General features: G+C 32.3%; 113 protein-coding genes and 1 tRNA gene (1 of these 114 only partly in view). 36 read left to right on the top strand and 78 right to left on the bottom strand.

The window, feature by feature from the left end; all coding sequences use genetic code 11:
- The 3 genes in view from hemW to B2989_RS09835 are tightly spaced (at most 35 nt apart) and all read right to left on the bottom strand, a layout consistent with a single transcriptional unit that may run on beyond the window.
- On the bottom strand, nt 1-560 hold the 5' end (the start) of the coding sequence (gene hemW, locus B2989_RS09825; protein ID WP_292947978.1) for a radical SAM family heme chaperone HemW. 568 nt of this gene lie to the left of the window's left edge; 560 of the gene's 1,128 nt are visible here — the first part of the coding sequence; the start codon lies at nt 558-560; the stop codon falls past the left edge of the window.
- A 35-nt stretch (nt 561-595) separates the two neighbouring features.
- Nucleotides 596-1,150, bottom strand: a complete 555-nt coding sequence (ruvC, locus tag B2989_RS09830; RefSeq protein ID WP_292947980.1) for a crossover junction endodeoxyribonuclease RuvC — start codon at nt 1,148-1,150, stop codon at nt 596-598.
- Entirely contained in the window at nt 1,151-1,780 is a 630-nt protein-coding gene (locus tag B2989_RS09835; RefSeq protein WP_292947982.1) for an outer membrane beta-barrel protein, read from the bottom strand.
- A gap of 49 nt (nt 1,781-1,829) precedes the next feature.
- Between B2989_RS09835 and B2989_RS09840 the strand changes: the two genes are divergently transcribed.
- The 4 genes from B2989_RS09840 to B2989_RS09855 are packed head-to-tail and all read left to right on the top strand — an operon-like array spanning nt 1,830 to nt 5,602.
- On the top strand, nt 1,830-2,804 hold the full coding sequence (locus B2989_RS09840) for a hypothetical protein (RefSeq protein ID WP_292947984.1): 975 nt from the start codon (nt 1,830-1,832) through the stop codon (nt 2,802-2,804).
- Complete coding sequence (locus B2989_RS09845) at nt 2,798-3,931, top strand: glycosyltransferase family 2 protein (protein ID WP_292947986.1); 1,134 nt, start codon at nt 2,798-2,800, stop codon at nt 3,929-3,931. Before B2989_RS09840 ends, B2989_RS09845 begins: the two co-directional genes overlap by 7 nt.
- A gap of 59 nt (nt 3,932-3,990) precedes the next feature.
- Complete coding sequence (locus B2989_RS09850; protein ID WP_292947988.1) at nt 3,991-4,863, top strand: hypothetical protein; 873 nt, start codon at nt 3,991-3,993, stop codon at nt 4,861-4,863.
- Between the two features lies 1 nt (nt 4,864).
- Complete coding sequence (locus tag B2989_RS09855) at nt 4,865-5,602, top strand: Bax inhibitor-1/YccA family protein (RefSeq protein ID WP_292947990.1); 738 nt, start codon at nt 4,865-4,867, stop codon at nt 5,600-5,602.
- Nucleotides 5,603-5,611: 9 nt separating this feature from the next.
- On the opposite strand, the gene B2989_RS09860 is transcribed toward B2989_RS09855, so the two are convergent.
- The 5 genes from B2989_RS09860 to B2989_RS09880 form a co-directional block, all read right to left on the bottom strand.
- Nucleotides 5,612-6,088: a hypothetical protein gene (locus tag B2989_RS09860; protein WP_292947992.1), complete on the bottom strand. Its 477-nt coding sequence runs from the start codon at nt 6,086-6,088 to the stop codon at nt 5,612-5,614.
- A 58-nt stretch (nt 6,089-6,146) separates the two neighbouring features.
- Nucleotides 6,147-6,848: a PDZ domain-containing protein gene (locus tag B2989_RS09865; protein ID WP_292947994.1), complete on the bottom strand. Its 702-nt coding sequence runs from the start codon at nt 6,846-6,848 to the stop codon at nt 6,147-6,149.
- 132 nt (nt 6,849-6,980) lie between these two features.
- Complete coding sequence (locus tag B2989_RS09870) at nt 6,981-8,120, bottom strand: tetratricopeptide repeat protein (protein ID WP_292947995.1); 1,140 nt, start codon at nt 8,118-8,120, stop codon at nt 6,981-6,983.
- On the bottom strand, nt 8,121-9,407 hold the full coding sequence (locus B2989_RS09875) for a M56 family metallopeptidase (RefSeq protein ID WP_292947997.1): 1,287 nt from the start codon (nt 9,405-9,407) through the stop codon (nt 8,121-8,123).
- 2 nt (nt 9,408-9,409) lie between these two features.
- On the bottom strand, nt 9,410-9,769 hold the full coding sequence (locus B2989_RS09880; RefSeq protein WP_292947998.1) for a BlaI/MecI/CopY family transcriptional regulator: 360 nt from the start codon (nt 9,767-9,769) through the stop codon (nt 9,410-9,412).
- A 125-nt stretch (nt 9,770-9,894) separates the two neighbouring features.
- Between B2989_RS09880 and B2989_RS09885 the strand changes: the two genes are divergently transcribed.
- Nucleotides 9,895-10,392, top strand: coding sequence for a DUF456 domain-containing protein (locus tag B2989_RS09885; protein ID WP_292947999.1), 498 nt, complete (start codon nt 9,895-9,897; stop codon nt 10,390-10,392).
- A gap of 247 nt (nt 10,393-10,639) precedes the next feature.
- Here the strand turns inward: B2989_RS09885 and B2989_RS09890 are convergent, their stop codons facing one another.
- The 10 genes from B2989_RS09890 to B2989_RS09935 all read right to left on the bottom strand — a co-directional run bounded on the left by B2989_RS09890 (nt 10,640) and on the right by B2989_RS09935 (nt 22,215).
- Nucleotides 10,640-11,317: a response regulator gene (locus B2989_RS09890; RefSeq protein ID WP_292948000.1), complete on the bottom strand. Its 678-nt coding sequence runs from the start codon at nt 11,315-11,317 to the stop codon at nt 10,640-10,642.
- Nucleotides 11,318-11,320: 3 nt separating this feature from the next.
- Nucleotides 11,321-13,330, bottom strand: coding sequence for a tetratricopeptide repeat-containing sensor histidine kinase (locus B2989_RS09895; RefSeq protein ID WP_292948001.1), 2,010 nt, complete (start codon nt 13,328-13,330; stop codon nt 11,321-11,323).
- Between the two features lie 113 nt (nt 13,331-13,443).
- Nucleotides 13,444-13,623, bottom strand: coding sequence for a hypothetical protein (locus tag B2989_RS09900; RefSeq protein ID WP_028283267.1), 180 nt, complete (start codon nt 13,621-13,623; stop codon nt 13,444-13,446).
- A gap of 423 nt (nt 13,624-14,046) precedes the next feature.
- Nucleotides 14,047-14,120, bottom strand: a tRNA-Asp gene (locus B2989_RS09905).
- A 77-nt stretch (nt 14,121-14,197) separates the two neighbouring features.
- Nucleotides 14,198-15,127, bottom strand: a complete 930-nt coding sequence (locus B2989_RS09910; RefSeq protein ID WP_292948002.1) for a DUF58 domain-containing protein — start codon at nt 15,125-15,127, stop codon at nt 14,198-14,200.
- Nucleotides 15,127-15,672 (bottom strand): ClpP family protease, encoded by a 546-nt coding sequence (locus tag B2989_RS09915; RefSeq protein WP_292948003.1) that lies wholly within the window; start codon nt 15,670-15,672, stop codon nt 15,127-15,129. Before B2989_RS09915 ends, B2989_RS09910 begins: the two co-directional genes overlap by 1 nt.
- Nucleotides 15,673-15,824: 152 nt before the next feature.
- Nucleotides 15,825-16,181, bottom strand: coding sequence for a thioredoxin (trxA, locus tag B2989_RS09920; protein WP_261375478.1), 357 nt, complete (start codon nt 16,179-16,181; stop codon nt 15,825-15,827).
- 158 nt (nt 16,182-16,339) lie between these two features.
- Nucleotides 16,340-20,731 carry a DNA polymerase III subunit alpha gene (gene dnaE, locus B2989_RS09925; RefSeq protein ID WP_292948004.1) on the bottom strand — a complete coding sequence of 1,464 codons (4,392 nt, stop codon included), beginning with the start codon at nt 20,729-20,731 and terminating at the stop codon, nt 16,340-16,342.
- A gap of 150 nt (nt 20,732-20,881) precedes the next feature.
- A complete protein-coding gene (locus B2989_RS09930) occupies nt 20,882-21,331 on the bottom strand; it encodes a ferritin-like domain-containing protein (protein ID WP_292948100.1) in 450 nt (149 codons plus the stop codon).
- A gap of 191 nt (nt 21,332-21,522) precedes the next feature.
- Nucleotides 21,523-22,215 (bottom strand): DUF6252 family protein, encoded by a 693-nt coding sequence (locus tag B2989_RS09935; protein WP_292948005.1) that lies wholly within the window; start codon nt 22,213-22,215, stop codon nt 21,523-21,525.
- Between the two features lie 143 nt (nt 22,216-22,358).
- Between B2989_RS09935 and B2989_RS09940 the strand changes: the two genes are divergently transcribed.
- The 4 genes from B2989_RS09940 (at nt 22,359) to B2989_RS09955 (ending at nt 26,452) form a co-directional block, all read left to right on the top strand.
- Nucleotides 22,359-22,862, top strand: a complete 504-nt coding sequence (locus B2989_RS09940) for a 30S ribosomal protein S16 (RefSeq protein ID WP_145004023.1) — start codon at nt 22,359-22,361, stop codon at nt 22,860-22,862.
- Between the two features lie 68 nt (nt 22,863-22,930).
- On the top strand, nt 22,931-23,461 hold the full coding sequence (gene rimM / locus B2989_RS09945; RefSeq protein WP_145004026.1) for a ribosome maturation factor RimM: 531 nt from the start codon (nt 22,931-22,933) through the stop codon (nt 23,459-23,461).
- 243 nt (nt 23,462-23,704) lie between these two features.
- Complete coding sequence (locus B2989_RS09950; protein WP_292948006.1) at nt 23,705-24,418, top strand: tRNA1(Val) (adenine(37)-N6)-methyltransferase; 714 nt, start codon at nt 23,705-23,707, stop codon at nt 24,416-24,418.
- Between the two features lie 855 nt (nt 24,419-25,273).
- Complete coding sequence (locus tag B2989_RS09955; protein WP_292948007.1) at nt 25,274-26,452, top strand: acyl-CoA dehydrogenase family protein; 1,179 nt, start codon at nt 25,274-25,276, stop codon at nt 26,450-26,452.
- Between the two features lie 264 nt (nt 26,453-26,716).
- Here the strand turns inward: B2989_RS09955 and B2989_RS09960 are convergent, their stop codons facing one another.
- The 17 genes from B2989_RS09960 to B2989_RS10040 form a co-directional block, all read right to left on the bottom strand.
- Complete coding sequence (locus tag B2989_RS09960) at nt 26,717-27,268, bottom strand: outer membrane beta-barrel protein (protein WP_292948008.1); 552 nt, start codon at nt 27,266-27,268, stop codon at nt 26,717-26,719.
- A gap of 88 nt (nt 27,269-27,356) precedes the next feature.
- On the bottom strand, nt 27,357-29,717 hold the full coding sequence (locus B2989_RS09965) for a polysaccharide biosynthesis tyrosine autokinase (protein ID WP_292948009.1): 2,361 nt from the start codon (nt 29,715-29,717) through the stop codon (nt 27,357-27,359).
- Between the two features lie 7 nt (nt 29,718-29,724).
- Nucleotides 29,725-30,510, bottom strand: a complete 786-nt coding sequence (locus tag B2989_RS09970) for a polysaccharide biosynthesis/export family protein (RefSeq protein WP_292948010.1) — start codon at nt 30,508-30,510, stop codon at nt 29,725-29,727.
- Nucleotides 30,511-30,869: 359 nt separating this feature from the next.
- Nucleotides 30,870-31,625 (bottom strand): glycosyltransferase family 2 protein, encoded by a 756-nt coding sequence (locus B2989_RS09975; protein WP_292948011.1) that lies wholly within the window; start codon nt 31,623-31,625, stop codon nt 30,870-30,872.
- Nucleotides 31,626-31,638: 13 nt separating this feature from the next.
- On the bottom strand, nt 31,639-32,478 hold the full coding sequence (locus B2989_RS09980; protein ID WP_292948012.1) for a glycosyltransferase family 2 protein: 840 nt from the start codon (nt 32,476-32,478) through the stop codon (nt 31,639-31,641).
- A complete protein-coding gene (locus tag B2989_RS09985) occupies nt 32,471-33,022 on the bottom strand; it encodes a putative colanic acid biosynthesis acetyltransferase (protein WP_292948013.1) in 552 nt (183 codons plus the stop codon). Before B2989_RS09985 ends, B2989_RS09980 begins: the two co-directional genes overlap by 8 nt.
- The gene (locus tag B2989_RS09990) at nt 33,019-34,167 is read right to left on the bottom strand and encodes a glycosyltransferase (protein WP_292948014.1); all 1,149 of its coding nucleotides are present in this window, start codon (nt 34,165-34,167) and stop codon (nt 33,019-33,021) included. Before B2989_RS09990 ends, B2989_RS09985 begins: the two co-directional genes overlap by 4 nt.
- A gap of 2 nt (nt 34,168-34,169) precedes the next feature.
- A complete protein-coding gene (gene wzy, locus B2989_RS09995; RefSeq protein ID WP_292948015.1) occupies nt 34,170-35,495 on the bottom strand; it encodes an O-antigen polysaccharide polymerase Wzy in 1,326 nt (441 codons plus the stop codon).
- Between the two features lie 12 nt (nt 35,496-35,507).
- A complete protein-coding gene (locus tag B2989_RS10000; protein WP_292948016.1) occupies nt 35,508-36,500 on the bottom strand; it encodes a glycosyltransferase in 993 nt (330 codons plus the stop codon).
- Nucleotides 36,497-37,561: an acyltransferase family protein gene (locus tag B2989_RS10005; RefSeq protein ID WP_292948017.1), complete on the bottom strand. Its 1,065-nt coding sequence runs from the start codon at nt 37,559-37,561 to the stop codon at nt 36,497-36,499. The genes B2989_RS10000 and B2989_RS10005 overlap by 4 nt, the downstream gene beginning before the upstream one ends.
- On the bottom strand, nt 37,551-38,495 hold the full coding sequence (locus B2989_RS10010; RefSeq protein ID WP_292948018.1) for a DUF6625 family protein: 945 nt from the start codon (nt 38,493-38,495) through the stop codon (nt 37,551-37,553). Before B2989_RS10010 ends, B2989_RS10005 begins: the two co-directional genes overlap by 11 nt.
- Nucleotides 38,485-39,612 (bottom strand): glycosyltransferase family 4 protein, encoded by a 1,128-nt coding sequence (locus B2989_RS10015; protein WP_292948019.1) that lies wholly within the window; start codon nt 39,610-39,612, stop codon nt 38,485-38,487. Before B2989_RS10015 ends, B2989_RS10010 begins: the two co-directional genes overlap by 11 nt.
- Nucleotides 39,609-40,844: a lipopolysaccharide biosynthesis protein gene (locus tag B2989_RS10020; protein ID WP_292948020.1), complete on the bottom strand. Its 1,236-nt coding sequence runs from the start codon at nt 40,842-40,844 to the stop codon at nt 39,609-39,611. The genes B2989_RS10015 and B2989_RS10020 overlap by 4 nt, the downstream gene beginning before the upstream one ends.
- Before the next feature lie 3 nt (nt 40,845-40,847).
- On the bottom strand, nt 40,848-42,284 hold the full coding sequence (locus B2989_RS10025) for a nucleotide sugar dehydrogenase (RefSeq protein WP_292948021.1): 1,437 nt from the start codon (nt 42,282-42,284) through the stop codon (nt 40,848-40,850).
- Nucleotides 42,285-42,298: 14 nt separating this feature from the next.
- Nucleotides 42,299-43,261 (bottom strand): GDP-L-fucose synthase family protein, encoded by a 963-nt coding sequence (locus B2989_RS10030; RefSeq protein ID WP_292948022.1) that lies wholly within the window; start codon nt 43,259-43,261, stop codon nt 42,299-42,301.
- Nucleotides 43,262-43,296: 35 nt separating this feature from the next.
- Nucleotides 43,297-44,412 carry a GDP-mannose 4,6-dehydratase gene (gene gmd, locus B2989_RS10035; protein WP_292948023.1) on the bottom strand — a complete coding sequence of 372 codons (1,116 nt, stop codon included), beginning with the start codon at nt 44,410-44,412 and terminating at the stop codon, nt 43,297-43,299.
- Between the two features lie 72 nt (nt 44,413-44,484).
- Nucleotides 44,485-45,627: a glycosyltransferase family 4 protein gene (locus tag B2989_RS10040; protein WP_292948024.1), complete on the bottom strand. Its 1,143-nt coding sequence runs from the start codon at nt 45,625-45,627 to the stop codon at nt 44,485-44,487.
- Between the two features lie 679 nt (nt 45,628-46,306).
- Between B2989_RS10040 and B2989_RS10045 the strand changes: the two genes are divergently transcribed.
- Nucleotides 46,307-47,203, top strand: a complete 897-nt coding sequence (locus B2989_RS10045; RefSeq protein ID WP_292948025.1) for a metallophosphoesterase family protein — start codon at nt 46,307-46,309, stop codon at nt 47,201-47,203.
- A gap of 198 nt (nt 47,204-47,401) precedes the next feature.
- On the opposite strand, the gene B2989_RS10050 is transcribed toward B2989_RS10045, so the two are convergent.
- From B2989_RS10050 to trmB, 8 genes are all read right to left on the bottom strand, one after another.
- On the bottom strand, nt 47,402-47,734 hold the full coding sequence (locus B2989_RS10050; RefSeq protein ID WP_145004093.1) for a 2Fe-2S iron-sulfur cluster-binding protein: 333 nt from the start codon (nt 47,732-47,734) through the stop codon (nt 47,402-47,404).
- A gap of 267 nt (nt 47,735-48,001) precedes the next feature.
- Nucleotides 48,002-49,054: an NAD(P)/FAD-dependent oxidoreductase gene (locus B2989_RS10055; protein ID WP_145004098.1), complete on the bottom strand. Its 1,053-nt coding sequence runs from the start codon at nt 49,052-49,054 to the stop codon at nt 48,002-48,004.
- Nucleotides 49,055-49,252: 198 nt separating this feature from the next.
- Nucleotides 49,253-49,489: a NifU family protein gene (locus tag B2989_RS10060; protein ID WP_292948026.1), complete on the bottom strand. Its 237-nt coding sequence runs from the start codon at nt 49,487-49,489 to the stop codon at nt 49,253-49,255.
- Complete coding sequence (locus B2989_RS10065; RefSeq protein ID WP_292948027.1) at nt 49,490-50,629, bottom strand: Mrp/NBP35 family ATP-binding protein; 1,140 nt, start codon at nt 50,627-50,629, stop codon at nt 49,490-49,492. It lies immediately after the preceding gene.
- Between the two features lie 253 nt (nt 50,630-50,882).
- Nucleotides 50,883-51,761, bottom strand: coding sequence for a hypothetical protein (locus B2989_RS10070; protein WP_292948028.1), 879 nt, complete (start codon nt 51,759-51,761; stop codon nt 50,883-50,885).
- A 19-nt stretch (nt 51,762-51,780) separates the two neighbouring features.
- A complete protein-coding gene (locus B2989_RS10075; protein ID WP_191101551.1) occupies nt 51,781-52,116 on the bottom strand; it encodes an MGMT family protein in 336 nt (111 codons plus the stop codon).
- 4 nt (nt 52,117-52,120) lie between these two features.
- Nucleotides 52,121-52,750, bottom strand: coding sequence for a LysE family transporter (locus B2989_RS10080; protein ID WP_145004112.1), 630 nt, complete (start codon nt 52,748-52,750; stop codon nt 52,121-52,123).
- Nucleotides 52,751-52,753: 3 nt separating this feature from the next.
- Nucleotides 52,754-53,428: a tRNA (guanosine(46)-N7)-methyltransferase TrmB gene (gene trmB / locus B2989_RS10085; protein ID WP_145004115.1), complete on the bottom strand. Its 675-nt coding sequence runs from the start codon at nt 53,426-53,428 to the stop codon at nt 52,754-52,756.
- A 186-nt stretch (nt 53,429-53,614) separates the two neighbouring features.
- Between trmB and B2989_RS10090 the strand changes: the two genes are divergently transcribed.
- Nucleotides 53,615-54,670, top strand: coding sequence for a glycosyltransferase (locus B2989_RS10090; RefSeq protein WP_292948029.1), 1,056 nt, complete (start codon nt 53,615-53,617; stop codon nt 54,668-54,670).
- On the opposite strand, the gene B2989_RS10095 is transcribed toward B2989_RS10090, so the two are convergent.
- Both B2989_RS10095 and B2989_RS10100 read right to left on the bottom strand, forming a co-directional pair.
- The gene (locus B2989_RS10095; protein ID WP_292948030.1) at nt 54,639-55,613 is read right to left on the bottom strand and encodes a sensor histidine kinase; all 975 of its coding nucleotides are present in this window, start codon (nt 55,611-55,613) and stop codon (nt 54,639-54,641) included. The genes B2989_RS10090 and B2989_RS10095 overlap by 32 nt on opposite strands.
- A gap of 73 nt (nt 55,614-55,686) precedes the next feature.
- Nucleotides 55,687-56,370, bottom strand: a complete 684-nt coding sequence (locus B2989_RS10100) for a response regulator transcription factor (protein ID WP_145004123.1) — start codon at nt 56,368-56,370, stop codon at nt 55,687-55,689.
- A 367-nt stretch (nt 56,371-56,737) separates the two neighbouring features.
- Between B2989_RS10100 and B2989_RS10105 the strand changes: the two genes are divergently transcribed.
- From B2989_RS10105 to B2989_RS10115, 3 genes are all read left to right on the top strand, one after another.
- Entirely contained in the window at nt 56,738-58,444 is a 1,707-nt protein-coding gene (locus B2989_RS10105) for a DUF6130 family protein (protein WP_292948031.1), read from the top strand.
- Between the two features lie 93 nt (nt 58,445-58,537).
- Nucleotides 58,538-59,437, top strand: a complete 900-nt coding sequence (locus B2989_RS10110) for a T9SS type A sorting domain-containing protein (RefSeq protein WP_292948032.1) — start codon at nt 58,538-58,540, stop codon at nt 59,435-59,437.
- A 79-nt stretch (nt 59,438-59,516) separates the two neighbouring features.
- Entirely contained in the window at nt 59,517-60,497 is a 981-nt protein-coding gene (locus B2989_RS10115) for an acyl transferase (RefSeq protein WP_292948033.1), read from the top strand.
- A gap of 147 nt (nt 60,498-60,644) precedes the next feature.
- Here B2989_RS10115 and tyrS read toward each other — a convergent pair whose 3' ends face one another.
- Nucleotides 60,645-61,955: a tyrosine--tRNA ligase gene (gene tyrS / locus B2989_RS10120; protein ID WP_292948034.1), complete on the bottom strand. Its 1,311-nt coding sequence runs from the start codon at nt 61,953-61,955 to the stop codon at nt 60,645-60,647.
- 87 nt (nt 61,956-62,042) lie between these two features.
- Between tyrS and B2989_RS10125 the strand changes: the two genes are divergently transcribed.
- Nucleotides 62,043-63,062: an NAD-dependent epimerase/dehydratase family protein gene (locus B2989_RS10125; protein ID WP_292948036.1), complete on the top strand. Its 1,020-nt coding sequence runs from the start codon at nt 62,043-62,045 to the stop codon at nt 63,060-63,062.
- Here B2989_RS10125 and B2989_RS10130 read toward each other — a convergent pair.
- The 3 genes from B2989_RS10130 to B2989_RS10140 are packed head-to-tail and all read right to left on the bottom strand — an operon-like array spanning nt 63,025 to nt 65,530.
- On the bottom strand, nt 63,025-63,453 hold the full coding sequence (locus tag B2989_RS10130) for a DUF4296 domain-containing protein (RefSeq protein ID WP_292948038.1): 429 nt from the start codon (nt 63,451-63,453) through the stop codon (nt 63,025-63,027). The two genes, B2989_RS10125 and B2989_RS10130, sit on opposite strands and share 38 nt — an antisense overlap.
- A 2-nt stretch (nt 63,454-63,455) precedes the next feature.
- Complete coding sequence (locus B2989_RS10135) at nt 63,456-64,802, bottom strand: dihydroorotase (protein WP_292948040.1); 1,347 nt, start codon at nt 64,800-64,802, stop codon at nt 63,456-63,458.
- A 2-nt stretch (nt 64,803-64,804) separates the two neighbouring features.
- Nucleotides 64,805-65,530, bottom strand: a complete 726-nt coding sequence (locus tag B2989_RS10140; RefSeq protein ID WP_292948042.1) for a polyprenol monophosphomannose synthase — start codon at nt 65,528-65,530, stop codon at nt 64,805-64,807.
- A gap of 108 nt (nt 65,531-65,638) precedes the next feature.
- On the opposite strand from B2989_RS10140, the gene B2989_RS10145 reads away from it, so the two are divergent.
- Together B2989_RS10145 and B2989_RS10150 are read left to right on the top strand one after the other, a co-directional pair.
- On the top strand, nt 65,639-66,289 hold the full coding sequence (locus tag B2989_RS10145; RefSeq protein ID WP_292948044.1) for a DUF4271 domain-containing protein: 651 nt from the start codon (nt 65,639-65,641) through the stop codon (nt 66,287-66,289).
- Nucleotides 66,290-66,306: 17 nt separating this feature from the next.
- A complete protein-coding gene (locus tag B2989_RS10150; RefSeq protein ID WP_145004153.1) occupies nt 66,307-67,056 on the top strand; it encodes a uroporphyrinogen-III synthase in 750 nt (249 codons plus the stop codon).
- A gap of 77 nt (nt 67,057-67,133) precedes the next feature.
- Here B2989_RS10150 and pckA read toward each other — a convergent pair whose 3' ends face one another.
- Both pckA and B2989_RS10160 read right to left on the bottom strand, forming a co-directional pair.
- Nucleotides 67,134-68,750 carry a phosphoenolpyruvate carboxykinase (ATP) gene (gene pckA, locus B2989_RS10155; protein WP_292948047.1) on the bottom strand — a complete coding sequence of 539 codons (1,617 nt, stop codon included), beginning with the start codon at nt 68,748-68,750 and terminating at the stop codon, nt 67,134-67,136.
- A 74-nt stretch (nt 68,751-68,824) separates the two neighbouring features.
- Nucleotides 68,825-69,217 carry a DUF423 domain-containing protein gene (locus B2989_RS10160; RefSeq protein ID WP_292948049.1) on the bottom strand — a complete coding sequence of 131 codons (393 nt, stop codon included), beginning with the start codon at nt 69,215-69,217 and terminating at the stop codon, nt 68,825-68,827.
- 78 nt (nt 69,218-69,295) lie between these two features.
- Between B2989_RS10160 and B2989_RS10165 the strand changes: the two genes are divergently transcribed.
- Together B2989_RS10165 and B2989_RS10170 are read left to right on the top strand one after the other, a co-directional pair.
- Complete coding sequence (locus B2989_RS10165; RefSeq protein WP_292948051.1) at nt 69,296-70,660, top strand: saccharopine dehydrogenase family protein; 1,365 nt, start codon at nt 69,296-69,298, stop codon at nt 70,658-70,660.
- Nucleotides 70,661-70,875: 215 nt separating this feature from the next.
- Complete coding sequence (locus tag B2989_RS10170; protein WP_028283223.1) at nt 70,876-71,346, top strand: Lrp/AsnC family transcriptional regulator; 471 nt, start codon at nt 70,876-70,878, stop codon at nt 71,344-71,346.
- A gap of 51 nt (nt 71,347-71,397) precedes the next feature.
- Here B2989_RS10170 and B2989_RS10175 read toward each other — a convergent pair whose 3' ends face one another.
- From B2989_RS10175 to leuS, 5 genes are all read right to left on the bottom strand, one after another.
- Nucleotides 71,398-72,333 (bottom strand): T9SS type A sorting domain-containing protein, encoded by a 936-nt coding sequence (locus B2989_RS10175; protein WP_292948054.1) that lies wholly within the window; start codon nt 72,331-72,333, stop codon nt 71,398-71,400.
- A gap of 259 nt (nt 72,334-72,592) precedes the next feature.
- Nucleotides 72,593-73,321, bottom strand: coding sequence for a Bax inhibitor-1/YccA family protein (locus tag B2989_RS10180; RefSeq protein ID WP_292948056.1), 729 nt, complete (start codon nt 73,319-73,321; stop codon nt 72,593-72,595).
- Between the two features lie 81 nt (nt 73,322-73,402).
- Nucleotides 73,403-74,113, bottom strand: coding sequence for a zinc metallopeptidase (locus B2989_RS10185; protein WP_292948058.1), 711 nt, complete (start codon nt 74,111-74,113; stop codon nt 73,403-73,405).
- Between the two features lie 145 nt (nt 74,114-74,258).
- Nucleotides 74,259-75,218, bottom strand: coding sequence for a hypothetical protein (locus tag B2989_RS10190; RefSeq protein ID WP_292948060.1), 960 nt, complete (start codon nt 75,216-75,218; stop codon nt 74,259-74,261).
- A gap of 839 nt (nt 75,219-76,057) precedes the next feature.
- Complete coding sequence (gene leuS, locus B2989_RS10195) at nt 76,058-78,946, bottom strand: leucine--tRNA ligase (RefSeq protein ID WP_292948062.1); 2,889 nt, start codon at nt 78,944-78,946, stop codon at nt 76,058-76,060.
- Nucleotides 78,947-79,074: 128 nt separating this feature from the next.
- On the opposite strand from leuS, the gene B2989_RS10200 reads away from it, so the two are divergent.
- The 6 genes from B2989_RS10200 to B2989_RS10225 all read left to right on the top strand — a co-directional run bounded on the left by B2989_RS10200 (nt 79,075) and on the right by B2989_RS10225 (nt 82,908).
- Nucleotides 79,075-79,950 (top strand): cell division protein FtsX, encoded by an 876-nt coding sequence (locus tag B2989_RS10200; protein ID WP_145004175.1) that lies wholly within the window; start codon nt 79,075-79,077, stop codon nt 79,948-79,950.
- A gap of 130 nt (nt 79,951-80,080) precedes the next feature.
- A complete protein-coding gene (locus B2989_RS10205) occupies nt 80,081-80,224 on the top strand; it encodes a hypothetical protein (RefSeq protein WP_186439217.1) in 144 nt (47 codons plus the stop codon).
- 43 nt (nt 80,225-80,267) lie between these two features.
- Nucleotides 80,268-80,528, top strand: a complete 261-nt coding sequence (locus B2989_RS10210) for a DUF3098 domain-containing protein (RefSeq protein ID WP_292948102.1) — start codon at nt 80,268-80,270, stop codon at nt 80,526-80,528.
- Nucleotides 80,529-80,620: 92 nt separating this feature from the next.
- On the top strand, nt 80,621-81,415 hold the full coding sequence (locus B2989_RS10215; protein ID WP_145004178.1) for an undecaprenyl-diphosphate phosphatase: 795 nt from the start codon (nt 80,621-80,623) through the stop codon (nt 81,413-81,415).
- A 4-nt stretch (nt 81,416-81,419) separates the two neighbouring features.
- Nucleotides 81,420-82,115 carry a tRNA pseudouridine(55) synthase TruB gene (gene truB, locus B2989_RS10220; RefSeq protein WP_292948065.1) on the top strand — a complete coding sequence of 232 codons (696 nt, stop codon included), beginning with the start codon at nt 81,420-81,422 and terminating at the stop codon, nt 82,113-82,115.
- Between the two features lie 70 nt (nt 82,116-82,185).
- Nucleotides 82,186-82,908 carry an energy transducer TonB family protein gene (locus B2989_RS10225; RefSeq protein ID WP_292948067.1) on the top strand — a complete coding sequence of 241 codons (723 nt, stop codon included), beginning with the start codon at nt 82,186-82,188 and terminating at the stop codon, nt 82,906-82,908.
- Between the two features lie 39 nt (nt 82,909-82,947).
- On the opposite strand, the gene B2989_RS10230 is transcribed toward B2989_RS10225, so the two are convergent.
- Nucleotides 82,948-83,565, bottom strand: coding sequence for a thioredoxin family protein (locus B2989_RS10230; protein WP_292948069.1), 618 nt, complete (start codon nt 83,563-83,565; stop codon nt 82,948-82,950).
- Between the two features lie 265 nt (nt 83,566-83,830).
- On the opposite strand from B2989_RS10230, the gene B2989_RS10235 reads away from it, so the two are divergent.
- Nucleotides 83,831-84,394: a DNA-3-methyladenine glycosylase I gene (locus B2989_RS10235; RefSeq protein ID WP_292948071.1), complete on the top strand. Its 564-nt coding sequence runs from the start codon at nt 83,831-83,833 to the stop codon at nt 84,392-84,394.
- Here the strand turns inward: B2989_RS10235 and aat are convergent.
- The 3 genes from aat to B2989_RS10250 form a co-directional block, all read right to left on the bottom strand.
- Nucleotides 84,391-85,017, bottom strand: coding sequence for a leucyl/phenylalanyl-tRNA--protein transferase (gene aat, locus B2989_RS10240; RefSeq protein ID WP_292948073.1), 627 nt, complete (start codon nt 85,015-85,017; stop codon nt 84,391-84,393). The two genes, B2989_RS10235 and aat, sit on opposite strands and share 4 nt — an antisense overlap.
- A 357-nt stretch (nt 85,018-85,374) precedes the next feature.
- On the bottom strand, nt 85,375-85,752 hold the full coding sequence (locus B2989_RS10245; protein WP_145004194.1) for a DUF3127 domain-containing protein: 378 nt from the start codon (nt 85,750-85,752) through the stop codon (nt 85,375-85,377).
- 45 nt (nt 85,753-85,797) lie between these two features.
- Entirely contained in the window at nt 85,798-86,652 is an 855-nt protein-coding gene (locus B2989_RS10250) for a flavin reductase family protein (RefSeq protein ID WP_292948076.1), read from the bottom strand.
- Between the two features lie 121 nt (nt 86,653-86,773).
- Here B2989_RS10250 and B2989_RS10255 point away from each other — a divergent pair, with 121 nt between their 5' ends.
- Nucleotides 86,774-87,958 (top strand): sensor histidine kinase, encoded by a 1,185-nt coding sequence (locus B2989_RS10255; RefSeq protein WP_292948078.1) that lies wholly within the window; start codon nt 86,774-86,776, stop codon nt 87,956-87,958.
- Nucleotides 87,959-88,306 carry a hypothetical protein gene (locus B2989_RS10260; protein WP_145004201.1) on the top strand — a complete coding sequence of 116 codons (348 nt, stop codon included), beginning with the start codon at nt 87,959-87,961 and terminating at the stop codon, nt 88,304-88,306. It abuts the gene before it with no gap.
- On the opposite strand, the gene B2989_RS10265 is transcribed toward B2989_RS10260, so the two are convergent.
- Together B2989_RS10265 and greA are read right to left on the bottom strand one after the other, a co-directional pair.
- The gene (locus B2989_RS10265) at nt 88,301-88,690 is read right to left on the bottom strand and encodes an HIT family protein (RefSeq protein ID WP_292948079.1); all 390 of its coding nucleotides are present in this window, start codon (nt 88,688-88,690) and stop codon (nt 88,301-88,303) included. The genes B2989_RS10260 and B2989_RS10265 overlap by 6 nt on opposite strands.
- A gap of 135 nt (nt 88,691-88,825) precedes the next feature.
- Entirely contained in the window at nt 88,826-89,299 is a 474-nt protein-coding gene (gene greA, locus B2989_RS10270; RefSeq protein ID WP_145004207.1) for a transcription elongation factor GreA, read from the bottom strand.
- Nucleotides 89,300-89,452: 153 nt separating this feature from the next.
- Between greA and B2989_RS10275 the strand changes: the two genes are divergently transcribed.
- Nucleotides 89,453-89,899: a hypothetical protein gene (locus B2989_RS10275; RefSeq protein WP_292948080.1), complete on the top strand. Its 447-nt coding sequence runs from the start codon at nt 89,453-89,455 to the stop codon at nt 89,897-89,899.
- Between the two features lie 54 nt (nt 89,900-89,953).
- Here the strand turns inward: B2989_RS10275 and B2989_RS10280 are convergent, their stop codons facing one another.
- The 8 genes from B2989_RS10280 to B2989_RS10315 all read right to left on the bottom strand — a co-directional run bounded on the left by B2989_RS10280 (nt 89,954) and on the right by B2989_RS10315 (nt 97,242).
- Entirely contained in the window at nt 89,954-92,212 is a 2,259-nt protein-coding gene (locus B2989_RS10280) for a TonB-dependent receptor (RefSeq protein WP_292948081.1), read from the bottom strand.
- A 310-nt stretch (nt 92,213-92,522) separates the two neighbouring features.
- Nucleotides 92,523-92,930 carry an alternative ribosome rescue aminoacyl-tRNA hydrolase ArfB gene (gene arfB / locus B2989_RS10285; protein ID WP_145004215.1) on the bottom strand — a complete coding sequence of 136 codons (408 nt, stop codon included), beginning with the start codon at nt 92,928-92,930 and terminating at the stop codon, nt 92,523-92,525.
- Nucleotide 92,931: 1 nt separating this feature from the next.
- Nucleotides 92,932-94,488, bottom strand: a complete 1,557-nt coding sequence (locus tag B2989_RS10290; RefSeq protein ID WP_349676217.1) for a DUF4301 family protein — start codon at nt 94,486-94,488, stop codon at nt 92,932-92,934.
- Nucleotides 94,475-95,053 (bottom strand): ATP-binding protein, encoded by a 579-nt coding sequence (locus B2989_RS10295; RefSeq protein WP_292948082.1) that lies wholly within the window; start codon nt 95,051-95,053, stop codon nt 94,475-94,477. Before B2989_RS10295 ends, B2989_RS10290 begins: the two co-directional genes overlap by 14 nt.
- The gene (pnuC, locus tag B2989_RS10300) at nt 95,014-95,646 is read right to left on the bottom strand and encodes a nicotinamide riboside transporter PnuC (RefSeq protein ID WP_292948083.1); all 633 of its coding nucleotides are present in this window, start codon (nt 95,644-95,646) and stop codon (nt 95,014-95,016) included. The genes B2989_RS10295 and pnuC overlap by 40 nt, the downstream gene beginning before the upstream one ends.
- Nucleotides 95,630-95,890: a hypothetical protein gene (locus tag B2989_RS10305; RefSeq protein WP_292948084.1), complete on the bottom strand. Its 261-nt coding sequence runs from the start codon at nt 95,888-95,890 to the stop codon at nt 95,630-95,632. Before B2989_RS10305 ends, pnuC begins: the two co-directional genes overlap by 17 nt.
- A 3-nt stretch (nt 95,891-95,893) precedes the next feature.
- The gene (locus B2989_RS10310; RefSeq protein WP_348661679.1) at nt 95,894-96,616 is read right to left on the bottom strand and encodes a geranylgeranylglyceryl/heptaprenylglyceryl phosphate synthase; all 723 of its coding nucleotides are present in this window, start codon (nt 96,614-96,616) and stop codon (nt 95,894-95,896) included.
- Entirely contained in the window at nt 96,616-97,242 is a 627-nt protein-coding gene (locus B2989_RS10315) for a 4'-phosphopantetheinyl transferase family protein (RefSeq protein WP_292948085.1), read from the bottom strand. The genes B2989_RS10310 and B2989_RS10315 overlap by 1 nt, the downstream gene beginning before the upstream one ends.
- A gap of 132 nt (nt 97,243-97,374) precedes the next feature.
- Between B2989_RS10315 and ahcY the strand changes: the two genes are divergently transcribed.
- On the top strand, nt 97,375-98,691 hold the full coding sequence (gene ahcY, locus B2989_RS10320; RefSeq protein ID WP_292948086.1) for an adenosylhomocysteinase: 1,317 nt from the start codon (nt 97,375-97,377) through the stop codon (nt 98,689-98,691).
- Between the two features lie 299 nt (nt 98,692-98,990).
- Nucleotides 98,991-99,473 (top strand): DUF1569 domain-containing protein, encoded by a 483-nt coding sequence (locus B2989_RS10325; protein WP_292948087.1) that lies wholly within the window; start codon nt 98,991-98,993, stop codon nt 99,471-99,473.
- A 36-nt stretch (nt 99,474-99,509) separates the two neighbouring features.
- Here B2989_RS10325 and rpmA read toward each other — a convergent pair whose 3' ends face one another.
- The 3 genes from rpmA to B2989_RS10340 all read right to left on the bottom strand — a co-directional run bounded on the left by rpmA (nt 99,510) and on the right by B2989_RS10340 (nt 101,023).
- Nucleotides 99,510-99,770: a 50S ribosomal protein L27 gene (rpmA, locus tag B2989_RS10330; RefSeq protein ID WP_028283192.1), complete on the bottom strand. Its 261-nt coding sequence runs from the start codon at nt 99,768-99,770 to the stop codon at nt 99,510-99,512.
- Nucleotides 99,771-99,813: 43 nt separating this feature from the next.
- On the bottom strand, nt 99,814-100,473 hold the full coding sequence (gene rplU / locus B2989_RS10335; protein ID WP_145004235.1) for a 50S ribosomal protein L21: 660 nt from the start codon (nt 100,471-100,473) through the stop codon (nt 99,814-99,816).
- A gap of 97 nt (nt 100,474-100,570) precedes the next feature.
- Nucleotides 100,571-101,023, bottom strand: coding sequence for a DUF4199 domain-containing protein (locus B2989_RS10340; RefSeq protein WP_292948088.1), 453 nt, complete (start codon nt 101,021-101,023; stop codon nt 100,571-100,573).
- Between the two features lie 194 nt (nt 101,024-101,217).
- Here B2989_RS10340 and B2989_RS10345 point away from each other — a divergent pair, with 194 nt between their 5' ends.
- Together B2989_RS10345 and B2989_RS10350 are read left to right on the top strand one after the other, a co-directional pair.
- Nucleotides 101,218-102,537 (top strand): M16 family metallopeptidase, encoded by a 1,320-nt coding sequence (locus B2989_RS10345; protein WP_292948089.1) that lies wholly within the window; start codon nt 101,218-101,220, stop codon nt 102,535-102,537.
- A gap of 19 nt (nt 102,538-102,556) precedes the next feature.
- The gene (locus B2989_RS10350) at nt 102,557-104,629 is read left to right on the top strand and encodes a M16 family metallopeptidase (RefSeq protein ID WP_292948090.1); all 2,073 of its coding nucleotides are present in this window, start codon (nt 102,557-102,559) and stop codon (nt 104,627-104,629) included.
- 32 nt (nt 104,630-104,661) lie between these two features.
- On the opposite strand, the gene B2989_RS10355 is transcribed toward B2989_RS10350, so the two are convergent.
- Entirely contained in the window at nt 104,662-105,561 is a 900-nt protein-coding gene (locus B2989_RS10355) for a DMT family transporter (protein ID WP_292948091.1), read from the bottom strand.
- Between the two features lie 97 nt (nt 105,562-105,658).
- On the opposite strand from B2989_RS10355, the gene B2989_RS10360 reads away from it, so the two are divergent.
- Nucleotides 105,659-106,231: a cation transporter gene (locus tag B2989_RS10360; protein WP_292948092.1), complete on the top strand. Its 573-nt coding sequence runs from the start codon at nt 105,659-105,661 to the stop codon at nt 106,229-106,231.
- 100 nt (nt 106,232-106,331) lie between these two features.
- On the opposite strand, the gene gldD is transcribed toward B2989_RS10360, so the two are convergent.
- The 4 genes from gldD to mutY form a co-directional block, all read right to left on the bottom strand.
- On the bottom strand, nt 106,332-106,910 hold the full coding sequence (gene gldD, locus B2989_RS10365; protein ID WP_292948093.1) for a gliding motility lipoprotein GldD: 579 nt from the start codon (nt 106,908-106,910) through the stop codon (nt 106,332-106,334).
- Nucleotides 106,911-106,956: 46 nt separating this feature from the next.
- Nucleotides 106,957-108,261 (bottom strand): gliding motility-associated protein GldE, encoded by a 1,305-nt coding sequence (locus B2989_RS10370; protein ID WP_292948094.1) that lies wholly within the window; start codon nt 108,259-108,261, stop codon nt 106,957-106,959.
- A 9-nt stretch (nt 108,262-108,270) separates the two neighbouring features.
- On the bottom strand, nt 108,271-108,720 hold the full coding sequence (locus B2989_RS10375; RefSeq protein WP_292948095.1) for a single-stranded DNA-binding protein: 450 nt from the start codon (nt 108,718-108,720) through the stop codon (nt 108,271-108,273).
- Nucleotides 108,721-108,810: 90 nt separating this feature from the next.
- Nucleotides 108,811-109,851 (bottom strand): A/G-specific adenine glycosylase, encoded by a 1,041-nt coding sequence (gene mutY / locus B2989_RS10380; RefSeq protein ID WP_292948096.1) that lies wholly within the window; start codon nt 109,849-109,851, stop codon nt 108,811-108,813.
- A 137-nt stretch (nt 109,852-109,988) separates the two neighbouring features.
- Here mutY and B2989_RS10385 point away from each other — a divergent pair, with 137 nt between their 5' ends.
- Together B2989_RS10385 and B2989_RS10390 are read left to right on the top strand one after the other, a co-directional pair.
- The gene (locus B2989_RS10385; RefSeq protein ID WP_028283181.1) at nt 109,989-110,279 is read left to right on the top strand and encodes an HU family DNA-binding protein; all 291 of its coding nucleotides are present in this window, start codon (nt 109,989-109,991) and stop codon (nt 110,277-110,279) included.
- Nucleotides 110,280-110,632: 353 nt separating this feature from the next.
- Nucleotides 110,633-112,177 (top strand): Rne/Rng family ribonuclease, encoded by a 1,545-nt coding sequence (locus tag B2989_RS10390; protein ID WP_145004263.1) that lies wholly within the window; start codon nt 110,633-110,635, stop codon nt 112,175-112,177.
- The last annotated feature ends 246 nt before the right edge of the window (nt 112,178-112,423 follow it).

The raw sequence follows: 112,423 nt of genomic DNA on the forward strand, positions 1-112,423 counted from the left end.
GCATAACTAGAAATATGTGGCACACCAAAGCTTAATGCAGTTTGTATATTGTCCAACCATTCTGCATTTGTACTATTTGGTATCCCATAAATTAAGTCTAAACTTATATTATCAAAATATAGGGTTGCTAATTGCAAACAGCGCTTAGCTTCTTGTGCGTTGTGTGCACGATTCATTAGTTTTAAATCCTTTTCATAAAAAGATTGAATACCAATACTCAGACGATTAATAGGACTTTTAGAGAGCTTGATTATAACCTCTTCGTTTAAATCGTCAGGATTTGCCTCTAAGGTAACTTCTGGATTATCTGTGACTTTATAGTTTAAATAGACACTATCTATCAAGTATTGCAATTCGTCTGCAGACAAAACACTTGGTGTACCTCCTCCAAAATAGATGGTTTCTACCGTTATATTTTTAAACTCGTCTTTACGTAATTCCATTTCTTTCGCTAAAGCGAAAATAAGCTGATCTTTCTTTTTCATGGACGTCGAAAAATGAAAGTCACAATAATGACAGGCTTGCTTGCAAAACGGTATGTGTATGTATATTCCTGACATATTATTAAGCTATTAGTTGTAAAATATAAGTGTTACTACTTTTTAACACGCTTTTCATTCTGCTTTACAAAAGCACTCCAACCTGTATAGCTTTTACCAATCTCTACACGTCCTTGATTGTAAAAATGGCACACAGCTGCTCCAAGTCCATCCATCGAATCTAGATTTTTGGGTAAGGTTTTAATACCCAACATGCTTTGTAACATTTTAGCAACCTGCTCTTTACTAGCATTACCATTACCTGTAATTGCCATTTTAATTTTTTTTGGTGCATACTCTGTTATTGGTACTTCACGACTTAATCCTGCAGCCATAGCCACACCTTGTGCACGACCTAACTTAAGCATACTTTGTACGTTTTTACCAAAAAAAGGTGCTTCGATAGCAATCTCATCTGGATGATGAGTTTCAATTAGCTCTATGGTACGTTCAAAAATTAATTTCAACTTTAAATAATGGTCATCGTATTTTTTAAGATCCAATTCATTTAATTGAATAAGACTCATTTTTTTGTTAACCACCTTTATTAAACCAAAACCCATAATGGTTGTTCCTGGATCAATACCTAGTATAATTTGTTCTTTACTCATTTAGTTACATGTATAACATCCGCTTAATGATACAGCTACACCAACAGTTACAGTTAACATATTGCCATTAAAAGACCCATAACCTTCTGTGATTGGGTCAAAATTGTCTGCAAAACCTAATATATAAGAGGCATCCACAAACGCTGAAACTGTTTGACTTATTCCATAGTGAAACTCCATGCCACCCATTGCATTTAAAAACGAGGTTTTATTATCACCATAATCTCCTAATGGTTTTATCATAGAGTAACCAGGACCAACATGAAATAACATTCCTGTTCCAAACGGTAAAAAATTAAAATTGCGTGTAGCATCATACACAAACTGCAAATTTACACGTGTGTAGTTTGTTTTAAACTCTGGTGTATTATCTGCATTTGCAAAACGGTTATAACCAAAGTCTAATTTTGCTCCTAATTGTGGCGTAAACATACGTTGGACACCTAAATTTATGGTTGGAAAATTAATACTGTTAGCTTCAAAAGGAGTCACCAATCCGTCTTGTGATGGACTGTTAAAACCTACAGCAAATAAGGCTTTCCATTTACTAGTTTCTATTTGTGCGTCTGCTGTACTTAAAGCAAAAACAGCAATTAATAGTAAGCAATAGTGTTTGATAGTAGATAACATTGTGTAATATTTAGTTTAATTTGCAAACGTCAACATTGGCGCAACTTTTATGCACAGCAACTTGCCTTACAAAACTAAACAATTCTTTTTTGTACTTATTAAATTAAGTATAGTTGTTGGTGCATTTTATTTTATCTACCAAAAACTACTATATAATGACACTTTAAATTTTAGTCATTTTATTCTCTTTTTAAACCAAAACAAACTGTTTAGTCTAAAAAACATAGTGATTTTAAGTTTTTTAAGTGGTTTAAACTGGTTTATAGAAATTATAAAATGGCGTTTTTTAGTATCCAAGCTTAAGGTTCTGTCGGTTTTTGAAGCTTCAGAGCAAAGTTTAGGTGCCTTAACAGCATCTTTATTAACACCTAACCGTATTGGAGAATATGGTGCCAAAGCCATTTATTACCCAAAAGCAGACCGAAAACGCATATTAATAATCAATTTAATTAGTAATATGATGCAAATGGGTATTACAGTTATTTTAGGCGTTATTGGTTTTATTTTATACTATAATACGTACGACATAACTGTTGATTTTAATAAAATATCAAGAGGGTTACTTATAGCTATCACTATTGTTGTAATAACACTATTTGTATTAAAACAAAGTAAGTATAAAATAAAGTGGTTTTCTATTCAAAAAATAACAAATTATATCAAAACATTAGGTTTACCTTACATTACAATTGGCTTTGTACTATCGTTAGTACGATATATAATATTCTCTTTTCAGTTTTATTATATTTTAATCCTTTTAGGAATTGAAATAAGTTATCCTAATGCTATGGTAGTAATTACAACACTGTATTTACTAGCGTCTATTATTCCGACTATTTCAATTTTTGATGTGGTTATAAAAGGAAGCGTTGCCATTTATTTATTTGGATTTGCTAACATTGCAGAACTTCCTGTTTTAAGCTGTGCGTTAATTATGTGGTGTCTTAATTTTGCATTACCAAGCCTAATTGGAAGTTATTTTGTTTTACGCTTTAATCCAATAAAAACTAACATTAAATGCTAATCACCTTTGTAATCATTACTATTCTGTATCTGTTTTTAATAGGCTTTTTTGTACTAGGTTTTGATAAAGTAAAACAATTTAGACTACAAGATATTACTCCAAAGACCACGTTTACGGTAATTATTCCGTTTAGAAATGAAGCCGAAAATTTACCGGAATTATTAGACTCTCTTTTAAACTTAAATTATCCTAAACATTTATTTGAGGTTGTTTTAGTAAATGACGACTCAGAAGATGATTCGGTTAAAACCATTAAAAATCAACTATCTCATAGCCAAACCACTCAGTATAACATTAAAATAATAGACAATCAACGTAAAACAAATTCACCAAAAAAAGACGCTATAACATCTGCCATTAAACAAGCTAAACACCAATGGATTATTACCACAGATGCAGATTGTATTGTACCCATTTATTGGTTGGATAGTTTTGATAACTTTATACAAAGTCATACTGTAAAAATGATTGCTGGACCAGTATGCTATAATCAAAACAAAGGACTATTAAATTATTTTGAAACTTTAGATTTTTTAAGTCTAATTGGTGCTACCATTGGTGGTTTTGGCATTAATAAACCATTTTTATGTAATGGCGCAAATTTAGCTTATCAAAAACAGTTTTTTAAACAACTAAATGGTTTTGAAGGCAATACAAATATTGCCAGTGGTGATGATATTTTTTTAATGGAAAAAGCTGTAAAAACTGATAATCAAAGCATTCTATATTTAAAAAACAATCAAGCTATAGTTACCACAAAACCACAAAGTAATCTTAAAAACTTAATATCACAGCGTGTACGTTGGGCTAGCAAAACTAGTAATTACAAGAATAATTTTGCCAAAATTGTTGGGCTACTAGTATTACTAATGAATGCTAGTCTTGTAATTGGATTACTATTAGTGGCTTTAGGACTATTTGCATTAAAACCTTTTGCTTATCTGTTTTTTATAAAAGTAGCTATAGACTTTATACTAATTTATAAAGCCTGCCAATTATTTAATAAAGAAGAATTGCTTAAGCATTATTTGTGGAGCTGTTTTATTTACCCATTTTTTAGTGTTTATATTGCCTTTATATCTATGTTTACAACCTATAAATGGAAAAATCGAACATTTAAGAAATAGCTTTTTCAGCTTTTTCAGCCAAAAACATTTACTTTAGCATTAAACCAAACTACAGCATTATGAAAACCCTAGTTTTATTTTTAGCCTTAAGCTTTACAACGCTTACTATTGCACAAAATAAGTATACGTTTAATAACGAAAAAATTGAACTTAAGACAGAGGTAGAAGGTGACTACGACTTGTTATGGAACACCTTTGAAGGACGTTATCGTTACTTTATTAAAGGTCAAAATGAAGCCTTAACAGAATTGACAAACACTAAAGGTGCAGACAATAAATATGATAATGCTTATCAAACTACTTTAAAGGCTACAACAGGTCAAGATGCGTCCAAAGTAAAACTAACACTTTACAGTCTAAAAGATTTTATTAACCAAGCCAATGCATCAAGCGATGCTAATTATACATATAATAGCGATAAGCCAAAATTAAAAACTAGAGTTGGTATTTTTAGCGGTTTAACCAATCATCCTTTTGTGGTTAATCCAGACAATAAATCTGTACCCTTTTTTGGAGCAGAATTGGAAGTATTTCAGGACAATCCAACACCAAAACATTCTGGATTTTTAAATATACGTAGTGCAGGAGATACTGACGATTTTAAATATAGCGCAACCCAAATTGCTTTAGGTTACCGCTTTAGATTTTTAAACAAACCAAGCTTTAATATTTACGGACAAACTAAGTTTGCTACTTTTACTACATCTAAAACTACTATTACCTATCAGGACCCTAATAATACGGAAACAATAATTATTGATGAAGTAAAAAATTCTGGCTTTGATGTGCCTTTAATTTTTGGTTTAGGAGCCGATTACAAATTAGGAAATGGGTATATCACGCTTGTTGTGGATTCGTTATTTGCAGCTTTTATAGATAACGAAGGTAACTTTCCTTTGGATCTTGCTTTAGGCTATAAGTTAAATTTATAACATGCGTTATTTAGAAAAAACTTCTAATCCAGCATTTACAAATTACTTTTGGAAAAATCAAAATCCTGCTTCTGGTCAAAAAATGACAGTTAAAGGTATTATGACCAAAACCTTATTTTGTTTACTAGTTATAACAACTATTGTTGTTGCTATTTGGAAGCTTTATGCCAACGGAACCAATATTAAATGGTTTGCTTCTGGAGGTATGCTTGCTACTATTGTTATTAGTATTGTGCTTCCTGTTAGACAAAAGTGGGCTCATGTTTTAGTACCATTATATGCTGTCGCAAAAGGTTTTTTTCTTGGTGGCATTACTGCTTATGCTCAGGCTAGGTTTCCGGATTTACCGTATCAAGCCATAGGTGTAACCATCGTAACCTTTTTTGTGGTTTTGTTTTTATATCAAACCCGTTTAATTGTAGTAACAAACACCACTAAAAGTGTTATTATTACCGTGTGCACGACTATATTTGTAGTATATATTATCTCTTGGATTTTAAGCTTTTTTGGAATTAAATCTTTTATTTGGGGAACCTCTTGGCTAGCTATTGGTTTTAATATTTTTGCAGCCATTTTTGCTGCATTATCCCTTTTACTAGATTTTGATTACATAGAAAGACAAAAAAACAAAGCGTCCAAGTACAAAGAGTGGATGGCTACTTGGGGACTTTTAGTCACTTTAATTTGGTTGTATGTTGAAATTTTAAGACTAATGAAAAAGTTTGCTATTAGATTTTAATAACCACCATTAATTAACCCGTAAAACTATAGGTAATTTAAACTGAGACTTTACCTGTTGTCCACGTTTGATAGCTGGATAAATTGTAGGTAGCGTATCCAAGCTATTGGTAATTATATTTTTAATTTCTGGAATTTCTAGGGTAGTAACACTATCTATTTCTATAGCATTTATAACTAATTCTCCTTTTTCTGAAATTAATAAGGATAATAAAATTGTGTCATTAATATCCTGAGATACAATAATAGTTTGTTCTTGCAATTTACTAGAGATATGATTAGCTAAGGTTGTCTCAAAACACTGTTTGGCATCTAATTTTGACTGTAAAGTATCGCAAGTTTTAAAACTTGGATAACTGTCTACTTCTTTCCAATTAAAAGTTTTGAGTTCTTTTTTTAAAATAGCTTCAGAAGAGGTCTTCTCTACATCAAAATATTGACAAGAAGCCAACATCAAACACAGTAAGAAAACAGCTATTTGCTTCATAATTAACTAATATAGCCGAAAAGTACAACTTTTTTAAATGACAGAAACTGGTATGTTATTAATTTCTTTTAACTACAAACAGATTAGAATAGGTTGTATTGTCTTTTGAAATTTTTAATACATAGACACCATCCTCTAGTTTATCTACATTTAAGACTTCGGTTAAATCACCTTTAGTAAAGCGTTTTTTGTATTGTTTAACAAGTACACCATTGGTCATGTAAATAGCAAAATTATACTCGCCTTGAAGGACCGCTTTAAAAGCCACATTTAACTGACTTACTGCAGGATTTGGATAAAGACTAATGTTTTGTTTAGATAAGGTAGTTGTTATTGCATCGCAGCACACTTCTTCTTGAACTACTTTGGATGATTTAGCGCCTAATGTGATTGTTTTTACACTTATTTTTCCGTCACGTTGAATCGTTAACTTTACAGTATCAAAAGGCTGATAAGCTTTTACAGCATTCATAGCATCACCTCTTCTATTTACTTCTAAATCGTCTATTGCCAAAACTAAGTCGTAGGGTTGCAAGTTGTTTTCTGCAGCAGCAGTATTATCTATTACTTTTAAGATAATAACACCTTGATCTGTTTTACTTTCTTTATCACATGGACTACCAAACTGAACACCTAAAAAAGCAGTTTCGTAAACTATTTTATCAATTGTGCAGGTTTGTTTACAATCATTAGCGGTTTGTGCATTTACTATACTTGCAAAACTTAATAAAGCAAAAATCAAGGGTAGACATCTTTTCATAATAATAGAAATTTAATACATTTCAATATATAGTATTTTTCATACAAAGTTATTAATTATACTAATAAATTTGATTTAAGGTATAAATCCTAGATAAAAATCCAATTATACCGATGATCTAACAACATGAATTTATTCGGTTTTATTTTGAAATTTTTCGCTTTTATACGTCGCTAATTTGACCTTTAATATTTCTGAATATTTACTGTCCGGAAATTGATCAATATACTTTTTAACCTCTTTTTGTTTAGCGTCAAGGTCTTTAAAATAATCCAATTTTGTAAACGTCCTAAAAAAGTAATTGGACTCTGACTTTGGATTTTCTTTTATTGCATTAGTAAAAGCCTGAATCGCTTGGTCTGGTTTATCTTGTAAATTGTACAAAACGCCTAATTTAGCATACTGCTCATCCAAGGGTTGATCCTGCAGTTTAATTGCTTCTAAAACATGCTTTTCGGCTAAATCGTATTCACGGATTTGTTCATAATTAATACCTAATAAATAATGATTATTAGCATCCTTTGGGTCTGACTTTAAAGCTAGGTCTAAATATTTTATAGCCTTACTGTAATAGTAAATTTTACCATAACAATACCCTAATTTTTCGTAGACAAACTTAGTTGTTTCGCCCAAATCTAAGAGTTTTAAAAATTGACTTATGGATTCATGGTATTCATTATTTAAATAGTGTTTTTGCGCAATAAGCCCTATTAATTGTTTGTTATTAGGATAGGATTCTAACCCTTTGTTTACATAATCTTCAACTTTTTTAAATGCTCTTTTTTGGAGACTGTATTTAGCCAATTCAAAAATTACTTTTTGATGTGTTTGATCCAGTTGAAAGGCTTTTAAAAAATTATTCTGAGCAGTTTCAAAATCGTCAGAAGCATTACCAACCAACCCTAAATAATAGTAGTAATTAGGGTTAGATTGATCTGCTTTTATTAGGTCCATCAAATGGGTTTTAGCTTGAACTAATTGACCATTTTGAAACAATAATTTACTTAATTCAAACTTAAATAAAAGATTATTTGGACTATTTAACACTGCCTTATTATAGTAGCCTATTGCTTGGTCATAGTTGCCTATATATTGATAGGATTTGGCTATTTTATCCGTATAATCTGCAGTATTATCTAACTGATAATAAAATTGGATTGCTTTAGTGTAATTTCCATGATTATATAAACTATCTGCAGTTTCTAGAATGGATGTTTGAGCTTTAACACTAATAAATAACAAAATACTGACTATGACACTAAAGGTTTTCATTTATTTAATTTTAAACGCGATTGGTAAACCGTAAATAACATCTACAGCTTTACCTTCATGCATACCAGGTGTCATTTTAGGTAAATTATTTATTACACGATTGGCTTCTGCCTCAAGATCCGGATGTTCTGCTCTTGACATGACATCAATAATCCCTCCTGTTTTACTTATTTTAAAACTTACAAACACCTTAGTAATTCCTTTTTTTAAATCTAAATTATCAGCTAATTTAGTATTAAAATTATTTAGGACATGATTAGATACTTGATCTGAAAAACATTTTTTTTGTTGGTCTTTGTCAACAAGCGTTTTACAGGCTTCAAATAAAGGGGATTGATCAATAGCAGAAAATGGCACGTCTACACCAATTTGCTTACTATTGTTTACATCTAATGTTTCGGTTTGTATATTTACTATTGGGTCTTTGGTTACTTCACTTTGGTTGGAACAAGATGAATAGACCAACATTCCTAAAACCATAGGAATTAATAATAAATACTTAACTAAATGTGTCTGTTTTGTTTTTGATTTTTGTAACATAATGATTCGTTTTTTGATTAATGATTGATTGAAAAATGGATTGATAAAAGCATACGTTTTAACATTAAAAACTTGCTGCAATAATTGTTGATAATACTCCGATTTATTGAATTTTACTGCATTTTGATCCGCTAAAAATTCGTGAATATTACTAATTCTGATTTGATATAAATACACTAAAGGATTAAACCATAACACAATCTTTAAGACCTCAAACCACAACAAATCAAAGGTGTGTTTTTGTTTGGCATGTATCTTTTCGTGTTCAAAAACAGATTGCCTCTGAGTGGTTGTTAATGTATCTCCTAAAAAGATATAATTAAAAAAAGAGAAGGCAGTGTTTGTATCTTTTAAATGGACAATAGTTAAATTATGGTATTGGCCTTTTGGATTTTGATGGATAAGTTTTATAATCTTAATTAGCTTGATAATAAATAAAATAAAAATAAATAATGTGACCAATAAATATCCATTAGTTACTGTAAATACAGTATTACTTAACGCATATGTTAGTGATTGATTATTTAAATTTCCTAAAACTAATTCTGGTAATACTATTATAGACGATGTATCTATTAGGTTATTAAACCCACTAACTTTAACCAAGGGAATAACTAATGACAATAAAGATGTAATTAACAAATACAACCTATTGTGATTAAAAAAAGTATCTCTTTTTAAAAACAAATCATAGACTATTAAAAATAATAGCTGAAATAAAACACTCTGAAACAAATAACTTATCATGACTATTCTTTTTTATTAATCTCCTTTAATACGGTCTCTAACTCGTTTAAACTAATGTCATTTTTTTTAACAAAAAAAGAGACCATACTTTTAAACGAACCTTGAAAATAATTATCCACCAATTTAGTAATCGATTGATTACTGTAATCTTGTTTTTTTAAAACAGGAAAGTAAATATGTCCTTTTCCTTGTTTTTTATAATCTACAAACCCCTTAGATTCTAAAATCCTAACAATGGTGGACACTGTGTTATATGCTGGTTTAGGTTCTGGTAAAAACTCAATTATTTGTTTAACATTAGCATTTTCTAGCTGCCATAAAACTTGCATAATATCCTCTTCTGCTTTGGTAAGTGCTTTCATTTTTTTTAAACTAACTTTTTAGTTGAATGATTCAAATATAACTAAAAATATAGTTTAAACTAATTTTTTAGTTATAAAATTGTAACAATCTTTCTTTTAATCAGTCTTATTATTAAAATAAAGAAATGGATATCTTATTTAGCCTGTTAGGTTTAATGTTTATATTATTTGGATTAGCTGGCAGCTTATTACCTATTATTCCTGGTCCTCCATTAAGTTGGATTGGCTTATTGTTTTTATATATGACTACAGCTGTACCCAATGACACGACGTTTTTAATAATTACAGGTATTGTGGCTATAGCTATATTTACTTTAGATTATTTTATTCCTGCAATTGGTACCAAACGATTTGGTGGTAGTCGATCTGGAGTCATTGGAACAACTATTGGATTATTTATTGGCTTATTCTCGCCTATTCCAGGAGGCATAATTATTGGTCCATTTGTTGGTGCTTTTTTAGGCGAAAAATATAATAATGCTAATAATAATCAGGCACTAAAAGCTGCGTTTGGATCGTTTTTAGGATTTATAACAGGAACCTTATTAAAGTTTATAGTAGCAATTGTATACTTTGGATATTTTATTGCTACGTTTTGGGAATATAAACACCTAATGGTATAAAAAAGATAAAGCAACATCCTTAAATGTTGCTTTATAGTGTGTAAATGTAAATGCTATTAATCAAACAGAAGTTTGAAGGGAATGATTAACTTTATACTAAGTTATATAACAAATATATATAATCTTATATTTACCTATTGTGGTTAAAACCACAACGTTACTGTGGTTAAAACCGCAAGTTTTAGTAATACTAAGTTGTTTGAAAGATTTTTGACAGCTAAAAAAAACTAAAATTTAACATTTAAATTTAAATATAGCCTTTCTCCTTAGCTATGCTAATAAGCGTTTCGTCCTTACCATCGTCCACAATAAATAATTCTTTAAGATTTTTTTTACGCTTTTCAATTGCACTTAAAGTAATGCCTAATGGCTCTACTAAATCTTTTGTCCTAATACCTAATGACAAATAGTAAAGCATTTTGTGATTTATCTCATCCACTTCAATAGGATTAAAGATGCTTCGTTTAATAATAGTATTTATTGTTCCTGTATAAAATGGCGGTTTTGTTTGGATAACCTCAAAAGCACTAGCTAACTCGCTTGATGTTAAATCACTTTTAATTAAAAACCCTTCAGGATTTATTGTTTTAATTATATTGTGTATTCTGTAAACCTCATTAAACATGGTTAAAATAACCACTTTAGCTTCTGGTTGTGTCTGCTTAATATGTTTGGCCAAATCTTCTCCTGATTTATAAATACCATCTGAGGATTGAGGTATGCTAATATCAAAAAAATAGATATCGTAGGGCTTTCCAATATTTTTTGATTTTTTTATTGCTGCTAAAGCAGAGTCACAGTCCGTAGCAATATCAATTTCTAATATTTGATTTTCTTTTTTAGTAGCTAATAATGTGTGTTGATAACCTTCAATAATCATTGGGTGATCATCAACCATTAATATTTTTAATACTTTACTTTCCATAGGTTAATTATTAATTGTAGGGACAATAATTATAATTTTAGTTCCTGTATTTTCATGGCTTTTTATTTTAAGCTCGCCATTAATTTCTTGTATTCTATCCTCTATATTTTTTAATCCAATGCCTTTTTTAGCTTTATGTGTATCAAACCCTCTTCCGTTATCCGAAATGCAAAAAACTAATGCATTAGCTTCCATTTTAAATGATATATCCACCTTAGTTGCTTCGGCATGTTTATATGCATTTTGCATCGTTTCTTGTAAAATACGATACAGGTGAATTTTTACTTTATTATTTAATGCATCCCAATCAATACTATCGTCTCCATAAAAGGTATACTCTATTTTATAAGCATTCATTTGTGCATCAACCAAAGTCTTGACAATATCCAAAAAACCAGATTGTTTTATAAAGTCGGTATTTAGCTCGTGGGATACTTTACGGATGTCTTCTTCTATATTTTTAAGCTCGCTTATATAATGGCTTCTTTTGTCAATAGCCTCTTTATTTACGCTTAAATTTAGCCCATCCAAACTAAGTCTTACTCCAAAAAGTTTTCCTAATATGCCATCATGAATATCTTTAGATATTCTGTTTTTTTCTAAACTTCTTGCTTCATCAATTTTATCTTGCTGAGATAACATGAGCTTGTATATCTCCTCATTAGCCTCTTGCTGCTGTCTTTCTAACTGTAGTTCTTTATTTTTTTCACGTTGGGTTTTAATAATGTACAGAAAAAACAATGTAAATAATAGTCCTCCAGAAACAATAAGTAACCACAAGCGCTGACGTGAGATTTGTTGGTTTTCTTGTTTAATTTCTTCCGTTTCATAATCAATTCTCATAAATTTATTTCGACTTGATCGTTCTGCAAAAAGCAAACTATCATTTAGTCTAATATGTTCAAAGAGATATTTTTTAGAAGCTTCACCTTTTTCAATTTCAGATTTAATATAAAGCGCTTTTAAAATAGTCTTATTATGCTTTAACTCTTTACCCAAAGTATATGCTGTAGTAGAATATATCGCTGCAGAATCAAGTTGATTGATGGTTTTAAAATAGTCTGAAAAATTAAGACTAACAGACATCTTTATATTTTTATCTAAAATAGAGTCGCTAAGCCTAAACGCTTGTCTATAAAGGGTTTCAATTTCTTTATTAAAATCCTTACCACGCAAAAATTTAGAGTACGCCAAATCGTTTATTACATAAGCATAAGTCGAAGCATCCTCTGATAACAGTTTACTACTTTTTAAAATTTGATTGTACTTATCAATAGCAAGATTATAATCCCCTTTTTTTCGATAAGTCGAAGCTATATTTACGTTAGAATAGATTTTGTAGAAATAATTATCCTTTAGTTTATTACTACTATTAATCGCTTTGTTGTGATATTCTATTGAGTTATCATATTGCTGAAGCTCTCCTGATATTATACCAATAAGGTTATATAATGACCATTCTGTATCTACATTATAGTCGTTTTTTTGAAGTTTATCAACAACATTAATAGCCTTAATTACATTATTTTGGGCTCCAATATAATCTCTTTCAGACTCTTGGATATTAGCCATATTTAATAAAACTGCAGCATAATTTTTAAAATCCTCTAACTTATCATAAAGCTTAACTGCGTTAAAGTAATAATAATAAGCACTATCAACTTTTTGTGTCTTACCATAAGAGTAGCCTAGATTATAGTATGCATTTGCTATTGATACCGAATCTTTTATTTTTTTAGCAAGAGATAAATTATCAAGGTTTATTGATTTGATATTATCTATTTGCCCATCAATAATGTATAAAAAAGATAAGACCCTTTGACTATTTAATAAAGTAGAGTCACTATCCGTTTTAGCAGATAATGTAATTGCTTTTTTAGCATAGGTAATTCTATCTTCAGTAGTTATTTGATCATTTTTAGCTAAGTTTCTGTAATAGTATATTGAGTCGGAACTCTGACTAAAACCTAGACTAGCAAAAAGTAAAATTACTAATGGAAAATATTTTATCAATCTATTTACAAAATTAAGGTAAAACCAAATTTAGGATAAAATAGATAAATATAGGTATACATAGCACTGATAATTTTTCAATGCTTAAAACACTATGCCAATAAAACAATAGACTATCCTTGAGATGGCACTTTATCTTTTTTGATACCATTAGTTGCAAGCAACTTAATATCTACTTTTTTAACTTCAGTATTAGAATTTTCTTTGTTTGGTGTTGTATCGTTTAAAGCGCTTACTCCAGTTAATAATACGATAGAAAAGATTGCTACTAATGTAATTTTTAGGGATTTCATAATAATAATTATTTAAGGTTAATTTTGAGTTATATATTAATTTTAAAATTTAAATATACTAACAGTAAGCTAATACTATAGCTTACCAAAATTACACACTAATTATTTGTATGTCCAAGAAGATTAATTAATTAGCTTTAATAGAGTTAATATTTGAGGGAAACTTTTAAAGCCCGACGAAAATATCATAACATAGAGTAAAAGTAGTAAATAATTCGATGAAAAGCAAATAACATAGACGAAGTGACCTAAAACAAAAAAGCATCCCAATTTTCTAGAAGAAAAAAGGAAAGCTTTCCATCGGTTCAAGCTATTTGACTAGCTTTCTACCAGTTTGATAGACTACTACATCTATCAAAACAACACAACTAAATTTTATTGCCAAAAAAAGCTCCGATAAATCGGAGCTTTTAGCAATTTTCGCGGTCTGGACGGGATTCGAACCCGCGACCTTCGCCGTGACAGGGCGACATTCTAACCAGCTGAACTACCAGACCGTTGCGTTATTGCGAGTGCAAAGATACACTTCTTCATCAATGTCGCAAACTTTTTTTTACTTTTTTTTTATTTTTTTTTAAATAAATTTTTCTCGCTCGATCATATACGTAGTCAAAATTTTGTCAAACGCCTGATTTACATCAGCATTAACGTATTTAATCTTGTATTGCAGACATTTCATTTTTAAATCATTAAAATAATTTAAAACTTCGTTTTTATAATTATCCTTCACTTGGTCTGCATATAAATTGACGTAGTCTCCAGTTTCTATATCAATAAATTTTTTGGGCTTATTATTAAAATCAAAAGCAACTTCCTTATTTTTATCATGCACATGAAACAAAACCACCTCATGCTTATTATGTTTTAGATGTCTTAAAGCTTCAAATAACTTCTTTTGATTTGTTGAAGCCTGAAACATGTCTGTAAACACAAATATTAAAGAGCGTCTGTGTATCTTCTCTGCTATTTGATGCAAATACACATAGGTATCTGTTTGTCTAGTCCTAGGGTCTGCTTTAACTGCTTCTTCTAATTGATGGATTAGCATTTGATGATGACGCTCGCTACCTTTTTCTGGTGCGTAAAAATCGTATGCATCACTATATATGCTTAATCCAACAGCGTCTCGTTGCTTTTTTAAGATATGCATCAAAGCTGCTGAGGCTAACGCAGAAAAAGCAATCTTATTTAAATTTTCTAAAGCGTAGTTGTCCATTTTTGGATAATGCATAGAACTACTATTATCCAAAATAATATGACAACGTAAATTAGTTTCGTCATCATACCGTTTGGTATACAGTTTATCTGTTTTAGCAAATAGCTTCCAATCTATATGACGTGTACTTTCACCTTGATTATAAATTTTGTGCTCTGCAAACTCTGCAGAAAAACCATGAAACGGACTTTTATGCATACCAGATATAAAACCCTCGACCACTTGTTTTGCCAAATGTTCGAGGTTTTTAAATCCACCTGCTTTATTAAGTTCGTCTTGTAGTTTCATTACACAGCTATACCATCAACAATACCATAAGCAACAGACTCATCCGCTCCCATCCAATGGTCACGATTAAAATCCTTCATTACTTTATCATACGTTTGACCACAGTTGTCTGCTAAAATATGAGCACTTAGCTCTTTTGTTTTAACAATTTCTTGAGCTGTAATTTCAATATCACTTGCTTGACCACGTGCACCACCACTTGGTTGATGTATCATGACTCTTGCATGTGGTTGAATAAAACGTTTTCCTTTTGCTCCAACAGATAGTAATATTGAACCCATTGATGCTGCTAGTCCTGTACATACTGTAGAGACGTCACTTTTTAAACTTTTTATGCAATCGTACATTGCAAATCCTGAGGTTACATAACCACCTGGACTATTAATGTATAATGTAATATCTTTTGTATCTAAGCTATCTAAATACAGCAATCTATCTATAACATGCTTTGCCGATTTATCATCTACCATTCCCCAAAGAAACACTTTACGCTCTTCTAAAAGTTTAGCATCAATAGCATCTTGTACTTTTATTGTTTTACTCATTTTTTATAATTTTGATCGTTTAAATCTTAAAGTTTAATATCACTATACAAATAAAGCCTTTAATTTTTTTAGGCATTTATTATAGTTTCAACTAAAGTAAAAAAGGTTTGCCATTACAGCAAACCTTTTATCAATACTTTAATAACATTGACTTATAATAAAGCGTCTAATGCTTCAGCGTAAGCTGTTTTTGGTGCTACACCTACCTGACGTCCTACTACTTCACCATTTTGAAATACTAAAACCGTTGGGATGTTACGTACACCATATTTTGCTGCAAATTCTTGATTTGCATCTACGTCTACTTTTCCTACGATGGCTTTACCTTCATACTCAGTACTTAATTCATCGATGATTGGTCCAACCATACGACATGGTCCACACCAAGCTGCCCAAAAGTCAACTACTACAGGCTTATCGCTTTTTAATACTGTTTCTTCAAAGTTTGCATCTGTGATTTCTAATGCCATAATATTATGTTTTAATTGTGTTTTACTACGTGTTAATATGCAATATTAGTCAAAAATATTACCAAAGCTTACAACCAAACAATTTGTTTTAACTATTACTGCATTGGTTTGGCTTATGCTAGAATGAATTACAATTTAATCCATACTAGACTTTTACTAAATTAAGGTTTTAACCTTTACAATTTACAAAAGTTTTTTTATTGATTAATTAAATAATGAATCTGTTGCTCTTGTAACTCATTTAACAACTCATTAGTCACTTTAATTTTTTGTTTTCTACTTATCATGGTTAGCTTAATTTTATCTCTATTGTCATAGACTAAAAAGTTTAGTGCATGATTACCTGGATGCATGGAGATTAACTCTTTTAAATACTGAATTTTCTCTGCTTCCAACTCTTTTATATTTAGCTGAATTGATATTTTACGAACGTTTTTTTCCATAACATCGTGCAGCAACTGAAAACTATTAAATTGTAATCTAGGTTCACTTTTTTTACCAGTATCTCTATTAACCCATCCTTCTCTAACAAATGCTTTAACATGAACAAATGTATTTTGTAACAAAAAGGGACGATGTTTTAAATACTCTTCTCCAAATACCCTAAACTCAAAGGTGTCTGTATAATCTTCAATAGTAAATAATGCCCAACCTTTACCTTGTTTACTAACACGATGTTGTACATCTGTTACTACTCCTCCAAAGGTAATTTCTTTGTTAACATGCGGATTAAGATCATGAAAATCAGAAATTTTACCATTACAAAACGATTTCATTTCTGTTCTAAAATCATCCAAAGGATGCCCAGAAATATAGACACCTACCACCTCACGTTCTCTGGATAATTTTTCCATTGTTCCCCAAGTTTCGCACTCTGGAATAATAGGTTCTTCAATTTGCACATCACTCTCACCTCCAAACAAACTAACTTGTGCCGAATTTTCGTTTTCTTGATGCTTAGCTCCATATTTAATTGCTTTTTCCAAAAAGGTCAACTCGCTACCATCTTTAAAAAAGTATTGAGCACGATGTGTGTCTCCCAACTCATCAAATCCACCTGCAAGCGCTAAGTTTTCAAAAGCTTTTTTATTAGCTGCACGTAAATCTATACGTTTAGCTAAATCAAAGATTGACGTATATGGTCCATCTTCATTTCTATTATTAACAATAGTCATTACTGCACCATGTCCAACCCCTTTGATGGCTCCCATACCAAATCGCACAGCATTATCTTTATTTACAGAAAATTTATAATAAGACTCGTTAACATCAGGACCAAGTACTGGTAACTTCATACGCTTACACTCGTCCATAAAAAAGGTCACCTGCTTAATATCATTCATGTTATTAGACAGTACAGCAGCCATATATTCTGCTGGATAATGCGCTTTTAAATATGCTGTTTGGTATGCTATCCAAGCATAACACGTCGAGTGGGATTTGTTAAAGGCGTAACTTGCAAATGCTTCCCAATCCTTCCAAATTTTTTCTAACTTTTTAGGATCATGTCCCTTTGCACTAGCTTGCTCAACAAATTTTGGTTTCATTTTATCCAAAACCGCAATTTGTTTTTTACCCATTGCTTTACGCAAGACATCGGCTTCACCTTTTGTAAAGTCTGCCAACTTTTGTGATAAAAGCATCACTTGCTCTTGATATACTGTAATTCCGTAGGTTTCTTTTAAGTACTCCTCCATTGCTGGTAAGTCATACTCAATATCCTCATCACCATGTTTTCTGCGTACAAAACTTGGTATGTATTCCATTGGACCAGGTCTGTACAGTGCATTCATTGCAATTAAATCGTCAAAAACGGTAGGCTTAAGATCCTTTAAATGTTTTTGCATTCCTGGAGATTCATATTGAAAAACACCAACTGTCTCTCCACGCTGGAAGAGTTCATAGGTTTTAACATCGTCCAAAGGAAAAGTGTCAGGATCTAAAACTATACCATGTTTAGCCTTCACAATTTTTACAGTATCCTTAATTAAGGTTAACGTTTTTAAACCCAAGAAATCCATCTTAAGTAATCCTGCATCCTCTACTACAGAGTTATCAAATTGGGTTACATATAAGTCTGAATCTTTTGCTGTAGATACAGGTACAAACTTAGTAATGTCATCTGGTGTAATAATTACACCACAGGCATGAATACCTGTATTTCTTACAGAGCCTTCTAAACTTCTAGCAAGGTTTATTGTTTCGGCTTCTAAATTATCACCTTCCGAAATATTAAAAAGCTCGTTAATTTTTTCTAAATCTTCAGCTCTAAACTTTTGGCCTAGTTCCTTTTCACTTAAACCAAAAATCTTTTTTAATTTAGACATGGTCGGAATTAACTTCGCGATCCTATCTGCATCAAAAAGCGGTAAATCTAATACACGTGCTGTATCTCTGATACTACTTTTAGCAGCCATAGTACCATAGGTAATAATTTGTGCTACTTGATTACTTCCATATTTATCTATTACATAATCCATGACACGACTACGACCTTCATCATCAAAATCGATATCAATATCTGGCATACTTACACGATCCGGATTTAGAAAACGCTCAAAAAGTAAGTTATATAATAAAGGGTCAATATTTGTAATCCATAAACAGTAAGCTACAACAGATCCTGCAGCACTACCACGTCCTGGACCAACCGAAACATCCATTTTTCGGGCTTCGCGTATAAAATCTTCTACAATTAAGAAATATCCAGGATACCCAGTATTTTCAATTACTGAAAGTTCAAAATCTAATCGTTCAATAACCTCATCGGACAGCTCTTCTCCATAACGTTTTTTAGCTCCAACATAGGTTAAATGCCTTAAAAAAGCATTTTCTCCTCGTTTTCCTCCATCTACCTCATCATCGACATGTTTAAACTCGTCTGGAATATCAAACGCTGGCAATAATACGTCTCTAGCAAGCTCAAATCCTTCAATTTTATCTACAACTTCTTGGATATTGGTAATCGCTTCAGGAATATCTCTAAATAATGCCTTCATTTCTTCTGAAGACTTAAAATAATATTCTTGATTTGGTAAACCGTAACGATAACCACGACCTCTACCTATTGGTGTTGATTGTTTTTCGCCATCTTTAACACACAATAAAATATCGTGTGCATTAGCATCGCTTTGTTTTCCGTAATAGGTATTATTAGTTGCAACAAGCTTAATATTGTGTTGATTAGCAAACTTGATTAACGTTGGGTTTACACGATTTTCGTCCTCTTGATCATGACGCATAAGCTCTATATACAAATCGTCTTGAAATAAGTCTTTCCACCAAAGCAACGCTTCTTCAGCTTGACTTTCTCCAACATTTAAAACCTTACTTGGCACCTCACCATATAGGTTTCCTGTTAAGCAAATTAAGTCTTCGCGATACCGCTCTATTAATTTTTTATCAATACGTGGTAAATAGTAAAAACCATCAACAAACGCATGCGATGATAGCTTAGCTAAATTGTGGTATCCGTTTTTATTTTTAGCAATTAGGACAATTTGATACCCATTATCCTTTCTACTTTTATCAGTATGATCTTCGCAAACAAAAAACTCGCATCCTAAAATCCCTTTTATTTCTTTGGCTTTAGGTGTTTCTCCTCTCGCTTCTGCTTCTGCATTTTTAGCTTTTATAGCTCTATTATGACCGTTAATAGCCTTTACAAAATGGAAGGCTCCCATCATGTTAGCATGGTCTGTAAGTGCTACTGCAGGCATATCTTGCTCTGCTGCCAAATCAACCAAATCAGTAATACTAATAGTAGATTGTAAAACTGAAAATTGCGAGTGATTATGTAAATGAACAAAATCTACAGATTGCAGATCTTTGATGTTTTCTTTAATTTCGGCAGAAGAAATCTCGTTTGTATTCCGCTTTTGTAATTGCGCTTGGATTTTAGCACTTTCCTTTTTAAGGTTAATGTGCTTTAATCCAATAAGCTGAATGGTTTGCGGATTAGCCTTATTAAAAAGCTCAAAATACTCTGGCTGAACGTCTAATTGCTCTTTTGTATATTTTTTTAATCTTATTAACTCTAAAAAACAACGTGTTGTCGCTTCCACATCTGCTGTTGCGTTGTGCGCTTCTGCAAAAGGTTGATCAAATAAAAACTGATGCAACTCTGTTAAAGTTGGCAACTTAAATTTACCATAACGTCCACCTGGAATTTCGCATAACTCTGCAGTCTGCTCTGTACAAGTATCTAAAACCGGAAGTTCTTGCAAAGGGTTTTCTACGCTTTCGCGAACAAATTCCGCTCCCATAATATTTAAATCAAACTTTACATTTTGACCGACTACATACTTGGTTTTACTAAGCGCAACATTAAATTTTTCTAAAACTTCAGATAACGGAATCCCTTGTTGTTGAGCTAATTCTGTAGATATACCATGGATTTTTTCAGCATCATAAGGTATATTAAAACCTTCTGGTTGTACTAAATAATCCTGATGCTCGATACAGTTACCCATCTCATCATGTAATTGCCAAGCAATTTGAATACATCTAGGCCAATTATCTGTATCTGTAATTGGTGCATCCCAACGCTTAGGTAATCCTGTGGTTTCGGTATCAAATATTAAGTACATGCTGTGATTTCTTTGAAGTTTGTGCTGAAAAATACGAGCCTATAAAAGTACATAGAATTTATAATTCTTTAAAGCGAATTAGCAAACAGTTGTAAACAAAAAAAAAGCCAACATGTAAATGCTGGCTTTTTTTAAAATATAATTATGCATTTATGAGACTAGCTCTTCATGCACTTTTTCGGTATTAATTGCTGCTTGGATAGCGTTTCTATGCTTAGCAATTAAGCTATCTATCGTTGGTGGCAAATTATTTTCTTTTAACAATTTATCATATTCCTCAAGACTAGCTTCCTCACCTTTAATTGCTTCTTCTAAGATTGCTTCTTCATTATTTGAAGTAAAGGTTGATTTTAGGCTCATCCAATTTCTGTGCATGGTTCCTTTAAAACTTCCAGAATCTTCAGGGATTTGTCCATATTGTAAAATTTCGGTTCTTAGTTCTTTTGCAAAGACGCTACGCTCTGAGGCACGTCTTTTAAAAAACATTTTTAATTCATTATTATCTACGTTATCAATTGCATTTAAATACCCTTTTTCGGCATCATAATTTTTAATTAATAATTCGTTTAACTTGTTTGAAATTTTTTCGCTGTAGTTCATAATATCTTTGATCATTTAAATTTCAATATATTTTTTAAAGATGCATATTGTTTGACATCTACAATTACAATATAGCACAAATGACAGCTGTTGTCAAGCGATTTAACAGGGTTTGTGATAGCCTTAAGAGTATTTAACAAAAAAAAAGCCAACGCTAATGCGTTGGCTTAAATATTATAATTTAAAGGTGATTAATTAGTACAATCTCCTAAATCATCTATTAAATCTTGTATCGATCCATCTGTATCACCACATTGTTGCTTTTTATTCTCTAATGCAGTTTTATAAAAGTTACATACTTGCGGATAATCTGCAGACATAACATCTACTGCTTCGTAATTAGTTTGAGTGGTCAACGCTACTGCTGTTGCATTTTGGCAAGCCACTAAAGGATCTATCGTTACCACTGTTCCGATGCTTAAAATTGGCACATTATAAAAATACCCTTTATTAAAATTTTCTGTTTGTGTACCAGAACTATCAAATACGTTAAAAGTAAACGTTCCAGAAACGGTTCTTTCAATAATATTAAAATCAGAAATATTTATTTTACCATCTGCAGGATACACTTGTAAATCTGGGTCAGGCACGTTATTAGTTGAATAAAAATCACCAAACTCATTTTCATAAGTTGCAGATGATGTTGTATTACCTAAAAGGTACAAAGTCTCGGCAGTATCATTTGTTTTAAGTATTATAGTCTCTAAACCTCTAATACCAGTAATTGTTAAATTTCCTGAGCCATCAACATTAGCTCTGTAGGTTGTTGCTTCCCATAACTCGCCATCATTATATCCTATAAATGCAGGATTATTAAAGACTAGATCCTCACTACAAGATGTCAAGGTTAATAATACAACTAATAAAATTGTTATTTTTTTCATTATCGTTACTTTTATACAAGACCAAAAATAGAATAATTTATTTTATTTGACAGAATTACTTTAAAAAGTTGAGAATTAAAAAAATATAGTATCTTTGCAGCTTATTAATAATAGAGGTCGCGTACCTTACAAATTAATTATTTATGCCAGTAAAAATTAGATTACAAAGACACGGTAAAAAAGGAAAACCTTATTACTGGATCGTAGCAGCAGATGCTAGAGCAAAAAGAGATGGTAAATACCTAGAAAAATTAGGTGCTTACAATCCAAACACAAACCCAGCAACTATCGAAATAAACGTTGATGGAGCTGTACAATGGTTACAGAATGGTGCACAACCAACTGACACAGCAAAAGCAATTTTGTCTTACAAAGGTGTTATGCTTAAAAACCATTTAGCAGGTGGTGTTAGAAAAGGTGCTTTAACAGAAGAGCAAGCTGAAGCAAAGTTTACAGCTTGGTTAGATGAAAAAGCAAGTAAAGTAGAAGCTAAAAAAGACGGTTTATCAAAAGCGCAAGCTGATGCTAAAACTAAAGCTTTTGAAGCAGAAAAAGCAGCTAATGAAGCTAGAATTGCAGCTAACGCTCCAGTTGTAGAAGAAGCTCCTGCTGAAGATGCAAAAGCATCTAACGAAGAAGAAGAATAAAAATTAATTTTTATACTTTTAAACTCCGATAATTTTTATCGGAGTTTTTTATGCAAAAAACTTTTGTTATGGATATTAAAGACTGTTTCTTTTTAGGTAAAATTGTTAAAAAATATAGTTTTAAAGGCGAGCTCCTTATAAAACTAGATACTGATGAGCCTGGACTTTATGAAAACTTAGATTCTATGTTAATAGATTTACGTGGTTCATTGGTTCCGTTTTTTGTTGAAAGCTCTCAATTACATAAATCAGAATTACTTCGTGTAAAATTTGAAGATGTCGATACCGAAGCTGATGCTGATAGTTTAATTAAAAGCAACATATACTTACCACTAAGCGTTTTACCAGAATTAGAAGATGATAAATTTTATTTTCATGAAATAATAGGTTTTAAAGTTGAAGACAAAAACTTTGGAACTGTTGGTATTATTAAAGCGGTTAATGACAGTACTGCACAATCCCTATTTGAAATTGACAGAGATGGTATTGAGATTTTAATCCCAATGAATGATGAGTTTATTTCTAAAGTGGATAAACCAAACAAAACTATTTTTGTAGATACTCCAGAAGGCTTAATTGATTTATATTTAGAAGATTAATTTTTTGTGTGCTGAATTTATTTTTAGCCTAAATGTAATAAATGATGAGATCCTGAAACTAGTACAGGATGACGTAACCTAGCAGTAAGTCTTTTATAAATAATCTAACAAAATCATAGCTGTTATTTATCCTAAGTATTTAATAGATTTACAGCTTACAAGATAACCTAGGTCATGCTGAATTTATTTCAGTATCACATCCAAAACTAAAGAGATCCTACATCACATTTAGGATAACGTCATATGAGCAAGCCTTTTAAATTCAAACAATTTACTGTACAACAAGACCAATGTGCCATGAAAATTGGTACTGATAGCGTTTTACTTGGTGCTTGGTCACCTTTAAACACCAACCCATTTGCTATTTTGGATATTGGTGCAGGAACAGGAATTTTAGCTTTAATGCTTGCACAACGTAGTCAAGCGGAAGTTATTGATGCTTTAGAAATTGACGAACAGGCGTATGAGCAATGTGTTGATAATTTTGAAACTTCGGTTTGGGCTGATCGCTTATTTTGTTATCATGCCGATTTAGCTGAGTTTACAGAAGAAATTGAGGACAAATACGACTTGATTATATCCAATCCTCCATTTTATGCTGAGGATTACAAATCTGACAACACACAACGTGACTTAGCTCGTTTTACAGATGCCTTACCTTTTGATCATTTAGTTGCTTGTACTGCTCAACTATTGTCTGAAACTGGTATTTTTACGGTTGTTATTCCCTTTAAAGAAGAGGCTCACTTTATAGACCTAGCGTCTAAAGTTAATTTGTTTCCTAATAATATCTTACATGTTAAAGGAACGCCTACTTCGGATGTTAAAAGAAGTTTGCTAGCGTTTTCTTTCCGCGAAAGCGAAATTAAAACTGAGACTTTGGTTATTGAAACCTCAAGGCATCAATATACTGATGATTATATTGCGTTAACTAAAGATTTTTATCTTAAAATGTAATTGGGTTTGGGGTTTATAAGAGACCCTTCGACTGCGCTCAGGGTGACATTGGTATTGCTATTGGATTTTGCTATTGTTTATTACTTTCTTTTAGATTAAGATGCGATCCTGAAACTAGTTCAGGATGACTTGGTAAGAGGTTTTTTTGCTATTGGGTTTGGTTGGTCTAATAGAGACCCTTCGACTGCGCTCAGGGTGACATTGGTTTTGCTATTTATGACATTGGTTTTGGTGGTTTTATTTTATTAGTGTGAAGTTTTTATTGCTACTTGTGTTACTTAGGATGTGATCTTGAAACTCGTTAAGGATGACTTGGTTTGTGTGGCTTTGTTTTGCTATTGGGTTTTGTGGTTTGTAAGAGACCCTTCGACTGCGCTCAGGGTGACATTTGTTTTGCTACTTGTGACATTGCTATTAAACTTTGGAATGTTGTGGAAAATATTCTAAAAAAAGTAATTATTTACTCGATTTTTTCTTGATTATTTAGGTTTTGATTTTTTGGATGAGATCCTGAAACTAGTTCAGGATGACTTGGTGTGAGTTTTTTTTGCTATTGGGTTTGGTTGGTCTAATAGAGACCCTTCGACTGCGCTCAGGGTGACATTGGTATTGCTACTTGTGACATTGGGTTTGGTGGTTTTTAGGAACTCTTCGACTTGGCTCAGGGTGACATTGGGTTTGCTAGTAAGGTTTTGTGCTAAAATGCTAAATATGTTATTATATACTCGTAAATAAAAGAATTCTTAAAAATTTGCCTTAATTTTTGATATAATATTGTGTTCTGAAAACGATTTCGTTATTTTTGTGATTGAAACAATAAGCTACACGAATAGTTTATTTTTAATACAGACTTAAATGAAACCAGATTTATTTGAAGCGCCAGATTACTATAATCTTGACGAACTTTTAACTGAAGAACATAAATTAGTACGTGATGCTGCTCGTGAATGGGTCAAGCGTGACGTCTCTCCTATTATTGAAGAGTATGCTCAAAAAGCAGAATTCCCGAAGCAAATTGTTAAAGGATTAGCAGATATTGGTGCTTTTGGACCTTATATTCCTGTGGAATATGGTGGTGCAGGTTTAGACCAAATTGCTTATGGTTTAATTATGCAAGAGATAGAACGTGGTGATTCTGGTGTACGTAGTACTGCCTCAGTACAATCGTCGTTAGTAATGTATCCTATTTGGAAATATGGTAACGAGGCACAACGCCAAAAATACTTACCAAAATTAGCTAGTGGAGAATGGATTGGAAGTTTTGGTTTAACTGAGCCTGACCATGGAAGTAATCCTGGAGGCATGGTCACCAACTTTAAAGACATGGGAGACCATTACCTTTTAAATGGTGCAAAAATGTGGATTTCAAATTCGCCTTTTTGTAACGTTGCTGTTGTTTGGGCAAAAAATGAAGCAGGTCGTATTCACGGTTTAATTGTAGAACGTGGTATGGAAGGTTTTACAACACCTGAAACACATAACAAATGGTCCCTTCGTGCGTCTGCAACAGGCGAGCTTATTTTTGACAACGTTAAAGTGCCAAAAGAAAACTTATTACCAAACAAATCTGGATTAGGTGCACCATTAGGCTGCTTAGATTCGGCACGTTTTGGTATTGCTTGGGGAGCGATTGGAGCAGCAATGGATTGCTATGATACTGCTTTAAGATATAGCAAAGAACGTATGCAATTTGGTAAACCTATTGGACAATTCCAATTACAACAAAAGAAGCTTGCTGAAATGATTACCGAAATTACCAAAGCCCAATTATTAGCTTGGCGACTTGGTGTTATGCGCGAAAATGGTACTGCTACCTCTGCACAAATATCTATGGCGAAACGTAATAATGTAGATATGGCTTTAAAAATTGCTAGAGACGCTAGACAAATGTTAGGTGGTATGGGAATTAGTGGTGAGTACAGCATTATGAGACATATGATGAACCTTGAAAGTGTTGTTACTTACGAAGGTACACATGATATCCATTTATTAATTACTGGTTTAGACGTTACTGGATTGAATGCTTTTAAATAGTGGTTAGCAGTAAGTAATTAGTGGATAGTTGGAAGATGATAGATGATAGATGATAGAAAAGATTAACCTTTCATACTTTCAATTTTATATATAAAAAAAGCACGTTATAATGACGTGCTTTTTTTGTTTTTGTACTATATCAATTTTACAATTGCTGTTTCTGTTTGTGCTGCTGTTGCTTTTGGTTTTGATATAGGTTGTGATTGTGCTAGTACTTTTGCTTTCTTTTGTTATTAATAAACTATGTCAGCTTGCTTATGCTATCTAAAACCCATCTGTAAATCGCCAGATAACACCAATATTACATTGGTAATAACTACCCACTTCTGGACTGTTATTTTTAACTGCAACGTTAGCACGTCCAGAGATATTAACAGCCATTTTAGGAAACAGCCAATAACTAATACCTAAACCTGGACCAACTATAAACGCGTCTGTATTAGCGTACGTGTATTTTCCTGCTGCTAAAAACACGTATAACTCCTTGTAATCTCTTGCTGTATTTGGAATAATATAATAATTAACATCTGCTTGTACTGCAAACAAACTCGCATTGGATTTGGGTGTTTTTAGCGTATTTGTGGACACATTAACACCAATACTCCAATTAGGATCCAACTGATAGTCTACGCCTAAATTAAAAGGCGTTGCAAAGTCTAACTTGTCTATTGCCCAAGGTAACCTGCTGTATGGATAGTTATTAATAATGTTGACACCTAAAGCTAGCTTTACATGTGGTTTATCTTGTGCTACAGCTTTGTACATGACTAATGTACTAGCTACAGCAATGTGTAGTAATAGCGATTTTATATTCATCAAGTTACTATTTTAACTTAGTTACTATATTGCGCTATAATAGTTTAGGGAGTTACTTTACAAACCTTATTAAGGCGTTATTATTGTATTATTTTTTAAACTGATACCATTTTTTCTTAACCGTTTCGGCATTATAGCCATAACCATAGCCATAATTATAACCATAACCATACGATCCTTTAAAATCAATATCGTTAATGATATAACCCATGTTTTTAATCTTTTTCTGGTCTACTAATTTCTTAGAGTATTCAATTAATGGTTTTTCTGTCACTCCAGATCTCACCACATAAGCTGTATAATCAATACCATCCATAAACGTTAGCGTATCTGCTACTAATAAGGTTGGTGCTGTATCTACAATAATATAATCGTAATGTGCTTTTGCTTCGTTTAAAAACGCCTGGAAACGTGCGCTTGATAATAAAACCGTTGGCATTGGAGGAATTGGACCTGACAATAGTAAATCAAATTGATTACTATCTGCATCCATTTGTATTAATATGTCTTGCCAATTACTGGTTTGATTACTTAAATAATTAGATAATCCAGCTTTGTCTTTAGAGCTTCCAATTAAGGCGTGTAATTGAGGATTACGCAAATCTGCACCAACTAATAACACTTTCTTTTTTAAATGAAAATAAGTTTGTGCAATATTAAACGCGACTGTTGTTTTTCCTTCGCCTTTAACCGAAGACGTTACCGCAATAACTTGACCTTGATCTGTCTGTTTGTTATGCAACGTAAAGTTTAGGTTATGGATTAAGGTTCTAAACGCTTCCTCAGTTTGTGTGTTTCCTGAGGTTAATTTTAACGCTTGTTTAGCATTAGGAATTACCGGAATCTCACCAACAATTGCAGTATTAGGGTTAATATTTTCAACATCCTTACTCGTGTAAATTTTAGTATTAGTTAAAAACTTTAAATACAAAATACCGATTGGTAAACCCAGTCCTAATAACAAGGCAGCTAACAATACAATTTTACGTTTTGGAGCTACAGGAATCGAGTTAGTAATCGCGTAATCTATCACTTTTACATTAGCTGCAGTGACAGCCATAGTAATTGCTGCTTCTTCGCGTTTTTGTAATAATAGTAAGTAAAGGTTTTCTTTTAGTATTTGTTGACGCTCTATACTACGCAGTATTTTTTCTTTACTAGGTAAGGTTTTAAAAGACTGTTGTGCTAAGCCTTGTGCACGTTTATTTTGCGATAAGGACTGTTGCAATTGGGTTTTATAACCAGATAATGAGCGTTGTATGTTATTATTTAAATCTGTAATAGACGCTTTTAAAATCTTGACTCTAGGATTATTGTCACCAGCTGTGGCTTTCCATTTGTTATATTCTAACACAGCAGTATTATAATCGCTAACCAAGGTATTTACTGCACCACTATTTAACCCAATATTAGCAGGTAATAATTTAATCTCTTGATTGCTAGCAATGCTTTTATCCAGTACATCTGCTAATAACAATTGGGTTTCGGCTTCAAAAAGTTGTTCGTCTTTAATTGATTTTTTCTGAATCACAGACGCTGCATCAGCTTCAAAAATACTTAAGTTATTGTTTTGCTTGTAGCTACCTTTAGCGACTTCAATCGAGTCCAACTCGGTTGTTAGATACGTAAACCTTTCGTCAATAAACGCGATGGTACGTTTAGACACTTCCTGTCTGTCTGTAATACCATCTTGTGTATAGACTTCAATTAAAGTATTTAAAACCTGTTGTGCTTTTTGCTTGCTTGGATCTTCAAGACTTAATATTAAAATATCACTATCCTTACCATCAGGTGCAATTTTTATGGCTTGTAATAAGTTTTGAGTCGCTTGAGTTTGACTACTAATTTTAACCTCGTATACTGGATTATCATTAGCCACTAAACTTTGTGCATTTGCAGGCTGAATGGTAAACGGAAAGTCAACCGTTGGCTTTTCAAAATAAAAGTTTGGGACTTGTAAGGTGACTTCGGTGTCTAGGTTTAGTAATTTATAACCTTTATCCTGAAGTGTAATTTCAAAAATTAAATCGGCTTCTGGTTTTGCTAATTCTGGTTCAAACACCACTTTAAAAGGTGCGTTAAAGACTTCGGATTTATTAACACGACCAGACTGAAAATACTGCACCTGTAAATTTAATTGATTAACCACTTGTCGGTTTAATCTAAAGGATTGCAATACAGCACGTTCGTTTTCTAGGTTGACGTTACCTTTACCTAACAATTTATCTAAGTCTAGGTTTAAGGCAGTGGATTCTTTTTCCGTTAACACCTTAATTTTTGCAGCAGTTTTGTAGCTATCAGGTGTATAACGCAGATATAAAAAGGCTATAATTAAGGCTATTATTCCGCTTAAAGCGATCCAATACCAATAGGCTAAATACTTATTAGCAATCCCTTTTAAGTCTATTTGCTGGTCCTGTGCGTCTTGTTGTTCTAGGTAATTATCCATAGTCTACTTATCTAGTCAATAAAATTATAGCACTTAGTGTTACTGATGCAATTGCCACTATAGTCGTCACATTACCTACGTAACCTGCTGTTTTTACTTTGGCACGATTAGGTTGTACCACTAACACGTCGTTAGGTTTTAGTCTGTATTCTGGATTGTCCATCCAATTGGTGGTGGTCAAATCTATGTGTGTAATTTTACGTGTTGCGTCCACTTCTCTGATTAACAAAATATCGTTACGCTTTCCGTTAATAGTTAAATCGCCAGCATAACCTAAAGCTTGTGGTACACTAATGTACTGCTCAGTAAAACTAAAGGTTCCAGGACGTTGGACTTCACCTAAAACAGTCACTTTGGCATTAAGTAATCTAACGGTTACAATAGGATTAATTAGGTGACCACCATTTTCTAGTTGTGCCACAATTTGGTTTTCTAGTTGCGAGTTGGTAAGCTGTGTTGCTTTAATTTTGCCTAACACTGGTAAGGCTATAAACCCTTCAGGATTTACTAAGTACCCTTGTAGTTTTAAAATATCTACGCTATTATTAACAGCAGCAGTATTTACATTTTTGTTATACGGAATAGCTGCTTCTGGTATGGCAGCACTTATGGTTACTGCTAATATATCGTTAGGCTGAATGGTATTTTCTTGATACTGTACGTTAGTTTGGTTGTATTGGTTAGCATCCTGAAAGTATAAAATTTCTTTATTACTAACACAGCTGCTTAATGACAAAGCCATAGTTACTACTGTGATGACTTTAACGATGTGATGTTTAAATTTGGGTTGCATACTTATGATTACTATTAGCGATTTTTATCTATACCACTACTGGTTAGGCAGTTGGTTTTAAACGTCTGACTTAAATAATGCGTGACGTTTTGTATTGTTTATTTTATTTAACGTGTCAAAAATAGTAACAAAATAATAAACTACCACTTTTAAGCCGATTAAAACCATGTATTTTAAGCATTTAAAACCGTTTACTTTTACAGCATTTTTAGCCTGTTTTTTTAATACACTATCCATACACTATCTATACCTTTGCTATACTGTTACTATACCTTTGCTATAAGGCTTCTTTATTAACCATTTTTGGTTGTATTATTTGGTTTGCATTTTTGTTATTTAGCGACACTATTTAGCCAACATTATTTAAAAAACTGATTGACTTTAGACAGGTTTTTAAACACAATGGTGTACCAACCACCAACTTTATTGGACGTTACTGCTTTATAGTCTTCTTTAGATTTAATAATAATATTTTTTAAACTACGGTTACTGGCTCCTCCAGCTCTCATTTTGGTAATCACTTCTGGTAAATATCCAAACGTATAATCACGCGTTTTAAATATGCGTAAAATAAAATCGTAGTCTGCAGCTATTTTATATTTTAAGTTGAAATCACCTTGTTTTGCATACACGTCACGTTTTAAAAATAAGGTAGGATGTGCTGGCATCCATCCTTTTTTAAGCAAGCTAGATTTAAAATTTTGACTCTGCCAATGTCTAATCACTTTATCTGTATTGGTTTGCGTTACATATTGCAAATCACCATACACACCATCCACGTTTTGGCTATTAAAGGTATTTACAATATTTTGAATGGTATTAGGATTAGCCAGCATATCATCCGAATGTACAAAACCAATCACATCTCCTGTTGCCAACGCAATCCCTTTATTTAAGGCATCATAAATCCCTTTATCAGCTTCAGATTGAATGACAATATTAGCCTGAGGCGATTTACTTTTAATGTGTTGTGCCATTTCTAGTGTGTTATCTGTGGACTGACCATCGATAATAACATACTCGATATTAGGATAGGTTTGTTGCAATACAGACTCCATACAACTTACTATTGTTGCGACACTATTGTATGTTGCTGTTATAATTGAAATTTTCATTGGTTATAAGCCTTTAATTATTTGGAGTTTGAGGTGATGCTTGTTTTAATTGACGTTTTAAATCTTTAAATTTTAAGTCAATCATTGTTTCATAAATAAAGCGTAGTTTACAAAAGGTATAACCTGCTTTACCATTTAAAAAACCACCTTTAACAATATAAAAAGCGAAAAATATAAGCTGTGGTCTAAATGGTAAATGATAGCTTAGTCTTTTTTGCGTTTTACGTTTTATAATAGGGTCTTTAGAAAACAAATTAGCCCATTGTAAAGGTTCTTTAACTTCCTGAAGCATTTTTTCTGCTTCCATTTTAGAATATCTATTATGCTTATCAAACCACAACGTTAATCCTTTATTAAAAGGATAATGTATTAGATGTTCTTGTAAACGTCCTTCTTTTCCTGTGGTATTATATTCTTCGTTAATTTCACGTGCTACAGTAACACAACCCTTTTTAAACACTCTAGGAAACCACGTTGGATAACCACTACTTTGTTTAATCCATTTGTCCTGAAACATGTCCTTACGTCTAACACGATACATTGTAATAGCATCTGTATTAGTGGTTGCCTTTAAAATCTCTTGTTTTAAAGCTTTAGTTATAATCTCATCTGCATCAACCATCACTATCCAATCACAAGTAGCAGGAACACTTTGTAATGCTGCATTACGTTGTGCTGCATAATTATCAAAAGGACGTTGTATAATTTTGGCATTATGCTTTTTTGCAATCTCTAAAGTATTGTCTGTGCTAAACGAATCAAACACAATAATTTGATCCACAAAGTCCAACGCAGCTAAGCATTGATCTAAAATAGTTTCTTCGTTATAGGTTAGTATTACAGCACTAATCATTGATTACTCTTTTTTTTATGAATTTTGCAGGATTACCACCAACAATTGCCCAAGGTTCTATGTCTTTATACACAGATGCAGTTGCACCAACCACAGCACCTTGACCTATTGTCACACCCATTCCAATATATGCAGCAGCACCAACCCAAGATTGACCCTTTAATACAATAGGTGCAATAATCAAAGGGTTGTTTGATACTGTTACATCATGTGACGCTGTACACAAATACGATTTTTGAGATACGGTTGCATGTGCTCCAATAGTAACTTTTGCAACGTTATAACAATCTACTTCTGGTGCTAAACAGGAATATTCATGCATTTCTAAATTCCAAGGAGCATAAATTTTTACCGATGAATACACCACAGCTTTAGCATGTACCTTTGCTCCAAACAAACGAAGCAACATCAATTTCCAGCTATTCCCAATACGTCTTGGTAAAGGTCTAGCAAACACCATCCAAACCACAGACCACAACAAACGTGCTATTTGGTTTTTACGACTTAAGGTGTTGTTATAATTTGATAAATCTACTTTGTTCATACTATATCTATAAAATCTGGTTGTTCGGCTTTATTTAAAATCCAATCGTACAATGCTAACATTTGTTTTGCAACAGCTTGCATGCTATATTTTTGCTCTATTAATTGTCTACCATTTACTCCCATTTGTTGCAAGTCTTCAGGTGATTTTGCCATCATGCTATTAAGTGCGTCCACTAAAGGTGTGACACCAATCCCAATCCATTGTCCACAATTATTAGTATTTAATTCTTCCCAAGGTGCACCTTGTGTGGTAATAACAGGTGTGTAACTTGCCAAAGCCTCAGCCACTACAATCCCAAAGTTTTCGCTAAAGGTTGGTAGCACAAACACAGACGCTTCCCTAAATACTTTTGTTTTTTGGTCATTAAACACTGGTGGTTTAATCGTAATTTGATGTTCTAGATTAGCAGCTTTAATTTTTGCTTTTAAGCTTTTAATATACTCTGGTTCACCATTACCATAAATATCAATTACCCAATCTTGTTTTAATTTATTATCTGCTAATTGCCAGGCTTCAATTAAATTTTCAATCCCTTTTTTAATATGAATGCGCGATAAAAACAACATACGCTTTGGTTGTGTTGCTTTAACAGGAATTTCAGCCGGAAACTGACTGACATTAATTCCGTTTGGTATCATAGCCACAGGATTTTTTAATCCTAAAGCTCTAATACTTTTTACTTCCATTGGCGCAGTCGCGTGTAAACAGGTCGCTTGCTCTAAATCTTTATACTGAAACAGTTTTAAAGCGACTTGTTTTTTAATTTTGCCTTGCGACAAAGCCCAAGGCTCTAACATGCCTCTGGGTGTAATAATATAAGGTACACCTTTTTGACGTGCTATTTTAGCCATTTGATGCACTGGCATTTGCCATAAGCCATGACCATGTAATAAGGTCGTATCAGAATAATTTAAAGAATTAACCAAGCTTTTAGAACGTTGCAATGTCTCAGCATCATGAAGCCTGATCCCACTATTAACTGTATTAAACGACCTAGTTATTGGGTTATTACTTTTTAAAGTATCCAAACCAATGTGCAATGTTGCATCTATTTCCAACATAGCAGCAATTAAGTGTGACACACTTCTAGCTGGACCACCAGTTGTTATGTCTATGGATGTTATGACGTGGTTAATTTGCATGTCTAATTATATTTTTTTTTACGATATAACAATTTGTCAATAACGAATAAAACAACAGCTATTTGAAGTGTAGGCTTAATAAAAATAATAAAGTAAAACAAACTTGGTGGCACTTGTTTGATTGCTAACGTTACAAATAAAGAAACGAATAAAATTTTACCTATTTGTCCTCCTTTAGCAAAAAACACATAAAACCAAGCATAGGCAATACCTGTCAAAAATCCATTTAAAATTACCCAAACCCAACCACCTTCTCTGTAAGCTGTTATTGCGCCAAATGTAGTTAAACTACCTATTCCTTTTTTTACTACTGTATTCCAAGCCATCACGGAAATTTCACCAGACAATTCACCGTTATCACTTAAAACCTGAGGTTTTTCGTTAATAATAATACGAGGAAAAAAACTTACAATTATTGCAGAGACATATTGTACGTGATTGAAATGACTAAATGGGTTATCGAAATCATTTTTTAAGTGTGTCATTACAAAATACGTATCTGCACGTGCCATTAATGAGTTAAACCCACTTTCAAACACATTATCTACAGCATATGACGAAGAAGCTGCAAACAACTCTTTTTTATCAGAAACATCACTAAGCTGTCTTAAAAACACCATAAAGGGACTAATTACTAATAAAAAAACAATCCCAAGAGAAATAATTTTTATACCTAGACGGTAATTGTTATGAATACATAATGCAGCAACCATGAAAAAAATTGGTGTAATTGCAAATATGCGTTGTGCAGTACCTAGCAATAAAAAGGCAACTATCACATAACAAATAATCATTAAGATTCTATTTTTTGAATTTACCTTAATAACCAACGCCAAGGACACTGCCATAACTGCTAAAAACACATTGGATAATGAAGCCAATAACCCTTTATAAACACTCTGTTTATTGTAATAAGAATCCAAATCCTCTACATTATAAACTGTTAAATCATTTGTAAAATAATAGCCCAACCATAATATAAAGCTGACATAAAATAATTTTTTATAATTTTTAAAAAACCAATAATCTAAATTAGGTAATTTTAATTTTTTTTGTCTTTTATTTAAAAATTTATACTCTCCAAATCGCACACCTTGAATAAGAAAAAAAAAGAAAAGGAGCGACATGAAAATAACCTCGGAAAGCTCAAAAGAACCGATATTAGATAATCCAGATTCACTTTTAAAAAACACAGGTAACACGTAATACCCCAAGGAAAAAAAAGACATTACACCTAATAGAATCCACAGGGCTGACTGATTTTTGCGCATTCTTTTAATAACATAGTATATTAAAGGCAAAAAAAGAAGAGTAAAAAATATATCCAAATTATTACGTTTTTAATTCAATTTCAAAAAAGCTTCTAATATATTAGTTGCTTTTTTAATGATTGCTATTTTTTTCCTTCTATTAAAAAAAACATGATTAATTATAGGAATACTGTATTTCGGCAATAATAAAACCACAAGTTTAACTACTTTATTTTTACCTCTAATTTTTTTCTTAAATTTAGACAATACTTCAGCATTGCTTATTATTGGGTCGACACTTGTACTAATGTATTTACGAAAATGATCATGTAAATTCAAATCATAATTATATAAATCAACTTTATTACTTTTTAAGAAATTATAATTAAGTACACAAAGCATACCGCTAACAGTTTGTTTGTTTTGCAATCTACTACTTACACCTTCATGATTTAACCTATATTTCAATAAAGGTTGTTTTATTCTATAAAATTTAGTTCTGCATATTAAACGCAGCCATAAATCACGATCTTCACATGCTAAATAATCGCGATACCCTCCAACCTCTTTTAACAAAGCTGTTTTTAACATAACTGTAGGATGTATAATAGGCTTCATTGCTTGTTTATATGTCAATCCGTTTTCTAAATATTCAAAATTATAGATACTAGCATCCTTACTAAAACCTACCTCATTATTATTTTCGTCTATTAAAATAACATCAGAACATATTACTCCAATTAAATTATCTGATTCAAAAACTGCAATTTGTTCTTCAAAACGGTCAGGCATGCAAATATCATCCGCATCCATTCTAGCAACATAATTACCACTACATTGCTCTAAACCCATATTTAGAGCCTTTACCAAACCTATGCCCTTAGTGTTAAGTATAATAATTCTTTTATCATTATAACTTTCTAAAATACCTAAAGTTGAATCAGTGCTACCATCATTTATAACAATTAGTTCGAAATTTAAAAAACTCTGCTTTAGCACACTGTTTATAGCATCTCTTAAATATTGCTCACCATTTCTAACAGGCAGCAATACAGATATAAATGGACTTAATTTATTCATCATTTAAAAATTTTAACAGAAGGTGTATTTATCTTTAAAACAACATATGCACATATAAGACAAGTAAAAAAACTAAATAAAACATAACAAAATTGCCATAAAAAACTATTCATGTCTAATAAATCATTAAAAAAACCATAAATAATAAAAAGTAATGGCATATGCACTGCATATAAACTATATGATATATCGGGTAATCTTGGAAAATCCAAAAGGTTAACTCCAATAACCTTATGAGGAATAATTTTTACAAGCATTAAAATAAAAAAGCCTGTTAACGGTGTTAAAAGCATAGAAAGTAACATTGGACTAAATCTTTGAATTACAATTAAAAGACAAAGACAAAACAAGATACTAAATAGTCTAAAGTACCTACTTAATACAAACTGGAAATCCTTAAGCAAAACACCAGAATACCAAACAAAAAAGAGTAAAGTAAATTCTAAATTCCAAAATGCTATCAAAAAGATTGTTCCAAATATTAAATAGTGATAATTAAAAGCACCAATAATTGCAACCTTTTTTAAAAGAACACCTAAAACGTAAAACTGAACCAAATAACCCAAGGTCCATAATGGTGTATTTGACCCAAATGTTGCTCCAAAAACAGGTTGCAAAGAAAATAAATTTATAAAAAAATTATAAAAAGTGTACTGCTTTGTGGTATCACAATTAAATACATTATCTACATAAACACTATAATTAAACCAATCGTATCCAATATAATCTAATAATATTGTAAATAATAAAGCAGACAAATAAATAGGATAAATTCTTATTACGCGTGTCTTAATTTTTTTATACAAGTTAAAATCATCAGTTTCCTGAAGAAACACTTTAGATGTAAAAAAACCTGACAAAAAAACAAATAGATATGCTGCTTCACGCCCAAAACTAAATAAACTTTTAAATAAAGTAACAATTATGTTGTTTGACAAATCACCAATCTGAGGAAAACTTAATGCCAATGCATGCCCAACAACAACTTGCACCAAAAGAAAAATTTTAATAATTTCTAAAGCGGAAGACTCTTTTTTACCGATTTTTATAAAATTAAAGTCCATTAATAATTCTATTTATATAAAACCTGTAAAATGTTTTAAGTTTTCTTAAACTAAACAAAGTGTCTTTTAAACTACTTTTAGCACTTAATTTCAATTCACTAATAGCTGTTAAAAGATTATCATATTTATTAAATCCAAGGTGGCTAATAATGAAGTTGTCATCACTATTTAAAGTAGAATTAATAGCCATTTTTCTTTTTTGAAAATGTATATAAGCAAACTCTTGTGTTTTAAAAATTTGATTTTTATACCATCCTTGCATAATAGCTCCATCTTGTAAGAAAAAAAACTGCCCACTTTTATTAGATGGCAAATGTGTCAAACTAAAAACATTAAACTGTGGATCAACGTCAAGTATGGCTGCATTATTTTCAAAATAGAGTAATCCTTGTTTTTTCCAAATCTTATTTACTCCGTGATGTTCATCAAAACCAAATATTTTTGCATCTTTAAAAACCGTATCCCACTTGTATTCACTTCCCTCTAGTTTGAATGCATATTTTGATATAGGGCTTTTACTCATCAACGATAAATGTCCTTCAGAATAAATTCTGTCATACTTATCTAATAAATCATCAGTGATAAACTGATTCAATTTTCCAAATATCAAATCTATATCACAATGACCCCAAAAATCATAATCGATACCATAACTATCTAAAAGAATCCAATAGGTTGGTTTAAAATCACATAATTTATAACTCGTATCTAATACAATATTAATACTAAGTGTGGTTTCAATAGTTTTTTTTACTTCACCTAAAGAGGTGAACTTTACGATAACATTTTCAGGAATTTTAAATGAATCAGTAATGCAATCTGTCAATAAAAGCCAATTAAACTCTGAGTTACGCGCACATGAATCCAACCATAATTGAAAATAATTTGGAAAAACTCCAAAATAAGGTACTACAAAATAAACTTTATTTTTCATCTTTCAAAGAATTAATAAAAGTGCTATAGCGTATTCCATAAGACTGCCAGCTATATTTTTCTTTATCTGCGTCTGTTAATTCACAACTTGTTAATTTCACCCTTTTATTTCTAAATTTCTGTAAAGCTTTAATTAACCCTATCTCATCAATAGAATCCATAATAATTACTGAGTCTTTATCGTCAATCTTTGCTTTTACATCTGGACCACCTGTATTTGCAGAAGTGATAATAGGTAGACCACACGCTAATGCTTCCAAAATCACCATCCCAAATCCATCTTGTCTCGATGGTAATAATAAAACATCAAAAGAATTATAGTAATTAATTAATTTATCATTCGGCACGTACCCAATACGCTTAAAATTATCAGAATCTGTATGATGTTCCCCATTATATATACCAATATGAGAAACGTGTAAATTAAAATCTTTTTGCAGAGTTTTATTTATAATATCTACACCTTTTTGAAAGCTCCATCCTCCGACAAAAAGAGCATTAATTTTTTTTCCTTTAGATAAAATCTTCTTTTCTGCATAAAATCTCAATAAGTTTATACCATAATTATTAATAAACAACTTCTCTTTATTTATGTTATTATCAACAAATGTGTTATAAGCGAAGATTGATGGTATTACAATTTTATCAGCTATATCATAACCTTCCAACTCTCTGCTTATATAAAGCTTGGGCAATTTGATTTCTTTTATTCCTTCAATCAATTCAATTTGAGATTTAACATGAGCTGAACCTCGATCAACAATAGATAGTGCTCCATATTTAGATTTGGCATACTTAAGAGAACTAACGCATACACCTGATAAACCCACAAAAACATCACATTTTGTCATCTTTTTGGTTATCAACCAATCAACGAGAGGCATAATTAAAAATGTTGTTGCACGCTGAATTTTTGGAAAAAATCTTTGTAGAGCAGTTATACTTAAAGGAAATAAATACCAAAATAAACAGATATACTTTGCATCACCTAGGTTGTATTTTTTCATTTTCCATTTTGGCATATATCCAATAACGGTAACTTCATGTCCCGAAGAACTGAGTTCGCGCGCCAAATGAACCAAATGGAATGGAGTAGATGTACCGATTACTACTTTCATTTATCTATTTTTTTTGAGGCATAAAACATAATTAAAAACTTAAAAATTTCAGCAATTAATTTACCTATTACAGCTCCTTCAACTCCGTTATACAATGCTCCAATAACAATAAACACAAAAGGAAATGGTGTTAAAATTAGTTGTAATTTAAATAAATTTACACCTAAGCCTTTTGCTAAAAATTTATTATCTATTGCATGCGTCATAATCGTAAAACAATAAGCACCAGCTATGACATATAAAATATTTTCAATTTCTGTGCGATATTCCTTTGCCAGCAAAACATCAACTAAAGGACCTCCTAAAATTGCAAATAAAACTATTCCAACAACACCAATAATTAGAGCATATTTAAGCCAATTCTTAGCTATATCCTGAAATTTTCCATATTCATTTTCCGAGTTAAACTTGTATAAATCTGGTCTAAAATGCACAGTTAAAGCTGAAGTTGTCACATTATAAGGTCTTCCAACAAGCCCAGTTGCTAAGGAATAATAACCTGCTCCTGAAACACCAATTGAACCAGCAATAATATACCTGTCTGCAAAACCTGACAACCATCCAATTATACCCATCAACATTACAGGTTGTATCTGTTTTAAAACTTCTTTTTTATCCAATACTATATTCTTTTCATTCAAATTTTCACTCAAATCAAAACTAGATCTTAAAAACAAACTATTTGTTACTAATGAAAAATATCTTGAGGTTAGTATTCCTACTAATAAGAAAACCCAATTTGGTTTAAAATATAACGCCAAAAAAATTAAAGTAAAATTAAAAATAGCATCTAAAATTACTTGTAAGCCATAAATTTTACGTGTTCCACTCAAATTCAACAAAGAAAACAAACTACTTCTGGATGGTTCAATTACAGCATAGCCCAATAATATTAAGACTAGCATACCATAAAAATTATATAAGTCTAAAAAAGAAACAATAATTATCAATAAAATAATCATCAAGCCAATTACTGTAGTAAACCGCTTATAGTTTTTCAGAAAGCTAAAAACTTTATACTTGAAATTTTTATTACTACCGTAATAAAAAACAACTTGATTAACCGATGATGAAAAAATAGCATCAAAAAGTGCTATTCCACCTAACGCAAGCATAGCTTCTCCTAATTGTATTGGCGTCAAAAGCTCAGAATACATCCTAAAAGTTATTAATGCCAAAATAGCACCAATAACTTGAGGTAAAAACGATGTGAACATTGCATTTGTCTTCATCTTCTAACTTCCTATAGCTTTCACTTTAAACCCAATAGTTTCTAGTGCTTGTTTATCTAATAGGTTACGACCATCAAAGATAAAGGCTGGTTTGTTCATGCTATTATAAATACGTTGCCAGTCGTAGGTTTTAAACTCGTCCCACTCTGTCAACACTGCAATTGCATGTGCACCATTAACTGCGTCATACGGATTGTCTTGTGTGCTTAAATAGGTTTGGTTTTGTGCTTCTGTACGTGTGTTTAAATAGTTAATATCAAACTGCATTTGTTTTGCAGACACTTTAGGATCGTACACGCTAATTTTGGCTTGCTCGTCTATTAACTTGTCTGCCACGTAAATGGCTGCAGCCTCTCTGGTATCGTTGGTATCTTTTTTGAAAGCCCAACCTAAAAAGGCTATTTTTTTGTCTGATACTGTGTTGTATAAAGTTTGCACGATGTTATTTGCAAAACGGTCGCGTTGGTGATTATTCATTATAATAACCTGTTCCCAATAGTCTGCGACTTGATTTAAGCCTAAAGACTTAGAGATATACACTAGGTTTAATATGTCTTTTTGAAAACACGACCCACCAAAACCTACTGAGGCTTTTAAAAATTTAGGTCCAATACGCGAGTCCATACCAATTGCTTCTGCGACTTCTTCTACATTGGCTTGTGTCGCTTCACATAACTCTGAAATCGCATTTATAGACGACACACGTTGTGCTAAAAAGGCATTGGCTACTAATTTGGATAGCTCTGACGACCAGATATTTGTGGTTAGTATTTGTGCTTTTGGTACCCAAGTCGCATACACGTCCACTAAGGCTTGTATGGCTTGTTTCCCTTCTGGTGTTTGGTCACCACCAATTAGTACACGATCTGGATGTGTTAGGTCTGTTATTGCTGTCCCTTCTGCCAGGAATTCTGGATTGGATAGTATTTGAAACTTTACACCATTACCAGTATGGTTTAGAATGCTTTTTATGGCATGTGCTGTTTTTACTGGTAGTGTTGATTTTTCGACTACAATTTTATTAGTGGTTGCGACTTTAGCGATTTGTCTTGCACATAGCTCGATATACTTTAAGTCTGCTGCCATCCCTTTTCCTGCACCATAGGTTTTGGTAGGTGTGTTAACGGAAATGAATATCATTTGTGCTTGGTCAATAGCGTCTTCGACATTAGTCGAAAAAAACAGATTACGACCTCTGGCTTCCTTAACGACTTGGTCTAAACCAGGTTCAAAAATGGGTAGTTTGGTTAGGTCGTCGTTATTCCAGTCTGCAATACGTTGCGCATTTAAATCCACGACTGTTATTTTGATGTCTGGATTTTTTTGAGCCATAACAGCCATAGTTGGTCCTCCAACATAGCCTGCACCAATACAACATATTGATGTAATTTTATTAGGGTTATCCACAACGGTTGTTGTGTTATCTGTTTGATTTTGCATTAGGTGTGCTTACGTTATAATTTAACTTGCTTGTATGTGCTTGGGTTGTCTAAAAACCATTGGTAGGTTTTTGCAATCCCTTGCTCTAGATTGGTGGTGTATTGCCAACCTGCTTGTTTTAGTTTAGACACGTCCATTAATTTACGTGGTGTGCCATCTGGTTTTGTACTGTCCCAAATAATTGGTCCTGTATGACCAATTGCTTTTTGGATGGTTGTTGCCAATTGTTTGATGGTAATGTCTGTACCTGTCCCTACATTATACAAATGGTCTGGCATTTGGTTGTGCATAGCAAATAGGACTGCTTGTGCTAGATCGTCCACGTATAAAAATTCGCGCATTGGTGTTCCACTTCCCCAAAGGGTAACTGGAGCGTTGTTATCTAGTTTAGCGTCATGAAACTTGCGAATCATTGCTGGTAATACGTGTGAGGATTTTAGGTCAAAATTATCGTTTGAGCCATATAAATTGGTTGGCATTAAGCTAACAAAATCCTTATTGTATTGGTTTTTGATGTGCTGACATAGTTTGACACCTGCAATTTTTGCGATTGCGTAACCCTCGTTAGTAGGCTCCAATGGTCCTGTTAATAAACTGTCCTCTGTTAAGGGTTGTTGTGCTAGTTTTGGATAGATGCAAGAACTGCCTAAAAAGATTAGTTTTTTGGTGTTATTACGATGAGCTGCATCTATAATATTGTTTTGTATTTGCAGGTTTTCTAGCAAAAACTGATACTGAAATTGGCTATTGGCTAATATGCCACCAACTTTGGCTGCTGCTACAATAACCACTTCTGGTGTTGTGTGTTCCATAAATTGGTTAACAGCGTCTTGGTTACGTAAGTCTAATTGTTGGCTAGTTTGCCCAATTAGCTTAGTGTATCCAGCTGCTGTTAATGCGCGCCAAATGGCAGAACCTACCATTCCTTTATGACCTGCTATGTATATTTTTGCGTCTTTTGATAATGTGCTTGACATGTGTTGTTGTTTACTGTTACTTAGTGTTGCTACGTTTACTCGAAATAATTTAGGGTCTGGTAGCCACCATCTTTAAGCAGTTGTTCTTTTTTCATTAGTTTAATATCTGATGACATCATGTCTTCGATTAACTCTTCTAACTGGATTTTTGGTGTCCAACCTAATTTTTCTTTGGCTTTGGTAGCGTCTCCAATTAGTAAATCGACTTCGGTAGGTCTAAAATATCTAGCGTCCACACCTAACACCTCTTGTCCTACTTTTAATGGGTAGTCAGGATTTGTGGTTTCTTTAATAATAGCAACCTCATCCACTCCTGCACCTACAAATTGTAAGGTCACACCAATGTGCTTAAAGGCTTGTTTTACAAAGTCACGAATGGTTGTGGTTTTACCAGTTGCAATGACCCAATCCTCTGCTTGGTCTGCTTGTAAAATCATCCACATCATGCGTACATAATCCTTAGCGTGTCCCCAATCCCGTTGTGCGTCTAGGTTACCTAAGTATAATTTATCTTGTAAGCCTAGTCCAATTCTGGCTACAGCTCTGGTAATTTTTCTGGTTACAAAGGTTTCTCCTCTTAAAGGTGATTCGTGATTAAACAAGATTCCGTTACAGGCGAACATTCCGTAAGCTTCTCTGTAATTTACTGTCATCCAAAAGGCGTACATTTTTGCTACAGCATAAGGTGATCTTGGGTAAAAAGGTGTGGTTTCGGTTTGTGGTACTTCTTGTACTTTACCGTATAACTCTGAGGTTGACGCTTGATAGATTCTGGTTTTTTTCTCTAAACCTAATAATCTAACTGCATCCAAAATACGAAGTGTCCCTAAACCATCTGCATTACCTGTGTATTCAGGAATTTCAAAAGAAACAGCCACGTGACTCATAGCTGCAAGGTTATAGATTTCGTCAGGTTGTACTTCTTTAATAATTCTAATTAAATTGGTACTGTCTGTCATGTCTCCATAATGCAGAATAAAATTACGATTATTCACATGCGGATCTTGATATAGATGGTCAATCCTATCTGTATTAAATAATGAACTACGACGTTTTATACCATGAACGATATAGTCTTTTTTTAATAGAAACTCGGTTAAATATGCGCCATCCTGTCCTGTAACGCCTGTGATTAATGCTATTTTTTTCATTTTATAGGTTTGGTTTAATAGAAAACCGCTTTATTATATAAATATTATTCTTATCGTTATTTTATTGCGAATTTACAAAGTAGGCAAAACAAATTTAATCTTACCAGATTTATACTGTATTGCAAACGGAATGACTAAAATTAGCATCGCTACAGGAACAGTAATCGCAAATATGACGTTAGTATCTAAATGATTTAGTGCCAATACCAATACTGTTATCCCAATGGTATACAATGCAATAAGACTGGTTGCCCATTTGTGTTTTAATCCAAGGTCTATTAAACGATGGTGAATGTGATTACGGTCTGCCGAAAATGGACTTTTTTTGTTACAAATCCTAACGCAAAACACCCTAAGTGTATCTAATAATGGATAGGATAATAAGGCTAAAACTATTACTGGTGCGTTATGAAAGATTTCTTTATCAGGATTATGTCCTGCTAAGCTTAAATAGGTAATCATTTGAATGGCTAATACAAATCCAACCACCATTGATCCAGTGTCACCCAGAAATATTTTTCGGTTTCGTGAAAAGTTAAATACTAAAAAGCCAATTAATGCGCCAACTAAAGCCAAGGATATTAAGCAGTAAAAAAAATGACCACTATAGTAGAATAATAAGGCAGTGATAATAGAAATTATGGCTCCTAACACTCCTGCTAATCCATCGATACCATCAATTAAATTATATGCATTAATGACTAACACTATAACAAATATTGAAAACAGTATGGCTGAGAATATTGAGATTTTATAAATACCAAATAAGCCTACAAACGAGTTGATGTTTAAATTGGTTGCCATTACAAATATAGAAGCGACTAGCAATTGATAGGCTAGTTTACGTTTTGGTGAAATTTTCATGATATCGTCCGCCAAACCCACTAACAACAGTAATAATATAAGGACATTAAACACCATTAAATCTATTAATTGACTGTAATTAGCAAACAGTATTGCTGCGACTTGAATGGTTAATACCACACCTGTAAACACACCAACACCTCCCAACGTAGGAATTACCCCTTTGTGCGATGTACGTCCATTTGGTAAGGCTGTTAAGTTTTTAGCTTTACTAATAGCCACTACTTTTGGCATCACGATTAATGTGATAATTAATGCTGTAATTACTGTGACTATAATTACTATGCCTTTATAGTTGCTCAGAAATTGTGTTATCTGCTCATGGTTTGTTGGTAAGCTTGTTGTTAACATAGTAATAGCGATATACAGTTAAACATAAAAAATCATTTTTACCGCAATCCATTGTGTATAACTTAGTTACTACTTACAGTTACATAAATAGCAATAAACGTCTATAGCTTTGTTTTAATAAAACGTAGCGGACTAAAAATTAGCTATTTAACTAATTTACTAAATAAAAAAAAGGGATTGTAATGCATTACATTTGTTAGTTAAAGTGATTTTACTGGTTAGGTAACTTTAATAAACAAATTGTATTAAAACTTATAATAAGAGTAATACTGCTACTATTGATTTTCCCGTTTTTAATAGATTCCGTTTGGGTAGAACTGAACCTTTTTACACAACAATTACGTATTGCTGATTTTCAAATTATTGATTTGAGTGCAATTTTACGACAAATCACAATTAAAACAAAGAGACGCCACGCTTATTTTACTCAATTTAACACAACGGTAATTGACTATTTAATTATTTAAACCCAAAGCTTGAGGTTACACTTTAAGACTTTGACTGTCACATCCTTTATTTTTATTAACCAACTAAAATTAAGCACTTTACATTTTTATTATTTAATAACACGTACTACTTTTATGGTTATTTAATTATACTGAAGTCCTTAGTGTTATTGATTATTGCATTGGGTTGAATTATAAAATATATCCTATCTTGCTTATAGAAAAATTATACTATGTTTTCAGCAAAAAAGAAATTAGATCGTGCTTATAATCAAGCTAAAGTTATTGGGTTTGATGACGACTCTAAGTTTATCCTATTTAGTGATTGTCATCGTGGTGATAATAGTTTTGCTGATGATTTTGCTAATAATCGAAACATCTATTACCATGCCTTAAAACATTATTATGTCCAAGGTTTTGACTATGCCGAATTAGGTGATGGTGATGAGTTGTGGGAAAACATATCGTTTGAGTCCATCCTTTATGCTCACAAAAACGTGTATGGCTTGATGCAACTGTTTCATAAACAAAACCGCTTGCATATGATTTGGGGAAATCATGATATGGTGTATCGCGATCCTGACTATGTTAAGAAACATTTACATTCTTTTTTTGATCCTAAAGTTGGCGCTGATGTAGAATTGTTTGGTGATATTGAATACCACGAAGCCATTATTTTAAAACATAAAGACACACAGCAAGAGGTATTTTTAACGCATGGTCATCAAGCGGATTGGTGGAACTATACCTTCTGGAAATGGAGTCGATTTATGGTACGTGTCCTTTGGAAACCTTTAAATGTTATGGGTATTGCAGATCCCACTAGTCCTGCAAAAAACTATAAAGAATTGATTAAAGTCGAACGTCGTACCAAAAAATGGATTACTGAAAACAATAATATGATTACTGTTGTTGGTCATACACACAGACCACGTTTTCCGGAACCTGGTGATGTGGCTTTTTTTAATGATGGTAGTTGTGTGCATCCAAGAAGTATTACTGGTATTGAGATTGAAAATGGCGCGATTTCTTTGATTAAATGGCAAATTGCTACTAAAGAAGATGGTACGTTACAAATTGTGCGTGTTTTGTTGGAAGGTCCTAGACGTTTGTTGGATTATAGCGGTTAGGTTTTGCTGTTTTTTTGAAACTGATTCTGTAATTATACAGATTGCTTTACTTTTTATATGTAGAAACCTAATATTAAACAGATTGCTTCACTATGTTCGCAATGACGTGACCATTAGAATTTACTTTGTCGAGGCTACTAATAATGTAAGGTAGATTGCTTCACTATGTTCGCAACGACGTGTGGGCTGAAATTTGGATTATTCTTCAGGAGCTAATTGGACTTCCAGACCTTCTAGGTCTGGTGTCATTTGTATTTGACAACCTAATCTTGAATTATCTTTGACATTGAATGCTTCGCTAAGCATCGCTTCTTCATCGTCTTGCATTTCTGGAAGCATTGTATCACTTAACACGTAACATTGACAACTTGCACACATTGCCATACCACCACAGATTCCGATAGTACCTTCTGGAGCCAGCTCGTAACTTCGGACTACTTCCATAAGGTTCATTGCCATGTCTGTTGGTGCAAGCACTTCATGTGTTACACCATCTCTGTCTGTTATTTTTATGTTTATGTCTTGTTCCATGAGGAGAAGTAATTAGTGATTAGTTGTTACTTTATACTCGTTAGTATTTTCAATAAGAATATTAGTTTCTATCTCTTTTAAACAATGTAATCTAATGGATAAATATAACATCGAGCGGACTTCGCTATTTGATGCTTAAAAGAGAAATCTTTAGTATCTTGAAATGCTTTGTAGATCTGTATCGTTAAATCCTGCGACTTTTGCCAAACTAGTAAGTCTTCAAATTTTTGTACTGCCATTCCCTCATTACTTATTACTATTTACTGACTACTGAATCGATTTTACCACTGCTTTTGGTGCTTCTTTACGTGTACCATCAAAACCATCTACTCCGCTTACTGTGGTATATTTTAATACATAGCGTTTTCCTGGATTAATAATTTGATACGCTGATTGACACATTAATGTTGCTTCGTGAAAACCACATAAAATTAATTTTAATTTTCCTGGATAGGTATTAACATCTCCAATAGCAAAAATACCTGGAATGTTAGTTTGGTAATCCAAGCTATTATCCACCTTGATTGCATTTTTTTCTATCTCTAAACCCCAATCTGCAATTGGTCCTAATTTTGGTGACAATCCAAAAAGTGGTACAAAATGATCACATTCTTTTTTAAAGGTTTTGGCATCTTGTTTTATAGTAATAGCCTCTACTTTATTAGTCCCTTCTACTCCAATAACCTCAGCTGGTGTGATTAAATTAATCTTACCTGCATTTTTTAATTCTTGTACTTTTTCTACTGAATCTAAATGCCCTCTAAACTCGTTTCGTCTATGGATTAAGGTTACTTCTGAAGCGATATCGCTTAGGTAAATACTCCAATCTAAAGCTGAATCTCCTCCACCTGCAATGACTACTTTTTTATCTCTATAAAACTCAGGTTCTTTGATAATGTATTCAACCCCTTTGTCTTCGTAATTAGCTAGATTATCAATAATAGGTTTACGAGGCTCAAAACTACCTAATCCACCTGCTATTGCCACTACAGGAGCGTGATGTTTTGTACCTTTATTAGTGGTTACTATAAAGGTTCCATCCTCTTGCTTGTCAATCGTTTCTGCACGCTCGCCAAGCGTAAAACCTGGTTCAAATTGCTTGCATTGCTCCATTAACTTATGCGTTAAATCTCCTGCAAGAATTTCTGGATATGCTGGAATATCATAAATAGGTTTTTTAGGATATATCTCTGAGCATTGTCCACCTGGTTGTGGCAATGCGTCTATTAAATGACATTTTAATTTTAATAATCCTGCTTCAAACACAGCAAAAAGACCAGTTGGTCCTGCTCCTATTATTAGTATGTCTGTTTTAATCATTATTTTTTCTTTTCAAATTTACCTTTAGCCTTTACTTATGACTTTTAGTGTACCTGACAAAAGTAAAACAAGATTTGGTTTTGTTTTATGACTTTTGTTAGCTTTTTAACTGCATTAAGGATGGCGTACTTTGACTACGCTCAATACTTACCCACTTTGTGAGCGCCTGACCTTTGTGATAACGCCAAAACTTATGTTTTACGCCACGTTGATTACACGTTCGATTTGTGGTGCGTACTTTTTGATAGTCATCTCTACACCTGACTTAAGCGTCATTTGGTTGACACTACATGAGGTACAAGCACCTTGTAATTGTACTTTAACTTCGTTATTCTCGATAGATAAAAGCGCTATGTCTCCTCCATCACTTTGTAAAAAAGGACGAATTTCTTCTAATGCTTTTTCTACGTTTAATCTTAGTTCTTGTGTTGTCATTTATTTTTTATTAACTGCAGAACATCCTGCCATAGTGGTGATTTTGATAGCTTCTGTCGCTGGAAGATTATCGTTTCTGTCCACTACTTGCTGCACTACGTTTTGCGTTATTGTTTCAAATGCTTTTTCTAAAGGCGTTCCGGTTTGCATTGCTGCTGGACGACCAACGTCTCCTGCTTCGCGTATGCTTTGTACTAATGGTAACTCTCCTAATAAAGGCACTTGTAAATCTTCGGCTAGGTGTTTAGCACCTTCTTTACCAAAGATATAGTATTTATTATCTGGCAACTCTGCTGGTGTAAAGTAAGCCATGTTTTCTATAATTCCTAAAACTGGTACGTTAATACTGTCTTGTTGGAACATTGCAACTCCTTTTTTAGCATCTGCTAAAGCGACGTTTTGTGGTGTACTAACCACTACTGCACCTGTTATTGGTAGTGATTGCATGATGCTTAGGTGGATATCTCCTGTTCCTGGTGGTAAGTCAATTAGTAAAAAGTCTAATTCTCCCCAAGCTGCATCAAAAATCATTTGGTTTAATGCTTTTGCTGCCATAGGTCCACGCCATACAACTGCTTGATCTGGTTTTGTAAAAAACCCGATTGATAATATTTTGACTCCGTAGTTTTCTACAGGTTTCATTTTTGATTTACCATCTACTGTTGTCGATAATGGACGTTCTAGCTCTACATCAAACATGATTGGCATTGATGGTCCGTAAATATCGGCATCTAACACACCCACTTTAAAGCCCATTTTTGCTAACGTTACTGCTAGGTTTGCTGTTACTGTAGATTTACCTACACCTCCTTTTCCAGAAGCTACTGCTACTATGTTTTGTATTCCAGGAATGTGTTTTCCTTTGATGACGTTTGGTGCTGATTTTTCTGGTGCGTCCACTTTAATATTAACCTTAATCTTAGCTTTTTCATACACTAGTTTGTGAATGGCTTGTAAGATTTCGACCTCAGTTTTTTTACGCGCTTGTAAAGCTGGGTTTTTTATTGTTATGTCTACAATAACCTCGTCTGCAAAAGTTACTACGTTTGTTATTGCTCCGCTTTCTACCATATTTTGACCTTCTCCTGGTACTGTTATAGTTTCTAACGCTTTAAGTATGTCTTGTTTATTTAATTTCATAATTATTTAGAAAAAAAGAGTAAATTATAGCTTGAAGACTATGCCTACAGCTTATAATAATCCACTCTGGATAATTGTTAACTAATTCAGAATGATTCTAAAATGCAAAGATACTACATAAACCTTGAAGAATGAAGCGCTTGGTTTGTTGTTTTTTATAGAACTATAAAGGGAAGTTATGATGGGTTAAACTCCAATAAGCAAAATATGTAATTATTTGTAAATTGTATAAAATGAAGAATAAATGTTAGATTTAATCATAATCGAGAAATATAAGTTTTCTCTTGTAATAAGGCTCTCCGATAATTGAATCTGGATACTTTTTCTCCATAAAAACTACTGCTTCTGTTTTTTTAAATTGAGAATAATTTATTTCTCCTTCAAATTCATTTGAATAATATATTTTTTGTGAAGACATTAATTTGACTCGCATCTTAGTTAAATAATCTCCTGAATATTTTCTAATTGTAGATACAATAAAATGCTTTGGTTTAAGAAAATAATCTTGATGTCCAGTACCACATATAAATCCTGGAACATAATTATATTCTATTGGTTTCCATTGGTTATTTTTATCTTTTGCTTGAACTTGCATAAACAAATCACCATTAACTATAGGTTTAGAAATTACTCTACCAAATTTAGAATTATTGAAAATAAAAACTGGTAAGGTTTTATAATGTTTTCTTTCTCTTTCTGTTCGTAGCCTCTTTAATATTTGGAGATCATTCGAGTAATTATATTCTGAATTCACATCAAAAGGTTCTGAATTGTTTAAAGGTGGTGGAGGCGGAGGAATTATAGAGTAAAAATTCATTTCACTAGTATGAAAATTCAACTGTTTTGCATCTACAAAAATTAGAATACTATCTTCAGCTTTGTTAAATTCACTCCTTAATAACTCATCAAAATTATGCGATAAATAGTTGAATGAACCTGAAAATCTTAATGTATCTTTTACATTAATCCCATAAACAATAGGTTCTGAAATCATCATTTCTTTACTATTTATTTGAATAACAGTATCGTATTCCGAAGTAATTAAAACTGGAAATTTTATTTTATTATCTTTTTTACAAGATGTAACCAAAAAAATTAGCATGACTACTTTAAAAAGGGTGTTGTACTTCATGCTAAAAACGTATCAAAAATTATTCCGAAAGTAATGCAGAAGGATCCCAAAATAGGGTTTCAAAATTTTGGATTTGGTTGTCTACAACCTCAATACCTTCGCTTTCTAGTAATTGCTGCATAAGGTTAGTCCCATCAAAATGATGTTTACCAGTTAGCAAACCCTTACGGTTTACCACTCTGTGTGCAGGCACCTCTTTATTATGTGACCCATTCATAGCATAACCTACCATTCTGGCTCCACGAGTTGCGCCTAAAAAATTAGCTATAGCTCCATAACTTGTCACACGTCCATACGGAATTTGTCGTGCCACCTCATACACTTTATCAAAAAAATTAAGTGTTTCGGGTTTCATAGTTTTAAAAGTCTTTTATAATATTTATTAGTGTTACAATTGCAATTATACCTGTAATTGAACCTATAATGTAGTTCATGTTTTTTTGTGACTTTAGCTTTTTGCTTTTTATCTTTTTTAAAAAAAACACATAAATATACAACATCACAAACGTACCAGATGCTGCTCCAGCAACATAGGACGCAATATTTGGGTTGTCTAATGTTATCCAACCTAAACTAGCCAAAGTTATACTCATATATGCTTGATACGGAATTGGAAACACATTTAATGCTGACAACACCATACCATAAAAAAACTGACTGCGTTTACTTTTACGATCGGCTTCTACTTCTGGTTTTGGATCCTTGGTAGCTAATAAAAAAAAGTAAACCGTTATTAAAACAAATAATACAAATGCTACTTGTTGTAATATCCTAACTACCTCAGAATGTTTACTTAAATAGCGCGCAAAAATAACCGCTATTAATGTTTGTATAACTACAATAACACAAACCCCTAACGAGAATACTAAGCCACGACTATACCCTTCTTTTATACTAATTTTTGCTGCTGTCATGTTAAGCAATCCTGGAGGGATTACACCAACAAGTGCAATTAATAAGCTTACAAAAAAGGTAATTGTTAAATTCAATAGTTAGTTAATTTTAAATCTAATATACGTAATTGGTTTGTTTTGTTCTAAATAGATGCTTTCATAGTGTGTTTGGATGCTAGTTACTTCTTCTGGGCTTCCGTCTTGTCTATACACATCGTTATTAGAATGTAATACCTCATGACCTTCACCATGTAGTAACCCTAATGTGTAACCATGCATGAACTCTGAATCTGTTTTAAGATTCATGATTCCGTCTGGTTTTAAAATAGTTTTGTAACGTTTTAAAAACTGCGAATTAGTCATGCGGTGTTTTGTACGCTTATATTTTATTTGTGGATCTGGAAAGGTAATCCAGATTTCGTCTACTTCGTTTTCTGCAAAAACAGACTCGACCAACTCAATTTGTGTGCGTATAAAGGCAACGTTAGGCATGTTATTTTCGGTAGCAGTTTTGGCTCCTCTCCAAAAACGTGCACCTTTAATATCTATACCAATAAAGTTTTTATTAGGAAACTTTTCTGCTAAAGCCACACTATATTCTCCTTTACCACAACCTAGCTCTAACACTAATGGGTTGTTGTTTTTAAAGACATTTTTATTCCAATTTCCTTTATGCTCGTAAACCTGGTCTACTAATTGACTTCTAGTTGGCTGAAACACATTATCAAAGGTTTCATTTTCTCTAAATCTTTTTTGCTTATTCTTGCTACCCACTTCTTAACTATTTGTTATTTCTGGCGTAAAATTAAGGAAATATACCTAAGTAACTTTATGATTATCTTTGATTTTGACATTTTACTGCGTTAAGGATGGAAGTGGCATCCTTTTTTTGCTGCCATAAATGGCAAAAAAAGATATAACGGACAGCCTGACCCTTGTGGTAACGCCCAAATTTTTATAATGAAAAAAAGAATTCTTGTTGCACCTTTAAATTGGGGAATTGGTCATGCGACGCGATGCATACCTATTATTAATGCCTTGATTGAAGCGGGTTTTGAGCCTATTATTGCTAGTGATGGTCAAGCGTTAGATTTGCTTAAAAAAGAATTTGAGAGTGTGACGTGCCTTACATTACCTGCTTATAATGTTAAATATGCCAAATCTAAAACATGGTTTAAATGGTTAATGCTTTGGCAATTACCTAAAATTAAAAAAGCGATAAAAAAAGAACATCGCGCGACACAAAAAATTATTACGGACTATAATATTAAGGGTATTATATCTGACAACAGAATGGGTGTATTGTCCAAAACGGTACCTTCTGTATTTATAACGCACCAATTAAATGTGTTAAGTGGAAGCACTACTAAATTAAGTACTTATTTTCATGATCACTATTTAAAGGCTTTTGATGAATGTTGGATTCCGGATTTTGAAAACCAACCTAATTTAAGCGGAAACCTTGGTCATAATTTTAAAAACAAAGGTTTAAACATAAAGTACATTGGTCCTTTAAGTCGGTTAGAAAAAATTAAGGTTAAGCCGAAGTATGATATCATGGTTTTGTTGTCTGGACCAGAGCCACAACGCACTATATTAGAAGAAAAACTACTATCTGATTTAATTAACTATAAAGGAAAGGTGATGTTTGTTAGAGGAAAAATTGAAGCAGAACAGACCGTTATGTTGGAATCTCCTTTTACGATTTACAATTTTATGCAAACCGAAGAATTGCAACAGGCACTTAATAAAAGTGAACTTGTGGTGTCTAGATCTGGTTATACAACTATTATGGATTTGGCCAAGTTGGGTAAACAAGCGTTTTTTATACCAACACCTGGACAATTTGAGCAAGAGTATTTAGCTGACTATCTAAACAACCAAGGGATTATTGCTAGTTGTAGTCAGGAAGATTTTACTTTAAAACAATTGGAACGTGTGACTGCCTATTCTGGTTTTAAGGCTTTTAATAACACCATTGATTTTAAGGGGTTGTTTTTGCTTTTTCAAGGGTAAAAGAAAACTCGCTACCAATATTAAACTCGCTTTCTACATAAATTTTTTCGTCATGAGCTTCAATAATATGTTTAACTATTGCTAGTCCAAGACCAGAACCACCTTCTTTACGTGATCCACTTTTATCGACTCTGTAAAAACGCTCAAACAATCTAGAGATGTGTTTTTTCTCAATCCCTTCTCCATTGTCTGTTACTCTGACAATGACTTTGTTTTTAATTAGTTTTTCTATACTAATTTCGGTCGTTCCTTTTTCGCGTCCATATTTAATAGAATTAACAATCAAGTTGGTCAAAACTTGTTGTATACGCTCTTCATCGCCTTTTACCATTATTGGATACTTGTAATCCATATCAAAGGTTAAGGTAATTTTTTTCTTGGCTGCCTTCATTTCTAAAAGCTCAAAAACGCTTTGCACTAGCTCCACAATATCAAAAGTATCGACGTTTAGACTTAAATCTCCAACTTCAAGTTTGGTTATCATGTCTAAATCCTTAACAATATAGATTAGTCGCTCCACACCTTTATTGGCTCTTTCTAGATATTTTTCAGCTACATTTTTGTCATTCATAGCACCATCTAACAATGTTTCTAGATAGCCTTGTACTGTAAATAATGGTGTTTTAAGCTCGTGAGAAATATTACCCATAAACTCCTTACGGTATTCTTCTCTTACTTTAAGTGTTTCAATTTCTAGTTTTTTGTTTTTAGCATATTGGTCTATCTGTTTGGTCAGCGTAGCCATGTCTGTAGTGATGCTTTTTTTACTAAAACTAACTGCTTCTAAAAGGGTAAGATCTTTGTAAATTTTGTTAATACGTTTATAGATAAATTTTTCTACCCTAAACTGTGTTATTAAAAACGAGACGCTAAAGGTTGCGAAAGCAAAAAGCACCAATTGTCCTACGTCCACAATATAAAACGTATATAAAAACAAACCCATAAAAAGGGTTAGGAAGATTGTTATTAAAAACGAGGTTTTTAATGCAAACTTGTAAGTCTTTTTTAACTTCAAATTATTCTACAAATTTATAACCAACACCTTTGACGGTTTTAAAACTGTCATCGCCAATTTTTTCTCGTAGTTTTCTTATATGTACGTCAATTGTACGTCCACCAACAACGACTTCGTTACCCCAAACACGATCTAAAATATCTTCTCTTTTAAAGACTTTATTAGGTTTAGAGGCTAATAAAGATAATAATTCAAATTCTTTTCTTGGTAAAATAATCTCGTCACCATCCAGAATAATTTTATATTCCTCTCTATTAATTACCAGGTTACCAATGGTCATTAAAGACTTACTAGTTTCTTCTGCTTTTAAACGACGTAACAATGCTTTAACCTTACTAACCAATACTTTTGGCTTAATAGGCTTAGTAATATAATCATCTGCTCCTGCATCAAATCCAGCCACTTGCGAATAATCTTCTCCTCTGGCTGTTAAAAACGTAATAAGCGATGCGCTTAATTCTGGGATTTTTCTGATAGCTTCACATGCTTCAATACCATCCATTTCTGGCATCATCACATCTAGAATAATAAGCTGTGGCTTTTCTTTTTTAGCTTTTTTGACTGCTTCTAATCCGTTTTTAGCTGTAACTACTTGATAGCCTTCATTAGTTAAATTATAACCTACAATTTCTAAAATGTCTGGCTCATCATCCACTAAAAGGATTTTAATGTCTTTTTTATTCATGTGTCTATTATATGTGTTTTTTTTATCTATCACATGGTATTTCAATAGGCAGTCAATTATTTAAAACAACCTGATGTTGTAAAATTTTTATGGACTTTACTATTGAATTACATAATGGTTATATTAATGTAAAGATAAAACTATTACTAAAAGATTTAATTTTTAAATGATTAATAACATTAAGATAACATGCTAAATTAATCTAAAAAAATATAATAGACGCATAATCAGTCTTTAACTACAAATCTGATAACCAAAGCATTAAAATGATGTTATTTTAACATTAAGAAGCAGGATAGCATTATTAATAGTTGGGTTAAGTCAATTTTCTGTGTATCTTTATTGCCTAATTTTATATCCATTAATTATGAAAAAACTTTACTTTTTAATTACTTTATTTACAGCAACTGCCTCTTTTGGACAAGAGTTATTGGTGAATGGAGATTTTGAAACTTGGACAGACCCAACAACACCTACTTCTTATGAGCTTATTCAGAGTGTTGAGCAAGAATCTACTGAAGTACACACAGGTACTTTTGCTGCTAAACACACAGGAGGTACTAGCAAAATCAGTCAAACCGTAACTGGAATTACAGCTGGAACATCTTATACAATATCCCTGTGGTACAAAATAGATGGTGCTTTTGGAGATGGTACTGATGCAAGAATCTGGAGTTACTGGAAAGCTGGAAGTAGTAACATTTCAGATAATGCCAATGAATTAAGAGGACCAAATAATGCTTATTTTGATGCTAACGGAAACCAGTGGACAGAATACACTGTCACTCTTACTGCTCCTGCAACCGCAGATACGTTTTATTTTGAAGTTAGAACTTATGGAAGCGCTGTAGTATATTGGGATGATTTTTCAGTTTTCCAAGAATCTACCGCTGTTCCTACACTAGGAGTTACATCTCCAAACGATGGTGACAATGTTGCTGGACCTGACGTAAATGTAGAGCTAAGTGTACAAAACTTTGTAGTAGCAAATGGAACTGGTGATGGTCACATACACTATACTGTTGATGGTGGATCTGTTGTAATGAAATACGATACTGACCCAATCTTATTAACAGGACTATCAACTGGAGAACACACTATTGACTTACAATTGGTAGATAATAGTCACATGCCACTAGCTACACCTGTAATAGCAACAACTACTTTTAATGTTTATGAAGTACAAGCTTTACCTCACACAGAAAGTTTTGATTATACAGCTGGTGAAACTATTGCAGAGCAAGATGCTTGGACAAACTACTTTTCTGGTGATGATGCCTTAGTTGAAACAGGAAGTTTAACTTATCCTGGAATAACAGCTGCAGGTAACTCCATGTCTTTTGATGGGTCTGGAGCAGATCCAGTTGTTGATTATACACCTACCAATGCAGGAAAAATTTATGCTTCTTTTATGTTACAAGTTACTGCATTAGATGCTGCTGCTGCTGATGGTTATTTTGCTGTATTAAGGACTGACTCCGGAAGTTACGAATCTAGACTATGGATAACACCTACTGGAGCAACAACTTACAGAGTAGGTATTAGTAATGGTGGTACATTAACACAAATTGTACCTACAGATTTAAATGTTGGCGACACAGCTTTTATTGTCTTTAATTATGACATAGATAATGACACTGTAAGTGCATGGGTAAATCCAGTATTAGGAGGTGTAGAACCTGCTGCAGACGCTACCGAAGCTTCTGGAAGTACAGGTAATACTTTTTCTCAATTTTTAATTCGTCAAGATAGTGCAACTGAAACACCATTTATCGTAATGGATGAATTAAGAATAGCAACAACATGGAGTGAAGCCTCTTTAACAACTCAAGAATTTAACACAACTGCAAACTTTAACATCTATCCAAATCCAACAAATACAGGCTTTGTAAACATTACAACTAAAGCAAATACTGCTGTTAATGTTACTGTATATGATATATTAGGAAAGCAAGTTTTATCTAAAACGCTTAACAACAACACATTAGATGTTACAAGCTTAACAACTGGTGTTTATATATTAAAATTAAACCAAAACGGAACCTCTACCACTAAGCGATTAATAGTAGAATAATCCCATATTAAGGTATTGTTAAAAGAGTTATCTGTTATCAGATAACTCTTTTTTTTTGTATAGATTTGATGCTAAATTTAACAACACATTTATATGAAAAAAATTTACTTTTTACTTTTTACTTTAACTAGCGTCTTTACTGCAAGTGCTCAACTTCAAGCAGGAGATATAGCCTTTACTGGTTATAACTCTGATGCGCCAGATAGTTTTTCTTTTGTAACTTTTGTAGATATGCCTGCAGGAACCCAAATAGAATTTACTGACAATGGTTGGCAAGCAGCAGGAGGTTTTAGAGCGAATGAAGGAACATTTATATGGACATCTCCTAATAGTGTTTTAACAGCTGGTACAGTTGTGACATTTACTGATATTGCAGCTGATGCGGTAACACACGGAACATACACAAATAGTAATGTTAATTTGTCTGCAAGTGGTGACCAAGTTTTTGCTTATGACCCAGGTAATGTACCTAATGGAACTAATGTCTCTGGTTTTTATGCTGGTATACAAATGAATGGTGATTGGAACCCAGATTCAACAAGTTCTAACACATCTGCATTACCAAGTACTGCTAATGCAAACTTTATAGCTTTAGACCCAGAAGCAGATAGTGGTGTTTATGATTGCTCAACTACTACTGGAGATGTAGATACATTAAAAGCTGCTATAAATAATCCTGCTAATTGGATTACTAGTCAAGCTTATCAAAACCTAACAGCTTGTACATTTGTTATTCCAACATTATCAACAACAACTTTTAAACAATCAGAATTTACAGTATTCCCTAATCCAACGTCTAACGGATTTGTAAATATCAAAACTGCAAACAATCAGCCAGTAGCTGTTGTTGCTTATGATGTTTTAGGAAAGCAAGTATTAAACACAAAATTAACGACTAGTCGTTTAAACGTGTCTAATTTAAAAGCTGGCGTTTACATTTTAAAATTAACGCAAAATGGAGCGACTACTACTAAAAAATTAGTAATAGAATAAGTTTTATTATACCTCACAAAAAAAGCGTTGCAATAGCAACGCTTTTTTTATTTTATATACTTTTGTGTTTTACAATTTCATGACTACGACTAAGGACATTTTTACAATTACAACTCCTGATCAGTTTAAGGCAAAAGCCTTAGAGGTGTTTCGTTTTCAGTTTGAAAACAATACAATCTATCGTTCGTTTTGCGACTTACTGTATATTAATCCAAGTGATATCTCAGACTTGCATGAGATTCCGTTTTTACCCATACAATTTTTTAAATCTCATCAGGTATTAAGTACAACTAACCCTATTGAAACTACTTTTTCAAGTAGTGGTACTACAGGACAAATTACCAGTAAGCATTTGGTATCTGACTTAAGCGTGTATGAAACTAGTTTTAAATTAGGCTTTAAGCATTTTTATGGTAATGTAAAAGATTATACCATTTTGGCCTTATTACCTAATTATTTAGAACGCGAAGGCTCCTCTTTAGTTTACATGGTAGACCATTTAATTAAAGATTCCAATAAACCAAAAAGTGGTTTTTACTTAAATAATTTAGACCAATTAAAGGACACACTAATTGCATTGGATCAAGCAGAAGAAAACGTATTACTTATTGGTGTATCCTTTGCACTTTTAGATTTAATAGACCTGCACACTTTTAACCTTAAACATACTATTGTTATGGAAACTGGCGGTATGAAAGGACGTCGTAAAGAAGTGATTAGAGAAGAGTTACACAACACCTTAAAAGCAGGTTTTGGTGTGGATGCAATCCATAGCGAGTATGGTATGACCGAGTTATTAAGCCAAGCATACTCCAAAGGACATGGTATTTTTAACTGTCCACCTTGGATGCGTATTTTAACTAGAGATACTGAGGATGCATTAACCGTTTTTAATAGTCCAAAAACTGGTGGTATTAATGTTATTGATTTGGCAAATATAAATTCTTGTAGTTTTATTGCGACTCAAGATTTAGGTAAAGTGCATGATAATGAGGACTTTGAAATTATTGGTCGCTTTGATAATAGTGATATTAGAGGCTGTAATTTAATGGTATTGTAAGGACTTTAAAAAAGATACGACCAACCTAATATGAAAAAGAGAAATTAGTTTTTGGTTGGTTAACTGATTTCATAAAAAAAGCCTGCTTATTTTAAGCAGGCTTTATTATTTAATATAGTATTTGAGATTTACAACCTCAGCAATTTTTTAGATAGCTTTAATAATAAAGGTTGTTTTTTTACCTCTGTTAATTACAATATACTTATCGTTAATTAAATCGTCTTTAGTAATCGTGTAATCCTCTGTTACTTTATCCTTGTTTACAGACACCGAGTTTTCTTTTAATGCACGACGTGCTTCTCCATTACTGGCTAAAAAATCAGTTTCGGCAGCTAATGCAGCAATCATGTCTAAACCAGCTTCGATTTTGTCCATAGACACTTCGGCTTGTGGCACACCTTCAAAAACATCTAAAAATAAATTTTCGTTTAGCTGCTTAATTTCATTTTTAAAATCTTTACTAAACAATATTCCTGATGCTTTTTCAGCATTTTCTAATTCTTCTTTACTATGTACAAAAGTAGTTACCTCTTCTGCTAATCGTTTTTGTAAGGCTCTAAAACCTGGATTTTCTTTATGTTCTGCAATTAAAGCGTCAATGGTATCTTTATTTAAAAAGGTAAAAATTTTGATGTACTTCTCTGCATCTTCGTCAGAACTATTTAACCAAAACTGGTAGAATTTGTATACACTAGTTTTATCTGCAGTTAGCCAAACATTACCACCTTCGCTTTTACCAAATTTACTTCCATCTGCTTTTGTTATTAATGGACAGGTCATCGCGTAAGCTTTAGCTGTGTCATCACCTACAGTCATACGTCTTACCAACTCTGTTCCTGTGGTAATGTTTCCCCATTGATCACTTCCACCCATTTGTAATTTACAATTTAGGTGTTTATATAAATGGTAAAAATCGTATCCTTGGATTAATTGGTAAGTAAACTCTGTAAAACTCATACCTATACTACCTTCTTCTCCAGAAAAACGTTTTTTAACGCTATCCTTAGCCATCATGTAATTTACAGTAATACGTTTACCAACATCACGCGCAAAATCTATAAATGAAAACGATTTCATCCAATCATAATTATTAACTAAAACTGGTGCGTTTTTATCGCTAGAGTTAAAGTCTAAAAAATGAGACAACACAGACTTAATACCTGCTACGTTATGGTTAAGTGTGGCTTCGTCCAATAAATTACGCTCGTCACTTTTTCCAGAAGGGTCACCAATCATACCTGTTGCTCCACCAACTAAAGCTACGGGTTTATGTCCTGCTTTTTTTAAATGTACTAGCAATATTATTGGTACTAAACTACCTATGTGTAACGAGTCTGATGTTGGGTCAAAACCAATATAGGCTGTGGTCATCTCTTTATCCAGTTGCGCTTCGGTTCCTGGCATGATATCGTGTACCATCCCTCTCCATCTTAATTCTTCTACAAATGCATTAGCCATTTTAGTGTGGTTTTATTATTGAAGACGCAAAGATAAAAATCGTGCCATAAACTACATACAATATCTAATATTTATTACCTTAGAGGTATGATTTTAGTTACAGGAGGAACAGGCTTGGTTGGTGCACACTTATTGTTTAATTTATTAAATGAAAACCAATCTGTACGTGCTATTTATAGAAATGAAAAAAAGTTTGAAACCGTTAAACGCATTTTTAGCTATTATACTGACACACCTGATGTCCCTTTTAGCAAAATTGATTGGGTAAAAGCCGATTTAAACGATATACCAGATTTAACTGAAGCTTTTAATGGCATTACCCATGTTTATCATTGTGCTGCTTTTGTATCTTTTGAACCTAATAAGTTTGAACTGCTTAGAAAAACTAATATTGAAGGGACAGCAAATATTGTTAACCTATGTTTATCTAATCAGGTAAAAAAACTATGTTATGTCAGCTCCATAGCTGCTATTGGTACACCAACTAATAATGCACAATTAATTACTGAAGATACGGATTGGAATCAGGAATTTGACAATAGTGTTTATGCTATTACCAAGTATGGTGCAGAGCTTGAAGTTTGGCGTGGTACACAAGAAGGCTTAGATGCTGTTATTGTAAATCCTGGAATTATAATTGGTCCTGGAATATGGAATTATGGTAGTGGATCGCTTATTACTGTGGTAAATAAAGGCATGTCCTATTACACTACAGGAAGTACAGGTTACGTGGATGTTAATGATGTTGTAAGTTGTATGGTTACACTTATGAAAAGCAACATTATTAATGAACGCTACATATTGGTATCTGAAAACTTAAGCTTTAAAGACTTTATTTACAAAACTGCCAACTACTTAAATGTCGTCCCTCCAAAAAAGAAAGCCACAAAACTACTATTAGCTTTAGGTTGGCGATTGGATTGGATAAAACAGAAACTGACAGGTAAACGACGCTTGTTGTCTAAACAAACAGCACATTCGGCTTTGTCACAAAGTCAATTTAGTAATAGTAAAATTACAACTGCTATAGATTATAATTTTACAAGTATAGACACTAGTTTAAAACAAACTACTTTGGCGTTTGCACGCGATCAAGTTTTTGTTTAACTGTTTCTTTTAATTCTTTTTGTTTGATTTTGTCTTCCTTTTTCTCTTCGGTTTTATAAAAAGTTCTTAAACTTTCTAGACTATCTCTAACATCCTTGTATATTTGAGAATACTCATCTATGTCATATGCATAGTAGTTATTACTGTCTGCAAATATGGTGCTGTCAATTTTATGTTTTCTGTAAACAAATGTATCAGGTACTATCCCTTTATTTTCTAGCTCGCGTTTATTAATTCCTTTAGCAGAAGACACTAATGCTAATTCTACCAGAACATCTACCATTTTATCCTTACTCATTAAATTTTCAGGTTTTTTTGGTTTTTCAATTCCGTAACAAGACACAAATAACAAGGTTATAAATATGTATATTACAATGCTCTGTTTTAACATAACTATCTATTAAAGGTTAAACGTTGTGCGTAGTTAGTATCATAAAACTTAAAGTTTTTATATGCTAAACCACCATTTACAAACGTATGGGTAATCCTAGATTTAAATGTTGTACCCTCAAAAGGAGACCATCCACATTTATATAAAATATTATCCTTTTTAACAGTCCAAGGGTTGTTTAAATCTACAACCACTAGGTCTGCAAAATAGCCCTCTCTGATATATCCACGTTTTTCTACTTCAAATAAAATAGCTGGATTATGGCAAAATTTTTCTACAATCTTCTCAATAGAGATATCACCATCATGATACATTTCTAGCAATGCTGGTAGTGCATGTTGTACTAAAGGACCTCCAGATGGTGCAGATGTGTATACGTTTGATTTTTCTTCAAAGGTATGTGGTGCATGGTCTGTAGCAATAACGTCTATCTTGTCATCTAACAAGGCCTTTAGTAGTTGCTCGCGATCTTTTTCGGTTTTAACCGCAGGATTCCACTTAATTAGCGTGCCTTTATCGTCATAATCTTTATCGCTAAACCACAGGTGATGTATACAAACCTCTGCAGTAATTTTTTTATCTTTTAAAGGTACTTTATTGTCAAACAATTCGGTTTCCTTACCTGTAGATAAATGAAACACATGTAAACGTGCTCCTGTTTTTTTGGCTAATTCTATAGCTTTAGAAGAAGAAATATAACATGCTTCCTCACTTCTAATTATAGGATGAAAATTTACAGGAATATCATCTCCATAGCGTTCCTTATAAATATCTAAGTTTTTTTGGATGGTTACTTCGTCCTCACAATGCACAGAAATTAATAAATCTGTACTGTTAAATATTTTTTCTAAAACCTCTGGATTATCAACAAGCATATTACCTGTTGACGATCCTAAAAATAGTTTTAGACCTGCAACTTCCTTTTTATTTACTTTTAAAATTTCTTCTAAATTATCATTAGTACCACCAAACATAAAGGAATAGTTAGCCCAAGATTTTTTAGCAGCAATTGCAAATTTCTCGTCTAGCTTTTCAATAGTTGTTGTTTGTGGGTTGGTGTTTGGCATCTCGATAAAAGAGGTAATTCCACCAGCAATAGCAGCTCTAGACTCTGTCTCTATATTTGCTTTGTGCGTTAATCCTGGTTCTCTAAAATGCACTTGATCATCAATTGCTCCTGGAATGACATATTTACCCTCTGCGTCAAAAACATTAACATCTGCAGATTTTGGGCTAATAGAATGGTCTATTTTTGTAATAAACTGACCTTCGATTAATATATCACCATTAAAAATTGTGCCTTCATTAACGATTTTTGCATTTTTAATAAGTGTCTTCTTGTTTTGCATTATTAATTGGATTTGAATAAACTTTTAATTTTCATACTTATAACACCAAATATAGCTTCGGATATAATACTTGAGCTTAATTTGGATTCTCCTTTTGTTCTGTCAGTAAATATGACTGGGACTTCTACTAATTTAAACTTTTTTAAATACGCCTTAAATTTCATTTCTATTTGAAACGCGTAGCCAACAAACTTTATTTGATCTAAATTTAGTTGCTCTAAAACCTGTCTTTTGTAACATATAAAACCTGCTGTAGCGTCTTTAACACGCATACCTGTAATTAATCTTACATAAATAGAAGCACCATAAGACAATATTACACGACCTAGAGGCCAATTGACTACATTGACACCTTTTACATAACGTGACCCTATGGCTAAGTCTGCATTGTCTAAACGACAAGCGTCATACAAACGTATTAAATCTGTTGGGTTATGAGAAAAATCTGCATCCATCTCAAAAATATATTGGTATTGTTTATTTAAAGCCCATTTAAAACCATGTATATACGCAGTACCTAACCCAGATTTTTCTTTTCTAACTTCTAAAAATAGCTGATTGTCAAACTCTGCTTGTAATGCTTTAACCTTAACAGCGGTTTGATCTGGCGAATTATCGTCCACCACTAATACATCAAATGCTTTAGGAAGCGCAAACACTGCACTTAAAATAGCTTCTATATTCTCAATTTCGTTGTATGTTGGTATTATAACAACAGCGTCTTGCATCAATACTAATTAAAATTTAGGCAAATGTACATTTTTATAAAATTACTTAATTATAAAAATTACTTAATTATTAGGCGATTTACTATTAAAAAATAATAATTTTATGCCATGCTAAGAGACCTATATACTGTAGATATTTTAACCCTAACTTTTATAGGTTGCCTAATTATTGTAGCGCTATCTAAGACATTATTTACTAAAAGGTTTAATGAGTTTATCTTACTACTATTTAACTCCAGACATACTAACCTATATATAAAGGAACAGCGCTTTTTTGATTTATTTGAAGGTTTGCTGTTTTTAAACTTTATACTAAACTTAGGACTTTTACTGCATACCTATTTAAATGAGCAATCCTTAAATAAATTACCACAATTAGACGTCTTTAAATACGCTTTACTTATTGGGTTATTTTTAATATTAAAGGTGCTTTTTGAAAGATTATTATCAAGCGTATTGGATATAGAGCCTATTATAGATAAATATATTTTTGAAAAAACTAGCTTTCAAAACTTTGTAGGATTAGTACTTCTACCAATAAATGCTTTACTAATCTATACTTTAACACCTAACCAAACCCTATTAATTACACTGCTTACCATCCTTTTAGCTTTGCAATTTTTTGGCTTGTTTTTATTTATTAAGAATAATCTTAATGTCTTTAGAAAGAGCTTGTTTTATTTTATTTTGTATCTTTGCACTCTCGAAATTGCACCTTATGTTGTTTTATATAAAATTATAACAACTAATTGGGTCTAAATAAAATTATACAACTTATGAAAGTGAAAACGATTTTAGTCTCGCAACCGGAACCTAAAATAGAAAATTCGCCTTATTTTGATCTCTCTGAAAAGCAGAAAGTAAAAATTGATTTTAGACCTTTTATTCATGTAGAAGGTGTGCCATCCAAAGATATCAGACAACAAAAAGTTGATTTAAAAAATTACACTGCTATTATTTTAACTAGTAGAAATGCTGTTGATCACTTTTTTAGAGTGGCTGAAGAAATGCGTTTTAAAGTGCCAGATTCTTTAAAATATTTTTGTCAATCTGAAGCAGTTGCTTACTATTTACAAAAATATGTAGTGTACAGAAAGCGTAAAATTTATGTTGGTAAGCGTAATTTTGCAGACTTATCACCTTTAATAAAAAAATATAAAGACGAAAAGTTTTTGTTACCTACAACAGACAAATTAAAGCCTGAGGTACCAGAAACTTTAAACGCATTAAATATTGACTGGAAAGAAGCTGTGTTTTATAAAACAGTTATTAGTGACTTATCAGATTTAGAAAATGTGACTTATGACATTTTAGTATTTTTTAGTCCTAGTGGTATCGAGTCTTTATTCCACAACTTTCCGGAATTTAAACAAAACGATACTAGAATTGCTGTTTTTGGTAACACGACCATTAAAGCTGTTGAAGAAAAAGGATTGCGTGTAGACATTGCTGCACCAACACCTGAAACACCATCTATGACTATGGCACTTCAAAAATATATTGACAAAGTTAATAAAGGTAAATAAACCTTAATCTACTATAAATTAAAAGCGCCAATTGAAATTTTCAATTGGCGCTTTTTTTATTAACACTTTATCTATTACTATTCAGCGTAACGTTGTGGTCCACCACGTCTAATTTCTTCGCTTGCATAAGATTCAAATTTCTCAAAATTCTCTCTAAAAGCATTAGCTAGTTTAAAAGCTGTTTTATAATATTCTTTATCGTTTTTCCAAGTTGATCTTGGGCTTAACACCTCATCAGGTACACCTGGACAAGTTCTAGGTTGTGCTACACCAAATACAGAATGGATGTGATAATCTTTATAGTTATACAATCCTAAATCTCCATTAAGCACTGCACTAATCATAGCACGCGTATATTTTAACTTAATTCTGCTTCCTACTCCGTAAGACCCTCCAGTCCAACCTGTGTTAATCAACCACACGTTTACGTTAGCATCTTTCATTTTTTTACTTAACATCTCAGCGTATTTTGTTGGATGTAAAGGCATAAAAGGCGCTCCAAAACATGCCGAAAAACTTGGTACTGGCTCAGTAATTCCAGCTTCGGTACCTGCTACTTTTGCAGTATAACCAGATATAAAATGGAAAGCAGCTTGAGCTGGTGTTAGTTTAGATATTGGAGGCAATACTCCAAAAGCATCTGCTGTTAAAAAGAAAATGTTTTTAGGATTCTCTCCTGTAGATGGTACTCTAATATTTTCAATATGATGTATTGGATAACTTACACGCGTATTTTGCGTAATAGAAGTATCTTCAAAATCTACCTCTCCTTTATCATTCATGATAACGTTTTCTAGGATTGCTCCTTTTTTAATCGCACCAAAAATTTCTGGTTCTTGCTCTCCTGATAAGTTAATCACTTTAGCGTAACAACCACCTTCAAAGTTAAACACAGTATTCTCTGCAGTCCAACCATGCTCATCATCTCCAATTAAGCTTCTGTCAGGATCTGTAGATAATGTTGTTTTTCCTGTTCCTGATAATCCAAAGAAAATTGCTGTGTCACCATCCTTACCAACATTTGCACTACAGTGCATTGGTAATGTATTTTTATAAACTGGTAAAATAAAGTTTAGTGCAGAGAAGATTCCTTTTTTGATTTCTCCTGTGTAACCTGTACCACCAATTAAAGCAATTTTTCTAGTAAAATCTAAAATAGCAAAGTTATGCTGACGTGTACCATCAACTTCTGGATCTGCCATAAAACCTGGAGCGTTAACTACAGTCCATTCTGGAGTAAAATCTTTTAACTCTTCTTCAGTTGGTCTTAAAAACATATTGTAAGCAAACATGTTACTCCATGGATACTCATTTATAACACGAATGTTTAGTTTGTAGTCTTCATCAGCACAAGCAAAACTGTCTCTAACAAAAACCTCTTTGTTAGATAAGTAATCTGTTACTTTATCGTATAGTTTTTGAAACTTATCAGCATCAAAAGGAATGTTGATATTTCCCCACCACACTTTATCTTCAGTAATACTGTCTTTTACAATAAAACGGTCCATTGGAGAACGTCCTGTAAACTCGCCTGTATTTACTGCTAAAGCTCCTGAAGAGGCTACTTTACCTTGACCTTTTTCTAGAGTTTCCTCTTGTAATTGATCTGGTGTTAATTGATATTTTACTTGGGCATTTTTGATTCCGTATTGTTCCAACGCAATCGTTTTCGTAAATTGGGTATGGTCTACCATAATTTGTGTGTGTTGTGTATGTGTTGTTTGAGTTGCAAAGTTAAAATTATTACACTAGAAACGCCAAACAAATACTAATTATTCTGTTTGATCTTTAAAATATTTATCAACAGGATACCCCATGACAAGATTAATAGTAAACCTCCTATTGGTGTCACAAACGCTATCGATTTAAAATTAAAAGCAGTTAATGTGTTAGTTGCTAATCCGTAAATAGATCCGGAAAACAAAATTATACCTGACAAAACCAAATAATAAATTATTGTTTTAGATTTTAAGGTCACCAAATTATGACTCCCAACGACTAACAACAATAACGCATGATACATTTGGTAGCGCACACCAGTTTCGTAACTTTGGACTGCTTCTGCAGACACTAAAGCTTTTAATCCATGTGCGCCAAAAGCACCTAAAACAACACTTAATAATCCCAAAATAGTTCCTAAAAGTAATAGCTTCTTATTCATATAAATACTTCATTTTCGTTTTTATCCCAATTAAAATTTTCTACATTCGTAGTTCAAAAATACTCAACAAATCCCATTATGCGAAAGATATTAGTCATAGGTTCCGGAAAATCAACCTCGTACCTTATTAAATACTTACTAGATAAATCAGAAACCGAAAAATTACATATTACAGTTGGTGACCTAAATGTTGAGAGCGCAAAAATAATGATTAGCAATCATACTAACGCCTCGGCAATAAGTTTAGATGTATTTGATCCAGCATCTAGAGAGCAAGCTATAAAAGCTGCAGATATCGTGGTGTCCATGCTACCAGCAAGATTCCATATAGAAGTTGCAAAAGATTGTATTACTTTTAATAAAAGTATGGTCACAGCGTCTTATGTAAGTGATGAAATGCAAGCTTTAGATCAAGAGGCTAAAGACAAAGGATTAGTCTTTATGAACGAGATTGGTGTAGACCCAGGACTAGATCATATGAGTGCCATGCAAGTTATTGATGGTATTCGTGATAAAGGCGGAAAAATCATATTATTCGAGTCCTTTACTGGTGGATTAGTAGCTCCAGAAAGTGATAACAATTTATGGAATTACAAATTTACTTGGAATCCAAGAAATGTAGTCACAGCAGGACAAGGTGGTGCAGCCAAATTTTTACAAGAAAACACATACAAATACATACCTTACAACCGCTTATTTAGACGTACCGAATTTTTAGACGTTGACGGGTTTGGACGCTTTGAAGCTTACGCTAATCGCGACTCATTAAAATACCAAAGCGTATATAATCTTGACAATGTAAAAACATTATATCGTGGGACGATGCGTCGTGTTGGATTTTCCAGAGCTTGGCAAGTCTTTGTAGCATTAGGCATGACAGACGATAGTTATACTATAGATGATAGTGAGAATATGACCTATCGCGACTTTGTAAACGCCTTTTTACCTTACAGCCCAACAGACTCTGTTGAGCTTAAATTTAGACACGCCTTAAAAATAGATCAAGATGATATTATTTGGGACAAGTTTTTAGAGCTAGACCTGTTTAGCAAAACTAAAATGGTCGAACTTAAAAAAGCAACGCCTGCTCAAATATTACAAAAAATATTACTAGACAGCTGGACGTTAGACCCTAAAGATAAGGACATGATTGTCATGTACCATAAATTTGGTTATGAGCTTGATGGTAAAAAACACCAAATAGACTCTACAATGGTGACCCTTGGCGAAGACCAAACTTACACAGCTATGGCAAAAACCGTAGGACTTCCTGTGGCAATTGCAACATTAGCCATATTAAATGGTAAGATTACAACTCCAGGCGTACAAATACCAATTACAAAAGAAGTCTACACTCCAATTCTAGAAGAATTAAAAGATTACGGAATTACTTTTAAAGAAACCGAAGTCCCATATTTAGGCTACAACCCATTAAACGTTTAATTTTTGGGCATTACCACACAACACTTGCAAGGTTTTAATTAACCTTGTAAGTATTGCTTAGGTCAGGCTGTACATTATATCTTTTTTGCTTTTAATGGCAAAAAAGGATGCCATTTCCATCCTTAATGCGTGTAAAAACAAAGTCTTAATTACACCACGTTACAATTTAAAATAGATTGTTTAAATTTATCTTTTAAATTTTAACCTATTTCAACTTGAAAACTACAAACAATAACATTACTATAGATGGTATCGATAAAAAGATACTTCGTGCTTTAATGCAAGATGCCAGAACACCTGTTTTAGAAATCGCACGTCAAGTCGGCATCTCTGGAGCTGCCATACACCAACGCTTAAGAAAACTAGAAAAATCTAAATTAATAGCAGGCTCTAAATTTGTTATTAATCCAAAAGTTTTAGGTTATACCACTATGGCATTTGTAGGCATTTATTTAGACAAAGCCATGAGTAATCCGGAAGCAGTTAAACAATTAAAAAAAATACCCGAAGTTTTAGAGTGTCATTACACCACAGGAAACTGGAGTATATTAATAAAAATACTATGTAAGGACAACGAGCATTTAATGCATTTACTAAACAATGATATACAATCCATTGCTGGTGTTTCTAGAACAGAAACCTTTATATCTCTAGACCAACAAATAGAACGACAAATAAAAATATAAAAAAAGCGCCTTCAAAAAGGCGCTTTTTTTATGTATTTCTAAATTACTAAATTATTCTATAATTATCTTTTTAAGAAGATTTCCTTTTTCTGAAACTACAGTAATAAAATACAATCCAGAAGCTAAATCTGTACTTAAATCTAAAATAGCATTTGTTGAGCTATTATTTAAATCTATTGTTTTAATTAAACGTCCATTAATATCTGTAACATTAACAGCCTTTAAATTAACTCCGATGTTTTTAATAGTCATTAATCCATTAGAAGGATTTGGATATATAGATAACACATTATTTAAATCAAATACATCTGTACTTAGTGTCAAACCAGGAATAAAATCTATAGCATCTAAGGCCAATTGCTCTGCTCCAGAATTAGAAGAAAACTCAATTACCAATTGTGCTTTGCACGCTGCATTAGCAGATAAATCTGCAGACAATAATTGCCAAGACCCTTGCAAACCTGGTAAATCATCAATACCATTAGTTTCTGTAGTGGTATCAATTAACGTAAGCGCTGGTGAAGCACAATCTGAAAATTGAATAGTCACTCTAAAAAAGTCTAAAATATCCCAATTAGTATCATCTAAAAAATATTGCATACTAAACTGTGGATTAGATCCTACTAAATCAACTTGGTCAAAAGTCATAGTAACTGTACCATCAACATCATCCATAAAAAAAGCTTGCGTCCCTTCTGGTGGCGCAAAACCTAATTCTGATTGGACAGAGGCTGCTGTAGCAACACCAAAATAATCTCCATCAGAGAAACCTACAGGACCATTAGGTGTTGTTGGATCTAATACAATAGAGTATCCTAATGTTGAACCAGAACTTGCCTCAGTAACATATACCAAACCGCAATTGGCATTATAATTAGTTAATGTATGTGCTGTTGTAGTATTTGTATCAAAATATTGACACGCATTACTTACAGCGTTAAATGTTACACCTGGAGTGTTTTCAAAACCATTGCCTACTTGTGACATGATTAATGAGGGTAACAAAAAAATCAATGATAGTAGTTTATTTTTCATAATATATAAATTAATAGCATAACAAATTTAACATATTGATTGACACCATATAATAATTTTTGATATTAATTTTAAAAATAGTTTTACAACCAACAAACAACTATAGAACAGCAAATTACAAGTTAATTAAACCTTGTTAAATTTAAGTTTAGACGTAAAAAAAGCACCTAAATTTTAGGTGCTTTTTTTTTAATATTTACTGGTATAATTTTTAGTCTCTTGACATAAATATTCTAAGGATATACCAAAATAGCAACATTAAAGATGCAAATAAACCTAATGCTGCAGGTATATAATCTTCAGTTGTGTATTTATCTTTAATCTGAGACGTTTGGTATAAAATAGATCCTCCTGCTAATAAACACATCCCAACAGAAAACCATAAACCTAGTGTAAATCCACCAAAAAGTGATCCAGCAACAATTAACCCTAAAGCTATAAAGCCACCAATAGTTAAACCTGCTTTTAAAAACGAAAAATCTGTTTTAGTCATCATTACTACAGCAGTTAAACCTGTAAATAACGCTAATGTTACCAATGCTGCTTGCTGTAACATCTCTGGACCAGAATCCATGTAAAAAGCTGCAATGTATATCATTGGCACAAAAATAACAGCCTGAGCTAATATATATAATGCATAAGCTAAATACTGTTTATTTTTATCGGCAGTTTTCATTGCTGTACTTTCAGCATAAGTTGTGACTAACATAAAACCTCCAAGTAGTAATAACCACTTATAACCTTCTGTCATAGACAACATAAACTCTACAACAGTTTGGCTTTGTAAAAGTAGGTATTCAAATAAAATAAATACTAATACACCTACAGCAACATGACCATACGTTTTTTTATAAAATGCAACTCTATCTGCTTCAGATGCCACATTTACTAATGTATTCCCTTGATAATTGTCAAACGAATTTTCTAAATTATTTTCCATTATTATTGATTAAATTATTGGTTGCTCAAATGTAAAAAAAAGAAAAACTATTATGTATTATTTTTATATAATTTAAGTGACTTAATCGCGTCTACCTAAAATTTGCATAGCCCAATATAATAAAGAGGCTAACGCTCCAATTGCTGCTACTAAATAGGTTCTTGCAGCCCATTTAAGCGCATCTTCAGAGCCTTTATATTCTTCTGGAGTGACAATATTTTTTGCTTTTAACCAAGCCAAAGCCCTATTACTAGCATCATACTCTACTGGCAAAGTGATAAAACTAAATAGTGTAGCAAATCCCATCATGACCAAACCTGCAATTGCAACATAAAGTCCACTTGCACCTAATGCACCAGAAGCCATTAATGCAATACCACCAATAATAACCCATTGTGACATACTAGATGTTACTTGAACAACAGGTACTAATTTAGATCGCATAGTCAAATAACTATAGGCTGTTGCATGCTGGACAGCATGGCCACACTCGTGTGCAGCTACAGCTGCTGCTGCTGCATTTGCATGACTATACACGACTTCACTTAAATTAACAGTTTTATCCACTGGATTATAGTGATCCGTTAATTGTCCTTTAACAGAAATAACCTTTACGTCTCTAATACCATTATCTGCTAGCATTTTTTCTGCAATTTCTGCTCCTGTCATACCATTACGCAAATGCACTTTAGAGTAAAATGCAAATTTACTTTTTAACTTACTACTTACTATACTACTAATTAAACCTATAGCTCCTATTAGTATATAGTAACCCATATATCCTGAAAACATATTTTTTTAAATTTTAAAATTGATACTATAAATATAGCAAAAAGTAAGCCAACTTAAAGGATAGAAAAAATGTCAGACTTAGACTTTATTTTTATTGGCATAAAAATCTGTTAAGCCGACCATTTTAGAGTAATGAAACCTATAATTAATCTGCAATTAACTTATCATAACTCAGAAAATAATCTTCCTCACAAGGTGTCATTGCATGAGGATAACTAGGTGTTAGTAAGACGCCTTTAGGTGTTAAATTCCAGACTTTGTTATCCCAATTATAAGCGTCAGTAAACACATTACATTCTTCCTGAAATGGATCTGAAGGATCATAATATTCTGATTTTAGTAATTGGAAAAAACTAATATTAGGATACAAGTCTTCTATATTATTAACTTCTAATAACGTTTTTAAATTAAAGGTATAACCTACTGTCCCGTAAGATGGATGTGCACCACCACAATATACACTGTAGCTTATTTTAAAACTAACAAAGTTATCATTAACCAAATTAATAGTATTGGACACTTCAAACCAAGAATTACAATCCAATTTACCTTGAGCAAACTGAAAATGAATACTATCTAATTTAGCATTAAATATAGCCCTTTGGCTTTTAGTAAAACCGTTACCTAATCTAAAAAGTGACATATTTGAATACGCCTCGTGAAACCAAACAATCTGTTTATTATTATAGGTTGAAACACTATCTTTAACAACATGAAGTTTTGGGTTTCTAAAATCCTCAATTGGATCTGTATCTGTTTCAGTTAAAACGACTTGGTAGATTTGGGATTTAATTTTTAATTGACCTATTAACGTATTGCCTTTTTTCTGTAAGGTAAAAACTTCTTCTGCAGAGCTAATGCTATCTTCATTATAAAAATAACCATCAATTAAAGTTATGGTATCGTTACTAATAACTCCCTTTAAAGGGATATTAATTAATTTAGAATCGTAAAAATAATAGCCTTCAGCTCGAGTTGTATTAGCTTGACTACTATTTTCGTAAACATCTAATTGTAAGTGTATAGGAAAATTTTCGACATGACCAACATATGATTGCGACCAAAGCATTATTGGGAACAACAACATAACTATACATTGTTTCATATTGAAATTTTTTAATTACTATTTAGATTTTCACTGATGTTGCTTAAACCTATTTTCAACCAAATTACCTATTACCTCAGCATGTTTGCTTGATTGGTTTGTTTTTGTTTTAAATATAATACTTTATTTTGAGAGATTGCTTCGTTCCTCGCAATGACGTTGGCTAATAAACGTATCGTCACATCGAGTGATTTGTGAGGCACCAGCAAATTGTATCGAGATGCCTTCTTAAATGGTTCTCGATACTAAATGCTGAAAAAGCATTTCACTCGAACTGACGTGTTTTGAGTACTTTTTAATGTTTACTCTTTAATTACTTAATTAATTTTGAGAGATTGCTTCGTTCCTCGCAATGACGTTGGATAATAAACGTAACGTCACATCGAGTGGTTTGTGAGGCACGAGCAAATTATATCGAGATGCCTTCTTAAATGGTTCTCGATACTAAATGCTGAAAAAGCATTTCACTCGAACTGACGTGTGGTGAGTACTTTTGATTGTTTATTCTTTAATTACTTAATTAATTTTGAGAGATTGCTTCGTTCCTAGCAATGACGTTGGATAAAAAACCAATTCGCTATAACTAACATGATTAATTAAAGAGATTGCTTCGTTCCTCGCAATGACGTTGGATAACAAACGTAACGTCACATCGAGTGGTTTGTGAGGCACGAGCAAATTGTATCGAGATGCCTTCTTAAATGATTCTCGATACTAAATGCTGAAAAAGCATTTCACTCGAACTGACGTGTTGTGAATACTTTTGATTGTTTACTCTTTAATTACTTAATTAATTTTGAGAGATTGCTTCGTTCCTCGCAATGACGTTTGCATTTTTATTATCCAACAATATTTACAATTTTACCAGGTACAATAATCACTTTTTTAGGTGTACGTCCATCTAATTGAGCAATAGTTTTTTCATGAGCCATAACGGTCTTTTCTATGTCGTCTTTAGACATATCCATTGGTAACTCTAAAGTAAAACGCATTTTTCCGTTAAACGAAATTGGATAATTTTTACTACTCTCAACCAAATGGCTAGCTTCAAACTTAGGAAAAGCTGCAGTACTAATAGACTTTGTATTTCCTAATTGGCTATAAAGCTCTTCAGTAATGTGTGGTGCATAAGGTGATAATAATACTAACAATGGTTCTAAAATAGCTTTACTAGTACATTTTTGTTGTGTCAACTCGTTAACAGCAATCATAAACGTTGAAACCGAAGTATTAAAAGAGAAGTTCTCTATATCTTCTTCAACCTTTTTAATGGTTTTATGTAACGTTTTTAGATTGTCTTTTGTTGGCTCAGCATCATTTACAGTAACTCCATTTTCGCCAACATATAATTTCCATAGTTTTTTCAAGAAACCATATACACCTGTAATACCAGCAGTATTCCAAGGTTTAGCTTGCTCTAAAGGTCCTAAAAACATTTCGTATAAACGTAAACTATCTGCTCCATACTGCTCGCAAATATTATCTGGATTTACGACGTTGTATTTGGATTTAGACATTTTTTCGACTTCGCGACCTACTTTATAAACACCATCTTCTAAAATGAATTCTGCGTCCTTAAAGTCTTCTCCAAATTCTCCATCATTTTTTAATCCTTCGATATCTAATTCATCAGAAGCATTAACGTATTGCACTTTAACATGAATAGGTGCAACTTTTTTATCATTAATTAATCCTTTAGACAGATACGTATTTGTACCATCTTCACGATAAACAAAAGCACTAGTCCCAAGAATCATCCCTTGGTTAATTAGCTTTTTAAAAGGCTCTTCTACTCCAACAAACTCTCTATCCTTTAAAAACTTCACCCAAAAACGTGAGTATAATAAATGTCCAGTTGCATGCTCGCTTCCTCCAATATAAAGGTCTACGTTTTCCCAGTAGTTAAGTGCATCTTTGCTAGCAAAGTCTTCTCCTCTATTGGCTTTTTCTTCCATATAACGGAAAAAGTACCATGAACTTCCTGCCCAACCTGGCATTGTGTTTAACTCTAGTGGGTAGATTCCGTTATCTTTAGACGTCTCGACTGCGCTCGACGAGACAAGCGTGTTAGAAACCACTGTATTAGTATTAGTGTCCCAAGCCCAAACGTCTGCACGACCTAAAGGTGGCTCTCCAGTTTCGGTTGGTAAGTATTTTTCTACTTCAGGTAAAGTGATTGGTAAATGCGCTTTATCAATCATTTGTGGCATTCCGTTAACGTAATATACTGGAAACGGTTCTCCCCAATATCGTTGACGCGAAAATACTGCATCACGCAATCTGTAGTTAGTTTTTCCTTCACCCTGACCCATTTGCTCCAAATCGTAAATGGCACGTTTGGTTGCTTTTTTATAGTTCATTCCGTTAAGGAAATCGCTATTTGCAATTTTTACGTTGTCTTTAGATGTAAAAGCTTCTTGGCTAATATCTGCACCTTCAAAAATATTAGGAATTGCAATATTAAAATGTTTTGCAAAGTCGTAATCACGTTGGTCTCCACAAGGCACAGACATTACTGCTCCTGTACCATAACCAGCTAACACGTAATCTCCAATCCAAATTGGAATTGGCTCTTTGCTAAAAGGATGCTCTGCGTATGCACCTGTAAACGCACCAGAAATGGTTTTTACATCTGCCATACGATCACGCTCGCTACGTTTTGAGGTTGCTAAAATGTATGCTTCAACTTCTGCTTTTTGTTCTGGAGTCGTTATTTTAGACACTAACTCATGTTCTGGAGCTAAGGTCATAAAACTAACACCAAAAATAGTATCAGGTCTAGTTGTGAAGACTTCTATTTGATGAGACGTCTCGACTGCGCTCGACGAGACAGAAGGAATAACATTAAAAGTCACACTTGCTCCAACAGATTTACCGATCCAGTTACGTTGACTTTCTTTAAGCGAGTCTGTCCAATCTATAGTATCTAACCCTTGCAGTAAACGTTCTGCGTAAGCAGAAATTCGCATACTCCATTGCGTCATTTTTTTACGCATAACAGGATGTCCACCACGTTCTGACACTCCGTTTACAATCTCGTCGTTAGCTAAAACGGTTCCTAAAGCAGGACACCAGTTGACTTCAGTTTCGGCTAAATACGTTAATCTATATTGTAGTAGTATTTCTTGTTGTTTTTCGGATGAAAATCCATTCCAATCGTCAGCAGAAAATATTTCGATATTATCATCGCAAGCGACATTTAAACCAGATTCTTTTGGACAATTCCCGTTTAATTTAAAAACGTAAATTAACTCTTTTATATGTTTTGCTTTATTATCGTTAAAACAATAATAAGATTCAAATAATTGAATAAAAATCCATTGCGTCCATTTGTAATATTCTGGACTTGATGTGCGTACTTCGCGACTCCAATCAAAACTGAAACCAATTTGGTCTAATTGACGTCTGTAGGTTTTTATGTTAGTCTCTGTTGTAATTGCAGGATGTTGACCAGTTTGAATAGCATACTGTTCGGCAGGCAATCCAAAGCTATCATACCCTTGAGGATGCAATACATTAAATCCTTTATGGCGTTTGTAACGTGCATAAATATCTGACGCGATATAACCTAATGGGTGACCAACGTGTAATCCTGCTCCTGATGGATAAGGAAACATGTCCAAAACATAATATTTTGGTTTGTCACTACTGTTTGAGGCTTTAAAAGTCTGATTTTCGGCCCAATATTTTTGCCATTTGGCTTCGATGTCGTTAAAATGGTATTGCATTTTTGTGTTTTTCCGCTTAATTAAGCAACAAATTTAAACTTATTATAAGACTATTAAAAGTTTGACGTTCTAAATCAAAGGGATTTCATTTTCTTTTATATTTTTACACTATAAACTAACATCAATTTATGAGCTCTTCTTTTGAAAGATATCAAAAACGTAGATTAATTTCTTCTTACTTTTCTGTAGTACTAAGTATTGCATTAGTATTATTTTTATTGGGTATTTTAGGACTTTTGGTTCTTAACGCTAAAAAGGTAGCAGACTTGTTTAAAGAACAAGTAACGGTTACTATTTATTTAAAAGACAACGCCAAGGACGTCGAAGTTAAGCAACTTGAAAAAAGTTTAGCGTTGGCAGATTATGTAAAATCTACCGAATACATCTCTAAAGAGCAAGCTGCTGAGTCTATGAAAGCTGAAAATGGTGAAGATTTTATGGAGTTTTTAGGATTTAATCCTTTACAAAATAATATTGATGTTAACCTTAAAGCAGATTTTGTGACTTCTGATAAGTTAGAAGAATTAGCTGCAACTGCACTAGAAAAAGGTTTTGTTGAAGAAGTTAGGTATGACAAAGATTTAGTAACCTTAATGAATAGTCGCGTTAAAAAAATTAGCTTTTGGGTCTTATTACTAAGTGCTATTTTTACTTTAATTGCGGTATTGCTAATCAATAGTAGCATTAGATTATCTGTTTACGCTAAGCGTTTTACTATAAAAACGATGCAAATGGTAGGTGCTACCAAACGCTTTATACGTAGACCATTTGTTTGGAAAAGCATTAAACTAGGTATACTTGGCGCTATCCTTGCTTTAGTAGGCTTAGGGTTTATAGTGTATTATGTGGACCAAGCTTTTCCAGAATTAGTTTTACGTCAAAGCCCTATTTTAATAGGTGGTTTATTTTTAATAATCTTTTTACTAGGTATCCTTATTACTTGGATAAGTACTCATTTTGCAACACAACGTTTTTTAAATTTAAAGACCGATCAACTGTATTAATTTAACAGCTTTTAACTAAAGCGTTAACAATACTTTGCACTTTAGCGCGTTATATTTACTTAACCAAAAAATAACGCACTATTGACCAACTAATACTTTAAAATGATTAATAACTCTAAAACTAATGTTTATGAAACGAATCACATTTGTATTAATAGGTCTAGTTGCAATTATTGCTTATTTAGCGACAACAACTAATAAGTTTGAAACTAAAGTTGCACACACAGATAAAGTGACTATTAAAAAACATCAAACAAAATTTATTTACGATTAATTTAAAAAGTTTAAATTTGTCAAAAATCAACACAAATAATACTTTGGGAGAAAGCAACAAAAACAATAAAAACAGTTTAAAAACCGAATTAGTTTTTGGTAAACACAACTATAAATTTATGTTTATTGGCTTAGCTTGCATTGCCTTAGGCTTCATTTTGATGTCTGGTGGTGGTAGTGACGACCCAAATGTATTTAGTGATGCTATTTTTAGCTGGAGACGTATCCGTTTGGCTCCTGCTTTAGTAATTATTGGCTTTGGTATACAGGTTTACGCAATACTATCTAAGCCTAAAGCCGAATAACACTTCTAGTAGTTTATTTTTATTGAAATTAGACTATTAAATTTCAACTTCATTGTATCATTTGGTCATAGTATTTTAATACTTTTGCCAACATGGATATTTTCGATTCAATTTTATTAGGTATAGTACAAGGATTAACTGAGTTTCTTCCTGTGTCTTCAAGTGGTCATTTAGAAATAGGTAAAGCCATTTTAGGCGATAAAAGTATTCCTGAAGAAAGCTTATTATTTACTGTAGTTCTTCACTTTGCTACTGCATTAAGTACCATTGTTATTTTTAGAAAAGATATTTTAGACATTATTAAAGGCTTTTTGGCTTTTAAATGGAATGAGGACACCAAGTTTGTAACAAAAATTGCAATCTCTATGCTTCCTGCTGCTTTTGTAGGATTATTTTTTGAAGAACAATTAGAACAACTTTTTGGTGGTAATATTCTTTTAGTAGGTTGTATGTTATTAGTTACAGCAATATTATTATTTTTTGCTGATAAAGCTAAAAACACAAATAAAAACGTATCCTTTAAAGATGCACTAATTATAGGTGTGTCTCAAGCAATAGCCATGCTTCCTGGTATTTCCAGAAGTGGAGCAACCATATCTACTTCTGTATTATTAGGTAATGACAAAACTAAAGCTGCACGCTTTTCTTTTTTAATGGTTGTACCGTTAATATTCGGAAAAATAGCCAAAGACATTTTAGGAGGTGATTTAAATTTTGATAGTCAAAATATCACTGCATTATCCGCTGGTTTTATAGCTGCTTTTGTTGCTGGTTTATTTGCTTGCACTTGGATGATTAGCTTGGTTAAAAAAAGTAAGCTATCCTATTTTGCTATTTACTGTGCTATTGTTGGTATAATTGCAATAACATTTGCACTATTAAATTAAGTCAATGACTAAAGAAGATTATTTAGCAGGACAAGTTTTACTTATAGACAAGCCATTAGATTGGACGTCTTTTCAGGTGGTAAACAAACTACGTTGGGAAATCCGCCAAGCTTTTAATATTAAAAAAATAAAAGTGGGTCATGCTGGAACTTTAGATCCATTAGCTACTGGATTACTAGTTATTTGTACTGGTAAAATGACCAAACAAATAGACACCTTTCAAGGTCAAATTAAAGAGTATACAGGAACAATTGTTTTAGGAAGCACAACACCATCATACGATTTAGAAACCGAAATTAATGAGACTTTTAATACTAGCCATATTACCCAAGATTTAATTCACCAAACGACTAAACAGTTTATAGGTGAAATTGACCAATATCCTCCAATATTTTCTGCTTTAAAAAAAGAAGGAAAGCGCCTTTACGAATATGCTAGAGCTGGTGAAACCGTTGAAATTAAATCTAGAAAAATATCAATTCAAGAATTTGAGATTACTAACATTGATGGTCTAAATATTGATTTTAGAGTGGTATGCAGTAAAGGGACTTACATACGATCTTTGGCTAACGATTTTGGAAAAGCATTAAATTCCGGTGGACACTTATCTATTTTACGTCGCACAAAAATTGGTGATTTTGATGTAAAAAATGGGCTTTCGATAGATGATTTTATTAAAAATCTCCCAAAAAAGGACTAAAACACATCTTTTTATACTTTGCAAACGTATATAAATATACTAACAATTAGTTAAAAATCGTTTGTAATACATGCTTTTTAAAAACTCTCATAAAGCGCTAGCTATAACTTTATTAATAACAGGCACATTACTGTTGTCTGTATTAAATGTGACTGTTTTTAAAACAAATACAGCTGTCGCTGAAACAGTGTACGACATAGAGCAAGTTGAAGATATTATTGAAAATATAGCCGAGCAAACACCAATCCAAAGCGCTAATAAAGCAACTAATAAAGCCTTTAACACTTCTGAAAACTATAAACACTATGCACAAGCATACAAACCTATAGCTCCTCCTGAGGATTATACTAATCCAAAATTAGAGACCTATAAAAACGATATCAAAACTGAAGAAACTACGGAAGCAAGTCATGGTAATTCTGCAATCTCTGAAAAGACATTAACTAGTTTTAATAGCGTAAACGAAATACTTAACAAACGGTCTAAAAACAGTAGTGCGAAACAAAGTAATGTTGCCAACACTAACAGCTCTATATACTATTCATTAAAAGGGCGGACAGATCAATACTTACCAATTCCTGTTTATTTATGTGATGCAGAAGGTAAAATTGTAGTTAATATAACCGTAAATAGTAATGGTGCTGTTATAGATGCTTATATCAACAATGCATCAACTTCTAATAATGCATGCTTACAAGAACATGCTTTACAATATGCTAAGGATGCTAAGTTTAATACCTCAACAACATCAAAGCAATTAGGGTCTATTACATTTCAGTTTACCGGAAAATAGATATATTCTCCTTTAAATGTAAAAGAGAATATATATTATTTAACCAATTAAAGCGACTAAATCCGCTATAACTGTATGACCTTTATCTTTATTATACCATTGTTGCAAGTCTTCTTTAAACTCTGGCGTTAATTTACCATACTTAGCTTTATAGTCATTTACCAATAATGTTGCTGTGCTTGGTCTTGGACCATAGGTAGCAATAACATCTTTAGTAATTGTATCTAAAATAATTAACTTAGCTATAGACCTAGAACCATTAGTTAAAAATTGGTCCATTAACGCTTCGTTATCATCTCTTAATACAACTCTAAAATTGATACCATCGTTTAATTCTGCAATTTTATTAATAACAGGCATGACATGTGCAGCATCTCCACACCAACTTTCTGTAATTATAATCCAAGTTTGATTAAATGTTTTATGTTTAATAGCATCTGCAACGCCTTCTCCAATCTTAATCGTTTTATCCCAACGCTTCATGCGCTTACTATTAAGCATTGTATAATTAGCTAAAGCTTCGTTAACCTCATGACCTGTGTTTGAATTGTTTTCGACTTTAGTCAAAACCAAATCTCTATATTCAGCATAGCTCATGCTATTATCCAACCCATCTTGTAAAATTTGTTTGATAATTGTATCTTTAAGTGTATCCATAGTACAAAAATACAGCAACTATTATGATTTATAAGTTACTGTTGTTACATTAGTAGAAATTATTAAAACTTCCTTACAATGTTAACTTTAAGAACCTTTAAACCTATTTTATTTGTTGGTTTTTTCAGCTTATTAGCTTGTAAAAGTCTTAATTTGATTCCTAATTATCATATTTTTAAAAATCTATATTTGTTTGATTTAAGACATGTAATAGTGCTTATTTACATGTTAATTACCATAAAAGAATATCGAAAAACGAAACAAAATGACAAAACATAAATGCGGTTGGTGCGTTGGAGATGATTTATATGAAGCTTATCATGATAAAGAATGGGGAACTCCTGTTTATGATGATGCTACACTATTTGAGTTTTTAATCTTAGAAACCTTCCAAGCTGGTCTTAGTTGGATAACTATTTTACGAAAACGCAATAATTTTTTTGATGCATTTGACCAATTTGATTATCAAAAAATAGCTAATTACAATGAAGAAAAAAAATCTGAATTATTACAAAATGCTGGCATTATTAGAAATAAATTAAAAGTTAATGCCACGATTACTAATGCCCAATTATTTATGGACATCCAAAAAGAGTTTGGTAGTTTTAGCACTTATTTATGGGCTTTTGTAAATAATACACCTATAAAAAATAAAGTAGCACATTATAAAAGTGCACCTGCAAATACTACAACTAGTGATGCCTTAAGTAAAGATTTAAAAAAACGAGGTTTTAAATTTGTTGGATCAACTGTTGTTTACGCATTTATGCAAGCTGTAGGTATGGTTAATGACCATGAGGTCGCTTGTTTTAGATACCATGAGGTTTAAGTTAAATACTTTAAAAACTGCGCTCTAGAAATATCCATTGCACCTAAACTTTCCAAGTGATTTGTATAAACTTGACAGTCAATAAGCTTATAGTTTGTATTTTGAATAAAACTTATAAACCCTACTTTACTGGCGTTACTAACTTTAGCAAACATGCTTTCTCCACAAAACACACCATTACCTAAGTCTACACCATATAAGCCTCCAACAAGTGTATTATTTAGCCAAACCTCTATAGACTTTGCATAACCTAATTGATGTAATTTGGTATAGGCGTCAATCATACCTTTTGTAATCCAAGTATCATCTTGTCCTGATCGTTTTGCTGCAGCACAAGCTGTAATAACAGCGTTAAAATCTTTATTAACTGTGACCACAAAATCTGTGTTACGCAGGATTTGCTTCATGCTTTTAGACACTTTTAAATCTTTTGGAAACAATACAAATCTGGGATCTGGAGACCACCACATTATAGTGTTATCATCTTCAAACCAAGGAAAAATGCCTTTTTGATAAGCAGTTAACAATCGGTTTGGACTTAAATCTCCACCAACAGCTAAAAGACCATCTTCTGTAGCTTTATCAACTTCAGGAAACACATGATTATTATTTAAAAATTCCATTTGCAATCAATTAGTTTAAAATATTAAAGTAAGAAATTGAATTAGAAAACCTTATTACAAACTGTATTTACTTACAAAAAACACTAATATTTAATTTTACAACATTAATTACCAACGTTTTATCTTCTAATTAATTTATTTTTCAGATATTTATGTAGTCTTTATATTGATAATTAGTTTTCCACTGTTTTTAAAGTTTATAACTAAAGGCTAATAAAATCCACTATTTTAAAAAGTCTTGTTTAATTACAAGACTTTTTTTTTATAAAAAAACCTCAAAACAAAAGTCTTGAGGTTTTTTATATCTAGTACAACAACTAATTTTAATAAAGTTATTGTTTAAAGATTGACTATTACTTAAAATGGTAAATCGTCGTGATCTTCATCTTTTACATTATTTGCTGGTTCAAAAGCTTGTGCTGGTGGCACTTCTGGCATCCCTTGAGGTGCTGCTCCAGCTTGTACGCCTTCAATTCTCCAACCCTGAATAGAGTTAAAATATTTAGTTTCTCCTTGAGGATTAACCCACTCTCTACCACGTAAATTGATGTTTACTTTAACATCTTGCCCTACTTGATAGTTGTTTAATAAATCACATTTATCTTGAACAAACTCTACTAAAATATGTTGAGGATATTGCTCTTCTGTAGTTACTACTAATTCTCTTTTTCTAAATCCGTTGCTACCAAAACTTTGAGTTTCTCCTACTAGCTTAACTTTACCTTGTACTTCCATTTTCTATATAATTATTAAATATTCGTCTAATTAAATATCGTAAACTTACGATAACAACACTTTCCAAGCGCTTTCCACATCACTAAAACTTAAAAAGTCTTTTGCTTTTTTATGTTTTTGTTCAGTCGACAAAGAACTTAAATTATGTTGGTTTTTAAAAGCCTGAATGCTATTTTCCTCAGGTAAGTTTTCAACATTTCCCAAAAGACCCAAATCATTTCCTGTTAAAACAGCACTTTCTCTAACTGCTTTTGGTAAAGCGTCAACACCTATACCAAGGGTTGACAACGGTTTTGGAATTTCAAAAAATCCAGATTTTGCTCTGCTATAATAGCTACCTCCTGCTCTAGATACTAAATCTAATTTATTTTGGTCAATTGCACCATTTTCATCCAAGACATCTTCAGATACATGCATTTTAACCACTTCACAAATAATTAAATTACCTGCTCCTGCGTTTTCACCAAGATGCACGATCTGGTTAACTTTACATTCCATTTGCACTGGACTTTCGGCTACCCTAAATGGTTTTACCACATCTGATTTTAACATAGTCAGACCTGCTTTTTCAAATTCGTTTATACCTTCAGGATACTCTGTACTACTTAAAGACATTTGCTGTACAATATCGTAGTTGACCACATTAATTACAACCTCTTTAGTCGCTTCTGCATTAACCAATGTATGCTTAATAGTATTATCTCTAACACGTCTTGCTGGCGAAAAAATTAATATTGGTGGATTAGCACTAAACACATTAAAAAAACTAAAAGGCGATAAATTAGGTTTTCCGTCTGCATCTATTGTACTAGCAAAAGCTATTGGTCTAGGTGCAACAGCACTAAGTAAATAGCCATGTAATTTAGCTGTAGAGAATTCTTCTGGTGTAAATGATAACATAAAGGAGTATTGTTTACTACAAAAATACACAATCTGACGGTCAACTAAAAGGCAATTAGTAACCAACCTCCACAATAATATTAACAGAATTGCATTATATTAACACCAAAAACTAACAATCATGTTTTTTACAAAACATCGTCAGCTTATACGCTGGATAATTATTATTGCTTCATTTGCTATTATCTCTTTAATACTATGGAATACTTATGTGTTTTTTCAAAAATTTAAAGCAGAAGAACGCAGAAAAATGCAAACATGGTCCTATGCACAAAGTGATTTTTTAAATAGCTTTAGAAACGGGTTGGATGGCGAAGTAAACAATGTTACAACATTTATTATAACAGATTCCACCTCTACAACTCCAATGATTTTAGTATCTCCTAAAGGAGAAATAAGTAGCTTTAATAATTTAGATACTTTAGGAATAAAAAATGTTGATGCTTTTTTAAGAAAAAGTCAATTACAGTTTGAAGAAGAAAACCATCCTATTGCATTATCCTATTATAATAACAAAACTAATAGCGATGAGTCCCTTGGTATGCTATACTACGGAAACTCGCCACTTTTAAATAAACTAAAATATTATCCATTAGCGCTATTATTAATTATTGTCTTATTTGGAGCAGTGGTTTACTTTTTTTATCGCAGCTCTAAAATTGCAACTCAAAATAAATTATGGTCAGGAATGGCTAAAGAAACCGCACATCAAATCGGGACGCCTTTATCATCATTAATTGGTTGGACCGAAATTTTAAAAGGTGAAAACACTAATCCTGAATACATAAAAGAAATAGAAAAAGACATTAGTCGCTTGCAAACAATCACAGAGCGTTTTAGTAAAATAGGATCGCTTCCAACACTGAATAAGGTTGATATTGTTGCTGAAACCAAAGACGCTTATGACTATTTAAAAACAAGATCTTCAAGACTAATAAATTTTGATATCACTTTACCAGAACACCCTATATACGTTAATTTAAATACCCAATTATATGGTTGGACTATAGAAAATTTAGTTAAAAATGCTATAGATGCCATGAAGGGAAAAGGTGATTTGCATGTCAGTATCACACAGTTAGAACAACGTGTAAAAATAACTGTAACAGATACAGGAAAAGGAATAAGTAAAAACGAATTTAGTACTATCTTTGAGCCTGGTTATACAACTAAAAAACGTGGTTGGGGACTTGGCTTATCATTGGCAAAACGAATTGTAGAAGACTTTCATAATGGTCGTATAAAAGTTTTGCACTCTGAAAAAGGAAAAGGAACAACTATGCAGATTAGCCTAAAAACAATATAAATGTCTGATAGATTACTAACAATAAATACTGTTGATTTAAATAATAATTGCCCTGAATGCTTTAGCACTAAAGGACTGCAATTAACGTTTAAACAACGTTTTATTGAAACTTCTTTTTATAAAAGCATTACACAAGAGGTAAGTACGGAAATGAATTGCATTGTTTGTAATACTAAAATCTATCCAGCACGTTGGACGGATGACATTGAGCGCGTTTATGACTACCAGATGAAAGCTTTCCAGCCTAAAAAATCATCTAAAAAGTACAAAAGTCTATTTTGGATTTTGATTGGTGCAGCTACCCTTTTAATAGCTGCAATACTAAGCGTTTTAGTTTACCAATTATAAATTAGCAGCAATTGCTTTTGCTAAAGCTTCAAAATCTTCCTTTTGTAAAGACACTTTATTAATAAACCTTGCGTCTTCCATTGTATTTAATGGTATTAAATGTACATGTACATGTGGTACTTCTAAACCAATTACACTTACACCAACACGTTTACAAGGCACAGCTTTTTCTAAAGCTATTGCTACTTTTCTGGAAAATAGCATTAAGGCAGTGTATGTTGCTTCATCTAAATCAAAAAGTTTATTTACTTCTTTTTTAGGAATACATAAGGTATGTCCTTTAGCATTAGGATTAACATCTAAGAAGGCTAAAAAATCTTCAGTCTCGGCTACTTTATAACACGGAATTTCTCCGTTTACTATTTTTGTAAAAATGGATGACATATAGGTTTCGGTTTAGAAACTAAAGATAAAAAAAGATTCCTGCTAACCTGAAATTTGTTTCAGAATAAACAGGAATCTTCAAAAAATTTACATTTTTATATATTTCCGCTTTAGCGTTATTATTTAAATGAAATATTATCTACTAATTTCGACAATATCAAATTTAATAATACCACTTGGCACTTGTATTTCAGCAACATCACCAACTGATTTACCTAATAAACCTTTACCTATTGGGCTGTTTACAGATATTTTACCTGAGGCTAAATCTGCTTCGCCATCTGCTACTAAAGTATAATTCATTTCCATACCATTGGTTTGGTTTTTGATTTTTACTTTAGATAGGACTAATATTTTAGAGGTGTCCATTTGTGACTCGTCAATAACACGTGCTCCAGCCATTTGATCTTCTAGTTTAGCAATACGCATTTCTAGCATACCTTGCGCTTCCTTGGCTGCATCATACTCGGCATTTTCGCTTAAATCACCTTTATCTCTTGCTTCTGCTATTGCTCTAGAGGCCTTAACGCGCTCCACATCCTTAAGTTGCTTAAGCTCGTCACGCAATTTTTTTAACCCTTCTGCTGTATAATAAGATACTTTACTCATATTTTTTTCGTTTAAATAAAAAGACGCTAAAACAATTTAGCGTTAAACACAAAAATCTCGTCGACACGAGATTTTGTCTTACAAATATACAAAATATTTAACTCAACATTGTAATTGTTGTAAATTGCAATCCTAAAAAATTATTAAATTTATATGTTAAGGTCTTTAACTACAATAATATTATGCTTTGCGCTAATAACGTCATGTCAAAAAAACGATGATGCTGATAACAGCAATAATTTTATACCAAATATTAATTTTGACACTTTTAATTCCATAAACACAACTTTACCACAATATAATGACTTGCAGTTTCCTGGTGGTAGTATTGTTATCAATGGTTTTGGGTATAATGGCATTGTCATTTATTACACAGGTAACACTTATTATGCTTTTGAAATTACAGATCCTAATCACGTCCCTTCAGACTGCTCTTTACTAACTGTTGAAAGTGGTATTGCAACTTGTAATTGCGATGATGGTAATAGTTATAGCGTTGCTGGTGGAGGTGTTCCTTTTGATGGCACTAATGGACAATATAGTTTAAAACCTTACTTTGTAGAGGTTAATGGAGATGTTATTAGAGTTTACAATAACTAAAAAAGCACCTCTAATTTAGAGATGCCTTTAAAGGGTTGTTGTAAAAATTATTGGTTAAAATTTTAAGGTTACACCTGCTAAAAAGTTAGTGGTTGCTTGTGGGTAGTAAAAATTTTCTGTGATTGGTGCATCATTAGAGTTTTCTGGTCTATAAAAATAGCTATACGTATAACCATTAGATACATATTTATTATTAAACACATTGTTAACCAATACATTAAAAGCGATTTCTTTAATCCAAGTTGGTTTGATACGATAAGACACATTTAAGTTGTTTACAAAATAGCCATCCATACTTTTACTATCACTTGACGTGTTGTCTAAATATTGTTGCCCAACATACTTAGATAATAAAGCGATGTTAGCATTTTTAATTGGCGAGTAGGTTAATGTGCTACCAAATATTACGTTTGGCGAAAATGAGATATCTGTATCATTATAAGTTGTCACAACAGCATCATAAGATACTGTATCAAATGTACTAGGATCATACTGCGTGTCATAAACGACATAATCAAACGCTTTAATTTTATTTTGACTAAAAGTTGCATTAGCATCAATCCTAAATTGATCCGATAATTTATATCCTGTTTGTATCTCGATACCAGCTCTGTAACTATCTGCTACATTTTGTCTGATTGGATCACCAACATCATCTAAATCTCCTGTTAACACTAATTGATCTTTATAATCCATATAGTATAAATTAGCGTTTAAGTAAAACTTAGAATTTTGTAATTTATAACCAAACTCAAAATCATGTAACTGTTCCGATACTGGCTTGATTGGATTTTTTGTTAAATCGTCACGATTTGGCTCTCTGTTACCTACAGCGTAAGATCCATACACATTACTATTATTATTAATCCTGTAGGTTAATCCCATTTTTGGATTGAAAAAATTATACGTTTCTTTTACATTAATATCTAGTAAATCTGAGCTTGTTCCAACAGACTCATAATCAACCGTTCTATATTGTAAATCTAGTAATGCAAATAAATTTGAATTGATATTATACTCGGCTTTTAAGTACGTATTAAAATCTTGTTTATCTCCATAACTAAAATAATAATTGCTTCTTACAGGTATTGGTGTTTCAAATGAATCCCAGATAACTTCACCAAAATGATCCCCTTTATAAGAATTATATCCACCACCTAAATATAAATTTAACTTATCCTTTTTATAGTTAAGTGAATATACAATTGCTGTAAAGTTATTATCTAACCAACGTCTTCTAATGACATCACCTTCGTCTGAAGCATTTGCATTATTTGGGAAATAGTCACCTAATTCCTCACCATCTTTATATTGTTCATAATAACCTTTACCTGTTGTAAAATTACCAGAAATATTAGCAGAAAATATAGAGTTAAATTGGTGAGAAGCATGTAATTGATAATGTGTTTGTTGATAGCTATCAATTTCATTATCATAAGTGTAGTAATTATATGTTCTTCCTGAATTTAATAAATTTTCAGCTTCTGCATCACTTGGATAATTTCTATCAATAAAAGCCTGAATTCCTTCTAAATCGTTATTAACAACTGCTTCTGGTGTTCCGTACCAAGACTGGTAAGTCTCTTCTTTTCCTCCAAAAACAATAGCTTTTATGGATGTTTTTTCGTTAACAAAACCAGCTTCTGTATAATAACTATTTAAGTCTGCTCTAGCTCTATCAATATATCCATCACTTTGTATATTGGATAATCTAGCTTCAGCATAAAAATTATTTTTAATTCCAGAACCAATACTAATATTATGTTTTCTAGTTCCAAAACTACCTACTGCGTTAGTTGTTGTAGCATAACCATCAGTCGATGGATTAAGTGTTTTTAAGTTTAAGCTAGCTCCAAAAGCACCAGATCCATTGGTAGATGTTCCAACACCACGTTGTAATTGAATATCCTCAACAGAACTTACAAAATCAGGCATATTAACCCAGAATGTCCCTTGACTTTCTTGGTCATTGTAAGGTATTCCGTTGATAGTCACATTGACACGTGTCGCATCACTACCTCTAACTCTAATCCCTGTATAACCAACACCTGCTCCTGCATCACTTGTTGTTACTACAGATGGTAATTGATCTAATAATACTGGTAAATCCTGACCAAGATTTATAGATTCTAACTCTTCTTTTGTGATGTTTGAAAAAGCTACTGGTGTCTTATCCTTTGCTCTAGTAGCAGATAGTAACACTTCATCAAGTTTTGTGATTTTTGTAGAGTCCGACTCAACTGTTTTTTTGTCTTGTGCGTTAACACTGACCGATAACACTAATAGTGTTAAAAAAAGAAATAAATTTTTCATTACGATTAAATTACTAATCGAATAAAAAGAGGTAATTATTCTTAATTGTTATTAATTAAAATTTGTAAAATACAGACTATCTATACATTACATAGTAACACAAAAAATGTGTTTCAAATTTCCTAAACAGCATTACCTGTTCTAGGTTCAATGGGTATGATCTCAGCCGATATAGGCACCCCTTTTTTGAGAACGCTGCAAAGGTAGATTAGAATTTTGATTTATGAAATATGATTCTTGATTTTTTTTCAAAGAATAATCTACGCAATAATTAATATTGTTAAAATACAATTAAGACTTATATAATAAGCTACTCTATTTTTGGTTTTTTTCGATTAGCTTTTATATCTGAGTTGTGTTTTTTGTTTTTTAAGCGTTTACGAATAACTGCTCTTGGGATTTTGGTTGGTTTACGCTCTGGATCTACTTGTAAAGCTTGTTGCAAAATAGCAATTGCACGTTTTATAATAATCCCTTTATTTTTTAATTGACTTCTAGTGTCTCCACATTGCAATAATAATACCTGATCTTTAGTTAGCCTAGTTGCTAATTTTGATATAATCCGTTCTTTTTGGTCGTTTGCAAGAACTACAGAGTCATTAATAGAAAAACTTAACTCTATTTTAGTAGCAACCTTATTGACATGCTGTCCACCACTACCAGAACTTCTGATAGCTTTAAGGTTAAATTCTTTCTCTAAAGCTTGTTTGTCTAACACGTTATAAGACTTGATGTGTTGGTTTTAGTAAGTCATTAACCGTTTTTACTGGATTGAAGGTAACTAAAGGTACTTCCACAAAAATAGTATTCCAATTGGACATACTTCCGTTCCAAAGTCCTGGCAACTCTAACGCTTTAATATCTTTTCCAACTTTTGTTTTCATAGTAATAAAAGTTGTTTGGTGGTCAACAAATTTTTGAAGATCATACGTTTCGCCTTTATAGTTTTTTATACTACAAACAATGTCTACAGGATTAAAATGCGTCGCTTTTTTTAAGATGTTTTTTTGTTCTTTATCCTTTTTGTTAATTTGAGCAGATTCTACTATTTGCAAAGACAGATTTGCACCTTCATCTTTAACCCAAAATGGACCTCCTCCTGGCTCTCCTTCGTTTTCAACCATACCACAAATACGGATTGGTCTGTCTAGTTTATTTTTTAAATAATCTATTTGATATGCTGTAGAATATTTTTCAAATTCAGGAGAAATTACAACATTCATTTTACAAATCAAAAACTCTGCGATTCCAACTATATCCTCATGCGACAATTGCTTTGTATCTAAATCTTTGGCATACTTAAACGCTTGCTTTTTTATATTAATCAATAAACCTGCTAGCATTTTTTTAGACTTAGCGACTTCTTCTTCATATTTATAAACTACAACATTATCAATATTTTTAATAAAAATAATATCAGCATCAAAGTCGTTTAGGTTTTCAAGTAAAGCACCATGACCAGATGGTCTAAAATATAGCTCGTGATTGTCCTCTCTAACAATTTCATTTTTTGCTGAAACTGCTATTGTATCTGTAGATTCTTTTTGATAAGAAAAAGAAATATCAAATTTAGTATTGGTTTTGCTTTCAACTATTTGTTGAATTCTAGCAAACTCAGCATCAAACTTTTCTTTATGTTTTTCTGAAATAGTAAAATGAAGAGAAGCTTTACCATTTGAGGTCGCGTACAATGCAGCCTCAAATAAATGCTCCTCAAAAGCGCTTGCTAAATGATTTTTATATTTATGAAACGGTAATAATCCTTTTGGAAAAGCACTAAAAGCTAATTGATCATCGTTTAAAATAGCTTTGATAAACGCAACCAATTTTTCATCGTTTGATAATTTATTATAGTTTTTGTTTTGTGACTTTAAATAGGTTATTACTAGATTATAAAAAGGTAGTTTTTCTAACCCAATAAAAAATAAAGATAACTCTGAAGCCTTAAATTTATTTACATAAGCATTTATACTTTGCTTTTTAGGCTTAAAATCCTTGATAAAATCAAATAAAAATTTAAACATCCTGGTCGCTGCTCCAGAAGCAGGAACAAATTTGACAATTTTGATTGCTTCTTTTTGAGCATCATAAACCTTTATTAAACCCGATTTCTCTTGCTCAGAAAACTTAAGTATTCCGTCTTCAATAGTTGCTGCTCTTTCTAAATTAATGAAGGGTAATCCTGTTTTAAGCAACTGTAATTGTTGCTCTACCTTTTTAAGTGTTAATCCTTTTTTTTCTATGAAAATTTTATCTGAACTATTAAACTGCATCATTATGTTTTGCTAATAATAAATCTATATGTTTTATGGCTAATTGTAATCTTGTTTTCTTATCTCCTTTTAATAATACATAAGGTCGATTATATTTTATTAATGTAGATTTAAACGTTTCAAACATTGCTTCTCTTTCTTCAGGCTTGTCCCTTAAATCATCCGCTTCCCAAGGTGTATCAATATACGTTAAAAAGTATAAATCATAAGTATTTTTTATAGCATATTTTTCTAAAACTGGATTGCAAGTCCCAGAGTAATAGGTTTCAGAGTATACTTTAGTCTCTAATAAATCAGTATCACAAATTAGTACAGATTCTGTTTTTTTTGCCAAACGGTTTTCCATACTCATTTGACCCATAGCTATTGGAAGTAAATCGTGAGTTTCGCAGGTTTTACGTTCGTTATTCCATTTATTTTGTAAATAATCTCTAGCATATTCGGGTACCCAAACGGAATGATAATGCCTAGCTAATTGTTGAGATAACGTCGTTTTTCCAGTAGATTCTGGTCCAAACAAAACTATTTTTACACAGTTTGCAGGTTGCTGTTCAAGTGTTTTTTCCATTGTAAATAACCAAATATTGCAATTACTGTAAATCCTAAATACTGAAAAGAAGTAAACGTAAATCCTTTATAAAAATATAAAGGAACAGAGATAATATCTCCAATAATCCAGTAAATCCAGTTTTCAATTTTACGTTTAGCCATCAACCACATACCAACAAAAAATATTGCAGTAGTAATGGTATCAACATATGCCACCCAACTAGTCCACTTATCAAATGTTTTATAAACTACAAACACAAATAACATAGTTGCTAAAAAAATAATTACACTTAATTTTTTTTCCTTTTTTGAGGTAACAGAAATAGGTGTAACGTGTTGATCGTCCACTTTTCTTGTCCATATATACCAACCATAAACACTCATTACAAAATAATAAGCGTTAATCATCATATCTCCTAACAGACCCCATTTTAATAATAAATACACAAAAATTAAGGTACTTATCATACCTGTAGGAAACACCCAAATTTTATTTTGTTTAGAAAACAATACAGATAAAAAACCAAAAATTACAGCAATAATCTCTAAAACCACATCTGTTGTTTCGTATTCAAAATATTGCCCAAAAAGGAAATCAAAAATGTGGCTCATAATCGCTTCTGTCTGTTTTTACAACTTTAATAGTTAGTACACATATGTCTTGATTTTCAAACGAAGCTTTAATCTTTTCGTTTAAAAAAGGCATCAACTGGTCAAATTCGCCAAAAACCTGAGTACTTAATGGGTTTTCTAAAACCGTAAAATTAGAGTCACGTAAAGCTTTAATAAAATCAATAACGTGCTGCTCATAATTATTACTTAATGGTGACAAAGTTAAATCTACCGATATTTTCATGGTTTATAGTTTTAATTCTTCAAAAAAGTCATGGTTTTCTTCAAAAGCAGTACCAATTACTACTAAATCTGCTCCTGCACTATAAGCGTTATCCAATTGTTGTTTGCTTCTAATACCACCTCCAACTATTAAAGGGATTGTTAAATCTTGTTTCACAAACTTAATCATTTGTAATGGTACAGGGTGTAATGCTCCACTTCCAGCTTCTAAATAAATAATTTTTTTACCCATTAATTCACCTGCTTTTGCTGTATCAGCAACTAAAGTATGCAAAGCAGTTGGGATCGGTTTACTTTTTGTTACTTTTTGGACCGCAGTTTCTTTTCCATTTTCAATCAAAATATAACCAGTTGGAATAACCTCCAAGTCGGTATTTTTTAAAATAGAAACCGCTTCAATTTGTTTTTCGATTAAATATTTAGGGTTTCGACCAGAAATTAAGGACAAAAACAAGATAGCGTCAGCATCCTTTGATATTTGCGTTACATCACCAGGAAATAGCACAATGGGTAATTTAGTTAGTGGTTTTAAAGCAGCAACTAATTTTTGCGTCACTTCCAACTCAACTGTACTACCACCAACAAAAACATGTGTTATTACGGAGTGATTAATTTTATTGGCAAATTGCGATAATAATTTAATATCAAATTTATCAGGATCAATTAGTATAGCTAATAATTTTTCTTGTTTCGCTTTCGCGGAAAGTATGTCGTTGTAAACACTCATTATTCTATAACATAAGCACAAGTAAAACCTTCAAACTCTAAGTAATTGGCAGTATAACGTTTTTTTAAACCCTTATAATCTATCCAACAAACCGTTTGGGCATCAATTATAGAAAACGGAATTACCAAAAAATGTTCCTTAAACAACATTCCTGGAGTTGCAAACAATTTGTATAAAGATTCCTTTATTCCCCAAATAACAGTTAGTTTATTAATATAATCAGAAGCTTCTTTATCCAAATATTCAAACTCGTACGCCACAAACTTTTTAGCAATAACTGCTATTTTTTGGCGCTGTCTTTCTATATCTATACCAACTTCTGTATCGCTAATAATAACGCCAGAAAATGTAAAGCTATGGGTTATAGATATATACTTTCCATCCTTTAAATGTGGTTTGCCATTCGCGTCATAAAATAAATCATGATCGGTATAACCAAAAGCATTAAGCAAGTGTCTAACACTTAAAAAACCACGTTGATGCAGCTCACTTTTCATACCTAAGACACGATCTAAACTCTCTGGTTTTAAATCTAATCCATTGATTAATTGGTCATAAGACTCTTCAATCTTCCAGATTTTAACAGTAGTTTGTGAATTTGGAGTAAGGGTTTTATATAGAGGCATTTAATATTCTAAATTCTATTAGTTATCTTTGCAAAGCCTAAGGCGAAATATGCATTTTTGTTAAGCGAATTTAACCATTTTAAGTGCTAATTCCCAAAGGTGTTTCATTTATAAAATAAAGAGAGAAATAATATGAGTACAAAAAACGTTGCTTACGTGCCTAATAAGGTAAAAGACATGTCGCTTGCGGCTTGGGGAAGAAAAGAAATTAATTTAGCCGAAGCAGAAATGCCAGGTTTAATGAGTTTACGTGAAGAATACAAAAACGAACAACCTTTAAAAGGAGCACGTATTGCTGGATGTTTACACATGACTATCCAAACTGCTGTTTTAATTGAAACTTTACAAGCTTTAGGAGCAGAAGTTACTTGGAGCTCTTGTAACATTTTCTCTACACAAGATCAAGCTGCTGCTGCAATTGCAGATGCAGGTACAGCTGTGTACGCTTGGAAAGACATGACTGAAGAAGAATTTGATTGGTGTATCGAGCAAACCTTATTTTTTGGAGAAGACCGTAAGCCATTAAACATGATTTTAGATGATGGTGGAGATTTAACTAACATGGTTTTAGATAAATACCCAGAATTATCTGCAGGAATTAAAGGATTATCTGAAGAAACTACAACAGGAGTACACAGATTATACGAGCGTGTTAAAAACGGTACATTAACAATGCCAGCAATTAACGTAAACGATTCTGTAACTAAATCTAAATTTGACAACAAATACGGATGTAAAGAGTCTGCAGTAGACGCAATACGTCGTGCAACAGACATTATGTTAGCAGGTAAACGTGTAACTGTTTGTGGTTATGGAGACGTTGGTAAAGGTACTGCTGCGTCTTTTAAAGGTGCTGGAAGTATTGTAACAGTAACAGAAATTGACCCAATTTGTGCATTACAAGCAGCAATGGACGGTTTTGAAGTTAAAAAACTAGAAACAGTTGTTGGTAATTCTGATATAATCATTACAACTACAGGTAACAAAGACATTGTACGTGCAAAGCATTTTGAAGCAATGAAAGACAAAGTAATCGTAGCAAACATCGGTCACTTTGATAACGAAATCCAAGTAGGATGGTTAAACAAAAACCATGGTCATACTAAAGACACAATCAAACCTCAGGTTGACAAATACAACATTGATGGTAAAGATATTATCTTACTTGCCGAAGGACGTTTAGTTAACTTAGGTTGCGCAACAGGACACCCTAGTTTTGTAATGTCTAACTCATTTACAAACCAAACGTTAGCACAAATCGAACTTTGGAAAAATAGCGATAAATACGAAAACGACGTATATATGTTACCAAAGCATTTAGACGAAAAAGTAGCTAAATTACATTTAGAAAAAATTGGTGTAGAGCTAACAGAATTAGCAGATTACCAAGCTGATTATATTGGTGTTAAAGTTGAAGGACCATACAAGCCAGAACATTACAGATACTAATCAAAGCGTCATTGTAAGTCACTTTTTAGTGATCTAACAATCACATACTTTATAATTACATATTAAATCCCAAGCAGCAATGTTTGGGATTTTTTTTTGTTTTATGGCAATTTGTTTTTGGAAAAAAACCAAAAACAAACACGCTTTCCGTTATATCTTTTTCTCGTGCCTCAAAAAAGGATGCCACTACAATCCTTATTGCAAACTAATCCGCAAAAACACAGTTCTTCTAGTAAAATGGTTTAACTTTTGTAAAGTCATGTTCGTTTTAAGTATCTTCACAAGACAAAAACAAGACCATGTCCATACAAAAACTTACTACAGCCATAAATAATTTAGAGCATCACATAATAAATTACGACCAATCAAACCCTAAAGTATCTAAAAGCAATATAGCTTGGCATATAGACCACAGTCTTAAAGTAATAAACAACGTAAGTATTGCTACCAATACATCAGACCCAAAACAATTTAAAAATAACTTTACACTTTTAGGAAAAGTCTTTTTTATATTAGGCTTTTTCCCCAGAGGAAAAGCAAAAGCGCCAAAACATGTACTACCACCAGAAAATATTACTAAAGCAGATTTACTACAACAAATTACATTAGCAAAATCTAATATTGCTACACTAACAAACTTAGACAAAAACGCCTATTTTAAACACCCTTTATTTGGACACATAAACACCAAACGTGTACCCAGATTTTTACTGATGCACACCAACCATCATTTAAAAATTATAAACGACATACTAAAACAACAAAAAACCCTTTCTAAATAAATAGAAAGGGTTTTATTTTTTTAGGAAATAAAATTATTAAGCTTGGAAAGGCTCAATAGAAACGTAAGACTTGTTGTCTCTTTTCTTTGTAAATTTTACTAAACCATCAACTTTAGCATGTAAAGTGTGATCTTTTCCTTGGTATACATTTTCACCTGGGTGATGTGTATTACCACGTTGTCTTATGATAATGTTTCCAGCAATAGCAGCTTGTCCACCAAAAATCTTAACGCCTAAACGTTTTGATTCTGATTCTCTACCATTCTTCGAACTACCAACCCCTTTTTTGTGAGCCATGATCTTAAGTGTTTAAATTGTTATACTTAAAGTGATTTAGCAATTACGCTTTACCACCATCTAATTCGTCTTGCCATTTCTTTAACTCATCCCACTTACCATCAGCAGCTAATTGAGCTTGTGCTGGCCATGTGTCAGTTACGTGATTACCACGTACACCTGCGATAATTTCAGAAATTTTAGCTGCATCAGTTTTAGCTAATTCAGCAAAAGTAGCGATTCCTGCTTCAACTAAGGTTTCAGCAATTTTTGGTCCAATACCTTCAACTTTTTTCAAGTCGTCAGCTTTTCCTGATGCTTTAGCAGCCTTTTTAGGTGCAGCTTTAGCTTCTACTTTTTTAGTTTCTTTTTTTGGAGCAGCTTTTTCAGCTTTCGCTGCTGGCTTAGCTCCTGAAGCTACTATACTTTCAATTACGATTTCAGTTAAGGCTTGTCTGTGTCCGTTTTTCTTACGGTAACCTTTTCTTCTTTTCTTCTTGAAAACAATAACTTTATCACCTTGAAGGTGCTTTAAGACTTTTGCACTTACTTGTGCTCCGCCTATAGCTGGGGCGCCTACAGTTATGTTAGAACCATCTGCAATTAAAAGGACATTGTCAAAAGACACTGCTTCTCCTTCTTCTGTTGCTAAACGGTTAACAAAAACTTTTTGGTCTTTTTCAACTTTAAATTGATGCCCTGCTATCTCTACAATTGCGTACATAGCGTAACGTTTTTATTAATTAGTTTATATAAAATAATCTCATTTTCCTTAGAAAACGGATGCAAATATACTTCTAATTAATTAATCTACAAACCTTTTATTGTTTTTGAGGCATATTTCTGCTATTTTTAAATAGTTGCATACAAGTAAGTGTAATAACTACTGTTGTGGCAAATCCCATAATCGCAACAACAAAAGCAACCAAGCCAATTTGTACATTATAATCGCTTTTAAAAACGGTTAATAATTTCTTCAAAAATTCAGTATCAACTTCTGTAGCATAAAAGGTGAAAAATACTGTAAACAAAATCGCTGCTATAAAACCTGCAATGATACCTACGGTAAAACCGCCTGTGTAACTAAACTTATCAGCTTGTTGTAATTTATAATACTTTATAGTTTCATAAATACCAAAACCTGTTATCACACCATTAAATAAACTAAAAAAAGGATTAGTATGTAAATTAAACAAAGACAGGATTAAAAAAAAGGCAATTAAACATGCGCTTATAACTAACCCAAATCTTATAGGAAGGGAAATATTTTTCATATTAATTTATGGTTTTTGGTTAATAATCCCTTTAAATTTCGTGAAAATGGAACCAAATTTTTATAATTTGATGTTAATTTTCAATAAATTAAGCAGTAATACATGGTTGTATTGTTATTTTTGTTAAAACTGTTGTAACAAAAACATACAACAGTATACTAATACTTAAACTGATAAATTAAATAATCAAACACATGAAAAAAAGTTTATTCTCATTAGCTGCTTTGCTTTTAGCTGGTTTTTCTGCTACAGCACAAGAAGTTAACTACGAAGAGTATGATTTAGACAATGGTTTACACGTTATCTTACATCAAGACAACTCTGCTCCTGTAGTAACTACCTCTGTAATGTACCATGTTGGTGCAAAAGACGAACAGCCAGATCGTACAGGTATGGCTCACTTTTTTGAACACCTTTTATTTGAAGGTACTGAAAACATCGATCGTGGTGAATGGTTTAAAATTGTAACTTCTCAAGGAGGAAGTAATAACGCAAACACAACTGACGACAGAACGTATTATTACGAAGTTTTCCCTTCTAATAGCCTAGAATTAGGATTATGGATGGAATCTGAGCGTTTAATGCACCCAATTATTAACCAGATTGGTGTGGACACTCAAAATGAAGTTGTAAAAGAAGAAAAACGTTTACGTGTAGATAATTCTCCTTATGGTAAATTTATCGAAAATGTTAAACTTAACATCTTCAAAAAACACCCTTATAAAGGAACAACTATTGGAAAAATGGAGCATTTAGATGCTGCTTCTTTAGAAGAGTTTCAAGCGTTTAACAAAAAATTCTACGTACCAAATAACGCTGTATTAGTTGTTGCTGGTGATATAGATATTGCCTCTACAAAAAAGATGATTAAAGACTATTTTGGACCAATCCCAAGAGGAGAAGATATAGTTAGAAATTTCCCTAAAGAGGACCCAATTACTGAGACTATTAAAGCAACAGCTTACGATGACAACATACAAATCCCTGCAATTATTGCTGCTTACAGAACACCAGCAATGACAGATAGAGATGCTTATGTGTTAGATATGTTATCTAGTTATTTAAGTTCTGGTAAAACATCTAAATTGTATAAAAAAATTGTTGATGACAAAAAAATGGCTGTACAAGTTGGTGCTTTTAACCAAAGTCAAGAAGATTACGGGACATACATTATCTACGGTTTACCTTTAGGTGAAAATACTTTAGATGGTTTATTAGCCGAAATTGATGAAGAATTAGTTAAGGTACAAACTGAATTAATGTCTGAAAGAGATTACCAAAAACTTCAAAACCAATTTGAAAACAATTTTGTAAGTTCAAATTCAAGCATTTCTGGTGTAGCAAACTCATTAGCTCGCTACTATATGCTTTATAAGGATATTAGTTTAATTAACAACGAAATTAAAATCTACAGATCTATTACTAGAGAAGAGATTCAAAATGTTGCTAAAAAATATTTAAATCCTAACCAACGTGTTGTTTTAGAATATTTACCAAGTAAAGACGAAAAATAAAAAAGAAATTTCAATAGATATGAAAACAAAAATAACAGCCTTATTAGCGGTATTGTTTATATCAATTTCGGCAACAGCCCAAATAGACAGATCTAAACAACCAGAACCAGGTCCTGCACCAACCATTACTTTAGAAGTCCCTGGAGAGTTTGAACTAAAAAATGGACTAAAAGTTTTAATTGTTGAAAACCATAAACTTCCAAGAGTATCATACGCTTTAACTATAGATAACCAACCAATTACAGAAGGTGATAAAGCAGGTGTATCTGCAATGTTAGGTGCCATGTTAGGAAACGGTACAACTAACATCCCGAAAGATGTTTTTAATGAAGAGATTGACTTTTTAGGAGCAAGCCTTGGGTTTAGTTCTGATGGAGCATATGCTAGTGGTTTATCTAAATATTCTGAACGTATTATGGAATTAATGGCAGATGCAGCTATGAATCCATTATTTTCTCAAGAAGAATTTGATAAAGAAAAAGCACTTATTCTAGAAGGTTTAAAAAACAACGAGAAAAGTGTAGATGCTGTAGCAGGTCGTGTAGGAAGCGCATTATCTTATGGTAATAACCACCCTTACGGAGAATATATTACTGAAGAAACTGTAAATAATATTACAATTGATAATGTTAGAGCATTTTACCAAAAATACTTCAACCCAAACAATGCATACTTAGTAATTATTGGTGATGTAGATTTTAAGACAGTTGAAAAGCAAGTTAAAAAATACTTCAAAAAATGGGATAAAGGAATCGATTTTACAACAAATCTAGTTACTCCTAATCCAAACCTAGCAAGTACGCAAATCAATTTTGTAGACATGCCAAATGCTGTACAATCAAACATATCATTAACTAATAACGTAACGTTAGAAATGAATGATCCTGATTACCATGCAGTATTAATTGCTAATAAAATTTTAGGTGGTGGTTTTAACAGCTACTTAAACATGAATTTACGAGAAGCAAACGGTTGGACTTATGGAGCACGTTCTAGTATTGGTGCATCTCGTTTTGGCGCGTCAAGATTTACAGCTGGAGCTGAAGTAAGAAACACTGTTACTGATAGTGCAGTTGTAGAGACTTTAAAAGAAATTAAAAGAATAAAATCAGAACCTGTTACTGCTGAAGCATTAGCTAATGCAAAAGCGAAGTATGTTGGAGATTTTGTTTTAGCTTTAGAAAGCCCTCAGACAATTGCTAGATACGCATTAAGCATTAAACTTAATAAATTACCATCTGACTTTTATAAAACGTATTTATCTAAAATAAATGCAGTAACTGTAGAGGATGTACAACGTGTGGCTAACAAATACTTTAAGCCAGAAAATGCACGTATAATTATAGTTGGAAAAGGTAGTGATGTCATCCCTGGATTAGAAAAAACAGGAGTACCAATTAAGTACTTTGACAAGTTTGCAAATCCAGTTGAGAAACCAGAATTTTCTAAACCAATTCCTGATGGCGTAACTGCTAAAACGGTAATAGACAACTATATTACAGCTATTGGAGGAACCAGCAATATTAACATGGTAAACTCTGTAAAAATGGATGGTGATTTTGTTATCCAAGGAGCTCCACCATTGACAGTAGAAATAAAGAAAACTAAAGACAATAAAGAGTCTATGGAAGTTGCTATGCAAGGTATGGTAATGATGAAGTCTAAATGGAACGGTACAGCTGGTTACAGAGAGCAACAAGGTCAGAAAATGCCTTTATCAGACACTGAAGTATCAGACAAAAAAGCTGAAGCTGGAATGTTTCCAGAAACAGCATATGATATGGCTAATGTATCATTAGTAAGTATTGTTGATATTGATGGAGCAGATAGCTACAAAGTAAAAGTAATGAAAGGTGACGATGCGTCTTACCGTTATTATGATGTTGCATCAAACTTGTTAGTTCAAGAAGAAAGCACAACTAAAGCGCAAGGACAAGAAGTTACTACAACAGTAAAGTATGATAACTACTCTGAAGTAAACGGAGTAAAATTTCCTTACGCACAGACTATCATAGCTGGACCACAAACAATGTCTATGAATATTAAAAATGTAAAAGTAAACGAAGAAGTTACTGATGCAGATTTTAACTAGTATACATTACAATTAAACTAAAAATCCGAAGCTTAAACGTTTCGGATTTTTTTTGCTTTTCTATTAGCTAAATACACACCAATTAAAATAATTAAAGTCCCAATAATTTGTGTCACACTAAAACTTTCTCCATCCATCAAGCCCCAAACTAAAGCAACAATTGGCATAATATAAGTCACAGAAGACGCAAATACAGGAGTAGACATTTGCACCAAAGTGTTAAACAATACTTTAGCCAAAGCAGTCCCAAAAAAGGACAAAATAACAACGTAACCAATTGCATTTGTAAAATCTGAATTACTAAAGTTTGCTACATTAAAAAAGTCTGCAAAAATTAAAACAACTAAAGCAGGTATAAAAATAACAACATAATTACCTACAGCTATTGCCAAAGGTTTTACCTCTTGTAAATAGCGCTTGATAATGTTAACATTTATGGCATACATAACCGTAGACCCTATTACAAATCCTGCATACCAATAATTTTGATTTGGGTTTAAATCTGCACCTTCTAAGATCAAGATAGACGTACCTACAAACCCTATTATTACTCCAACCACCTGCTTAGTAGAGCTCGCAATTTTAAACACAGCAGCACCAATTAAAACAGTATTTAAAGGCACCAAACTATTTAAAACAGACACAACTGCACTATCTATTTGGGTTTCGGCAATTGCAAAGAAAAACGCAGGAATAAAAGACCCTAAAAAGCCCGAAATCGCAATCCATTTCCAATCCGTTTTTTTAATTAAACGTATCTTTTTATAACCTGCCATAAACAAAAACAACCCTGTTATTAAAGTACGCAAAGCACCTAATTGATAAGCATTTAAACCCAACAAAGCCTTCTTAATTAAAATAAAAGACGTTCCCCAGATAAGAGACAAAACAAGTAAATACACCCATTTTTTACTATTATTATTATTTTGCATAGCTAAAATTTACGATACAAAAATCCAATATAAAAAGCAATAAAGCATATTATTTAGTAATTTTGTAACTATTAAACAATAATTAAATTTTATTAAAATGAAATCATTTAAACATATACTAGTACTAGTTGCAATAACAGTATTAACATTTAGTTGTAAAAACGAAGCTGAGCCAGAAGTTATGACATCACCTTCTGCTTCAGAAACTACAGAAGTAACAAAAAAAGCAGAAATTAATCCCAATGCTAAGTTAGCTAAAGCTGAATTTAAAATCGAAGGTATGACTTGCGCAATGGGTTGTGCAAAAACTATTGAGAAAAAAATGGCTAAAATGGAAGGTGTAAAATCTGCAATTGTAGATTTTGATCGCGAATTAGCAATGGTAGAATATGATGAAGCATTAGTAACTCCTGCATCATTAGAAACTACTGTTACAAGTGTTGCTGACACCTATAAAGTAAAAGACATGCATACAGTAGATGCTTTTTCTACCGCAAAAAAAGAATGCACAATGAAGTGTAAAGAAGATTGCACTAAAAAAGACTGTAAAGATTGTGCTGCAAAAACTGCAGAATGCAAGAAAAAATGTGCTAACAAAACTGAAGCCGAAAAATTAGCTTGTGCTAAAGACTGCAAAAAAGCATGTTGTACAGACGCTAAAAAAGCTTAACAATTATTACCTTATTTAAATATGAAAGCCTTGAAAATTCAAGGCTTTTTTTTATTCTTATTTTTTTTTGTGATTTAAGGATGTGTTTAAATAATCAAAATTACTTCCATTGGACACTTTCCATTATACGCTTAATATCTTTTTGAAGATAATTAGCAGCAGGTAATATCGAGTCATAATTAGGCTTAGCATAAAAATATAATGACCCAGTTAAAAAATGATTTATACTATCCGTTATATAAAACTGAGATTGTGATGCTGCATTACCACCAACTTCATAAAACATTCCATACACTTTATTCACAGGGTTTTCCCAAACAACCTCTTCAATAGCATCTGCTTTTTTGGTATGTTCTTGAGTAAAATTTTGAGCATTTTTAAGATACTTAACTAAGCGCTCTTTACCATCTATTGCTTTATAAGTTAGATATATGGTTCCTTTTAATTTTTTATACTCAATATTAAGTCCAAAACTTTTTACATCATCTTGTAAAGGCTTATATATTATGGTATCACTTTGCATGTTTCGATCAAAAGCAAAAGGCAAATCTTGATTATACATTTTATAATCTGCTTGAGGATACTCTAACCTTAGATACCCTTTTGGCTTTGGTATTGGGTCGTTTCCACAACTTGTTAGTGTTACAAAGGTTAAAAGGAAGATTATTAAATGTCTCATGATATATGTACTTAGGCAATAATAATTAGCCTTTATATTTTATTATTTAGGGCAAGGTAACCTTGACACGTTTTATACGTTTTTTATCTAATGCTTCAATTGTAAAAACATAGTTTTCAAACTGTATTTTGCTGTTTCGTTTAGGAAAACCTCCAGAATTTTCTAAAATAAAACCAGCAATAGTCTCAGCTTCACCTTTATTGTCTTCAAAAACTGTATCGTTTTCTAACTTAATAATTTTATAAAAATCTTTTAACGCTGTTTTACCTTCAAAAGCATAATTTTTATCATCAAGCTTTGAAAACACTAAGTCTTCGTCATCAAACTCGTCACTAATATCCCCTACAATCTCTTCAATAATATCTTCTAATGACACTAATCCAGATGTTCCTCCATACTCATCAACAACTACAGCAAGATGTACTTTTTTCTCTTGGAATTCTGCCATTAAATCGTCTAATTTTTTGTTTTCTGGAACAAAAAATGGCGCTCTTAATAAGGTAGTCCAATCGAATGTTTGTTTATCAATGTAGGGTAATAAATCTTTAACATACAATACGCCAACGATATTATCCATACTATCTTTATATACTGGTATTCTGGAGTAACCGTTATCTATAATTTCCGGAATAATCTCGCTATATGGTTGTTCCACATTTAATGCAAAGACATCAATACGTGGTTGCATAACTTGCTTAGTATCTGTGTTACCAAAACTTACAATCCCTTGTAATATTTTTTGTTCTTCTTTAGTGGTGTCATGCTCACTTGTTAGCTCTAATGCTTGTGACAATTGATCCACACTGATATTAGATTTTTGCTTTCCTAATCTATTATGAATTATCAGCGTAATACTGCGCATTGGCAAACTTAAAGGCGAAAAAAACACATCTAAAACACCTAATGGATACGCCATAAATGTCGCAAATTTTAGATTGTTACGACTAGCATATATTTTAGGTAAAATTTCTCCAAAAAGCAATATTAAAAAAGTAATGACTACTACTTCCACTATAAATTTAACTAACGCAGAATTTATACCTGCAAACAAATAGTTACCTAAAAAGGCAAACAGTATTACAATACCAATATTTATAAAATTATTGGCTACTAAAATGGTTGCTAATAGTTTTTTAGGTCTAACTAGTAGTTTAGAAATTATCTGTATTTGTTTTTTACCTTGTAATGCTTCGTCTTCAAGATCAGATTTTGTTAATGAAAACAATGCCACTTCTGCTCCTGAAATCATAGCAGAACAGATTAACAATACAACTAAAAGTACAAAACCAAGTACAATATTGATATTATCAGAAATTACTAATGCTAAAAAACTCGAGGGTTCAGGATCCATAATCACTTATTAAAACGGTAGATCGTCTTCGCTAGAGGCTGAAGACGTTTGTTTTGGAATATCGGCTTTTGGTGCTTGTTGCTGTTGTACAGCTGGTGTTGCTGGAGCTGCCTCAGGATCACGCTTTGTACTTAAAAATGTAAAGTCAGACACTTGTATCTCTGTACTATAACGATCATTCCCAGATTCGTCTTGCCATTTTCTAGTTTTTATGCGTCCTTCAACATAAACCTTATCACCTTTTGTTAGATATTTTTCACAAATTTCAGCAGCTTTATTGCGCACTACTATATTATGCCAATCCGTATTAGTAACACGCTCGTTAGTTTGCTTGCTAACATAAGTCTCGTTGGTTGCTAAAGGAAAACGTCCAACACAACCACCTCCTTCAAAGTAGTGCATTTTAACTTCATCTCCTAAATGCCCAATTAGCATAACTTTATTTAATGTTCCTGACATAAGTAGTTTTTTTTCTAATACAAAATTACAGCTTTAAGCTTCAATGTAAATAAATTTAATAAAAAATATTGAGGCGTTAACAGTAATGATTTAAAAATTAAATTTTTCGATAAAATTACCTATCAATATTGGCACTGGAAAATCCTTTATTTTATCAAAAGCAATACCTTCTGGAAGTTTACTATCTAACGATACAATCCAAAATTTAGTGTATAAATGCTGATGGGATAATTTATGTACTATTGCTTTTTCGTTATACAAAGACAATTCTAAAAATTGTTCTTTTAATGGTGCAATCAATTTAATTTGCTCCTCAATACTATCAAAAGACGCCTCTTTATCAGTTTCTATTAAAGGAAATTGATATAAATTTTGCCAAATCCCACTACCTAATCGCTGTTGTAAAACCGTTTTACCATCCTTAGAAAGCATCACAATAAAGTTAAAATACTTCTTGGTAACCTTAGCACTTTTAATTTTTACAGGTAAATCAGTAATTACAGCTTTTTCTAAAGCAACACATGTGTTGTTAAAAGGACAATTATTACAATCTGGATTTTTAGGCTTACACAGTCTTGCACCAAACTCCATTATGGCTTGATTAAAAGTAGCAGGTTGCTTAACATCAATTAATTGTTGTGCTAACATCTTAAACTCTTTAAAACCTTTACCTGTATTAATAGGAGTGTAAATACCATAAATCCTAGACAATGCTCTATAAACATTACCATCAACAACTGCAGTAACTTCATTAAAACTAATAGAAGCAATTGCACTTGCTGTATAATCACCTACTCCTTTTAGTTTAATAATGTCATCAAAAGTGTCCGGAAACTGTCCATCAAGCTCATCTACTATGTATTTAGCTGAAGCGTGCAAATTTCGTGCTCTAGAGTAATAACCTAATCCTTGCCATAACTTTAACACCTCTTGTTCCTCAGCCTTAGCTAAGTCAAAAACAGTAGGGAAATTGGTAGTAAAAGCGGTGTAATATGGCAAGCCTTGAACGACTTGTGTTTGTTGTAAAATAATTTCGGAAAGCCAAATATAATAAGGGTTTGTAGTGTTACGCCAAGGCAAATCTCGTTTATTATCTGTGTACCAATTAATTAATTGTTTTGCAAAGTTCATTTATTAGAAAAAAGTAAGAAAAGCAAAAGTAAAGTTTATCGCATTAAATTTTAATGAATTAGGTTTGAAATATTGAATATTAAATGCCTATATTTGCCAACCCTTAGAAAAATTAATAACGCAAACAAGAAAAGAAAATGACTAAAGCTGATTTAGTAACAAAGATTTCTGAAAAATTAGGAATAGAAAAAGGAGATGTTCAGGCAACTGTAGAGACTTTTATGGAAGAAGTTAAGACATCTTTAGAAGGAGGTGATAATGTTTACCTTAGAGGATTTGGTAGCTTTATCATTAAAACAAGAGCAGAAAAAACAGGAAGAAATATTTCAAAAAATACGACTATCAAGATTCCTGCTCACAACATACCAGCGTTTAAACCTGCAAAAGTATTTGTAGAGGGTGTAAAAACTAACGTAGACGTAAAGTAAAAAATATTATAAACGAATTATTAATTTAAAAACATTAACCCTATGCCAAGTGGTAAGAAACGTAAAAGACACAAGGTTGCAACGCATAAGCGTAAAAAACGTAGACGCGCTAATCGTCACAAGAAGAAGAAATAGTACCAAAAAGTAGTTTATATAACTACTTTTTTGGTTTATTAAAATTATCGTTCTTTGAAAATAGAGTTTATTATAAATATGTAAAACCTTGCGTGTTTTTAAACTCAAACGGATTTAAAAAATCCTGTGATTATCATACCTTTTTTTATTTAAAAAAAAGGTATGATATATTGTATAATCCATCTATACTTAGTTGTATGGATAAAAATTAACCTTAAATGGATAAAGAATTAATTATTAGATCTAGTCCAGAAGCTGTTGATTTTGCCTTATTAAAAGATGGAAAATTAGTTGAATTACATAAAGAGGAAGATGGGAACAACTTTGCGGTTGGTGATGTGTTTATCGCCAAAATAAGAAAAGCTGTTCCAGGACTAAATGCAGCATTTGTCAATGTTGGTTATGAAAAAGATGCATTTTTGCATTATCATGATTTAGGACCAAAAATGTCATCTCTTTTAAAATTCACAAAAAGTGTAAGCACAGGTAAACTAAAAGATTTTTCTTTAAAGGATTACCCATTTGAAAAAGATATTGATAAAGACGGAAAGATTACTGACGTCTTAAAATCAAATCAGTCTATTTTAGTACAAATAGTTAAAGAACCAATATCTACTAAAGGCCCAAGGATCAGCTCAGAGCTGTCCATAGCTGGTAGATATATTGTTTTAGTGCCATTTTCTGATCGAATTTCTATTTCGCAAAAGATAGAGAGTAAAGAAGAAAAAGAACGCTTAAAACGCTTGGTAAGGAGTATAACTCCTCCTGGTTTTGGAGTTATTGTACGAACAGTAGCAGAAGGCAAAAAAGTAGCCGAACTAGATAAAGATTTACAAAATTTGCTTAGTCGTTGGACAGCAATGTGTAAAAAATTGCATAAAGCAAATCATCCTACCAAAGTATTAGGTGAGTTAAATAAAGCCTCTTCTATTTTAAGAGATATATTTAACGACACTTTTACAGGGATTCATGTAGATGATGAAGCATTACATGCACAAGTCAAAGATTACGTGCAACAATACGCACCAAAAAAAGAATCAATAGTCAAATTACATCAGTCTAATATTCCTATTTTTGAAAAATTTGGAATAGAAAGACAAATAAAAACTGCTTTTGGTAAGACGGTCTCTATGGCTAAAGGTGCATACCTTGTCATCGAGCATACTGAAGCGCTTCACGTCATTGATGTAAATAGTGGTAATAGATCAAATAAATCAAACTCTCAAGAAGACACAGCACTTGAAGTAAACTTAATATCTGCTTCAGAAGTAGCACGACAATTAAGATTACGTGATATGGGTGGAATTATTGTGATAGATTTTATTGACCTAAATACTGCTGAACATAGAAAAAAACTTTACAATCATCTTCGTGACGAAATGAAAGATGATCGTGCCAAACACAAAATATTACCTCCTAGTAAGTTTGGATTGATTCAAATTACACGTCAAAGAGTAAGACCAGAAATGAATATTAAAACAAGAGAGGAAAATCCTAACAGTTTTAATGGAGAAGAAGTCGAAGCACCAATTAACATTGTGCCTAAAATAACTCACGACATAGAACAAATATTTAAAAAAGACTATAAGAAGGTGACTTTAAACACACATCCTTTTATAGCAGCCTTTTTAACAAAAGGTTTTCCATCAATTCGTTCAAAATGGTTTTTTGAACACAAAAAATGGGTTAAAATACAACCAAGAGATGCTTACACATACCTTGAATATCATTTTGTTGACAAAGATGGTAATCAAATTAAATAATAAAAAAGCCTACTATTTTATAGTTAGGCTTTTTTTTTGCAACAAAGTGTATAATAAAATTAGTATGTCAATCTTCTCATACTTAAGAATACTATCATAATACTATTTATAATAACAAAACTTAATAGTTTACAAAGCTACAAAGACTTTAAAACAGCTATAAATTAAAATAGCCTTACTAATCTTAGTAAGGCTATTTTTTGGTTTTTAATTGGTTGTTAAACTAGTGTTTATTGTTGTTGTGGT

Origin of the sequence: Olleya sp. UBA1516, from assembly GCF_002323495.1 — a bacterium.
GTDB lineage: Bacteria > Bacteroidota > Bacteroidia > Flavobacteriales > Flavobacteriaceae > Olleya.

Coding starts and splice junctions, on each gene's coding strand:
- pckA (WP_292948047.1), bottom strand. CDS start 68,750: ATGGTAGACCATACCCAATTTACGAAAACGATTGCGTTGGAACAATAC.
- B2989_RS09845 (WP_292947986.1), top strand. CDS start 2,798: ATGCTAATCACCTTTGTAATCATTACTATTCTGTATCTGTTTTTAATA.
- B2989_RS10110 (WP_292948032.1), top strand. CDS start 58,538: ATGAAAAAAATTTACTTTTTACTTTTTACTTTAACTAGCGTCTTTACT.
- B2989_RS10150 (WP_145004153.1), top strand. CDS start 66,307: ATGAAAGTGAAAACGATTTTAGTCTCGCAACCGGAACCTAAAATAGAA.
- B2989_RS10235 (WP_292948071.1), top strand. CDS start 83,831: ATGACAAAACATAAATGCGGTTGGTGCGTTGGAGATGATTTATATGAA.
- B2989_RS10055 (WP_145004098.1), bottom strand. CDS start 49,054: ATGATTAAAACAGACATACTAATAATAGGAGCAGGACCAACTGGTCTT.
- B2989_RS10185 (WP_292948058.1), bottom strand. CDS start 74,113: ATGTTTTCAGGATATATGGGTTACTATATACTAATAGGAGCTATAGGT.
- B2989_RS10305 (WP_292948084.1), bottom strand. CDS start 95,890: ATGAAAATATCGGTAGATTTAACTTTGTCACCATTAAGTAATAATTAT.
- B2989_RS09855 (WP_292947990.1), top strand. CDS start 4,865: ATGCGTTATTTAGAAAAAACTTCTAATCCAGCATTTACAAATTACTTT.
- B2989_RS10390 (WP_145004263.1), top strand. CDS start 110,633: ATGGATAAAGAATTAATTATTAGATCTAGTCCAGAAGCTGTTGATTTT.
- B2989_RS09940 (WP_145004023.1), top strand. CDS start 22,359: ATGCCAGTAAAAATTAGATTACAAAGACACGGTAAAAAAGGAAAACCT.
- B2989_RS10020 (WP_292948020.1), bottom strand. CDS start 40,844: ATGAAGACAAATGCAATGTTCACATCGTTTTTACCTCAAGTTATTGGT.
- B2989_RS09950 (WP_292948006.1), top strand. CDS start 23,705: ATGAGCAAGCCTTTTAAATTCAAACAATTTACTGTACAACAAGACCAA.
- B2989_RS10190 (WP_292948060.1), bottom strand. CDS start 75,218: ATGAAACAATGTATAGTTATGTTGTTGTTCCCAATAATGCTTTGGTCG.
- B2989_RS10345 (WP_292948089.1), top strand. CDS start 101,218: ATGAAAAAAAGTTTATTCTCATTAGCTGCTTTGCTTTTAGCTGGTTTT.
- B2989_RS10290 (WP_349676217.1), bottom strand. CDS start 94,488: ATGATGCAGTTTAATAGTTCAGATAAAATTTTCATAGAAAAAAAAGGA.
- B2989_RS10010 (WP_292948018.1), bottom strand. CDS start 38,495: ATGAAAAATAAAGTTTATTTTGTAGTACCTTATTTTGGAGTTTTTCCA.
- B2989_RS09900 (WP_028283267.1), bottom strand. CDS start 13,623: ATGAAATCCCTAAAAATTACATTAGTAGCAATCTTTTCTATCGTATTA.
- gmd (WP_292948023.1), bottom strand. CDS start 44,412: ATGAAAAAAATAGCATTAATCACAGGCGTTACAGGACAGGATGGCGCA.
- greA (WP_145004207.1), bottom strand. CDS start 89,299: ATGAGTAAAGTATCTTATTATACAGCAGAAGGGTTAAAAAAATTGCGT.
- B2989_RS09840 (WP_292947984.1), top strand. CDS start 1,830: ATGCACAGCAACTTGCCTTACAAAACTAAACAATTCTTTTTTGTACTT.
- B2989_RS10360 (WP_292948092.1), top strand. CDS start 105,659: ATGAAATCATTTAAACATATACTAGTACTAGTTGCAATAACAGTATTA.
- B2989_RS10050 (WP_145004093.1), bottom strand. CDS start 47,734: ATGGAACAAGACATAAACATAAAAATAACAGACAGAGATGGTGTAACA.
- B2989_RS10230 (WP_292948069.1), bottom strand. CDS start 83,565: ATGGATACACTTAAAGATACAATTATCAAACAAATTTTACAAGATGGG.
- B2989_RS09835 (WP_292947982.1), bottom strand. CDS start 1,780: ATGTTATCTACTATCAAACACTATTGCTTACTATTAATTGCTGTTTTT.
- B2989_RS10255 (WP_292948078.1), top strand. CDS start 86,774: ATGTTTTTTACAAAACATCGTCAGCTTATACGCTGGATAATTATTATT.
- B2989_RS09955 (WP_292948007.1), top strand. CDS start 25,274: ATGAAACCAGATTTATTTGAAGCGCCAGATTACTATAATCTTGACGAA.
- B2989_RS10355 (WP_292948091.1), bottom strand. CDS start 105,561: ATGCAAAATAATAATAATAGTAAAAAATGGGTGTATTTACTTGTTTTG.
- B2989_RS10025 (WP_292948021.1), bottom strand. CDS start 42,284: ATGCAAAATCAAACAGATAACACAACAACCGTTGTGGATAACCCTAAT.
- B2989_RS10125 (WP_292948036.1), top strand. CDS start 62,043: ATGATTTTAGTTACAGGAGGAACAGGCTTGGTTGGTGCACACTTATTG.
- B2989_RS10070 (WP_292948028.1), bottom strand. CDS start 51,761: ATGAAGTACAACACCCTTTTTAAAGTAGTCATGCTAATTTTTTTGGTT.
- B2989_RS10145 (WP_292948044.1), top strand. CDS start 65,639: ATGCTAAGAGACCTATATACTGTAGATATTTTAACCCTAACTTTTATA.
- B2989_RS10205 (WP_186439217.1), top strand. CDS start 80,081: ATGAAACGAATCACATTTGTATTAATAGGTCTAGTTGCAATTATTGCT.
- B2989_RS10075 (WP_191101551.1), bottom strand. CDS start 52,116: ATGAAACCCGAAACACTTAATTTTTTTGATAAAGTGTATGAGGTGGCA.
- B2989_RS09975 (WP_292948011.1), bottom strand. CDS start 31,625: ATGAAAATTTCAATTATAACAGCAACATACAATAGTGTCGCAACAATA.
- B2989_RS09915 (WP_292948003.1), bottom strand. CDS start 15,672: ATGAGTAAAACAATAAAAGTACAAGATGCTATTGATGCTAAACTTTTA.
- B2989_RS10200 (WP_145004175.1), top strand. CDS start 79,075: ATGAGCTCTTCTTTTGAAAGATATCAAAAACGTAGATTAATTTCTTCT.
- B2989_RS10115 (WP_292948033.1), top strand. CDS start 59,517: ATGACTACGACTAAGGACATTTTTACAATTACAACTCCTGATCAGTTT.
- B2989_RS10090 (WP_292948029.1), top strand. CDS start 53,615: ATGAAAAAAAGAATTCTTGTTGCACCTTTAAATTGGGGAATTGGTCAT.
- B2989_RS10370 (WP_292948094.1), bottom strand. CDS start 108,261: ATGGATCCTGAACCCTCGAGTTTTTTAGCATTAGTAATTTCTGATAAT.
- B2989_RS10105 (WP_292948031.1), top strand. CDS start 56,738: ATGAAAAAACTTTACTTTTTAATTACTTTATTTACAGCAACTGCCTCT.
- B2989_RS10180 (WP_292948056.1), bottom strand. CDS start 73,321: ATGGAAAATAATTTAGAAAATTCGTTTGACAATTATCAAGGGAATACA.
- B2989_RS10040 (WP_292948024.1), bottom strand. CDS start 45,627: ATGTTAACAACAAGCTTACCAACAAACCATGAGCAGATAACACAATTT.
- rplU (WP_145004235.1), bottom strand. CDS start 100,473: ATGTACGCAATTGTAGAGATAGCAGGGCATCAATTTAAAGTTGAAAAA.
- ahcY (WP_292948086.1), top strand. CDS start 97,375: ATGAGTACAAAAAACGTTGCTTACGTGCCTAATAAGGTAAAAGACATG.
- B2989_RS10295 (WP_292948082.1), bottom strand. CDS start 95,053: ATGGAAAAAACACTTGAACAGCAACCTGCAAACTGTGTAAAAATAGTT.
- B2989_RS10135 (WP_292948040.1), bottom strand. CDS start 64,802: ATGCAAAACAAGAAGACACTTATTAAAAATGCAAAAATCGTTAATGAA.
- ruvC (WP_292947980.1), bottom strand. CDS start 1,150: ATGAGTAAAGAACAAATTATACTAGGTATTGATCCAGGAACAACCATT.
- B2989_RS09865 (WP_292947994.1), bottom strand. CDS start 6,848: ATGAAAAGATGTCTACCCTTGATTTTTGCTTTATTAAGTTTTGCAAGT.
- B2989_RS09890 (WP_292948000.1), bottom strand. CDS start 11,317: ATGGAAAGTAAAGTATTAAAAATATTAATGGTTGATGATCACCCAATG.
- tyrS (WP_292948034.1), bottom strand. CDS start 61,955: ATGGCTAATGCATTTGTAGAAGAATTAAGATGGAGAGGGATGGTACAC.
- B2989_RS10175 (WP_292948054.1), bottom strand. CDS start 72,333: ATGTCACAAGTAGGCAATGGTTTTGAAAACACTCCAGGTGTAACATTT.
- B2989_RS10130 (WP_292948038.1), bottom strand. CDS start 63,453: ATGTTAAAACAGAGCATTGTAATATACATATTTATAACCTTGTTATTT.
- B2989_RS10340 (WP_292948088.1), bottom strand. CDS start 101,023: ATGAAAAATATTTCCCTTCCTATAAGATTTGGGTTAGTTATAAGCGCA.
- B2989_RS09980 (WP_292948012.1), bottom strand. CDS start 32,478: ATGATTAGTGCTGTAATACTAACCTATAACGAAGAAACTATTTTAGAT.
- B2989_RS10385 (WP_028283181.1), top strand. CDS start 109,989: ATGACTAAAGCTGATTTAGTAACAAAGATTTCTGAAAAATTAGGAATA.
- B2989_RS10015 (WP_292948019.1), bottom strand. CDS start 39,612: ATGAAAGTAGTAATCGGTACATCTACTCCATTCCATTTGGTTCATTTG.
- B2989_RS09970 (WP_292948010.1), bottom strand. CDS start 30,510: ATGCAACCCAAATTTAAACATCACATCGTTAAAGTCATCACAGTAGTA.
- dnaE (WP_292948004.1), bottom strand. CDS start 20,731: ATGTACTTAATATTTGATACCGAAACCACAGGATTACCTAAGCGTTGG.
- B2989_RS10250 (WP_292948076.1), bottom strand. CDS start 86,652: ATGTTATCATTTACACCAGAAGAATTCTCTACAGCTAAATTACATGGC.
- B2989_RS10325 (WP_292948087.1), top strand. CDS start 98,991: ATGTCCATACAAAAACTTACTACAGCCATAAATAATTTAGAGCATCAC.
- gldD (WP_292948093.1), bottom strand. CDS start 106,910: ATGAGACATTTAATAATCTTCCTTTTAACCTTTGTAACACTAACAAGT.
- B2989_RS10000 (WP_292948016.1), bottom strand. CDS start 36,500: ATGATGAATAAATTAAGTCCATTTATATCTGTATTGCTGCCTGTTAGA.
- B2989_RS10100 (WP_145004123.1), bottom strand. CDS start 56,370: ATGAATAAAAAAGACATTAAAATCCTTTTAGTGGATGATGAGCCAGAC.
- B2989_RS09880 (WP_292947998.1), bottom strand. CDS start 9,769: ATGAAAGCACTTACCAAAGCAGAAGAGGATATTATGCAAGTTTTATGG.
- B2989_RS10065 (WP_292948027.1), bottom strand. CDS start 50,629: ATGAAATTAAATAAACAAGACATACTTAAAGCGTTAGAAACTATAACA.
- B2989_RS09930 (WP_292948100.1), bottom strand. CDS start 21,331: ATGAACTACAGCGAAAAAATTTCAAACAAGTTAAACGAATTATTAATT.
- B2989_RS10060 (WP_292948026.1), bottom strand. CDS start 49,489: ATGACAACACAAGAACTAAGATTAAACGTAGAAAAAGCATTAGAAGAA.
- B2989_RS09935 (WP_292948005.1), bottom strand. CDS start 22,215: ATGAAAAAAATAACAATTTTATTAGTTGTATTATTAACCTTGACATCT.
- leuS (WP_292948062.1), bottom strand. CDS start 78,946: ATGCAATACCATTTTAACGACATCGAAGCCAAATGGCAAAAATATTGG.
- B2989_RS09910 (WP_292948002.1), bottom strand. CDS start 15,127: ATGAAACTACAAGACGAACTTAATAAAGCAGGTGGATTTAAAAACCTC.
- B2989_RS09965 (WP_292948009.1), bottom strand. CDS start 29,717: ATGGATAATTACCTAGAACAACAAGACGCACAGGACCAGCAAATAGAC.
- B2989_RS10005 (WP_292948017.1), bottom strand. CDS start 37,561: ATGGACTTTAATTTTATAAAAATCGGTAAAAAAGAGTCTTCCGCTTTA.
- B2989_RS10095 (WP_292948030.1), bottom strand. CDS start 55,613: ATGGGTTTGTTTTTATATACGTTTTATATTGTGGACGTAGGACAATTG.
- B2989_RS10140 (WP_292948042.1), bottom strand. CDS start 65,530: ATGCAAGACGCTGTTGTTATAATACCAACATACAACGAAATTGAGAAT.
- truB (WP_292948065.1), top strand. CDS start 81,420: ATGACTAAAGAAGATTATTTAGCAGGACAAGTTTTACTTATAGACAAG.
- B2989_RS10265 (WP_292948079.1), bottom strand. CDS start 88,690: ATGTCATCCATTTTTACAAAAATAGTAAACGGAGAAATTCCGTGTTAT.
- mutY (WP_292948096.1), bottom strand. CDS start 109,851: ATGAACTTTGCAAAACAATTAATTAATTGGTACACAGATAATAAACGA.
- B2989_RS09990 (WP_292948014.1), bottom strand. CDS start 34,167: ATGCAAATTAACCACGTCATAACATCCATAGACATAACAACTGGTGGT.
- B2989_RS10310 (WP_348661679.1), bottom strand. CDS start 96,616: ATGAGTGTTTACAACGACATACTTTCCGCGAAAGCGAAACAAGAAAAA.
- B2989_RS10275 (WP_292948080.1), top strand. CDS start 89,453: ATGTTAAGGTCTTTAACTACAATAATATTATGCTTTGCGCTAATAACG.
- B2989_RS09875 (WP_292947997.1), bottom strand. CDS start 9,407: ATGATAAGTTATTTGTTTCAGAGTGTTTTATTTCAGCTATTATTTTTA.
- B2989_RS10315 (WP_292948085.1), bottom strand. CDS start 97,242: ATGCCTCTATATAAAACCCTTACTCCAAATTCACAAACTACTGTTAAA.
- rimM (WP_145004026.1), top strand. CDS start 22,931: ATGGATATTAAAGACTGTTTCTTTTTAGGTAAAATTGTTAAAAAATAT.
- B2989_RS10245 (WP_145004194.1), bottom strand. CDS start 85,752: ATGGAAGTACAAGGTAAAGTTAAGCTAGTAGGAGAAACTCAAAGTTTT.
- B2989_RS09985 (WP_292948013.1), bottom strand. CDS start 33,022: ATGAACAAAGTAGATTTATCAAATTATAACAACACCTTAAGTCGTAAA.
- B2989_RS09850 (WP_292947988.1), top strand. CDS start 3,991: ATGAAAACCCTAGTTTTATTTTTAGCCTTAAGCTTTACAACGCTTACT.
- rpmA (WP_028283192.1), bottom strand. CDS start 99,770: ATGGCTCACAAAAAAGGGGTTGGTAGTTCGAAGAATGGTAGAGAATCA.
- B2989_RS09885 (WP_292947999.1), top strand. CDS start 9,895: ATGGATATCTTATTTAGCCTGTTAGGTTTAATGTTTATATTATTTGGA.
- B2989_RS10030 (WP_292948022.1), bottom strand. CDS start 43,261: ATGTCAAGCACATTATCAAAAGACGCAAAAATATACATAGCAGGTCAT.
- B2989_RS10215 (WP_145004178.1), top strand. CDS start 80,621: ATGGATATTTTCGATTCAATTTTATTAGGTATAGTACAAGGATTAACT.
- B2989_RS09870 (WP_292947995.1), bottom strand. CDS start 8,120: ATGAAAACCTTTAGTGTCATAGTCAGTATTTTGTTATTTATTAGTGTT.
- B2989_RS10280 (WP_292948081.1), bottom strand. CDS start 92,212: ATGAAAAATTTATTTCTTTTTTTAACACTATTAGTGTTATCGGTCAGT.
- B2989_RS09860 (WP_292947992.1), bottom strand. CDS start 6,088: ATGAAGCAAATAGCTGTTTTCTTACTGTGTTTGATGTTGGCTTCTTGT.
- B2989_RS10350 (WP_292948090.1), top strand. CDS start 102,557: ATGAAAACAAAAATAACAGCCTTATTAGCGGTATTGTTTATATCAATT.
- B2989_RS10260 (WP_145004201.1), top strand. CDS start 87,959: ATGTCTGATAGATTACTAACAATAAATACTGTTGATTTAAATAATAAT.
- B2989_RS10165 (WP_292948051.1), top strand. CDS start 69,296: ATGCGAAAGATATTAGTCATAGGTTCCGGAAAATCAACCTCGTACCTT.
- B2989_RS10225 (WP_292948067.1), top strand. CDS start 82,186: ATGCTTTTTAAAAACTCTCATAAAGCGCTAGCTATAACTTTATTAATA.
- B2989_RS10045 (WP_292948025.1), top strand. CDS start 46,307: ATGTTTTCAGCAAAAAAGAAATTAGATCGTGCTTATAATCAAGCTAAA.
- B2989_RS10375 (WP_292948095.1), bottom strand. CDS start 108,720: ATGTCAGGAACATTAAATAAAGTTATGCTAATTGGGCATTTAGGAGAT.
- aat (WP_292948073.1), bottom strand. CDS start 85,017: ATGGAATTTTTAAATAATAATCATGTGTTTCCTGAAGTTGATAAAGCT.
- B2989_RS09960 (WP_292948008.1), bottom strand. CDS start 27,268: ATGAATATAAAATCGCTATTACTACACATTGCTGTAGCTAGTACATTA.
- pnuC (WP_292948083.1), bottom strand. CDS start 95,646: ATGAGCCACATTTTTGATTTCCTTTTTGGGCAATATTTTGAATACGAA.
- B2989_RS10160 (WP_292948049.1), bottom strand. CDS start 69,217: ATGAATAAGAAGCTATTACTTTTAGGAACTATTTTGGGATTATTAAGT.